General features: G+C 66.0%; 122 protein-coding genes, 1 tRNA gene and 1 pseudogene (2 of these 124 cut by a window edge). 38 read left to right on the forward strand and 86 right to left on the reverse strand.

Annotation, left to right across the window (positions count from 1 at the left end; all coding sequences use genetic code 11):
* Together NKJ34_RS11510 and NKJ34_RS11515 are read right to left on the reverse strand one after the other, a co-directional pair.
* On the reverse strand, window positions 1-1,396 hold the 5' portion of the coding sequence (locus tag NKJ34_RS11510; RefSeq protein WP_253738445.1) for a sensor histidine kinase. Its footprint begins 329 nt before the window's first position; 1,396 of the gene's 1,725 nt are visible here — the first part of the coding sequence; it begins with the start codon at window positions 1,394-1,396; its stop codon lies off the left edge, out of view.
* A gap of 95 nt (window positions 1,397-1,491) precedes the next feature.
* A complete protein-coding gene (locus tag NKJ34_RS11515) occupies window positions 1,492-2,787 on the reverse strand; it encodes an MgtC/SapB family protein (protein ID WP_256488734.1) in 1,296 nt (431 codons plus the stop codon).
* Window positions 2,788-2,909: 122 nt separating this feature from the next.
* On the opposite strand from NKJ34_RS11515, the gene NKJ34_RS11520 reads away from it, so the two are divergent.
* Window positions 2,910-4,082, forward strand: coding sequence for an AI-2E family transporter (locus tag NKJ34_RS11520; protein WP_253738447.1), 1,173 nt, complete (start codon window positions 2,910-2,912; stop codon window positions 4,080-4,082).
* Between the two features lie 31 nt (window positions 4,083-4,113).
* Here NKJ34_RS11520 and NKJ34_RS11525 read toward each other — a convergent pair whose 3' ends face one another.
* Window positions 4,114-4,389: a PadR family transcriptional regulator gene (locus NKJ34_RS11525; protein WP_253738448.1), complete on the reverse strand. Its 276-nt coding sequence runs from the start codon at window positions 4,387-4,389 to the stop codon at window positions 4,114-4,116.
* Window positions 4,390-4,581: 192 nt separating this feature from the next.
* Between NKJ34_RS11525 and NKJ34_RS11530 the strand changes: the two genes are divergently transcribed.
* The 3 genes from NKJ34_RS11530 to NKJ34_RS11540 all read left to right on the forward strand — a co-directional run bounded on the left by NKJ34_RS11530 (window position 4,582) and on the right by NKJ34_RS11540 (window position 6,134).
* Window positions 4,582-4,869 carry an amphi-Trp domain-containing protein gene (locus tag NKJ34_RS11530; protein ID WP_253738449.1) on the forward strand — a complete coding sequence of 96 codons (288 nt, stop codon included), beginning with the start codon at window positions 4,582-4,584 and terminating at the stop codon, window positions 4,867-4,869.
* A gap of 265 nt (window positions 4,870-5,134) precedes the next feature.
* Window positions 5,135-5,845: a TFIIB-type zinc ribbon-containing protein gene (locus tag NKJ34_RS11535; protein WP_253738450.1), complete on the forward strand. Its 711-nt coding sequence runs from the start codon at window positions 5,135-5,137 to the stop codon at window positions 5,843-5,845.
* A 58-nt stretch (window positions 5,846-5,903) separates the two neighbouring features.
* Entirely contained in the window at window positions 5,904-6,134 is a 231-nt protein-coding gene (locus NKJ34_RS11540) for a DUF7385 family protein (protein WP_253738451.1), read from the forward strand.
* Window positions 6,135-6,208: 74 nt separating this feature from the next.
* Here the strand turns inward: NKJ34_RS11540 and NKJ34_RS11545 are convergent, their stop codons facing one another.
* From NKJ34_RS11545 to NKJ34_RS11560, 4 genes are all read right to left on the reverse strand, one after another.
* Window positions 6,209-7,102 (reverse strand): bifunctional methylenetetrahydrofolate dehydrogenase/methenyltetrahydrofolate cyclohydrolase, encoded by an 894-nt coding sequence (locus NKJ34_RS11545; protein WP_253738452.1) that lies wholly within the window; start codon window positions 7,100-7,102, stop codon window positions 6,209-6,211.
* A 54-nt stretch (window positions 7,103-7,156) separates the two neighbouring features.
* On the reverse strand, window positions 7,157-8,404 hold the full coding sequence (gene glyA, locus NKJ34_RS11550; protein WP_253738453.1) for a serine hydroxymethyltransferase: 1,248 nt from the start codon (window positions 8,402-8,404) through the stop codon (window positions 7,157-7,159).
* A 70-nt stretch (window positions 8,405-8,474) separates the two neighbouring features.
* A complete protein-coding gene (locus tag NKJ34_RS11555) occupies window positions 8,475-9,683 on the reverse strand; it encodes a potassium channel family protein (RefSeq protein WP_253738454.1) in 1,209 nt (402 codons plus the stop codon).
* 47 nt (window positions 9,684-9,730) lie between these two features.
* Window positions 9,731-11,368, reverse strand: a complete 1,638-nt coding sequence (locus tag NKJ34_RS11560; protein ID WP_253738455.1) for a potassium channel family protein — start codon at window positions 11,366-11,368, stop codon at window positions 9,731-9,733.
* 103 nt (window positions 11,369-11,471) lie between these two features.
* On the opposite strand from NKJ34_RS11560, the gene folP reads away from it, so the two are divergent.
* The 6 genes from folP (at window position 11,472) to NKJ34_RS11590 (ending at window position 17,091) form a co-directional block, all read left to right on the forward strand.
* Complete coding sequence (gene folP, locus NKJ34_RS11565) at window positions 11,472-13,961, forward strand: dihydropteroate synthase (RefSeq protein ID WP_253738456.1); 2,490 nt, start codon at window positions 11,472-11,474, stop codon at window positions 13,959-13,961.
* 3 nt (window positions 13,962-13,964) lie between these two features.
* Window positions 13,965-14,669 carry an RNase P subunit p30 family protein gene (locus NKJ34_RS11570; protein WP_253738457.1) on the forward strand — a complete coding sequence of 235 codons (705 nt, stop codon included), beginning with the start codon at window positions 13,965-13,967 and terminating at the stop codon, window positions 14,667-14,669.
* Window positions 14,653-15,291 carry a class I SAM-dependent methyltransferase gene (locus tag NKJ34_RS11575; protein ID WP_253738458.1) on the forward strand — a complete coding sequence of 213 codons (639 nt, stop codon included), beginning with the start codon at window positions 14,653-14,655 and terminating at the stop codon, window positions 15,289-15,291. The genes NKJ34_RS11570 and NKJ34_RS11575 overlap by 17 nt, the downstream gene beginning before the upstream one ends.
* Complete coding sequence (locus NKJ34_RS11580; RefSeq protein ID WP_253738459.1) at window positions 15,288-15,767, forward strand: Rpp14/Pop5 family protein; 480 nt, start codon at window positions 15,288-15,290, stop codon at window positions 15,765-15,767. The genes NKJ34_RS11575 and NKJ34_RS11580 overlap by 4 nt, the downstream gene beginning before the upstream one ends.
* Before the next feature lie 7 nt (window positions 15,768-15,774).
* Window positions 15,775-16,536 (forward strand): archaeal proteasome endopeptidase complex subunit alpha, encoded by a 762-nt coding sequence (gene psmA / locus NKJ34_RS11585; RefSeq protein ID WP_253738460.1) that lies wholly within the window; start codon window positions 15,775-15,777, stop codon window positions 16,534-16,536.
* A gap of 315 nt (window positions 16,537-16,851) precedes the next feature.
* Entirely contained in the window at window positions 16,852-17,091 is a 240-nt protein-coding gene (locus tag NKJ34_RS11590; RefSeq protein WP_253738461.1) for a DUF7543 family protein, read from the forward strand.
* Here the strand turns inward: NKJ34_RS11590 and NKJ34_RS11595 are convergent, their stop codons facing one another.
* The 18 genes from NKJ34_RS11595 to NKJ34_RS11680 all read right to left on the reverse strand — a co-directional run bounded on the left by NKJ34_RS11595 (window position 17,092) and on the right by NKJ34_RS11680 (window position 35,484).
* A complete protein-coding gene (locus tag NKJ34_RS11595) occupies window positions 17,092-18,717 on the reverse strand; it encodes a hydantoinase B/oxoprolinase family protein (protein WP_253738462.1) in 1,626 nt (541 codons plus the stop codon).
* Window positions 18,714-20,717, reverse strand: a complete 2,004-nt coding sequence (locus tag NKJ34_RS11600) for a hydantoinase/oxoprolinase family protein (RefSeq protein ID WP_253738463.1) — start codon at window positions 20,715-20,717, stop codon at window positions 18,714-18,716. The genes NKJ34_RS11595 and NKJ34_RS11600 overlap by 4 nt, the downstream gene beginning before the upstream one ends.
* A 79-nt stretch (window positions 20,718-20,796) precedes the next feature.
* The gene (locus NKJ34_RS11605) at window positions 20,797-21,594 is read right to left on the reverse strand and encodes a CBS domain-containing protein (RefSeq protein WP_253738464.1); all 798 of its coding nucleotides are present in this window, start codon (window positions 21,592-21,594) and stop codon (window positions 20,797-20,799) included.
* Between the two features lie 44 nt (window positions 21,595-21,638).
* A complete protein-coding gene (locus NKJ34_RS11610; protein ID WP_253738465.1) occupies window positions 21,639-23,090 on the reverse strand; it encodes a DHH family phosphoesterase in 1,452 nt (483 codons plus the stop codon).
* 171 nt (window positions 23,091-23,261) lie between these two features.
* Window positions 23,262-24,788, reverse strand: a complete 1,527-nt coding sequence (locus NKJ34_RS11615) for an NADH-quinone oxidoreductase subunit N (RefSeq protein ID WP_253738466.1) — start codon at window positions 24,786-24,788, stop codon at window positions 23,262-23,264.
* A complete protein-coding gene (locus tag NKJ34_RS11620; protein ID WP_253738467.1) occupies window positions 24,788-26,311 on the reverse strand; it encodes a complex I subunit 4 family protein in 1,524 nt (507 codons plus the stop codon). The genes NKJ34_RS11615 and NKJ34_RS11620 overlap by 1 nt, the downstream gene beginning before the upstream one ends.
* Window positions 26,311-28,341, reverse strand: a complete 2,031-nt coding sequence (gene nuoL / locus NKJ34_RS11625) for an NADH-quinone oxidoreductase subunit L (RefSeq protein ID WP_253738468.1) — start codon at window positions 28,339-28,341, stop codon at window positions 26,311-26,313. Before nuoL ends, NKJ34_RS11620 begins: the two co-directional genes overlap by 1 nt.
* Before the next feature lie 4 nt (window positions 28,342-28,345).
* On the reverse strand, window positions 28,346-28,648 hold the full coding sequence (nuoK, locus tag NKJ34_RS11630; protein ID WP_253738469.1) for an NADH-quinone oxidoreductase subunit NuoK: 303 nt from the start codon (window positions 28,646-28,648) through the stop codon (window positions 28,346-28,348).
* Complete coding sequence (locus NKJ34_RS11635; RefSeq protein WP_253738470.1) at window positions 28,648-29,022, reverse strand: hypothetical protein; 375 nt, start codon at window positions 29,020-29,022, stop codon at window positions 28,648-28,650. Before NKJ34_RS11635 ends, nuoK begins: the two co-directional genes overlap by 1 nt.
* Window positions 29,019-29,285, reverse strand: coding sequence for an NADH-quinone oxidoreductase subunit J (locus NKJ34_RS11640; RefSeq protein WP_253738471.1), 267 nt, complete (start codon window positions 29,283-29,285; stop codon window positions 29,019-29,021). Before NKJ34_RS11640 ends, NKJ34_RS11635 begins: the two co-directional genes overlap by 4 nt.
* Window positions 29,286-29,412: 127 nt before the next feature.
* Window positions 29,413-29,874 carry a NuoI/complex I 23 kDa subunit family protein gene (locus NKJ34_RS11645; RefSeq protein ID WP_253738472.1) on the reverse strand — a complete coding sequence of 154 codons (462 nt, stop codon included), beginning with the start codon at window positions 29,872-29,874 and terminating at the stop codon, window positions 29,413-29,415.
* Complete coding sequence (locus NKJ34_RS11650; RefSeq protein ID WP_253738473.1) at window positions 29,874-30,935, reverse strand: complex I subunit 1/NuoH family protein; 1,062 nt, start codon at window positions 30,933-30,935, stop codon at window positions 29,874-29,876. Before NKJ34_RS11650 ends, NKJ34_RS11645 begins: the two co-directional genes overlap by 1 nt.
* Window positions 30,935-32,596, reverse strand: coding sequence for an NADH-quinone oxidoreductase subunit D (locus tag NKJ34_RS11655; protein ID WP_253738474.1), 1,662 nt, complete (start codon window positions 32,594-32,596; stop codon window positions 30,935-30,937). Before NKJ34_RS11655 ends, NKJ34_RS11650 begins: the two co-directional genes overlap by 1 nt.
* Window positions 32,593-33,297, reverse strand: a complete 705-nt coding sequence (locus NKJ34_RS11660; RefSeq protein WP_253738475.1) for an NADH-quinone oxidoreductase subunit B — start codon at window positions 33,295-33,297, stop codon at window positions 32,593-32,595. Before NKJ34_RS11660 ends, NKJ34_RS11655 begins: the two co-directional genes overlap by 4 nt.
* Window positions 33,294-33,707, reverse strand: a complete 414-nt coding sequence (locus NKJ34_RS11665) for an NADH-quinone oxidoreductase subunit A (protein ID WP_253738476.1) — start codon at window positions 33,705-33,707, stop codon at window positions 33,294-33,296. Before NKJ34_RS11665 ends, NKJ34_RS11660 begins: the two co-directional genes overlap by 4 nt.
* A 228-nt stretch (window positions 33,708-33,935) precedes the next feature.
* Entirely contained in the window at window positions 33,936-34,151 is a 216-nt protein-coding gene (locus NKJ34_RS11670) for a hypothetical protein (protein WP_253738477.1), read from the reverse strand.
* A gap of 80 nt (window positions 34,152-34,231) precedes the next feature.
* Complete coding sequence (locus tag NKJ34_RS11675) at window positions 34,232-34,744, reverse strand: hypothetical protein (protein WP_253738478.1); 513 nt, start codon at window positions 34,742-34,744, stop codon at window positions 34,232-34,234.
* 152 nt (window positions 34,745-34,896) lie between these two features.
* Window positions 34,897-35,484 (reverse strand): helix-turn-helix transcriptional regulator, encoded by a 588-nt coding sequence (locus NKJ34_RS11680; RefSeq protein ID WP_253738479.1) that lies wholly within the window; start codon window positions 35,482-35,484, stop codon window positions 34,897-34,899.
* Between the two features lie 136 nt (window positions 35,485-35,620).
* On the opposite strand from NKJ34_RS11680, the gene NKJ34_RS11685 reads away from it, so the two are divergent.
* The 4 genes from NKJ34_RS11685 to NKJ34_RS11700 all read left to right on the forward strand — a co-directional run bounded on the left by NKJ34_RS11685 (window position 35,621) and on the right by NKJ34_RS11700 (window position 39,031).
* Window positions 35,621-36,337, forward strand: coding sequence for a hypothetical protein (locus NKJ34_RS11685; RefSeq protein WP_253738480.1), 717 nt, complete (start codon window positions 35,621-35,623; stop codon window positions 36,335-36,337).
* 144 nt (window positions 36,338-36,481) lie between these two features.
* The gene (locus tag NKJ34_RS11690; RefSeq protein WP_253738481.1) at window positions 36,482-36,826 is read left to right on the forward strand and encodes a hypothetical protein; all 345 of its coding nucleotides are present in this window, start codon (window positions 36,482-36,484) and stop codon (window positions 36,824-36,826) included.
* A 320-nt stretch (window positions 36,827-37,146) separates the two neighbouring features.
* Window positions 37,147-38,262, forward strand: coding sequence for a DUF7973 family transport facilitator (locus NKJ34_RS11695; RefSeq protein ID WP_253738482.1), 1,116 nt, complete (start codon window positions 37,147-37,149; stop codon window positions 38,260-38,262).
* 139 nt (window positions 38,263-38,401) lie between these two features.
* A complete protein-coding gene (locus NKJ34_RS11700) occupies window positions 38,402-39,031 on the forward strand; it encodes a TetR/AcrR family transcriptional regulator (RefSeq protein ID WP_253738483.1) in 630 nt (209 codons plus the stop codon).
* 17 nt (window positions 39,032-39,048) lie between these two features.
* On the opposite strand, the gene purE is transcribed toward NKJ34_RS11700, so the two are convergent.
* The 3 genes from purE to NKJ34_RS11715 are packed head-to-tail and all read right to left on the reverse strand — an operon-like array spanning window position 39,049 to window position 42,040.
* Complete coding sequence (purE, locus tag NKJ34_RS11705) at window positions 39,049-39,672, reverse strand: 5-(carboxyamino)imidazole ribonucleotide mutase (protein ID WP_253738484.1); 624 nt, start codon at window positions 39,670-39,672, stop codon at window positions 39,049-39,051.
* Between the two features lie 34 nt (window positions 39,673-39,706).
* Window positions 39,707-40,870: a 5-(carboxyamino)imidazole ribonucleotide synthase gene (locus tag NKJ34_RS11710; RefSeq protein ID WP_253738485.1), complete on the reverse strand. Its 1,164-nt coding sequence runs from the start codon at window positions 40,868-40,870 to the stop codon at window positions 39,707-39,709.
* Window positions 40,871-40,918: 48 nt separating this feature from the next.
* Window positions 40,919-42,040 (reverse strand): MFS transporter, encoded by a 1,122-nt coding sequence (locus NKJ34_RS11715; protein WP_256488735.1) that lies wholly within the window; start codon window positions 42,038-42,040, stop codon window positions 40,919-40,921.
* 155 nt (window positions 42,041-42,195) lie between these two features.
* Between NKJ34_RS11715 and NKJ34_RS11720 the strand changes: the two genes are divergently transcribed.
* On the forward strand, window positions 42,196-42,627 hold the full coding sequence (locus NKJ34_RS11720; RefSeq protein WP_253738487.1) for a universal stress protein: 432 nt from the start codon (window positions 42,196-42,198) through the stop codon (window positions 42,625-42,627).
* 38 nt (window positions 42,628-42,665) lie between these two features.
* Here the strand turns inward: NKJ34_RS11720 and NKJ34_RS11725 are convergent, their stop codons facing one another.
* A complete protein-coding gene (locus tag NKJ34_RS11725; protein WP_253738488.1) occupies window positions 42,666-43,868 on the reverse strand; it encodes an inorganic phosphate transporter in 1,203 nt (400 codons plus the stop codon).
* Window positions 43,869-43,985: 117 nt separating this feature from the next.
* Between NKJ34_RS11725 and ribH the strand changes: the two genes are divergently transcribed.
* From ribH to NKJ34_RS11740, 3 genes are all read left to right on the forward strand, one after another.
* The gene (gene ribH / locus NKJ34_RS11730) at window positions 43,986-44,390 is read left to right on the forward strand and encodes a 6,7-dimethyl-8-ribityllumazine synthase (protein ID WP_253738489.1); all 405 of its coding nucleotides are present in this window, start codon (window positions 43,986-43,988) and stop codon (window positions 44,388-44,390) included.
* Window positions 44,387-45,538, forward strand: a complete 1,152-nt coding sequence (locus NKJ34_RS11735) for a pyridoxal phosphate-dependent aminotransferase (RefSeq protein ID WP_253738490.1) — start codon at window positions 44,387-44,389, stop codon at window positions 45,536-45,538. Before ribH ends, NKJ34_RS11735 begins: the two co-directional genes overlap by 4 nt.
* A 69-nt stretch (window positions 45,539-45,607) precedes the next feature.
* Window positions 45,608-46,111 (forward strand): SHOCT domain-containing protein, encoded by a 504-nt coding sequence (locus NKJ34_RS11740; RefSeq protein WP_253738491.1) that lies wholly within the window; start codon window positions 45,608-45,610, stop codon window positions 46,109-46,111.
* 41 nt (window positions 46,112-46,152) lie between these two features.
* Here the strand turns inward: NKJ34_RS11740 and NKJ34_RS11745 are convergent, their stop codons facing one another.
* The 3 genes from NKJ34_RS11745 to NKJ34_RS11755 are packed head-to-tail and all read right to left on the reverse strand — an operon-like array spanning window position 46,153 to window position 49,296.
* Complete coding sequence (locus NKJ34_RS11745) at window positions 46,153-47,226, reverse strand: S1C family serine protease (RefSeq protein ID WP_253738492.1); 1,074 nt, start codon at window positions 47,224-47,226, stop codon at window positions 46,153-46,155.
* A gap of 52 nt (window positions 47,227-47,278) precedes the next feature.
* Window positions 47,279-47,890 (reverse strand): SOUL family heme-binding protein, encoded by a 612-nt coding sequence (locus NKJ34_RS11750; RefSeq protein WP_253738493.1) that lies wholly within the window; start codon window positions 47,888-47,890, stop codon window positions 47,279-47,281.
* Between the two features lie 41 nt (window positions 47,891-47,931).
* Window positions 47,932-49,296, reverse strand: a complete 1,365-nt coding sequence (locus NKJ34_RS11755; RefSeq protein WP_253738586.1) for an oxidoreductase — start codon at window positions 49,294-49,296, stop codon at window positions 47,932-47,934.
* Between the two features lie 227 nt (window positions 49,297-49,523).
* Between NKJ34_RS11755 and NKJ34_RS11760 the strand changes: the two genes are divergently transcribed.
* Together NKJ34_RS11760 and NKJ34_RS11765 are read left to right on the forward strand one after the other, a co-directional pair.
* Entirely contained in the window at window positions 49,524-50,291 is a 768-nt protein-coding gene (locus tag NKJ34_RS11760; protein WP_253738494.1) for a DUF5803 family protein, read from the forward strand.
* Entirely contained in the window at window positions 50,288-50,977 is a 690-nt protein-coding gene (locus NKJ34_RS11765; RefSeq protein WP_253738495.1) for a competence/damage-inducible protein A, read from the forward strand. The genes NKJ34_RS11760 and NKJ34_RS11765 overlap by 4 nt, the downstream gene beginning before the upstream one ends.
* A gap of 53 nt (window positions 50,978-51,030) precedes the next feature.
* Here the strand turns inward: NKJ34_RS11765 and NKJ34_RS11770 are convergent, their stop codons facing one another.
* The 11 genes from NKJ34_RS11770 to NKJ34_RS11820 form a co-directional block, all read right to left on the reverse strand.
* A complete protein-coding gene (locus tag NKJ34_RS11770; RefSeq protein ID WP_253738496.1) occupies window positions 51,031-51,453 on the reverse strand; it encodes a GtrA family protein in 423 nt (140 codons plus the stop codon).
* Window positions 51,453-52,877, reverse strand: a complete 1,425-nt coding sequence (locus NKJ34_RS11775) for a sulfatase family protein (RefSeq protein WP_253738497.1) — start codon at window positions 52,875-52,877, stop codon at window positions 51,453-51,455. Before NKJ34_RS11775 ends, NKJ34_RS11770 begins: the two co-directional genes overlap by 1 nt.
* 274 nt (window positions 52,878-53,151) lie before the next feature.
* On the reverse strand, window positions 53,152-53,883 hold the full coding sequence (locus NKJ34_RS11780; RefSeq protein ID WP_253738498.1) for a bacteriorhodopsin: 732 nt from the start codon (window positions 53,881-53,883) through the stop codon (window positions 53,152-53,154).
* Window positions 53,880-55,559 (reverse strand): methyl-accepting chemotaxis protein, encoded by a 1,680-nt coding sequence (locus tag NKJ34_RS11785; RefSeq protein WP_253738499.1) that lies wholly within the window; start codon window positions 55,557-55,559, stop codon window positions 53,880-53,882. Before NKJ34_RS11785 ends, NKJ34_RS11780 begins: the two co-directional genes overlap by 4 nt.
* Before the next feature lie 105 nt (window positions 55,560-55,664).
* Window positions 55,665-56,429: a Nif3-like dinuclear metal center hexameric protein gene (locus tag NKJ34_RS11790; protein WP_253738500.1), complete on the reverse strand. Its 765-nt coding sequence runs from the start codon at window positions 56,427-56,429 to the stop codon at window positions 55,665-55,667.
* A 52-nt stretch (window positions 56,430-56,481) separates the two neighbouring features.
* Window positions 56,482-56,853: a 30S ribosomal protein S8e gene (locus NKJ34_RS11795; protein WP_253738501.1), complete on the reverse strand. Its 372-nt coding sequence runs from the start codon at window positions 56,851-56,853 to the stop codon at window positions 56,482-56,484.
* 125 nt (window positions 56,854-56,978) lie between these two features.
* Window positions 56,979-57,524 (reverse strand): carboxymuconolactone decarboxylase family protein, encoded by a 546-nt coding sequence (locus NKJ34_RS11800; protein WP_253738502.1) that lies wholly within the window; start codon window positions 57,522-57,524, stop codon window positions 56,979-56,981.
* A gap of 39 nt (window positions 57,525-57,563) precedes the next feature.
* The gene (locus tag NKJ34_RS11805; protein WP_253738503.1) at window positions 57,564-58,238 is read right to left on the reverse strand and encodes a cyclase family protein; all 675 of its coding nucleotides are present in this window, start codon (window positions 58,236-58,238) and stop codon (window positions 57,564-57,566) included.
* Window positions 58,239-58,301: 63 nt separating this feature from the next.
* Window positions 58,302-59,192: an MBL fold metallo-hydrolase gene (locus NKJ34_RS11810; protein ID WP_253738504.1), complete on the reverse strand. Its 891-nt coding sequence runs from the start codon at window positions 59,190-59,192 to the stop codon at window positions 58,302-58,304.
* A 66-nt stretch (window positions 59,193-59,258) separates the two neighbouring features.
* Window positions 59,259-59,726 carry a halocyanin domain-containing protein gene (locus NKJ34_RS11815; protein WP_253738505.1) on the reverse strand — a complete coding sequence of 156 codons (468 nt, stop codon included), beginning with the start codon at window positions 59,724-59,726 and terminating at the stop codon, window positions 59,259-59,261.
* A 63-nt stretch (window positions 59,727-59,789) separates the two neighbouring features.
* Window positions 59,790-60,362: a cysteine hydrolase family protein gene (locus NKJ34_RS11820; protein WP_253738506.1), complete on the reverse strand. Its 573-nt coding sequence runs from the start codon at window positions 60,360-60,362 to the stop codon at window positions 59,790-59,792.
* A 109-nt stretch (window positions 60,363-60,471) separates the two neighbouring features.
* Here NKJ34_RS11820 and NKJ34_RS11825 point away from each other — a divergent pair, with 109 nt between their 5' ends.
* From NKJ34_RS11825 to NKJ34_RS11840, 4 genes are read left to right on the forward strand one after another with little or no spacing between them, the layout of a single operon-like run.
* Complete coding sequence (locus NKJ34_RS11825) at window positions 60,472-60,951, forward strand: hypothetical protein (protein ID WP_253738507.1); 480 nt, start codon at window positions 60,472-60,474, stop codon at window positions 60,949-60,951.
* Window positions 60,952-60,987: 36 nt separating this feature from the next.
* Window positions 60,988-61,905: an alpha/beta fold hydrolase gene (locus NKJ34_RS11830; RefSeq protein ID WP_253738508.1), complete on the forward strand. Its 918-nt coding sequence runs from the start codon at window positions 60,988-60,990 to the stop codon at window positions 61,903-61,905.
* A 38-nt stretch (window positions 61,906-61,943) separates the two neighbouring features.
* Window positions 61,944-62,285, forward strand: a complete 342-nt coding sequence (locus tag NKJ34_RS11835) for a DUF7113 family protein (protein WP_253738509.1) — start codon at window positions 61,944-61,946, stop codon at window positions 62,283-62,285.
* Between the two features lie 36 nt (window positions 62,286-62,321).
* Window positions 62,322-63,056 carry a DICT sensory domain-containing protein gene (locus NKJ34_RS11840; RefSeq protein WP_253738510.1) on the forward strand — a complete coding sequence of 245 codons (735 nt, stop codon included), beginning with the start codon at window positions 62,322-62,324 and terminating at the stop codon, window positions 63,054-63,056.
* Here the strand turns inward: NKJ34_RS11840 and NKJ34_RS11845 are convergent, their stop codons facing one another.
* Complete coding sequence (locus NKJ34_RS11845; RefSeq protein ID WP_253738511.1) at window positions 63,057-64,340, reverse strand: DNA double-strand break repair nuclease NurA; 1,284 nt, start codon at window positions 64,338-64,340, stop codon at window positions 63,057-63,059.
* Window positions 64,341-64,470: 130 nt separating this feature from the next.
* Here NKJ34_RS11845 and NKJ34_RS11850 point away from each other — a divergent pair, with 130 nt between their 5' ends.
* Window positions 64,471-65,133, forward strand: a complete 663-nt coding sequence (locus tag NKJ34_RS11850; RefSeq protein ID WP_253738512.1) for an HAD family hydrolase — start codon at window positions 64,471-64,473, stop codon at window positions 65,131-65,133.
* Between the two features lie 6 nt (window positions 65,134-65,139).
* Here the strand turns inward: NKJ34_RS11850 and NKJ34_RS11855 are convergent, their stop codons facing one another.
* The 5 genes and pseudogenes from NKJ34_RS11855 to mobA all read right to left on the reverse strand — a co-directional run bounded on the left by NKJ34_RS11855 (window position 65,140) and on the right by mobA (window position 68,894).
* Window positions 65,140-65,592, reverse strand: coding sequence for a DUF7993 family protein (locus tag NKJ34_RS11855; RefSeq protein ID WP_253738513.1), 453 nt, complete (start codon window positions 65,590-65,592; stop codon window positions 65,140-65,142).
* Window positions 65,593-65,616: 24 nt separating this feature from the next.
* Window positions 65,617-66,066 (reverse strand): DUF2240 family protein, encoded by a 450-nt coding sequence (locus NKJ34_RS11860; protein ID WP_253738514.1) that lies wholly within the window; start codon window positions 66,064-66,066, stop codon window positions 65,617-65,619.
* Window positions 66,067-66,113: 47 nt separating this feature from the next.
* On the reverse strand, window positions 66,114-67,619 hold the full coding sequence (locus tag NKJ34_RS11865) for a globin-coupled sensor protein (RefSeq protein ID WP_253738515.1): 1,506 nt from the start codon (window positions 67,617-67,619) through the stop codon (window positions 66,114-66,116).
* 108 nt (window positions 67,620-67,727) lie between these two features.
* A pseudogene (locus NKJ34_RS11870) lies at window positions 67,728-68,153 on the reverse strand (bacteriohemerythrin); the annotation flags it as partial.
* 108 nt (window positions 68,154-68,261) lie between these two features.
* On the reverse strand, window positions 68,262-68,894 hold the full coding sequence (mobA, locus tag NKJ34_RS11875; RefSeq protein WP_253738517.1) for a molybdenum cofactor guanylyltransferase: 633 nt from the start codon (window positions 68,892-68,894) through the stop codon (window positions 68,262-68,264).
* A 328-nt stretch (window positions 68,895-69,222) separates the two neighbouring features.
* Between mobA and NKJ34_RS11880 the strand changes: the two genes are divergently transcribed.
* Window positions 69,223-70,674: an ATP-binding protein gene (locus NKJ34_RS11880; RefSeq protein ID WP_253738518.1), complete on the forward strand. Its 1,452-nt coding sequence runs from the start codon at window positions 69,223-69,225 to the stop codon at window positions 70,672-70,674.
* Window positions 70,675-70,691: 17 nt separating this feature from the next.
* Window positions 70,692-71,570 carry an MBL fold metallo-hydrolase gene (locus NKJ34_RS11885; protein ID WP_253738519.1) on the forward strand — a complete coding sequence of 293 codons (879 nt, stop codon included), beginning with the start codon at window positions 70,692-70,694 and terminating at the stop codon, window positions 71,568-71,570.
* 4 nt (window positions 71,571-71,574) lie between these two features.
* Here NKJ34_RS11885 and NKJ34_RS11890 read toward each other — a convergent pair whose 3' ends face one another.
* Window positions 71,575-71,997 carry a VOC family protein gene (locus tag NKJ34_RS11890; protein ID WP_253738520.1) on the reverse strand — a complete coding sequence of 141 codons (423 nt, stop codon included), beginning with the start codon at window positions 71,995-71,997 and terminating at the stop codon, window positions 71,575-71,577.
* A gap of 262 nt (window positions 71,998-72,259) precedes the next feature.
* Here NKJ34_RS11890 and glmU point away from each other — a divergent pair, with 262 nt between their 5' ends.
* Window positions 72,260-73,459, forward strand: coding sequence for a bifunctional sugar-1-phosphate nucleotidylyltransferase/acetyltransferase (glmU, locus tag NKJ34_RS11895; protein ID WP_253738521.1), 1,200 nt, complete (start codon window positions 72,260-72,262; stop codon window positions 73,457-73,459).
* Here the strand turns inward: glmU and glmM are convergent, their stop codons facing one another.
* Window positions 73,460-74,788: a phosphoglucosamine mutase gene (gene glmM, locus NKJ34_RS11900; protein ID WP_253738522.1), complete on the reverse strand. Its 1,329-nt coding sequence runs from the start codon at window positions 74,786-74,788 to the stop codon at window positions 73,460-73,462. It abuts the gene before it with no gap.
* A gap of 169 nt (window positions 74,789-74,957) precedes the next feature.
* Here glmM and NKJ34_RS11905 point away from each other — a divergent pair, with 169 nt between their 5' ends.
* A complete protein-coding gene (locus NKJ34_RS11905; RefSeq protein WP_253738524.1) occupies window positions 74,958-75,920 on the forward strand; it encodes a nucleotidyltransferase family protein in 963 nt (320 codons plus the stop codon).
* 41 nt (window positions 75,921-75,961) lie between these two features.
* Here NKJ34_RS11905 and NKJ34_RS11910 read toward each other — a convergent pair whose 3' ends face one another.
* From NKJ34_RS11910 to NKJ34_RS11920, 3 genes are all read right to left on the reverse strand, one after another.
* The gene (locus NKJ34_RS11910) at window positions 75,962-76,177 is read right to left on the reverse strand and encodes an ATP-binding protein (protein WP_253738525.1); all 216 of its coding nucleotides are present in this window, start codon (window positions 76,175-76,177) and stop codon (window positions 75,962-75,964) included.
* A gap of 81 nt (window positions 76,178-76,258) precedes the next feature.
* A complete protein-coding gene (locus tag NKJ34_RS11915; RefSeq protein WP_253738526.1) occupies window positions 76,259-77,515 on the reverse strand; it encodes a TIGR00341 family protein in 1,257 nt (418 codons plus the stop codon).
* Window positions 77,516-77,533: 18 nt separating this feature from the next.
* Entirely contained in the window at window positions 77,534-78,736 is a 1,203-nt protein-coding gene (locus NKJ34_RS11920) for a cation:proton antiporter (protein WP_253738527.1), read from the reverse strand.
* Between the two features lie 133 nt (window positions 78,737-78,869).
* Here NKJ34_RS11920 and NKJ34_RS11925 point away from each other — a divergent pair, with 133 nt between their 5' ends.
* From NKJ34_RS11925 to NKJ34_RS11945, 5 genes are all read left to right on the forward strand, one after another.
* Window positions 78,870-79,358, forward strand: coding sequence for a cation:proton antiporter regulatory subunit (locus NKJ34_RS11925; protein ID WP_253738528.1), 489 nt, complete (start codon window positions 78,870-78,872; stop codon window positions 79,356-79,358).
* Between the two features lie 44 nt (window positions 79,359-79,402).
* The gene (locus NKJ34_RS11930; protein WP_253738529.1) at window positions 79,403-79,624 is read left to right on the forward strand and encodes a DUF7996 family protein; all 222 of its coding nucleotides are present in this window, start codon (window positions 79,403-79,405) and stop codon (window positions 79,622-79,624) included.
* 79 nt (window positions 79,625-79,703) lie between these two features.
* Window positions 79,704-79,952, forward strand: a complete 249-nt coding sequence (locus NKJ34_RS11935) for a DUF8006 family protein (RefSeq protein WP_253738530.1) — start codon at window positions 79,704-79,706, stop codon at window positions 79,950-79,952.
* A gap of 91 nt (window positions 79,953-80,043) precedes the next feature.
* Complete coding sequence (locus NKJ34_RS11940; RefSeq protein ID WP_253738531.1) at window positions 80,044-80,919, forward strand: homoserine kinase; 876 nt, start codon at window positions 80,044-80,046, stop codon at window positions 80,917-80,919.
* Window positions 80,920-80,959: 40 nt separating this feature from the next.
* Window positions 80,960-82,639 (forward strand): hypothetical protein, encoded by a 1,680-nt coding sequence (locus tag NKJ34_RS11945; protein ID WP_253738532.1) that lies wholly within the window; start codon window positions 80,960-80,962, stop codon window positions 82,637-82,639.
* Here the strand turns inward: NKJ34_RS11945 and pdxS are convergent.
* From pdxS to NKJ34_RS15885, 30 genes are all read right to left on the reverse strand, one after another.
* Entirely contained in the window at window positions 82,636-83,544 is a 909-nt protein-coding gene (pdxS, locus tag NKJ34_RS11950; RefSeq protein ID WP_253738533.1) for a pyridoxal 5'-phosphate synthase lyase subunit PdxS, read from the reverse strand. The genes NKJ34_RS11945 and pdxS overlap by 4 nt on opposite strands.
* A gap of 251 nt (window positions 83,545-83,795) precedes the next feature.
* Entirely contained in the window at window positions 83,796-85,271 is a 1,476-nt protein-coding gene (secY, locus tag NKJ34_RS11955) for a preprotein translocase subunit SecY (RefSeq protein ID WP_253738534.1), read from the reverse strand.
* A 1-nt stretch (window position 85,272) separates the two neighbouring features.
* Window positions 85,273-85,779: an uL15m family ribosomal protein gene (locus NKJ34_RS11960; protein WP_253738535.1), complete on the reverse strand. Its 507-nt coding sequence runs from the start codon at window positions 85,777-85,779 to the stop codon at window positions 85,273-85,275.
* Window positions 85,779-86,243 (reverse strand): 50S ribosomal protein L30, encoded by a 465-nt coding sequence (gene rpmD, locus NKJ34_RS11965; protein WP_253738536.1) that lies wholly within the window; start codon window positions 86,241-86,243, stop codon window positions 85,779-85,781. The genes NKJ34_RS11960 and rpmD overlap by 1 nt, the downstream gene beginning before the upstream one ends.
* Complete coding sequence (locus tag NKJ34_RS11970) at window positions 86,243-86,887, reverse strand: 30S ribosomal protein S5 (protein ID WP_253738537.1); 645 nt, start codon at window positions 86,885-86,887, stop codon at window positions 86,243-86,245. Before NKJ34_RS11970 ends, rpmD begins: the two co-directional genes overlap by 1 nt.
* The gene (locus NKJ34_RS11975) at window positions 86,884-87,438 is read right to left on the reverse strand and encodes a 50S ribosomal protein L18 (protein ID WP_253738538.1); all 555 of its coding nucleotides are present in this window, start codon (window positions 87,436-87,438) and stop codon (window positions 86,884-86,886) included. The genes NKJ34_RS11970 and NKJ34_RS11975 overlap by 4 nt, the downstream gene beginning before the upstream one ends.
* Window positions 87,438-87,896 carry a 50S ribosomal protein L19e gene (locus NKJ34_RS11980; protein ID WP_253738539.1) on the reverse strand — a complete coding sequence of 153 codons (459 nt, stop codon included), beginning with the start codon at window positions 87,894-87,896 and terminating at the stop codon, window positions 87,438-87,440. Before NKJ34_RS11980 ends, NKJ34_RS11975 begins: the two co-directional genes overlap by 1 nt.
* On the reverse strand, window positions 87,889-88,602 hold the full coding sequence (locus NKJ34_RS11985; protein WP_253738540.1) for a 50S ribosomal protein L32e: 714 nt from the start codon (window positions 88,600-88,602) through the stop codon (window positions 87,889-87,891). Before NKJ34_RS11985 ends, NKJ34_RS11980 begins: the two co-directional genes overlap by 8 nt.
* Before the next feature lies 1 nt (window position 88,603).
* Window positions 88,604-89,143, reverse strand: a complete 540-nt coding sequence (locus NKJ34_RS11990; RefSeq protein ID WP_253738541.1) for a 50S ribosomal protein L6 — start codon at window positions 89,141-89,143, stop codon at window positions 88,604-88,606.
* Window positions 89,144-89,145: 2 nt separating this feature from the next.
* Window positions 89,146-89,538 (reverse strand): 30S ribosomal protein S8, encoded by a 393-nt coding sequence (locus tag NKJ34_RS11995; RefSeq protein WP_253738542.1) that lies wholly within the window; start codon window positions 89,536-89,538, stop codon window positions 89,146-89,148.
* Window positions 89,539-89,540: 2 nt separating this feature from the next.
* Window positions 89,541-89,714, reverse strand: a complete 174-nt coding sequence (locus NKJ34_RS12000; protein ID WP_253738543.1) for a 30S ribosomal protein S14 — start codon at window positions 89,712-89,714, stop codon at window positions 89,541-89,543.
* Window positions 89,711-90,235 (reverse strand): 50S ribosomal protein L5, encoded by a 525-nt coding sequence (locus NKJ34_RS12005; protein ID WP_253738544.1) that lies wholly within the window; start codon window positions 90,233-90,235, stop codon window positions 89,711-89,713. Before NKJ34_RS12005 ends, NKJ34_RS12000 begins: the two co-directional genes overlap by 4 nt.
* On the reverse strand, window positions 90,232-90,933 hold the full coding sequence (locus tag NKJ34_RS12010; protein ID WP_253738545.1) for a 30S ribosomal protein S4e: 702 nt from the start codon (window positions 90,931-90,933) through the stop codon (window positions 90,232-90,234). The genes NKJ34_RS12005 and NKJ34_RS12010 overlap by 4 nt, the downstream gene beginning before the upstream one ends.
* The gene (gene rplX / locus NKJ34_RS12015; protein ID WP_253738546.1) at window positions 90,930-91,292 is read right to left on the reverse strand and encodes a 50S ribosomal protein L24; all 363 of its coding nucleotides are present in this window, start codon (window positions 91,290-91,292) and stop codon (window positions 90,930-90,932) included. The genes NKJ34_RS12010 and rplX overlap by 4 nt, the downstream gene beginning before the upstream one ends.
* Window position 91,293: 1 nt before the next feature.
* Window positions 91,294-91,692 (reverse strand): 50S ribosomal protein L14, encoded by a 399-nt coding sequence (locus NKJ34_RS12020; protein ID WP_253738547.1) that lies wholly within the window; start codon window positions 91,690-91,692, stop codon window positions 91,294-91,296.
* The gene (locus NKJ34_RS12025; protein WP_253738548.1) at window positions 91,692-92,036 is read right to left on the reverse strand and encodes a 30S ribosomal protein S17; all 345 of its coding nucleotides are present in this window, start codon (window positions 92,034-92,036) and stop codon (window positions 91,692-91,694) included. The genes NKJ34_RS12020 and NKJ34_RS12025 overlap by 1 nt, the downstream gene beginning before the upstream one ends.
* Window positions 92,027-92,524 carry a ribonuclease P protein component 1 gene (locus tag NKJ34_RS12030; protein ID WP_253738549.1) on the reverse strand — a complete coding sequence of 166 codons (498 nt, stop codon included), beginning with the start codon at window positions 92,522-92,524 and terminating at the stop codon, window positions 92,027-92,029. Before NKJ34_RS12030 ends, NKJ34_RS12025 begins: the two co-directional genes overlap by 10 nt.
* A 2-nt stretch (window positions 92,525-92,526) precedes the next feature.
* A complete protein-coding gene (rpmC, locus tag NKJ34_RS12035; RefSeq protein WP_253738550.1) occupies window positions 92,527-92,745 on the reverse strand; it encodes a 50S ribosomal protein L29 in 219 nt (72 codons plus the stop codon).
* Window positions 92,745-93,674, reverse strand: a complete 930-nt coding sequence (locus NKJ34_RS12040; RefSeq protein WP_253738551.1) for a 30S ribosomal protein S3 — start codon at window positions 93,672-93,674, stop codon at window positions 92,745-92,747. Before NKJ34_RS12040 ends, rpmC begins: the two co-directional genes overlap by 1 nt.
* On the reverse strand, window positions 93,674-94,141 hold the full coding sequence (locus tag NKJ34_RS12045; RefSeq protein WP_253738552.1) for a 50S ribosomal protein L22: 468 nt from the start codon (window positions 94,139-94,141) through the stop codon (window positions 93,674-93,676). The genes NKJ34_RS12040 and NKJ34_RS12045 overlap by 1 nt, the downstream gene beginning before the upstream one ends.
* 3 nt (window positions 94,142-94,144) lie before the next feature.
* Window positions 94,145-94,570, reverse strand: a complete 426-nt coding sequence (locus tag NKJ34_RS12050) for a 30S ribosomal protein S19 (RefSeq protein ID WP_253738553.1) — start codon at window positions 94,568-94,570, stop codon at window positions 94,145-94,147.
* The gene (locus tag NKJ34_RS12055) at window positions 94,570-95,301 is read right to left on the reverse strand and encodes a 50S ribosomal protein L2 (protein ID WP_253738554.1); all 732 of its coding nucleotides are present in this window, start codon (window positions 95,299-95,301) and stop codon (window positions 94,570-94,572) included. Before NKJ34_RS12055 ends, NKJ34_RS12050 begins: the two co-directional genes overlap by 1 nt.
* 2 nt (window positions 95,302-95,303) lie before the next feature.
* Window positions 95,304-95,558 (reverse strand): 50S ribosomal protein L23, encoded by a 255-nt coding sequence (locus NKJ34_RS12060; RefSeq protein WP_253738555.1) that lies wholly within the window; start codon window positions 95,556-95,558, stop codon window positions 95,304-95,306.
* A complete protein-coding gene (gene rpl4p, locus NKJ34_RS12065; RefSeq protein ID WP_253738556.1) occupies window positions 95,555-96,301 on the reverse strand; it encodes a 50S ribosomal protein L4 in 747 nt (248 codons plus the stop codon). The genes NKJ34_RS12060 and rpl4p overlap by 4 nt, the downstream gene beginning before the upstream one ends.
* Window positions 96,302-96,303: 2 nt before the next feature.
* Window positions 96,304-97,320: a 50S ribosomal protein L3 gene (locus NKJ34_RS12070; RefSeq protein ID WP_253738557.1), complete on the reverse strand. Its 1,017-nt coding sequence runs from the start codon at window positions 97,318-97,320 to the stop codon at window positions 96,304-96,306.
* Between the two features lie 4 nt (window positions 97,321-97,324).
* Entirely contained in the window at window positions 97,325-98,176 is an 852-nt protein-coding gene (locus tag NKJ34_RS12075) for a putative RNA uridine N3 methyltransferase (RefSeq protein ID WP_253738558.1), read from the reverse strand.
* Between the two features lie 247 nt (window positions 98,177-98,423).
* Window positions 98,424-99,359, reverse strand: coding sequence for a hypothetical protein (locus NKJ34_RS12080; protein WP_253738559.1), 936 nt, complete (start codon window positions 99,357-99,359; stop codon window positions 98,424-98,426).
* Between the two features lie 57 nt (window positions 99,360-99,416).
* A complete protein-coding gene (phoU, locus tag NKJ34_RS12085) occupies window positions 99,417-100,091 on the reverse strand; it encodes a phosphate signaling complex protein PhoU (RefSeq protein WP_253738560.1) in 675 nt (224 codons plus the stop codon).
* A 140-nt stretch (window positions 100,092-100,231) separates the two neighbouring features.
* On the reverse strand, window positions 100,232-101,464 hold the full coding sequence (locus NKJ34_RS12090) for a PKD domain-containing protein (protein WP_253738561.1): 1,233 nt from the start codon (window positions 101,462-101,464) through the stop codon (window positions 100,232-100,234).
* A gap of 386 nt (window positions 101,465-101,850) precedes the next feature.
* Window positions 101,851-102,999, reverse strand: coding sequence for a PKD domain-containing protein (locus NKJ34_RS15885; RefSeq protein WP_253738562.1), 1,149 nt, complete (start codon window positions 102,997-102,999; stop codon window positions 101,851-101,853).
* Window positions 103,000-103,673: 674 nt separating this feature from the next.
* On the opposite strand from NKJ34_RS15885, the gene NKJ34_RS12100 reads away from it, so the two are divergent.
* Window positions 103,674-103,744: transfer RNA gene (locus NKJ34_RS12100), tRNA-Gly, on the forward strand.
* 236 nt (window positions 103,745-103,980) lie between these two features.
* Here NKJ34_RS12100 and NKJ34_RS12105 read toward each other — a convergent pair.
* Complete coding sequence (locus NKJ34_RS12105) at window positions 103,981-104,385, reverse strand: disulfide bond formation protein B (RefSeq protein WP_253738563.1); 405 nt, start codon at window positions 104,383-104,385, stop codon at window positions 103,981-103,983.
* Between the two features lie 78 nt (window positions 104,386-104,463).
* Between NKJ34_RS12105 and NKJ34_RS12110 the strand changes: the two genes are divergently transcribed.
* From NKJ34_RS12110 to NKJ34_RS12120, 3 genes are read left to right on the forward strand one after another with little or no spacing between them, the layout of a single operon-like run.
* Entirely contained in the window at window positions 104,464-104,775 is a 312-nt protein-coding gene (locus tag NKJ34_RS12110) for an MTH1187 family thiamine-binding protein (RefSeq protein WP_253738564.1), read from the forward strand.
* Between the two features lie 48 nt (window positions 104,776-104,823).
* Entirely contained in the window at window positions 104,824-105,759 is a 936-nt protein-coding gene (gene mch / locus NKJ34_RS12115) for a methenyltetrahydromethanopterin cyclohydrolase (RefSeq protein WP_253738565.1), read from the forward strand.
* Window positions 105,760-106,242, forward strand: a complete 483-nt coding sequence (locus tag NKJ34_RS12120; protein ID WP_253738566.1) for a double winged helix-containing putative transcriptional regulator — start codon at window positions 105,760-105,762, stop codon at window positions 106,240-106,242.
* Window positions 106,243-106,308: 66 nt separating this feature from the next.
* On the opposite strand, the gene NKJ34_RS12125 is transcribed toward NKJ34_RS12120, so the two are convergent.
* On the reverse strand, window positions 106,309-107,681 hold the 3' portion of the coding sequence (locus tag NKJ34_RS12125; RefSeq protein WP_253738567.1) for a GTPBP1 family GTP-binding protein. The gene runs 232 nt beyond the window's last position; the window shows 1,373 of its 1,605 coding nt (coding positions 233-1,605); its start codon lies beyond the right edge, outside the window; the stop codon is at window positions 106,309-106,311.

A 107,681-nucleotide genomic window follows, 5' to 3' on the forward strand; every position in this document is an offset into this window, starting at 1 on the left:
CGACCGCATTGCGAACGAGGTTCTCGAAGAGCTGTTGGAGCCGCTCACGGTCGGCATCGAGTTCCGTATCGCCGTCGACGACGAGTTCGGCGTCGGCGACGTCGACCATCTCCCAACAGGAGCGGACGACCGCCGCCAGTGAGACACGCTCGGTGTCGTCGATCGGTTTGCCCTGCCGGGCCAGCGCCAGCAGGTCTTCGATGAGCTCTTCCATCCGGTCGAGCGCCGTCTTGACCGTCTCGAGGGGCTCGTCGTCGCCGGTCTCACGGGCGAGGTCGATGTTGCCCTGAGCGATGTTGAGCGGGTTCCGCAGGTCGTGGGAGACCATCCCCGTGAACTGTTCGAGGCGGGCGTTTTGGGTTTCGAGTTCCCGCCGGTACCGCTCCTGTTCGGTGACGTCTTTCAGCAGGATGAGCCGGCCGAGTTGTGCCTTCCCGGTCGAAAACTGGTTGGTCGAGACACTGTAGTAGCGGGTCTCGCCGTCGAGCGTGCACTCCAGTGGCTCGTCGCTCGTGAGGCTGACCGCGACTCGCGGGACGACGCTCGGTAGCTCCGCGTCGATGGCCTCCTCGAGTTGGGGAAACAGCGCGACTGCGGCCCGGTTGTAGTCCCGGATCTCGTCTTCGTCGTCGACGACGATCACCGGGTCGTCGTACTGGCCGGCCAACTGGATCGTCTCGAACTGCTCGATGTAGCTGAACAGCACCCCCACGGCGAACACCGCCACCCCGATCGCCGAGTAGGAAACGTCGAGAAGGAGCGGGGTGACGAAGCCCACGATGTCGAACACAACCGGCAGCGCGGTCAGCCCGACGAGGATCGCGAAGGGGCGGGTGTCGTAGTCGACCTGCGCGAACAGTTCGAACAGCATGAAGATGCCGATGACCGCAAGCGCGTAGGCCAGTCCCATCGCAGTCCAGTGGAGGGCCCCATGCTCGATCAGCAGGTGGGGAAACGGCGTTTCGACGACCTGTGCGGAGAAGTACAGTCCGTGGAACGGGTTGGTGACCTTCACCGCGACGATCGCGAGATAGACACCGACCGCGAGCCGCTGGTAGGTCGGGTTACGGTGGAGCGTCCGACCGGTGTAGGCCGAACAGAAGTAGAGCCACGGCCCGACGGTACTGAGGCCGACGACCAACCCCGCAGTATAAAATCCGTACTGGAGACGCGGGGTCGGCGCGGCCAGATAGCCGACGTGAAATGCCGCCCACAGCCCGCTGGTGACCAGCAGGGCGACGAGCCCGTTGCGTGTGTCGTCGTTCGAAATCCGGAGGGCCCGACCGATGCTCCCGAAACAGGCGACTGCGGCGGCTCCGAACACGAACAGATAGATCTCGAACAGACGGCCGTGTGCGAGCAAGATTGCCTGAAAGAGCGAGAGCGTGTCAATCATAGTGTATAGATGGTGTAGTAATTCGGTACGGACGGTAGCCACCTCGAAGGGATAAACGTACCTTTCGATCTGATAGATTCCCAACCGAAGGAACGCTACGGCCAGCCGATCACGCCGACCGCGACGAGTCCCGACAGCGCCAACAGGACGCCGCTCCAGAGCGTGACGCCCCGCCGGAACCGTGTGGGACCGGCCGTCGACAGGCCGACCTTCACGAGGACGCTAGCGGCAGTCGCCAGCAGGATCGTCACCGCCGTCTCGGGAGCGGCGATCGTTCCGGACCGAAACAACAACACTGCGGAGGTGGTCACGCCCGCCGAGGAGACCAACCCGGAGACGAGCGCGCTCACGTAGAGCCCGGCGGTGCCGAACGTCGCCTGTGCGACCGTGCTCCCGGCGAGAATAAAGAGAAACACCGAGCCGAAGGCCAACGCGTTGCGGAGCGAAAACGGGCTGGCAAACGTCATGTCGACCTGTTGGTCCCAGTCGGCGATCAGCCAGGCGACGACGAAGCTCCCGACCACGAGGACGCCCAGCGGGGCGACCACACCGTAGAGGATCGGCCCCGCCGAGATGGTGAACGCGACGGCGATCCCGAGGTTCCGGAGGGCCATCGCGGCGTTGGCCAACAGTACCGCCGCGACGCCGTACTGGACGGCTTCGTGTTCCTGCTGGACGTAGTCGAGCATCGCGCCGACGACCGCCGCCGAGGAGGCCAGCCCACCGAAAAAGCCGGTGACGGCGATGCCTCGCCCGCCGTAGCTCCGGACCAACGCGTAGTTGACGATACCGATCCCCGCCACCGTGACGACCATCAGCCACGCGATCCGTGGCTCGAAGGGGACCGGCCCGACCTCCATGACACCCGCCGGGAGCAGCGGATAGATGACGAACGCGAGGATGGCGAACTCGATGGCCGACTGGAGTTCCTCCCGCGAAAGCCCACCCGCAATCCCGTGGAGTTCGCGTTTGAGCACGAGCAGCGTCGACGACAACACGGCCACCGTGACGCCTTCGAGGACGAACCCCGAGGCGACCAACACGCCGACGCCGTAGCTGACGAACAGCGACACCGCAGTCGTCAACGAGAGCGAATCGGGCGAACGATCCGGGAGCAGGCCCAGCACCCCGATCAAAAGCGCCTGTGAGATCACGAACAACCCCCCGACAGCGAGCAACAGTGTGCCGTAGGCGGTCTCGGTTGCGATGATCGTAAACACGGCACCGAGCAGGCTGGTCAACGAGAAGGTCCGAATCCCGGCGGGTTTGTCGGACCACTCGCGTTCGAGACCGAGAAACAACCCGAGTGCTGCGGCCATCGCCAGCCGGATCACCGGCTCGCCGAAGGAGACCCCGAAAAACGTCCCCGTCCGAAGGAGCGCCGCGACCATCCACACTTGTTGGGTCGCCAGCGGTTTGAACACACCGCCGACCCAGTGGTCGACACCACCAGCCGATCCCACCACCGACAGGGAGTCGACGTTCTTTTTTTGTGTCCCGTTAGTCGCTAGTTATGTCGCTTCAGTCGACGCTCCGCGAGCATCCGGTCTGGGTGCTCGTTGGGATCGGCCTCCTCGGTGCCGTGGCCTACGTCGTGCAGGCGTTCGTCGGGACGCTCGTTTTCGGGCTGTTCCTCTACTATGCGACCCGGCCGGTGTACGACCGGATCGAGGGCCGGGTCGGCGAGCCGTCCATCGCGGCCGGGATCTCGATTTTCGCCCTCGCGCTGCCCGCCCTCGCGCTGGTGGGCTACGCGCTGTTGATCGTCGTGCGGCAGTTCAACGACCTCACGGAGACGACCGCACTCAACCCCGAAGATTTCGGGCTCGATCCCACGGTCTTCGACCGCCTCGCCGATCCGACAGCGCTCGCCTCGGCCGACCTCTCGCAGTTTCTGACCACGGAACTGGTGAGTTCGGTGGTCGACTCGTTGGCCTCCGCCGTCGAGACGGCAACCGTGCTGGCGGTGGCGGCGATCAACCTGTTTGCGATGGTCGCCCTCGCGTTCTATCTGCTGCGTGACGACCACCGGATTGCCGGCTGGCTGCTGAATGCTTTCGGCGAGAAGGGGACCCTGTTCCGACAGTATCTCGTCGCCGTCGACCGGGATCTCAAAGACATCTTCTTCGGGAACATCCTCAACGCGGTGTTCACCGGCACCATCGGGGTGATCATCTACTCGCTACTCAATGTCGTCGCGCCGAACGATGTAGCGATCCCCGCGGCGGCACTGGTCGGTCTACTGGCCGGGGTTGCGAGCCTCATCCCGGTCGTCGGCATGAAACTTGTCTACGTGCCGGTCGGCGGCTATATGGCGATCCAGAGCCTCACGACCGCCGCCACCGAGAGCCTCTGGTTCGTCGCCGCCTTCTTCATCGTCTCGTTGGTCGTCGTCGACTCGATTCCGGATCTCGTGTTGCGGCCCTACGTCTCCGGACAGAACGTCCACGTCGGCGCGCTCATGTTGGCCTACACGCTGGGGCCGCTGCTGTTCGGCTGGTACGGCCTGTTCCTCATGCCGGTCCTGTTGGTGTTGGTGGTCCAGTTCGCCCGGATCGTCCTGCCGGCGCTGTTGACCGAGCGGTCGACGCCACCGATGCCGCTGGTCGGGATGCGACGGCCACGTGCAACCGACGGCTCACCACCGGCCGGCGAACCGACCGCGGAGGGCAACGACGGCGAGTAGCGGGGCTGGAGGGCTCGGATCGGAGGGGGTCTCAGGCAGTCAGATACTGCGATTCCCAGTCCGAACGGGCGTCGATCTCCCGCCGACCCCGGCGAGTCATCGTATAGAAGTTGGTCCGGCGGTCCTGTTGGCCCTTCTCGACGAGCCCCTTGTCGACCAGCGTATCGAGGTTCGGATACAGCCGGCCGTGGTGGATCTCCTTTTCGTAGTACTCCTCGAGTTCCTCCTTGATCGCCAGCCCGTGGGGGTCGTCGAGGCCGGCGATCACGTAGAGCAGATCGCGCTGGAATCCTGTCAGGTCGTACATCGGTAATGTCCACGTACAGATTATTCTCTAAAATAAATAAATTTACCGACCGGATGTCGGCAGTCGGCGGATCTACCGGTCGTGTGTCCCGATTTTCGGCGAGAGTCCGGTTGCGTGTGCAGTGCCGAAATGCACAAAAACAGACACGTAATGGGCTCATTATTTATGAGGGTGCCGAGCGTTGGGACAGGTATGCCTGAAGAGGTCTTGTTCAAATCGGAGTCGACACAGTCCCGCGCGGAGATCGCCGACTACCTGCGAGCAGTCGCCGACAAACTGTCGGCCCACGAAGCCGTGACGCTATCGGCCGGGAGCGACAGCGTGACCCTAGAGGTCCCCGAACGGCCCACCTTCGAGGTGAAGGCCGAACGCGAAACCGACAGCAGCGGCGGCAACGCCGAACGGTCGTTGGAACTCGAGATCGAGTGGCGCGAAGGCGGGTCGACCGACGGGGCCGACGGTTCGCTCAGCGTCGAGTAGCCGACGGCTACTGAAAGTCGACGTCGAGTAGGCGATGATTACTCAAAAGGGGAACGTAAGCAGCACAGAAGGTGTGCGCATCCGTTCCGTTGTGGTCCCCGCTGACGCTTCGGCCCTCCAAAGCGAAGCGTCATTGTCAACTGGTCACCGGACATGTATAAATGTGTCCATATAGTTATCATATATGATTCTGAGAAAACACGCATACGTAACACGTCCGAGGGAGGCCACTAACTGTTTTTATCATTGCGAAAAAACGAGCGGTATGGAGATACGGGGTACCAGAGAGTGTCAGGCCTGTGGCCGACAGTGGTCCTACTACGAGACGGGGGCCATCCGGTGTCCGGACTGCGGAGCCATTCGGAGTGTCGGCGTCGACGAGCGCCGGCAGCTCCACACCGACGGGGCAGCCGAGTTGGAGATAGAGCCGATCCGTCAGCGACTGGCGAGCGAGCCGCTGGCTCACGTGGTCGATGACCTCAAAGACCGACTCCGAAGCTACACGAACACGCGCGGATTCATCAATGGCGGCGAGCTTCGGCCGCTAGACGACCGGTATCTCGCCGTCAGAGAACTGCTACAGGCGGCTGATATAGCCGCCCGGGGTCGCGGGCCGACCGAAGCCGAGGAACTGTACGTGCTCGAACTACTCGACGGGGCCGCTGCCGGCGAGTGGCCGCCGGAATCGGAGCTACCGGGATCGCTCGCAGCCGCCAGAGGGCTCGGGGTTGCCGAGGCAATCGAGGCCTACCGCCGGGATCTGCGGACGTGGCTCGACGACCATCCGGATCCCGAGGCGACGAACACCCTCGGCTCGCTCCGGGAGCAACTCAAGCGCGCCGAGGCCTTACAGGGGGATATCCCGGTCGACACGGCCGACACGCTGGTCGATGCCGCCCGCGAGATCGGTGACTATCTCCGAACCGGCGAAGCCGACGCGCTGGCGTCCGCTCGGGACCGCCTCAGACGGCTGTAGTGAGCAGGTCGACGGAAACCCCGAAAACACCAACACGGTCGGCTGTTATCGTGACGGTATGCCCGAGCCGTTCGACGTCCACGACCACCGCCACGAGATGAAACAGCTGAAAGACACGGGCGACACCGGGCTCTACGACAACCGGAAAGACGTGGCCTGTCCGGTCTGTTCGGAGGTGTTCGACCGGCTGTTCGTCACGAAGAAGCGCGGGACGACGTTTCCCGAAAACGACGGGGCGCGGTTCTGTCTGTTGAATCAGGAGGACGGCGTCTACATGTTCCGGCACTGACCGTGAGTCGAATACACAAGTAGTCGGTGAATAACGAGGCGTCGACCGATAGCGGAAGCAAACCGACGACGCGTCTACGGAAGCTCGACGTCGACGCCCGCCTGCTCGCTGGCAGCTTTAACCGTGTTGTACAGCAGCATTGCACGGGTCATCGGGCCGACGCCACCAGGGACCGGCGTGATCGCACCCGCGACTGCTTCGGCGCTCTCGTAGTCGACGTCGCCCACGAGCGCGTAGCCCTTGTCGTTGTCCGCATCCACACGGTTGACACCCACGTCGATGACCGTCGCGCCCTCTTGGATCATCGAGCCGTCGATGAACTCCGGGACGCCCGCGGCGGCGACGACGATGTCGGCGTCGCCCGTCTTGGCCGCAAGGTCGTCAGTCCGGGAGTGACAGACCGTCGTCGTGGCGTTGCCCTGTGGGGCCTTCTGGATGAAGAGGTTCGCCAGCGGTTTGCCGACGATATCCGAGCGGCCAACAACGACTGCATCAGCGCCTTCAGTTTCGATCTCGTAGTATTCGAGCAGTTTCTGGACACCGTGAGGCGTGCAGGGTTTGAATCGGGCGTCGCCGGCGACCAGTCGACCGACGTTCTCGGGGTGGAAGCCGTCGACGTCCTTGGCGGGGTCGATCGCGCGGATGACCTCGCGTTTGTCGACGTGGTCCGGCACCGGCAGCTGGACCAAAATCCCGTTGACCTCGGGGTCGTTGTTGAGGTCGTCGATAGTATCAAAGAGTTCCTTGGCGGGGGCCTCGGGGTCGATCTCGACGTGGATGCCGTTGATGCCGACCTCCTCGCAGTCCCGCTGTTTCATCGAGACGTAGGTCTCGCTGGCGGCGTCGTCGCTCATCAACACCGTGGCCAGCCCGGGGGTGACCCCCTCGGCTTCGAGGTTCTCGACACAGCCGGTGATCTCCTCGCGGATATCGCTTGCGACGGCCTTGCCGTCGATAATCTCGGTCATTAGGCGATAGACGGCGGGCAATCGGCAAAAGGATTCGGAAGCGGGGCGGTAGCGCTATTCGTACAGCGGGTGGGCGTCACACAGTTCGTCGACGCGGTCGCTAACCTCCGCAATAACTTCCTCGTCGTCGTGGTTGTCGACGACCTTATAAATCAGATCGCCGACTTCGGCGATCTCCTCGGGGCCGAAGCCACGCGTCGTGAGCGCGGGTGTTCCGGCGCGGATGCCGCTGGGGTTGAACGGCGAGCGCGTCTCGCCCGGCACCGTATTGGCGTTGAGCACGATGCCAGCCTCGGCCAGCGCGTCTTCGGCGTCGCCACCCGGCAGGTCGGGATGGGATTCACGGAGGTCCACGAGGACGAGGTGCGTGTCGGTGCCGCCAGACACCACTTCGAAGCCGTGGTCGGCGAACGTCTCGGCGAGCACCGCGGCGTTGTCGACGACCTGCTGGGCGTACTCCTCGAACTCGGGTTCGAGAGCTTCAGCGAAGCCGACCGCCTTGCCGGCGACGTTGTGCATCAGCGGGCCGCCCTGACCGCCAGGGAAGACGGCGTTGTCGATGTCGTCGGCGTGTTCCTCGTCCGTCATCACGATGCCGCCGCGACCGGCACGGATCGTCTTGTGGGTCGAGCCCGTCACGAAGTCGGCGACGCCGACCGGCGACTGATGGACGCCCGCGGCGACGAGGCCGGTGATGTGGGCGATGTCGGCGAGATGGTAGGCCCCCACGTCGTCGGCGACGTCCTGGATCGTCTCCCACTCGACCTCTCGCGGATAGGCGGAGTAGCCGGAGACGATCATATCCGGTTCGAACTCGTCGGCCATCTCGGCGAGCCCTTCGTAGTCGACGTAGCCCGTCTCGGGGTCGACCTCGTACTGTTCGACCTCGTAGAACTGGCCGACGAAGTTCGCGGGGTGACCGTGGCTGAGGTGGCCGCCGTGGGTCAGATCTAAGGAGAGGATCTTGTCGCCCGGTTCGAGCGTCGCGAAGTAGACCGACTGGTTGGCCTGCGTCCCGGAGTGGGGCTGGACGTTGACGTGTTCGGCACCCCACAGCTCCTTGGCGCGGTCGATGGCAAGCTGTTCGATGTCGTCGGCGTACTCACAGCCGGCGTAGTAGCGCTTGCCGGGATAGCCTTCGGCGTACTTGTTGGTCAGTGCGCTGCCCTGTGCTTCGAGGACGGCTTTGCTGACGTGGTTCTCGCTGGCAATCATCGCCAACGTGTTTTCCTGCCGGGAATCCTCGCCTTCGAGGGCGTCTGCGACCGCCGGGTCGACCGACCGGACCTGCTCGTAGTTCATACCTAGATGGGGGCTTCTCACTCCAATAAGTGGTTCGTTAGGCGTCGGCTAACACCTCGAACCGCTCGGATTACGCGTCGGCTAACGCGCCGAACTGGTCGGCCGCAGTCCGGGTTCCTTTGGCGATAATGACGTCGCCACCCCGGAGTTCGGCGTCGGCGTCGGCGACGAGGATCCAGCCGTCGCCCGGCCGCCGGATCGCGATGACCGACATCGTCACGTCGGCCTCGGGGAGCCCCGCGGTGATCGTGGTGCCGTCGAGGTCGCTATCGTCGTCGACCACCACGCGGGTGATGATCTCGTCGCTCTCCTGGACGGCGAGTTGGACCACTGGGTGGACCTCGATCTCCCGGAGGACCCCCTGACTGATGTCGTAGGCGGCGTCGCTGATCACCTCGGTACTGGTGCCGAGGTGGATCAACCCACGGAGGGCCACGGGGTCGGCGGCGTCGGCGGCGGCCCCCAGCACCCACGCCTCGAAGCGGGATTCGAGGCCGTCGACCTCGACCTCCAAGTTACTCACCTCCTCGGCGAGTTCGGCGTCGTCGAACAGCACGCTGCTGTAGGCGAGGTCGACCGCCAGCTCCGAGAGGTTCTTCATGTGGAGAATGGTGTCGACCGCGCGTTCGAGATCCTCGATGGCCGGTACGTCGGGCTCGGGCGGATCGTAGGGGTTCGACGCCAGCGTCTCGTAGACGTCGCCGACGGCCGTATCGGGACCGCGGAGGAAGGCGACGTCGCCGGCGGTGATCTCGGTGTCCCGGCCGGGATTGAGCAGCCAGTCGTCGCCACGCCGCAGGGCAATCACCCGGACACCGGTTTCGGATTCGAGGTCGAGGTCCCACAGCGTCCGGCCGGCGTACGGCGACGACTCGTCGACGACCCCCCGAACCAGCGTCTCGACGGCCTCCGGGAGCGCCGCCCGCATCGCCTCGGGGAGGCCGATGTCCTCGCGGACGATCTTGGCGATGTCGCCGGCGGCGTCGCTGATCTGTTCGGTCGCGGTGACGATCCCCAACACCGGCGCGAGCGTCTCGGCATCTGACGGGCTCCGGGCGGCCATCAGCAGGCTCATCTGGGCCCGGATTTCCAGCACGTCCATCGTGTGTTCGAGCCGGAGCACCTCGGCGGCGAGCTCCTCGTTGCGGTGGAGGACCGCGGAGTAGGCGAGATCGATCAACAGCTCGGCGGTGTCTTTCATCTCGACGAGCAGGTCCTTGACGCTGACCGGCTCGTACTCGACCGGCGTCGACGGAGCCTCACCTGCTGGCTGGTCCATACCGAGAGGACACCGGCCGACTACAAAAACGTTCACCGGACGGCCGGCTACGCTGTGTATCGGTCCTCGAATCGCCTGATGGCGTCGTCGTCGCCGGCGATGATCACGTCGTCGCCGCGTTCGAAAGTGAACTGCTGGGGGTCGACGTCGGTGATCGTCTCGCCGTCCCGCAACACCGCGATGACGGTGCTCCCGGTCTCGGTACGGACCGCCTCGGCTGCGAGGGTGGTGCCAGCCAGCCCGCCGGCGGGGAGCCGGACGACGCTGACCTGTTTGCTGTAGGCCAACACCGCCTCATCGTCGAAGACTGTCTCGGCCAGCATCCGGCCGCTGATCGACGCCAGCGACTGGACGTAGTCCGCCCCCGCCCGGTAGAGCTTGTCGACGCCGGCCCGCTCGTTGGCCCGGACGACGATCTCGAGATCCGGGTTCAGCTCGCGGGCGATCAGCGTCACGAAGATCGCGGTCGTGTCGTCGGCAACCGTCACCACCAGCGCGTCGGCCGCCTCGATCCCCGCGGCCTCGAGGACGTCCGGGTCGCGGGCATCGCCGACGGTGTCGACGGCCGGTCCCGACTCGATATCGAGGACCGACAGCTCGCTGCCGGCCTCTCGGAGGGCGGCCGCGGCCGCCTCGCCGGCGTCGCCGTGCCCAGCCAGCAGGACGTGCTGGGTCGCAAACTCCCGGACCGTGGCGGCGGTCGCGTCCCGGAGCGCCTCGAGTGCAGTGGGTTCGCCCGCGACGAGCAGCCGAGCGCCGGGATCGAGCGTGTCGGCGGCGTCGACCGGCGTCACGAACGCGCCGTTGAACCACGCCCCGATGACGGTGATGCCGAACCGCTCGCGGAGCCGGGCCGCCTCGAAGCGGCGGCCGGCGAACTCGCTTTCGGCACCGACCACGAGCTCGACCAGCTCGAAATCGTCGCCGATCGGGATGCCCGACTCGATCTCGGCGGTGACCGTCGTGGGGATCCGAGCAGCGAGGCTCTCGCCGAGCAACTGCCGCGGGGACAATACGGCGTCGACGCCCGCGGCCCGGTGGTAGCGTCTGAGTGCCGAATCGGTGACCAGCGTGATCACCTTGACACCGGGCGCCACGTCGTGGGCCGACAGCGCGATGCTCGCGTTGGTGTCGTCGCCCTCGTCGGCGACGACCGCGACCGCCTCGCCGATCCGGGCGTTGGCCAACACCGCGGTCGACTCGGGATCGCCGTGGATAACCTGATAACCCGCCTCGTAGCGGTCGGCGGCGGTCTCCTCGTCGGGCTCGACGAGCACGTAGGACTGATCGCGGGCGTCGAGTTCGGTGAGGAACGCCTCGGTCCGTGGCGTGTGGCCACAGACGACGACGTGGTCGGAGACCTCCGGGGCGACCTCGGGAACCGTCGGCGAGAGCGCCTCCCGCAGCCACGGGACGGCGAAGACGTCGACGGCCGTCAGGATGAGGCCGATCCCGGCGAACTGCATCAGGATCACCAAGGCGTTCATCTGGGGGGTCTGCCACGGCGCATCCTCGCCGTAGCCCGTCGTCGTGAAACTCTGGATGACGACCTCAAGCGAGCGGTACAGCGGTTGGGTCCGGCCCTCCCAGACGGCCATCCCGGTGTTGTACACGACCGTGAACAGCAGCGTCGTGGCGACGACCAACAGGAGGTAGAACCCGGTCCGGCGCGTTGGAAGCCGCATACACGGGGCTCTCGTCGCCCGGACGTATCAATACCACTGCCGGTCGGCGGCTGCGGTCACCCTGCACCGAAGCAGATAACCTGTGGCAGTCGGAACCCGCTGTATGGACTACCACGAGGCGGCGGACTTCCTGTTCGACCTCCGCCGTTTTGCGGTTCGCCCCGGCACCGAGTCGACCGCGGCCCTCCGCGCCGAACTCGGCGAGCCGGGAGCCGATCTACCGTTCATCCAGATCGCCGGCTCCAACGGCAAAGGCAGTACGGCGAAGATGGTCGCATCGATCCTGCGGGAAGCCGGCCTGTCGGTCGGCCTCTACAGCTCGCCGCATCTCTCTTCGCTCGACGAGCGCATCCGGGTCGACGGTCGGCCGATCACCGCGAGTGCGATCACCGAGTTCGTCGACCGGGTTCGGCCGTGGCTGGTCGACCGTGCGGCCGACGGCAACCCCCTCACGTTCTTCGAGGTGGTGACGACGATGGGGATCTGGTACTTCGACCGCGAAGAGTGCGACGTCGCGGTCCTCGAAGTCGGCCTCGGCGGCGAGTACGACGCCACCAGCGTGGTCGACCCCGTCGCCGCCTGCGTGACGACGGTCACCCTCGAACACACGGACACCCTCGGCGACACCATCGAAGAGATCGCCACGACGAAGGCAAAAGTCGCACCCGGCGGCGAGACGCCGCTGGTCACGGGGGCGACCGGCGAAGCCCGCAACGCGGTCCGAGCCGAAGCGGGCGACCTGCTGACGGTCGGCCCAGCAGGCGGCGAGGCGTCCGACTGCACGGTGCGCTACGGGGGCCGGGTCAACCACACCGAGGCCAGCGCCCGGATCGACCTGCCCGACAACTCCCCCGGCGTCGGGGTCGACACACTCGACGTGCGGCTCCCCCTACTCGGCGAACATCAGGCGCTCAACGCAGGGATCGCGGTGCTGCTGGCCGGACAAGCCGTAGAATCGTCGGGCGACGAATCGGTCGACCTCGACGCCGACGTCGTCGGTCGTGGGCTCCGCAACGCCCACTGGCCGGGGCGCTTCGAGGTCATGCGCGATGCGCCGCTGACCGTCCTCGACGGGGCACACAACCCCGAGGCGGCCGCGACGCTGGCCGAGACGCTGTCGACGTTCGCGTACGACGACCTCCATCTCGTCTTCGGCGTCATGGGCGACAAGAACTACATCGAGATGATAGAAACGCTGCCGACCGCCGACTCGGTGGTGACCTGTCGGCCCGCCAACCCACGGGCCGAGGATCCAGCCGTACTCGCCCGCGTCTTCGAACAGGCCGGCGTCGACGACGTGACCGCGGGCGCGTCGGTCGCCGACGCCGTCGAGACGGCCCGCAAGCGGGTCGGTCCGGACGACTGCCTGCTGGTCTGTGGCTCGTTGTTCGCGGTCGGGGAGGCCCGGACGACGATGACTCGCCGGGCGGTCCCCAAGCGCGTCGACGACACCGCGGCGGCCCACGAGGTGCTGGCGAACGCCCATCTGCCCGACGGCGCGGCCGAAACCGAGGCCGAGCGCGCGGCTCACCACGTCGTCACGATGCAGGTCGAAGACCGGCAGGCGACGATCGTCGACCGGGAACTCCGCTCGCTCGGCGGGAGCTGTGGGATCTCCGGTGTCACTGCCGCGGGCGAACTCCACGATATCGTGCTGGCGGGGACGACAGCCCAGTTCCGAGCGTTGACCGAGACCCTCGACGACGGGCCGTTCGGCCTCGGTGGGATCGCCGACGAGATCCGCACGCAGGTCGGTCTCGACGCGGTCGACGGGACCGAGACACAGCAGTATCCGTGGGACGACGGGACGGCCGTCATGGGGATCCTCAACGTCACCCCGGATAGCTTCCACGACGGCGGGGAGTTTTTCGACCGCGAGGCCGCGATCGAGGGGGCGAAGCAACTGATCGCAGAGGGCGCGGATATCATCGATATCGGCGGCGAGAGCACCCGACCGGGGGCCGATCCGGTGCCGATCGACGAGGAGATCGACCGCGTCGTGCCGGTGATCGAGGCCGTTTCCGACCTCGATACGTGGATCTCGGTCGACACCCGGAAGGCGGCGGTCGCCGAAGCCGCCCTCGAGGCCGGCGCGGACATCCTCAACGACGTGGCGGGGCTCGAAGACCCGGCAATGCGGTTCTTGGCGGCCGACCACGAGGTGCCGGTGATCGTCATGCACTCCATCGACACCCCCGTGGTTCCCGACAGAGACGTCGACTACGAGGACGTCGTCGGTGACGTGATCCAAGCGCTCGACGAGCGGGTCCTACTGGCCGAGAAGGCCGGGATCCCACGGGAGCGGATCATCGTCGACCCCGGCCTCGGCTTCGGGAAGACGGCGACCGAGAGCTTCGAACTGCTCGGCAGGCTCGGGGAGTTCGACGCGCTGGGCTGTCCGGTCCTCGTGGGTCACTCCCACAAGTCGATGTTCGACCACGTCGACCGCACCCCCGACGACCGCCTCGAAGCCACCGTCGCCGCGACCGCACTGGCCGCCGACCGGGGGGCCGACATCGTCCGGGTCCACGACGTCGCCGAGAACCGCGCGGCCGTCGACGTCCAACAGGCGACCGACCGACGGGGCGAGTAACCGATGGCGGGCTTCTACGAGGCGGTCACGGCCTACCCCGAGGGAACGAGTACCGTCAGCCGCTACGCCAAAACCGCCGCGAGTCAGGGCTACGACGGGCTGGTCGTCCGGACGCGCGAGGCAGCCTACGACCCCGCCGCCATCGGCGACCACTACGGCATCGACGTCGTCGAGGGGATCGAGGTCGACGCCGAGAGCCCCGACAGCGTCGCGGGATCGATCGGCAACTTCCGGGAAGCGTGTACCCTTCTGCTGGTCCGTGGGGGGACGAACGCGCTGAACCGGTATGCCGTCGAACAGGACCGGGTCGATGTCCTCACGCGACCGATGGCCGGAAACGGCGATTTCAACCACGTGTTGGCACGGGCAGCCGACACCCACGGCGTCCGGGTGGAGTTCGACTTCGGGCCCGTGCTGCGGGAACGCGGCGGCCAGCGCGTCCAAGCCCTCCGGGGGCTCCGCAAACTTCGTGAACTGGTCGAACAGTACGACACGCCCTACGTCGTCAGCGCGAACGCGACCGACCACTTCGGTCTTCGCGCGCCGCGAGAACTGATCGCCCTCGGCGAACAGATCGGCTTTTCGGCCGCACAGATCGAGACCGGCCTCGCCGAATGGGGCCGGCTCGCCGCCCGAAACCGGGAGCGAACCGACGAATCGTTCATTGCGCCGGGGGTCAAACGGGGCAGATATGAGAAAGACGGTTGAGGAACACGCCGCCCGGTTTACGGAGCAAGCGGCGAGCTACGACGACGACAAACGCCCGGAGTACCACGCCTGCTGTTCGCTCGTCGTCGACCACGCCGATCCGACGCCGAAAGACCGCCTCGTCGACCTCGGCACCGGAACCGGCGCGATCGCACTCGCGTTGGCACCCGAGGCGGGCAACGTCGTCGGTCGTGACATCAGCGAGGGAATGCTCGAACAAGCCGTCGCAAAAGCCGACAAACAGGGGTGCGAGAACGTCGAGTTCGGCGAGGGACGGTTCCGCGAACCGAACGTCGAGGGCCGTGTCGACATCGTCACCTCGAACTTCGCGCTCCACCACCTCGACGATGACGCCAAACGAGCGGCGATCCACACCATCGCCGATCTCGAACCGCGCCGGTTCGTCCTCGGCGACGTGATGTTGTTCGCCGACGCCGATCCCGACGACCCCTTTTATACGCCTGCCGTCGACGATCCGGCTACGGTCGGTGCGTTGGCCGACATGTTCACCGACGCCGGGTTCGCACTCACGGCAGTCGAACGTGTCCACGAACAGGTCGGCGTCTTGGTCGGCGAGCGGGTGACGGTCGACCGCGAAATGACTGAAGACACCTCGTTATGAAGCACCTACCAAAGTATATCCGGCCGCGGTGGCGGTATCTCGCGGTCGGCATCGAGTCGACGCCCGCCGCCGAGATCGACCGCGGGACGTTTCAGCGGGAGTTGTGGTACGCCGCGGGGAATCTGCTGGGCGATCCGGGGAGCGCCGCGGCCGACTTGACCGTCTATAGCTTCTCGTTTGCCGACGGCGCCGGCGAGACGATGCTTCGGGTCCGGCGGGGCGAGACCGACGCCGCACGGGCGGCGCTGGCGTGTGTCGACGCCATCGATGGCGAGCCGGTCGGCCTCAGCGTACGGGGGATTTCGGGGACGGTACGCGCCTGTGAGGAAAGGTATTTAGGACGCGGGACCGGACGTTTCGAGCAGAGACACGTGGCCTTCGCGGACGCCGATCGGCCCGCCTACGCCCGCGACGAGGCGGTCGAGGTATCGATGCCGACGGGGTTCGTGAGTGCGACGGAACTCGATTTCGAGTGAGACATATATGCAGGGACAAGCCCAACAGCAGGCGTACGACCGCGGCATCACCATCTTCTCGCCGGACGGTCGACTGTACCAGGTCGAATACGCCCGAGAAGCAGTCAAACGCGGCTCGGCGTCGATCGGCGTTCGGACCGCCGAGGGAGTCGTACTGCTCGCCGACAAACGCAGCCATTCGCCGCTCATGGAGCCCGAGAGCGTCGAAAAGCTCCACAAGGCCGACGACCACATCGGGATGGCCTCGGCTGGCCACGTCGCCGACGCCCGCCAGTTGATCGACTTCGCCCGGCGGCAGGCGCAGGTCAACCGCCTGCGCTACGGCGAGGCGATGGGTGTCGAGACGTTAACCAAGACAGTCACCGACTACATCCAGCAGTACACCCAGATCGGCGGTGCTCGGCCGTTCGGTGTCGCGCTGGTGGTCGGCGGCATCGAGAACGGCGAGCCACGACTGTTCGAGACGGATCCGTCGGGTACCCCATACGAGTGGAAAGCACTCGCTATCGGTGAGAACCGTGCGGACATCCGTGAGTACCTCGAAGAACGATACAACGAGGACCTCACCCTCGATGAGGGGATCGAACTCGCCCTCAGCGCGTTGTCGGACGCTACCGACGAGCTGCTTGAACCCGACGGACTCGGACTAGCGACGATTACCGTCGACGACGAGTCCTACCAGCAGTACGACGTCGACGAGGTCGAAGCCGTCCTCGAGGAGTACGAACTGTTGGCCGACGACGAAGCCGACGACAAAACCGACGAGTAGGCAGCGTTTACTTTTTGCCTGACTGACTAATACTGCAGCGCGTCGACGGTACGGTGTGACTACTGATACTCTGTCGGTCGGTAGGAGCCGATTACTTAGGTAGGAAACCGCGCCATCGCATTCTATGGGATTCCAGTGGCTCTCCGCGAACGCGTGTCCCGCCTGTAACATCGTCCCGAAAGCGCACCGATACGACGATTTCGGCTACCCGGTCTGTCCGAACTGCGGAACGGTCGTCCGATCGACCGGCGACGACCCGGCTACCGCACACGCCCAAACCGAGTGAGGCAAGTGGCCGGTCGGCCTCAGAGGGGTATGGACTGGGAACGAACGAGGACCGACGACGGGCTCACAGAGTGGACCAGAGCCGACGGCTACGCGACCATCCGCCTTCGCCGCCGTACCGACGGCCGGTTTGCGGTCCGACTCGACCGGCTCCACCAAGCCGACGAGGGACGAGGCTACGCCTTCGAGATCGTCGACACTCGGTCGGCCGCCGAAGAACTGGTCGAATCGTGGCAGAACGGCGCCGACCCGAACGAGGAGTCGGCGTAGCTACGGCGGCTCGTCGTCCCGCCGTTCGGTTCGTTTTCCGTCGGCCAGATCGCCCTCGATCGCCGCCGGATCGCGGGCTTCGGGCGGGCCGAATCCGCCCCCGCCGGGAGTCCGGACCGTGACCGTCGTTCCGGCGTCGACCTCGATCGTCGTTTTCGCCCCGACGGGTTCGCCGTCGACGAGGTTTTCGCCGGTAGCGCCGTCTTCGCCGCCAGCGGTGCCGCGAGGGGCGTGGCGTCGGCGCTCGGTCAACAACGAGACGGTCGCGGGAACGTCGACCTCGATGCGGCGTTCGATGCCGAGGCCACCGCGGTACTCGCCGCGGCCGCCGCTGTCGGGCCGGAGTCCGTACCGTCTCACCCGGAGCGGGTACTCGGCTTCGAGAGCCTCGATCGGCGTGTTCAGGGTGTTCGTCATCCCGACCTGCACGCCGTCCATCCCGTCGGCGATCGGCCGCGCGCCGAAGCCGCCGCCGATCGTCTCGTAGTAGCTGAAGCCGTCGCCGTCCCGGCTGCCGATCGTGAGGTTGTTCATCGTCCCCTGACCCTGCGCCGGCAGTTTCTCGGGGATCGCCTCGGCGAACGCCGACAGCACCGTCTCGGTCACCCGCTGGCTGGTCTCGACGTTGCCACCGACGACTGCCGCGGGCGGCTTCGGATCGAGCACACTGCCCGTGGGGATCTCGACCGAGACGGGTCGGTAACAGCCGTGGTTCGGTGGAATCTCCGGGTCGGTCACCGCTCGAACGACGAAGTAGACGGCGCTTTTCGTGACCGATCGCGGTGCGTTAACGTTGCCGTCGACCTGCGGGGCCGTGCCGTCGAAGTCGACCGTTAGGGAGTCGTTACTGATCGTTAAACAGACCTTAATCGAGATATCGGCCGCCGAAATCCCGTCGCCTTCGAGGACGTCGGCGGCGGTGTAGGTACCGTTCGGTAGTTCGCTGATGGCAGCGCTCATACGCTGGCTGGAGTAGTCGATGACCGCCTCGAACGCCGCCCGAAGCCGGTCGCGGCCGTGGTCGGACTGGAGCGCGGCGAACCGCTCGGCGGCCCGCTCGTTGGCGGCGATCTGGGCACGGAGATCCGCCCGACGTTCGGCCGAGTTCCGGACGTTCGCCAGCAGCACCGACAGTAGTTCCTCGTTTCGTTCGCCCGCCTCGACGATCCGGACCGGCGGAACGCGGAGCCCCTCCTGATAGATCTCTCTGGCGCCAGCGGGCATGCTGCCGGGGGCCATCCCGCCGACGTCGGCGTGGTGAGCCCGCGAGACGGCGTAGCCGAGCCGCTCGCCGTCGACCGCCATCGGCGAGACCATCGTCAGATCCGGGAGGTGGGTGCCGCCGGCGAAGGGGTCGTTGAGTAGCCAGACGTCACCCGGCTTGGGATCGCGCTGGCGGACGGCCGAGACCGCCTCGGGCATCGCTCCCAGATGCACCGGGATGTGTTCGGCTTGGGCGACCAGCCGGCCGTCGGTGTCGAACAGCGCGGTCGAGCAGTCGCGTCGCTCCTTGATGTTGGGGGAGTAGGCACTGGCTACCAGCAGCTGGCCCATCTCCTCGGCGACGCCTTCGAGCTGATTGCGGACGATCTCCAGTTCCACGGGGTCGAGTGTGGGAGCGGTCATGCTGTCGCCTCCCGTGTGAGTCGGAGCGTCCCGTCGGTGGCGACCGTCGCCTCCCAGTCGGGCCGGAGGACCGTCGTCGACTCGTCGGCCTCGATGATCGCCGGCCCGGAGACGGAGCGGCCGACCGGGAGCCCCGATCGGCTGTAGACGGCCGTCTCGACGCGGTTGCCGTCGAAGACCGCCGGCCGGTCGCCGGTGTGGGCCGGTCCCGAGGCGTCGTGGGCGACCACAGGCGGCTCGCGCTCGACGACGGCCGTCGACCGGAGGGTCACGAGGTCGACCGCGTCGTCCATCCGGTAGCCGGCGGCCGATTCGTGAGCCTCGTTGAACGCCGCGCCGAGGGCTGTGGCGTCGAACGGCCGTTCCAGTGGCACCGTCAGCTCGAAGCTCTGGCCGCTGTAACGGAGATCCGCGGCGTACTCGACGGTCGGCGTCCCGCTGGCGACGCGGTCGACGACCTCTTCGCGGAGTTCGTCGAGTCGGGGTTCGATGGCCGACAGCGAGCAGTCGGCGAGCGGCGTCCGGACGGTCCGGGCGGCGTCGTGTTTCTCGTCGGCCGCCAACAGGCCGAACGCCGACCGGACACCGCTGGCGGCGGGAACGACGACGCGGTCGACGCCGAGCCGCTCGGCGATCGCCGTAACGTGCATCGGTCCAGACCCACCGAACGCACAGAGTCCGAACCGGCGGGGGTCGTGGCCTTCCTCGACGGTCACCGCCCGGATCGCCCGCGTCATGGCCGCGTTGGCGACCCGATAGACGCCGCGGGCGGCCGCCGTCGGCCCCGCGAGATCCGCCTCGGCGGCCAGTTCCTTGAGGGCGTTCCGGGCGGCCGACGCGTCGATCGAGAGCTCCCCGCCGAATCGGGCTTCCGGGCCGATGTAGCCCAACACGACGCTGGCGTCAGTGACCGTCGGCTCGGTGCCGCCGCGGCCGTAGGCCGCCGGGCCGGGGGATGCGCCCGCAGAGGCCGGCCCGACGCGGAGCGCGCCGCCGGCGTCGACCCGGGCGATCGAGCCGCCGCCCGCGCCCACGGTGTGGATGTCGACCATCGGGACGCCGATCGGCCGGCCGTCGATGGCGGCGTCGGTCGTCAACACCGGCTCGTCGCCCCGGACGAGGCTCACGTCGCTGGAGGTTCCGCCCATATCGAAGGTGATCACGCCCTCGCGGTCGGTTTCAAGAGCGGTCGCACCGATGACGCCGGCGGCCGGCCCCGACAGTACGGTCGTCACTGCGCGCTGTCTGACGGTCTCAGAGTCGGCGATCCCGCCGTTGGACTGCATGATCCGGGGAGTTGGGACCCCCGCCTCGGTAGCCCGTTCGTCGAGTCGGGCGAGATACCGCTGGATCGGCGGCCGGACGTAGGCGTCGACGACCGTCGTCGAACTGCGTTCGTACTCGCGGAACTCCGCGAGCACCTCGTGGGAGGCCGACACCGGCACGTCGAGCCGTTCGCGGAGGGCGTCGGCGACCCGCCGTTCGTTGTCGGGGTGGGCGTAGGCGTGGAGCAGGCAGACGGCGACGCTCTCGACATCGCTGGCGGCGAGTTCGTCGGCCAGCGCGTCGACCTCGCTTTCGTCGACTGGCCGATCGATCCCCTCGGTGGTCGCCCGCTCGTCGAGTTCGAACCGCCGTCGACGGGGCACCAGCGGTGTCGGTTTGGTGGCGTCGAGATCGTACAGCGCGGGGCGGTCCTGCCGGCCGATCTCCAAGATATCGCGGAACCCCTCGGTGGTAACCAGCGCAGTAGTCGCACCGGCCTCCTCCAGCAGCGCGTTGACCGAGACGGTCATCGCGTGGCTAAAGCCCGCGATCTCGACCGGCTCGATCCCGGCGGTCGAACAGGCTTGCCGGAGGCCCGTCATCACGCCCTCGCTTTGGTCGTCGGTCGTCGGCACCTTGGCCGTCGTCACGTCGCCGTCGGCCAGCAGCACCACGTCGGTGAACGTGCCGCCGACGTCGACGCCGACGACCGGCGACGCGTCGTCGGCACTCACCGCGAGTCACCTCGTCGGAACCCTGCCGTATGCATACTCGGAGGCCGAGACGGACGGACTTAGTGGTTCGGCCCGTCGGTTACTGGAGCCGCTCGGTCGTCTCGACCAGCGGGTGGCGCGCGTAGTCGACGATGTCGATATCGTCGATCTCGGTCAGCCCCGCTTTGGCGGCCGTTTTGGCCATCCCAAGGTCGACTGCCTCTTCGAGGACGATCACGTAGGCGTCCATCTCGGGGATGTCCATGCTGTCGGCGGCCAACACGCGGTGGTGGCCGTCGGCGAGATACAGATCGGGAGTGGCGGCCGCGCCGGTGTTGTCGATGACGATCAGTGGCTCGGCGAGGCCGCGTTCGAGTTCGTAGCGCCGGCCTTCGAGTTCGTCGGCGTACACCCGCTGTTGGGTCGGCGTGAGCGCCGCCAGCGGGACCTCCCGGCGCTCCTCGCTGACCGTGACGTCGTGCAGCTGATCGAGGCTCCGCCGGAGTTTGCCCACCTTCTCGGGGGTGACCCGCTCGATCTGGCTCCGCATCACGTCGGTATTCGAGAGAATACCGAGCAGCCGGCCCTCGTCGTCGACGACCGGCAACTTCTGGATCCCGGACCGTAGGATGACCCGGCCGGCGTCGGTCACCGGCATCTCGGGGTCGGCGACGAGGATGTCGGTACTCATCACATCCCGAATCGGGGTCTCACCGTCGACTGCAAGCAGGTCCCGAGCGGTGACAAAGCCCTCGACGAGCAGGTCGCGGCAGACCGGGAACCCGTTGTGGCTCTGGCTTTCGGCGATCCGGTCGCGGACCGCCGCCACCGAGTCCTCGGGGTCGACCGTCGAGACCTCGTGGGTCATGTACTCCTCGACGTGGGGGGTACCGTCCATACAGGGGCGTAGGCCGAAGCTGTGGAAAAACGTAGCGCTCGGGGCTACTCCTCGCGGCCGCCCAACGGCGGGTTGACCATGTAGGCCGTCGGCTCGGTGGCGGCTTCGAGGGCGGCGAAGAACCGCTCGGCGACCAGTTCGTGGACGGCGTCGGTCAGCGACTCTTCGTCGCCGGTCTCACGGATGATCCCCAGCGGGAGCTGTGCACCCGCCATGTTGGCGTGACCGCCGGCGCTGCCGATCCGATCGAGAGCGTTTCTGAGCACGGCCCCGAGGTCGACCGAACCGCCGCGGGTCCGGCCGGAGACGTAGATCGTGTCGTCGGTGTAGCCGTAGACGAGGACGGTCGTGATCGACTCCATGTTCAGCAGCTCGTCGGCCGCCTGCGCGAGGGCATCCCGGTCGGTGATCGCCCCCACACAGGTCGCCAGCGCAGTGTCACGGACGTCCCGGCGCTCGATGGCGGTCGCCAGCGTCTCGACGACCGAAGCGGTCACACTCGGCGACTCGATCCGTTTGAGAGCGTCGGCGTCGGCGGTCGGCGAGAGGGTCGCCGCCGCATCGAAGTCCGCCGCCGAGACCTCGCGCGTAAACCCCTTGGTGTCGGTCTGGATCCCGTACAGCAGGGCGGTCGACAGCTCCCGGCCGGGGTCGATCCCAAGCCGACTGAGGTAGTCGGTGATGATCGTGCTCGTCGAGCCGATCGTCGGCCGGATGTCGACGTAGCGGTCGGTCTCGTCGATCGGCATCCGGGGCGGGTGGTGGTCGACGACGATCTCCACGGGCGTCCCCTCGGGGAGGCTGTCGTTGACGCCGGGTTGAGCGTGGTCGACCAGCGCGATCGCGCCGTAGGCTTCGGGATCGAAGCTCTCGGCGTCGGCCGGATACAACGGGAGGTCAAGCAGGTTGACCAGCGCCCGGTTTTCCTGATGGGTAATGTCGCCGAAGTAGCAGGCTTCGGCCGGCACGCCGATCGATTCGGCGATAGCGACGAGGCCGACCGCGCTGGCGATAGCGTCGGGATCGGGATTGTCGTGGGCAACGACCGCCAGCGGTCCCGACAGCGAGCGGATCGACGACAGCAGCTCGCCCATCTGCGCGTCGTCGCCGACGGCCCCGACCACGCGGTCGGCCATCATCGCTCGCGAGTCGACCACGCGGTCGGCCACGGCGGCCAGTCGGTCGACGGTGGCGTCACTCGTACCGACGCCGGCAGTCACGACCAGCGTCGCAGTCGGAAAGGCGCTGCGGGCGGCGGCGGCGATCCGTTCGGCCCGGTCGGAGTCTGGGACGGCAACGACGACCACGTCGGCGGTCGACGGGTAGTGGCTCCGGTCGGCCGGATCCCCCTCGATGGCCGCAACACCCTCCTCGCGGAGCGTCGTCACCCAGCCGCTGTCGGTGGTCACGACATAGAGGTCGCCAGGGGTGGCACTCGCACGGTCGGTGAGCGTGTGACCGAGTGCGCCGTCCCCGAGGACGAGCCGACGTAACATAGCTGCTGGAACGGGATCGACCGGGAAAACGGTGCCGTCGTCGGCCCGTGATCGGGTCGACTCCGCACGTTTCGTCGACGTAGCCGGTCAGTACGGTGCCGTAGTAGGCCACTACTAGGTGATAAACAGTCACTACCGACAGCACCGCACAACGAGACCGAGTGCCGCCGCCTACGCGAAGACGGCAGCGGCGGCGGCCTCGGCGGTTTCGATCACGGGCCCGAAGCCGGGCAGCAGGAGCACCGTAATCACACCGGCGACGATCACCGCGGCGTAGAGGCCAGTCGGTTTGCTGTCGAGGGCATCAAGGTTACCGGTCGGCTCTTCGAGCCACAGGGCCTTGACGACCCGACTGTAGTAGTACAGCGACAGCGCGCTGGTGACCGCACCGACCGCCGCGAGCCACCAGAAGCCGGCGTTGATCGCTCCAAGGAACAGGAAGTACTTCGAGAAGAAGCCGCCGAACAGCGGCAGCCCCGCGAGGCTGAACATGAAGACGGCCATCGCCATCGACGCCATCGGGGCCTTCCGACCGATGCCGGCGTAATCCTCGAAGGTACGACCGACGCCCCAGCGTTCGATCATGGCGATAAACAGGAACGCGCCAGTGTTCATGAAGCCGTAGACCAGCAGGTGGGCCATCGCCGCCCCCATGACCGTCGCGTTGTTCGCGCCCGCGCCGGCGGTGACCGCCGCCAGCCCGATCAGCGCGTAGCCGGCGTGGCCGATCGAGGAGTAGGCGAGCATGCGTTTGACGTTGGTCTGGGTCGCGGCGGCGAAGTTCCCCAGCACCATCGTGACGACCGCGAGGATCCCGAACAGCAGTCCCCAGTCGACCGCCACATCGAGGGCGGGCATGAACGCCTCGGCGAACACGCGGAAGGCGACCGCGAAACCGGCGGCCTTCGAGGCCGACGAGAGGAACGCCGAAACGGGGGCGGGTGCGCCCTCGTAGGCCTCCGGCGCCCAGAAGTGGAACGGGACGGAGGCGGTCTTGAAGAGGAAGCCGCCGGCGACCATCAGGATCCCCACGCCGAGGATCCCCGCGAGGTCGGTGACGTCGCCGATCGCCGTGGCGATGTCGGGCAGCAGCAGCGAGCCCGTAGCGGCGTAGACGAGGCTGATGCCGAAGGCGAAGACCGCCGCCGACACCGCGCCGATCAGGAAGTACTTCAGGCCAGCTTCGACGCTTCCCCGGTTCGTCTTGAGGTAGGCGACCAGCGCATACGAGGGCAGCGAGGCCATCTCAAGGCTGATGAACACTGTCGCCAGCGAGTTGGCGACCGCCATCAGCGACATGGCCGTCGTCGCGAACAACAGCAGCGAGTAGAACGCCGCCGGGTTGGCGTCGTCTTCGAGGTAGTCGTAGCTAGCGACGACAACCAAGGCGGCGACGCTGGTGAAGATGGCGGTGAAGAACAGCCCCATCCCGTCGACGACGATCGCGCCGCTGAAGAGGCTGATCGCCCCACCAGTCGCAGGCTGGCCGGTGCCGGCGAGGAGGTACCAGACGGTGATGCCGAGGGCGATCAGCGTCCCGGCGGCAGCGGTGGCCGCCAGTCGGGTGTTCGAGCGGGCGTCCGGCGAGAGGCTGTCGATCGCCAACACGGCCAGCGCCGACAGCACCAAGACGACCGTCGGGCCGAGCGACGACAGCGCGAACAGCCAGCTGGTCGGTTCGATCTGGAGGAGGCTCATTAGAGCCCACCTCCCAGTTCAAGGATCGGAACGGTTGCATCGAGTATCATGTCGAAGAACAGCGAAGGCGCGACGCCGAGCAGGACGATCGCCCCAAGCAGCGCCACCAGCGGCGCGATGTCATGCATCGGTGCGCGCGTGAGTTCGTAGTCGGTCTCGAGCCGGAACGGACCGAACAGCGTCCGCTGCATCGCCAACAGCAGGTAGCCCGCAACGATGACGATGCCGAACATCGCCAGCGCCGTAAAGACCGGCGCATACGGCAGCGCCGTCGACCCGAAGGAGCCGACGAAGATGAAGAACTCCCCGGCGAAGCCGGCCATCAGCGGCAGCCCCATGTAGGCGAAGGCTCCGGCGACGAGAATCCAGACCGCGACCGGCATGCGGTCGGCGAGTCCCGACATGTCGTCGACGATCCGGGTGTGGGTCGCGTTGTAGATGACGCCGACCGCCATGAACATCAGCCCCGAGATGAGGCCGTGGGCGACCATCTGGAACGTCGCCCCACCCATGCCGAACTCGGTAAAGGCGATGAGTCCGAGGATGACGTAGCCCATCGACGACACCGACGAGTAGGCGACGATCCGTTTGAGGTCCGTCTGGGCGAGCGCGAGCATCGCACCGTAGATCACCGAGACGACAGCGATGATTCCGATCGGGATCGCAAACGCGCTGGCCTGCTCGGGCAACATGGTGAAGTTGAACCGGAGCAGGGCGTAGGTCCCCATCTTCAGCAGCACGCCAGCCAGCATCACCGAAGCGGGCGTGGGGGCTTCAACGTGGGCGTCGGGCAGCCACGTGTGGACCGGAACGACCGGCACCTTGACCGCGAAACCGACGAACATCGCCGCGAAGACGACCAGCGCCAGCGTTTCGGCCGGGAGGCCGTAGAACGCGGTGAGTTCGCCTGCGGCGAGCGACTGGGTGATCTCCGGCAGGCCGAACGAATCGACCGGCAGCGAGAACACCAGCGCCATGAAGGCGATGAACATCACCAGCGAGGCGATGTTGGTGTAGACGAAGAACTTGATCGCGGCGTACTTCCGGCGCGGACCGCCCCAGACGCCGATGAGGAAGTACATCGGGACCAGCACGGCCTCCCAGAAGACGAACCACAGGAAGAAGTCCAGCGCCGTGAAGACGCCGATGAGGTTGGCCTCCATCAACAGCATCAGGCCGTAGAACTGGCTCTGACGGTCGTCGATGGGCGTCCACGCGCTCATGATCGCCAGCGCGGTGAGGAACGTCGTCAGCACGACCAGCGGCAGGCTGATGCCGTCGACGCCGACGTACCACTGCAGCTGGTAGCCCGCGACTTCGAGCCACGGGGCGACCGTCTCGAAGGCGATCTGGCCGCCAGTCAGCGCGTTGCCGCCGGCCTCGAAGGCCGACCACATGTAGAGGCTCCCGACGATCGGCACCAGACTCAGCCCGAAGGCGAGTTTGTGGGCATAGCGGTTCGGCACGGCAAAGACGAGCAGTGCGGCCGCAAACGTGAACGCGAGTAGTGCTTCGATGATCATTAGAACCACCCTCCTAACAGCGCGAAGACGACAAGCAGCGCCGTCAGGCTCACCGTGAGCAACAGCGCGTAGTTACCGACGACACCGGTCTGGATGCGTTTGATCCGGTCGCCCCCGAAGAGGCTGACCGACGAGACGCCGTTGACGACGCCGTCGACGACGCCCTGATCGAAGGTGTCCGCGCCGCCGGAGACGCCGCGGGTGCGGTCCGCGAGCCAGACCTGGAACTCGTCTTGGTAGTAGTTGTTGTACAGCAACGTTTTGGCACCGCCGAGCTTGTCGGTGTGTTCGACCGGCTCGGCGACGTTGTAGAGTTTCCATGCCAGCAGCAGGCCGGCGACCGCGAGAGCCAGCGAGATGGCTGCGCCCGCGAGGACAGTTGCGACCTCAGTACCGAAGGGATAGGTCGAACTGTACGGATCGATTTCGGCGTAATGGTGCGACGACAGCCCCTCGATACCGCCCCAGTGGTTGTCGAGCCACAGGTGGAGGTAGTCGATGCCCTCGATGCCCAGTACTTTCTGGACCGGCACCATGTTGATCCCGCCGGTGACGACCGCCAGCGCGCCGAGGACCGACAGCGGGCCCTTGACGTTCCAGCGAACGGGTTCTGGGTTGCGCGCGATTTCGCTCCGTGCGTTGCCGTGGAAGGTCAAGAAGACCATCCGGAACGTGTAGAACGCGGTCACGGGCACTGCGAGCAGTCCCATCGCGTAGCCGGCGAACAGCAGCGGCTCGCTGCCAGCGTGAATCAGTGCCTCATACAGGATCTCGTCTTTCGACCAGAACCCCGCAAAGGGGAAGATGCCCGCCAGCGCGAGCGAGCCCGCGAGGAACGTCCAGTAGGTCACGGGCATCTTGTTTTTCAGGCCACCCATATCCCACATGTTCTCGTTGTGGTGCATGGCGATGATGACCGAGCCGGCACCGAGGAACAGCAGCGCCTTGAAGAAGGCGTGGGTGGTCAGGTGGAAGACCGCCGCGACGTAGCCGCCCGAACCGAGGGCGAGCATCATATAGCCGTATTGGGAGATCGTCGAGTAGGCCAGCACCTGCTTGAGCTCCTCTTTGACGAGTCCCATCGTCGCTGCGAACAGCGCGGTGAAACCACCGACGAGCGCGATGATCCCCAGTGTCGTCGGCGTCAGCGCGTAGAAGCCGTACATCCGGGCGACCAGATAGACACCGGCGGCGACCATCGTCGCTGCGTGGATCAGCGCCGAGACGGGAGTCGGGCCCTCCATCGCGTCGGGCAGCCAGGTATGGAGTGGGAACTGGGCGGATTTACCGATCACACCGCCCAAAACGAGCAGGCCGACGACGGTGAACCACGTCATGGTGTCGAGGCCACCAGGCGTCCAGACGTCGACGGTGCCATCGAGTGCGCCCTCGGCGAGAGCGGGGAACGATTCCGCGCCCGCGAAGGCCGCCGTGCCGAAGGTCGCAAAGACGGCGACGACGCCGACGAGCAAGAAGTAGTCACCGAACCGGGTGACGAGGAACGCCTTCTTGGCGGCCGACGGCGGGCCGGGCTCGCGGAAGTGGAAGCCGATCAGCAGGAACGAACACAGCCCCACCAGCTCGAAGAACATGAACGCCATCAGCAGGTTGTCAGCGATCACGAAGCCGAGCATGCTGGCCGTAAACAGCCCGAGGCCGGCGTAGTAGCGTGGCAGGTCGCGTTCGCCCTCGTCGTTCATATAGCCGAGACTGAACACGTGGACGAGCGTGGCGATCAGCGTCACGATGACGAGCATCAGCGCCGACAGCGGATCGATCAGCGCGCCGAACTCCAGCGTAAACGGCTGGGAGCCGACGCCTTCGGCCCACGTCCAGTAGGTCTCTTGATGAGCGCCACCGCCGGCGACCGACGCCAGTACCCACAACGACAACAGCAGCGAGCCCGCGGTGGCAGCGATCCCACCGTAGGCACCCTTCTTCGGGAGCTGTTTCCCGATGAACAGTGCGACGACGAACGAGACGAACGGCAACAGAACGATTGCCGGAACGTAGTCGAATGCGGTTACCATATCGTTACCACCTCATTGTTGCTGCCTGCATCACGTCGACGTCTCCGAAGTTGCGGTACAGCGCGAGGATGATGCCGATGCCGACCGCGACCTCCGCGGCCGCCAAGGCGATGGCGAACAGCGCGAACGTCTGGCCGGTGAGGTTGCCCCAGTAGAACGAGAAGGCAACCAGATTGATGTTCGCGGCGTTCAGCATCAGCTCGACCGACATCAGGAAGTACAGCGCGTTCCGCCGCGTCAGGATGCCGAAGAGGCCGATACAGAACAGCCCCGACGACAGCAGGAGATAGTACTCGACCGGCACCATCAGCGGTCACCTCCCTCGGAATCGTCGCCGCTGACGGGGCCGTCGACGATGTCGCGGCCGCCGTCGGTCAGCGCCGAGACGATCGTCCCCTCGTCCTCGCGTTTGGCGAGATAGACCGCGCTATCGAGGGCGACATCGAGCGCGATGGCGATGATCAGGAACGCGGCGAGGAAGCCCTCTACGGGGATCTCGCCGAGGCCGATGTCGAACAGCGCGTAGCCGATCGTGTGGACGATCGACTCGCCGGCGGGGAACCCTACGGGGTCGCCGAAGCCGCCGGCCGAGCCGAGGATCACCGCCGCCAGCACGCCGAACAGTGCGACTGCCGCAATGCCGGGGGCTCGTGAGGAGCTGCCCGGTCGGTCGTCGGTCATACGTTGCTCACCTCCGTCTCCGTTTCTCGTCGCGTCAGCATCACGGCGAACGTAATCAGGATGAGAACCCCGCCGACGTAGACGAGGATCTGCATCGCTGCAATGAATTCGGCTTGCAGCAGTACGTAGTGCACCGCGACGCTCAACAGCGCGCCGCCCAGTAGCAACGACGCGTGAAACACGTCGTCGACGAGGACGACACCCATGCTGAAGCCCAACGTGATCAGGGCGAACAGCGCGAACGCGATGGTCTCATAAACCATTGTGTGTGTATCCTTAAGGTATCCCTTTGAAGATTTCGAGACTGATCCGTGAACTCGGGTCGAATATGGCGGCCACTCACTCTCGGGCCGCCAAAACTGTCACCGATGCCGACGGATCGTCCGATCGTTACTGGTAGTCGACTTCGCCGTCACCCTCGCCGATCCACGCCCCACGGTCGGGGTTCCGCGAGTTCAGCGGGTCGATCCCCTTGTACCACGGCACGTTTTTGAGTTGCTCTTTGTTGTAGATGAACTCGTCTTTCGTGTCGGCGGTGAACTCGAAGTTCTGGGTCAGCAGGATGGCGTCGACGGGACAGACCTCCTCGCAGAGTCGGCAGTAGATACACTGGCCGATGTGGAGGTTGTACTGCTCGCCGTTGCGCTGGTCGTCCATCACGATCTGGATCGTATCGTTCGGACAGACGTTCTCGCACTGTCGACACCAGATACAGCGCTCCTGGCTGAACTTGTGGACGCCACGGAACCGCGGGCTCACTTCGGGTGCCGTCTCGGGGTATTTGACGGTGAACGTCTTTCCGTCCAGTGCGTGTTTCATCGTCGTCGCCATGCCTTTGAGAATTCCAATCATTATGCGATCACTCCCACGATGATGGCCGTGAGCACCAGGTTAGCGAAGGACAGCACCAACATTCCTTTCCAACCGATTTCGATCAACTGGTCGATACGCACCCGTGGGATCGCCGAGCGACACCACTGGGTGAACAGGAAGAACGCCCAGATCTTGATGACGAACCAGACGAAGCCCGGCAAGACCGGCCCGGCCGGGCCGCCAAGGAAGATCGTCGCCATGATCGCGCCGCCGAGGAAGACGTGGAGGAACTCCCCGAGGTAGAACAGCACGAAGTACACCGAGGAGTACTCGGTCTGGTAGCCGGCGACGATCTCGGTCGGCGCTTCCGGAATGTCGAAGGGGTTGCGGCCGATCTCGGCCATGTTCGCCACGAGGAACAGCACGAAGGCGAAGGGGTTGACGAAGGCGTACCACGCCGGGATCGAAACCCCCGCGATCGAGATGAGCGTCGACGTCTGTTCGGCGACGATCGTACTCATCTGCAGCGAGCCCGCAAAGACGACCACCGACATCGCGGTGACGATCAGCGGGATCTCGTAGGCGATGTTCTGGGCCACTGCGCGCAGCCCGCCCATCAGCGAGTACTTGTTGTTCGAGGCGTAACCGCCGGTCACGAGCGCGACCGAGGCGATCGAGGCGAACGCGAACACCAGTGCGAGCCCCGCCTCGGGGTCCGCTAACTGGATGCCGCTGCCCATCGGGATCACCGAGAAGCCGAGCAGTGCGGAGGCCGGGAGAATGATCGGTGCGAGGTCATACGAGGGTCGGTCGGCGCCCTCAGGGATGATCAGTTCCTTCGAGAGCAGTCGCACCGAGTCGGCGACGATGATCAGCAGGCCGAACGGCCCGATCCGGTCGACGGCGATCCGGTCGGTAAACGCCGCGGTGATCTTTCGCTTGGCCCACGGGCCGGCGACGCCGGTCATCGCCAGCATGACGTTGCCGACGATGAGCGCGCCGATCAGCCCACCGACGACCTCGCCGGCGATCCCGCCGAGGCCCAGCAGATCGGCGATCCGCTCGGGGAGCATGACCTCCCCCTGGAGTGGGACCGCCATCAGCGATCCACCTCGCCGAGGACGATATCGAGACTGCCGAGGCTGGCGATGGCGTCGGGGACGTACTCGCCGTTCGACATCTCGGGCAGCGTCTGCAGGTTCGAGAAGCACGGACTCCGGATCTTGAAGCGGGCCGGCTTGTCGGTGCCGTCGGCGCGCATGTAGATCCCGAGTTCGCCCTTCGCACCCTCGACCGCGCGGTAGATCTCAGTGTCGTCGTCGGGTTTGATCGTCCGCGGGACGTTCGACTGGATCGTCCGCTCGTCTTCGGGCCAGTCCTCCAAGAGGTCGACACACTGTTCGACGATCCGGGCGGACTGTTCGACCTCACGCATGCGCACGAGGAGGCGGCTGAAGTTGTCACAGCCGTCCTCGGTGACGACGTCCCAATCGAGGTTCTCATAGTAGCCGTAGGGGTCGTCACGGCGGAGATCGTAGTCGATCCCCGAGCCGCGGGCGACTGGGCCGGTCGCGCCGTAGCTCTTGGCGACCTCCGGCGGCAGGACGCCGGTGTCGACCGTCCGCAGCTGGAGGATCTCGTTGGAGGTCATCATGTCGTGGTACTCCTCGAGTGCCGTGGGGAGTTCGTCGAGGAAATCGCGGGTCTTCTCGAAGAACTCCTCGCGGGGTTCGGGGAGGTCCCAGACGACGCCGCCGAGCCGGAAGTAGTTGAACATGAGCCGCTGGCCGGTCAGGTCCTCCAGAATGTTCTGGACCCGTTCGCGGTCGCGGATCGAGTACATGAACAGCGCGGTGAAGTCGCCGTAGATGTCCAGCGCGAACGTCCCCAACGCGAGGAAGTGCGCCGCCATCCGGCAGAGCTCCGCGCCCATGGTGCGGATGACCTGTGCGTATTCGGGCACCTCGATGTCGGCCATGTCCTCCGCGACGCGCGCGTAGGCCCACTCGTTGAGCAGGCCCGCCGAGATGTAGTCCCAGCGGTCGGGGTAGGGCATGATCTGGTAGCGGTAGGTACCGTTCTGACACATCTGCTCCTCACAGCGGTGGAGGTAGCCGATGTCGGGTTCGAGGTCGACGACCTGCTCGCCGTCGAGGACGGTCTTGATGTGGAGCACGCCGTGGGTCGCCGGGTGGTGCGGTCCGATGTTGAGGAACATCGTCTCGGAGTCACCCTCGGCTTCCTGGTCTTCCAACAGCGGGTTGGCGTGCTCGCGTAGCGGAACGACCTGCGGCTGGTCCTGATCGTAGTCCAGTCCCAGCGGGTGGCCTTGCCACGTCTCCGGCAGGAGGATCCGGCGGTGGTCGGGATGCTCGTCGTACTCGATGCCGACCAGATCGTAGGCCTCACGTTCGTGCCAGTCGGCCGTACGGAAGACCTCGTTTGCCGACTGGCTCACGGGCTGTTCCTTGTCGGCGGGGACGACGATCGAGACCTCCTGGGTGCGGTCGGCGTACTTCGTCAGGTGGTAGATCGACTCGTAGCGGTCCTCGTACTCCTGTGCGGTGACACACGAGAGGTGGTCGAAGCCCGCGTCGTCGCGGAGTCGACGCAGCGTCTCGACGACCGTGTCGGGTTTGATGACGAAGCCCGGCGCGTTGAGGTGGTCGTCGCGGCCGATGGCGAGGTCGCCCAGCAGGTCGGCGATCTCTTCGGGGGACTGTTCGACGACGCCGGTGGTATCGGGGAGTTCCACGCTCATGGTGAATCAGCCCAGTTGTACCGCATGACCAGATCCTCGGTGTCGATCTCTTGGGCCAGTTGGTCGACGATCTCGTCGCGTTCGAGGTCGCCGAACTGTTCGAGTTCGTAGGGTTTGACCACCACGGGAGCCGACTCGCCGTTGGCGATCCGCTCCTGCAGTTTGGCGACGCCGTAGACCAGCGCCTCCGGTCGCGGCGGGCAGCCGGGGATGTGGATGTCGACCGGAATGACCTCCTCGGCACCTTTGACAACGTTGTACCCCTCCTGGAAGGGGCCGCCCGAGATCGTACACGAGCCCATGCCGATGACGAACTTGGGTTCGGGCATCTGGTCGTAGACGCGTTTCATCCGCGGGGCGAACTTCGAGACGATCGTCCCGGGGACGATGATCACGTCGGCCTGTCGCGGGGAGGCTCGCGGGACGCCCGCGCCGAAGCGGTCGAGGTCGTGTTTGACCGCGTAGGTGTGCATCATCTCGATGCTGCAGCAGGCGATCCCGAACTGCAGCATGAACATCGACGACCCCCGCACCCAGTTCATGAACTTATCGAACTTGGTGAGGATGAACGGCGAGGAGCCGAACGCCTCCCGAAGCCGGGAGTTGAAGCGGTCGTCTTGGCCCGCGAGTCGCGCGTCGCGGGTTTCTGTAACTACAGCCGAACTGTCGGTGACGAATGGTTGTTGATTGTCGCTGCTCATGTGTTCTGTCGTTCCGTCTTTTGCGTGGCCGCGCGCAGACTCGTGGTCCACTCGACGGCGCCGATACGCCACGCCCATACGAGACCGACGACGAGGATCCCGACGAAGATCAACATCGGGAGCAACGCCTGCGATAGCGGGGTGCCCGCCTCCAGCGCGCTGCGGTACATGACCGCCCACGGGAAGATCATCACCGTCTCGATATCGAAGACGACGAACAGCAGCGCCACCATATAGTACTGGATGTTGAGCTGCACGTGGCCCGAGCCGGTCGGGATCTCACCGCTCTCGTAGGTTGTCGATTTACTTTGTTCGGGAACGGCCGGTCGCAGCAGCGCCGAGACCGCCATCATCGCCAGCGGGATGGCGATCCCGACGAGCGCCAGCGCCCCGATTGCTATCCATGACATTCGTGGTTCTCCGTAACGTGCTGAGATTTGCACCCGCCCCTCATAAGCGTTGATTTTTGACCGGCTGTCTCAGGCAGAACACCCAGCCATACAGCTTCGTTGAACTATCAGTGGTCACAGTTAATTTCCGTCGTTTGATTCGATGGTGCCATCATCGTAACTGACAACTCCTCGTAGGTTGTCGTTACAGTCGACGAAATCGTTTGGATCATGGCTACTGAACCGGAACTAATGGATCAACGCACAGTTGTTGTCGATAAATCGTAACTCATGGCAGATACCGATAGGCAGCCAGCCCTCGCTGGGGGGATCGGAGCCGGTGTCGGCGTTGGCGTTGCAGCCGTCATCGAGCGGTTCTTTACCGTATCGTTTCTCGTGAGCATTCCCACTGCGGCGGCTGCCGGTGGCATCGTCGCGGCGAGCCTGGTGATCGCCATCCGACACAGATTGTGCGAACGCGTCCCCGGACCGGGAGGAACAACTAACAATAAAAAGGGGAATGCGTGTCGGAGGGAGTCGGTCAGCTACTCGTCGCTCTCACCGTCGACCGTCGTGTCGGCAGAGATGTCAGTGGTCACTTCGAAGACCGTCGTCGAGTCCGCAGCGGCCGAATCGAGCGTGGTTTCGACGTCGAAGCTTTCGGTCTCATCGGCCGACAGCACCGTCGGCTCGTCGACCGCGAGGACCGATTCGGCGTCGAGATCGATGTCGGCGATGGCGACTGTCGTTTCGTTCTGTTCGACCCAGACCGAGACGTGATCATCCTCGCCGTTCGGGGCCCAGACTTCGAACTGGACGGGTGTGTCGCCGTCGGCGGCCGCCCGGACGGAGTCGTTGGCCCACGCGAGTTCGCGGGCCGTCTCGACGTCGCCGTCGGTCAGTTCGTCGTCGGGGTCGACCGTGTCGGGCGTATAGTTGGCTGGCTGTGCGACGTCCGCCGACGCTACGGTCGACGGGGCGGTCGGTGCCGCACTGACGCCACCGGCCACGAGGGCCACAAGCGCCAGTGCCGCGAGTGTTGCTGTGGTGTATCGCATAGTCACGGGCCAGTCGGATCGTCGACGCGACCTCTGAGAGTGCGTCGCCGCCCGCGCTGCCCCGACTGTGGCTTGCGTGAAAACCCAGAAGTGTGTTTATTGGTAACTGTTCGGAACGCGTTAGAAACCGGAGCGAAACCGGCCGAACGAGGTCATTCGAGGTGGACGACGTTGCCCATCCCGCGGCGTTTGCGCTCGACCAACTCCTTTTGTTCGAGTTTGTCGAGCGTTCGGCTGACCGTCGCCTTCGAGAGGTCGGTCGACTCGACGAGGTCCCGCTGTGGGAGTTCGCCGTCGGCTTCGACCAGCAACGCGTAGATCGTCTCCTCGTTGTTCCGGAGTCGGTCGACCGCCCGCTCCCAACGGTCCTGCGGGGATGGCTCGGGGTCGTGGGTCGTCCCGTCTGTCGACCCGGTGTCGGATGGGTCGGCGTCGTCGGCCGGGTCGTGGTGGGCGGTCGCATCGCGTCGGGCGGAGGCCGTCGTCGTCGACCCGGCCGAGGCCGTGCCGTCGACCAGCAGCCACGTGCCGCTAGCCCCACAGAGGAGGGCACTGACGACGATCACCGAGACGTCCGCGTAGGTGAAATACTGGCCGACCTGCGTCGCCTCCGCGCCGTTCTCGCCGACCGACACCATCACGGGCGAGGGGGTGATCAACTGGACGGCGAGGACGACCACCGCAGCCACGAACCCGACCGCTGCGACGAGTTGTCGACCCCGAAACCCTCGGCGATCCATACGGCCGGGTATCTAACACCGCGGCTTAACAGTTACCGTTTTTTCGCGTGAAACGGCCGTGAAACGCGTTTACAACCGCTTTGGAACGCGTTTCACCACAGCGTTCATTAGGTCTTTCACGCAATATCGGACCACGATGCGCGAAGCGCTCCGGTTCCGGCTCGGCCTACTGTTCGTGCTCACTATCGTCGGCCTGATAGTGGCCGGAATCGGAACCGGCTTCGGGACGCCAACACCCGACGCAACCGGCGACGACGCCGCGGAGTTCGTCGTCTCCGAGCGGAACGTCACGTTCTCCGATCGTAACCGGACCGTGACCGTGGCCGACGACCTCTCGAACGTCACCACCGTCGAGATCGAGGAGACCGACGCCGGTCGGTTCCACGTCGACGCCGAGCGACGCCAGCCGCTGACCGCCACCGAACGCGAGCGCGCTGTCGACATTGCCCGGGATAACCAAACGGCCAGCGAGCGGGTCGGCGAGTTGGACCGCGTCGAGTTCTCGGTCGACCCGATCTACAAACTCGATACGACCGAAGTCGACCGTAGCGGCAATATCACGTCGGTAAACACCTCCGGCAACGTCTCGGTGTACCGGTTCCAAACCAACAGAGCGGACAGTAAAGAGGGATCGGTCGTCGTCGACCGCGAGGCCGCCTACGTCGAAGGTCGGGCCGACGTCAGGATCAGCGATCCGACCGACGGGGCCGAGGAACAACTAAAGTACTCGGTAACGGTCGACCTGACCAACGAGACGGTGGTCGACGCCACCGACTGGGTGGCGCTCCGGGAGTCCGCGCCGACGATCGCCGAGACGGAAGTCGAGGGTGTCCGGATCAACAACACCGAGTAGGCGGGTGACCGCGTTTGTGGGAACCGTGGTCGACCCTCACTCGTCTCAGGTCGGTGTCGAGACCGATATCGGGGACCGTCGTTCAGCGCCTCGCAAACGGATCATCGGAAACTTAGTAGCCGCACGTTAGTCCCAGAGATAGTTATGAACCGCGCTGTACGGTACGGGGCTGCACTCCTCGTGGCCGGAGCCGTGACCGAGATTACGAGTCTCACCGATCCGTCGACACAGATCCTGATCGGCATCTATGCCGTCACGACCGAAATCCTGATTCGGTATCCAGAACTGGTGTGGGACCGCGAGATGTCGGGTCTCCCATCGGGTGTGTTCGGTGGGGGAGCGACGCTTGGTGGACTCATGCTCTCGCAAGGCTACGGGCCGGAGATCCAGTTCGGGGCCGGGATGCTCGGGGTGGGTCTCGCCATGTTCGGGGTGTCGACTGGCTACTGGCTGGCCGAGAGCTCCGAACCCGCTCCCAGTTCCGCATAACCGCTGTAGACAACGATACGAGAGCGACTACACCGCGACTCTGCTCCACGATCTATCGAGTCCGTCCCGTCGACACGCCGATTTCGACGCTGCCGCTCCAACCCGACCTTCATTCAGGAAAAACCAACACATTAATAATAAAACGAACGTTCGTTCGAGACGCAGATCGGAGAGACACATGACACGAAACACGGACTGTAGAACGCCAACATCGGCGGGAGTCGACCCGCAGTGTGGGGCGTTCGATCACGGACCTGACGACAGACGGACAGCTACTGGCAGCGGCCGGTCGACCAACCAAGCGACGACGGTGACCAGCAATGCCTGTTGAGTTCGCACCCGAACTCGCCTTGCAGGCCTTCGGCGGCTCGTTCGGCGACGTGGCGAGCGTCCTCGGCGAGCCCTCGATCTGGGTCGGCGCGTTCGCGGGCGGCGCCTTCGGCGCGGCCATCGGCGCGCTCCCGGCGTTCGTGCTCACCGGCCTGCTCGTGGTCGCCGGCGCGGCGGCCAACATCGTCGGCGTCGCCCCCGAGGGGTCGGTCGACCTCGTCGGGATCGGCTTCGGCCACGTCTTCGGCCCCCACATCTCCTTCGCGGGTGGGGCCGCAGCCGCCGCCTACGCGGCGAAACAGGGCTACATGGAGTCTGGCTTCGACTACCACAACGCCAAGGACATCGGCTTCGCACTCGGCAACAAACCCGACGTGCTGGCGGTCGGTGGCCTCTTCGGCCTGCTCGGCATCGCCATCGAACAGCTATCGCGGAACCTGCTGATCACGGTCGACCCGATCCCGGTGAGCATCGTGATCAGCGCGTTCGTCCACCGGGCGGTCTTCGGCTACGCGCTGATCGGCAAGCCGCAGGGCAGCGGGCTCCTCGATATGGGCCCCTTCGAGCGCGGCGAGACGGTCGGTGCCGGTGCGGGCGGTGCCAGCGGCGGCGAAAACGGCGGCGAACCGGAAGCCGAGTGGCTCGCGACCGAGCCGTGGCTGCCCCAGCAGTACAAGTGGGCCGAGGTCAGCGCCATCGGCCTCATCGCGGGGCTGGCCTCGGGCTACCTCGCGTTCCGAACCGGGAGCCCGTTTCTCGGCTTCGGGATCAGTGCCGCCTCGTTGCTATTCTTGAACCTCGGCGTCGAGAATTTCCCGGTCACCCACCACATCACGCTGGCGGGGTCGACGGTCTTCCTCGCGGTGACCGCCTCCGGTGAGGCGGCCCTCGCCGGACTCTCGGTGACCGCAGGCCTCCTCATCGCCGGTGGGTTGGGGCTGGTCGCCGCGCTCCTCGGCGAACTGACCCAGCGGATCTTCTACGCCCACGGCCGGACCCACATCGATCCGCCAGCGATGGCGATCGTCGTCTGGTCGTTCGGGATCGGTCTGCTGTACGTCGCTGGTCTCATCCCGACCGGCGTCTGGATCCCCGGGACGGTCTGATCGACCGCCCGACGCTCGTCCCGGGGTCGACCACGGGACGAGTCCGACCGAACAGCCGCCGATCGGCGGCTACCACCACACTCCTTGCTTCTGTCGCCCAGTAATAAGATATATTCCCGCCGGTCGACAACCCTTGTCTATGAGCGAGGAGGCACCGCTCGACGGCGAGCCGGCCGACACCCACGAGGCGATCATGATGGCGACGTTCGCCGCCCTCCAGAAACACGGCTACCCCGGGATCTCGATCCAGCGGATCGCCGACGAGTCGGATCTCACCAAGTCGACGTTCTATCACCATTTCGACGGCAAGGACGACATCCTGCTGTCGTTCGTCCAGTATATGCGGGACTACTTCGAGCGCGGCTACCGCATCGAGTCGACGGGCGATCCGGTCGGCGATCTGGAGGCCTATATCACCGTCTCGCTCGGCGACTATCCAGCCGCCGAGGGGACGCCGACCGCCGGCGAACGGGTCGGCACCTATCTCGCACTCCGCGCGCAGGCGATCCAGAACCCGGCGTTCCGCGAGGAGTTCACCGAGCTATCGGCCGCTCTCGTCGACTATCTCGCGGAGATCGTCCGGGCCGGGATCGATGAGGACGTGTTCGAACCGGTCGACCCCGACCGTACGGCGGAGTTCATCATCACCACGATCGAAGGGATCAACCTCCAGAAAACCACCCGAACCGACGACCCGGGAGCGATGCTCCGGGACGAACTCGAATCCTACCTCCAAAACGAACTGTTGGTCGACAACGTGTCGTTCTGACCCCCGTTAGCCTGTGCCTACTCCTCGCGGTCGCGGAAGCCGTCGATTCCCAGATCGTGGAGATCCTTCGAGACCTCGCCGACGCCGCCCTGCAGCGAGTCGTGGTACTCCACGAGCGCCCCCTCGATCTCCTCGTGTTCCCGCGAGATGATCTGGGCGGCCGACAGCCCGGCGTTGAACGACTTGCCGGCGTCGACCGCCGTGATCGGTGCGCCGGACGGCATGCCGATCACCGAGTCGACGGACTTCTCCTGAACGGGCACCCCGATCACGGGAATCGGGTAGGCGATCGAGGCGGTCATGTTCGGCAGGTCGGCGGACTTGCCGCCCGCGCCCGCGATGATCACGTCGACACCGCGAGCCGCGGCGGTCTCGCCGTAGACGTACATCAGTTCGGGCGTTCGATGCGCCGAGACGACGTAGCTCTCGAAGGTGAATCGGCTCTCCGGTGGGTTCTCGAAATCGGTCTGTTCGGCGAACCCCAGTTCTTCGAGGGCCTCGTAGGCCCCGGCCATCACGTCGAGATCGGAGTCCGAGCCCATGATGATCCCCACGTCGGGCGTCTCGGCTGGGTCGCGGTCCTGTGCGGCTTCGGTTTCGAGTCGGTCGATCAGGTCCTGAACTTCGGGTGCGGTAGTCATTGGCTACTGGTGTGTTGGTAGTGGTAGGAAGTGGTTACTGTGACGGTTCGACGAACGTCAGCCCGTCACGGAGCGATTCGGTACGGTCGAGTAGCGCGTCCCGATCACCCTCCGCGGGGTCGGTGACGGTGATGTGGCCCATCTTGCGGAGCGGTCGAGCCTGTGTTTTGCCGTACCAGTGGAGGTGGGCGTTCGGGTCGTCGAGGATCGTGTCGACGTTGTACAGCGTCGCCTCCTCGGGTTCGTCGACGTCGCCCAGAATATTGGCCGAGACGGTCGGCTCCCGGAGGTCGGTCGGCCCGAGCGGCCAGCCCAAGACGGCCCGGATGTGGTTTTCGAACTGCGAGGTGCGTGCGCCCTCGATTGTCCAGTGGCCGGAGTTGTGCGGCCGAGGGGCGATCTCGTTGACCAGAATCTCCCCGGCTTCGGTCTCGAACAGTTCGATCCCGTAGACGCCCCTGCCGTCGAGCAGTTCGAGAACCTCCGTGGCGACTTCGCGGGCCCGGTTGCGCGTCCCGTCGTCGGTCCGGGCTGGCGAGACGCTAGCTCGCAGGATCTCCTCCTCGTGGATCGTCTCGGTGACGGGGTAGGTCGCTACGTCGTCGACTCCTTTGACGCCGATCACCGAGAGTTCGCGGGCGAAAGGCACGAACGATTCGGCCATCGTGTCGACGCCGAGTTCCGCCAGCGCGTCGGCCGCGTCGTCGGGATCCTGTACGGGCGTGTTGCCGCGGCCATCGTAGCCGCCCTCGCGGGCCTTGAGCATCACGCCGTCGAGTTCCTCTACTGCGAGTTTGAGGTCCTTCTCGCCGCCGATCCCGATGAAATCCGGTACCGGGATGCCGGCGTCGACCAGTGCCTCCTTCTGGACGAGTTTGTCCTGAATCGTCCGGAGGGTGTCGGGATCCGGATTGACCGGGATGTCGTACTCCTCGCTGACGTCGGCGAGCACGTCGGGGTCGGCGAGTTCGATCTCGTAGGTAAGGGCGTCACTAACTTCGGCGAGTTCGCGGATCGCCTCGGGGTCGTCGAAATCGCCGACGATCTGCTCGCGGGCGACCGGCGAGGCGGGGCACTCGGGGGTCGGATCGAGGACGACCAGATCGACGCCGAGCGGCGCGGCGGCCTCGCCGAGCATCCGCCCGAGCTGGCCGCCGCCGACGACGCCGAGCGTCGGACCGGGAAGTGTGACTGTCATACGCGAGGGATTCGGTCGACGGGGCATAAGGATTCTCACCGACGGCGATTAGGTCCGTTTGCTGGCCGTTCCGGCGGCGACCAGCCCGAAGCCGACGAGCATGACGACGACGGTCAGCAGGATCGCGACGGTGTAGCCGTCGGTGTAGGCGACACTCGCCGTGCCGAGCGGCGGCATGAGTAGCGAGCCGAGCCCAGCAGCCACGTTGAATACGCCGATGATGGCGGTATCCTTCTCCGGTGGGTACACCTCCATGAGCACGGGAATATAGAGCGTCGCCGAGCCGCCCAACCCGAGGCCGATCAGGAACACACCACCTACCAGCGCCGACAACTGGGGGACCGTCAGCAGGGCGACCCCCGTCGTGGCACAGCCGAGCGAGCCGAGAAAGGCCCGACGGGAGCCGATCCGGTCGCCGAGATAGCCGCCGCCGATCCGCGAGATGATGCTGACGCCGCCGATAAAACCGAACCCCGTCGACGCCGCGGCCTCGGTCAGCCCGCGGGCCGCAAACAGGTCGACCGCGTAGGCCGCCAGCAGTTGGTACCACGCGAAGGCCATCCCCATCCCGACGAACAACAGCTGAAACGACCGACTCCGGGCCAACCCGGTGACCCAGCCGACGGTCTCACGGGCAGACATCGCCGCGCCGTCGGCCCACGGCGGCCGTCGACAGACGAGCCCGGCCAGCAGAAAGGCGACCGCGGTCACCGACATGATCGCCAGAAACCCCTGACGGACGCCGAAGGCCGCGAAGGCCCGCTGCCACAGCGGCGGGAGGACGAAGAGTCCGAGGCCGTTGCCGACGAAGATCAGCCCCGTGGCAGCCCCGCGGTAGGTCTCGAACCACCGTGGGACGATCGACGCGGTGAGGACGAAGGCCGTCCCCAGCGCGAGGCCGAGGACCGCGAACAGCACCAACAGGCCGGCGTAGGAGCCGACGACGAAGGGGGCGGGCGCGATGAGGCCGGTCGCACCGGCGGCAGCGAGCAGGACACCGCGGGCGGGCAGTCGGACCGATAGCACGCCGATAACACCCGACCCGATGAAGAACGTAAACAGCATCACCGAAAACACGGTCGACAGCGCGACCGGCGAGACATCGAAGGCTTCGCTGAACGGGGCCCGAAAGATCCCGTAGGACAGCGGCGTGCCGAAGGTGAAGACCATCGCTACCGATCCGACGACGGCGACGAACCAACTGTAGGGACTATCCGCGGTCGGACCGGCAGTCACAGTCGACCGCTGGAGGGCTGTCGGGAAAACGTTCGTGTTCCCGCCTGACGCTGGACCGAGTATTTATGTGCCGCCACGCAACGAGCGGTATGGAACCGTCACACGTCCTCGTGCCGCTGGACGGCTCGCCGCTGGCCGACGAGGCGTTACAGCACGCACTCACCGTCTACGACTGTCGGGTAACGGTGCTCAACATCGTCACGCCGCTGGACGCAGGGATGAGCGAGGGCGGCATTCTGGAGCCGGACGAATCGCGGCAGGCCGAGGCCCGCAAGCGCGCCGAGCGACTGATCGAACGCGCCGAATCCGAGGCCGCAGCCGTCGACCGGTCGGTCGATACCGCCGTCGAGACCGGTGATCCCGCCGAAACCATCGTCGAGTACACCGCGTCCCACGACGTCGACCACATCGTCATGGGTGGCCACGGCGGCGAACGCTCGGCCGTCACCAGACGTCTCCTCGGCACTGTGTCGACGGCCGTGCTCGCCGACGCTCCCGTCGCGGTCACTGTCATCCGATAGCCCTCGGCCGTCCGGTCACGACCCGAGCGAGCCGTCGACTACTGGACACCGAGCAACGTCGACAGCCCGCGGTAGAGCCCGAAGCCGATGGCGATCGAACCGACGAGCGTAATCACCCAGAAGCCGAGCGTGACACCGATCTTCCGGCGGGAGACACCAGCCGAACCGGCGGCGAGCCCGCCGCCGATCACGCCCGAGATGATGATGTTGTTGAACGAGATCGGGATCCCGAGGGTGATCGCCAGTTGGGCGATAATAAAGCCCGGGACAAGCGCCGCGATCGACCGCCGGAGGCCGAGTTGGGCGTACTCCCGCGAGGTGGCCTGCAGGAGTCGGGGCGCACCCATCCACGCGCCCGCGAGAATACCGGTCGCCCCGATGGCGAGCAGGACGATTCCGGGGAGGCCGAGTTCGACGCCGTAGAGGTTTTCGAGGGGGCCGGTAGCGAGGCCGACCTGACTCCCACCGCTGGAGAAGGCGACGACGCTCCCGAGGGCGACCAGCAGGGTCCGGACGCCCGCCTCAACCGATCTTTGGGTCCGTCGACGGATCGCCCGAAACCCGAGAGCCGCAAAGGCGAGCGTGACGAGGCCGACGGCGATGTCGACGCCGAAGACGGAGGGGTCACCAACGAGTCGGGCGAGGGCCTCGGCGACCGACCCCTGCGCGCGGTCGGGATGCGGGATGATACCGAGCCGGACGTTGGCGAGGATACCAGCGACGATCGCCGCCAGAAGCGGGATCGAGACCGTTTCGGGAACGTCCTCGCGACGGAGCAGTTTCGCGGTGACGTAGGCGAGCCCGCCGGAGGTCGGCGGGACCAAGAGCCAGAAGGTGCCGATCCGCTGGTAGGTCTCGAACGCCGGGTCACCACCCAGCGAGAGGCCGACGCCGACCATCGCGCCGGTGGTGGCGAACGCCGCCGGAACGGGGTAGCCGCTGTAGACGCCGAACGACATGAATCCCGCCGCCACCAGCAGTCCGGCGGCCGCCGCCAGCGGCGTGATCGCCACGCCGTCGATCAGGTTCGCCCCGACCGTCTCGGAGATCGCCCCACCCTGTGTGAGTGCGCCGGCGGCTGCGAGAATGCCGATCAGGAACGCCGCGCGCATCGTCGAGACGGCGTTCGCACCGATCGCGGGGGCGAACGGCGGCGAGTTGCTGTTGGCGCCCAGCGACCACGCCATGAAGATCGAGCTACCGGTCGCAAACGCCACGAGGATCCAGAAGACGACAGTCATGGAGAGGGTCCTGTGATAGTTGCTTACTGGTAGGAGGAGACATATAGTTGTGTGTGCTCGGAGCGTCGGACGACCCGCGAACGGTAGTTCTTTTGCCGAACCCGCCAACGTCCGGCTATGACCGCAGTCGGACTAGTGGTGGCCCAATTCAACAGTTCGGTCACCGACGAGATGCAGGCCGCCGCCGAGGCGGCCGCCGCCGAGCGGGACGTGGAGATCGCCGAGATCCTCGAAGTGCCGGGCGCCTACGACTCGCCGCTGGCCGCCGACCGACTCGCCCGGCGCGAGGACGTCGACGCCGTCGCCGTCATCGGCGCGATCGTCACCGGCGACACCGACCACGACCGAGTGATCGCCGACGCCGCCGCCCGAGCCCTAACCGACGTGAGCCTCGATCGGGATACGCCCGTCGCCTTCGGCGTCAGCGGGCCGGGGATGAGCGGGGCGGAGGCCCGCGAGCGGGTCGAGAAAGGAGCGGAAGCGGTAAACGCCGCGGTGGATATGGTAGGGGTAGGACAATGAACATGGAGTTTGCGGACCGGGTCGGCCGGGTCGAACCGAGCGCGACGCTGGCGATCAGCAACCTATCGAGCGAACTGGAGGCCGAGGGGATCGACGTCGTCGACCTCTCGGTCGGCGAACCCGACTTCCCAACCCCACAGAACATCATTGAGGCTGGGCAGGAAGCGATGGAAAACGGCCACACCGGCTACACCTCCTCGAACGGGATTCTGGAGCTTCGGGAGGCACTCGCCGAGAAGCTGACAGGACAGGGACTCGACGCCTCGGCCGACGAGATCATCGTTACGCCGGGCGGCAAACAGGGTTTGTATGAGGCGATCAACACACTGATCGACGACGGCGACGAGGTCGTGTTGCTGGATCCGGCGTGGGTCTCCTACGAGGCGATGGTCAAACTGTCGGGCGGCTCGCTCAACCGGGTCGACCTCTCGCCGTACGGCTTCCAACTCGAACCGGGACTGGACGACCTCGCCGAGGCCGTCTCCGACGAGACCGAACTGCTGGTCGTCAACTCGCCGTCGAACCCCACGGGCGCGGTCTACTCGGATGCGGCCCTCGAAGGCGTCCGCGACCTCGCAGTCGAACACGACTTCGCCGTGATCTCCGACGAGATCTACGAGCGTATTACGTACGGCGTCGAGCCGACCTCGCTGGGGTCACTCGACGGGATGGAAGACCGCACGATCACGCTGAACGGCTTCTCGAAGGCCTTCTCGATGACCGGCTGGCGGCTCGGCTACATCCACGCCCCGCAGGATCTGATCGACGAGGCGAGCAAACTCCACTCGCATTCGGTCTCCTGTGCGGTGAACTTCGTCCAGCGCGCCGGCCTCGAAGCGCTCTCGGAACGCACCGACGACGCCGTCGAAGAGATGCGCGAAGCCTTCCGCGAGCGCCGGGATATGCTGGCGGATCTGTTCGCCGAACACGACGTCGACGTACCCGTCGGTGACGGCGCGTTCTACATGATGATCCCGGTCGACGACGACGATCAGGAATGGTGTGAGGGCGCGATTCAGGAAGCCCACGTCGCCACCGTGCCCGGAAGCGCCTTCGGCGCGCCGGGCTACGCCCGCATCTCGTATGCGGCCAGCGAAGAGCGGCTTCGGGAAGCGGTCGACCGGTTGGTCGAACACGACTACCTGTAACCCGGACAGCACCGCTGGCAGTCGTTTTTACCATAACGGACAACTGCTCTGCGGCCGCTACAGTGACGTATGGACGATCTCGAAGACATCGTGGAGGCCGTCGTCGACATCGAGGATATCGTCGAGGAGGTGGCCGAACCCGCGGAGTTGATTGAGGACTTCGTCACATCCCCGGTGCTGATCGCTCTGGCACTCGGGGCGGCCATAGCTGCTGTCGTCACGGCCCTGCTGGTGTTCGCGACGATCCTGTTTCTGGTGTTCGCCGGGCCGGTGTTGGTCGTTGGGTTTCTCGCAGTCGTCTTCCTGGTTCTGACACTCCTCGCCGTGGCCGGCTTCGTCTACGTTCGGACCGACATCCCGGCGGACGTCCAACGGAAGATCGACAGCGCCCTAGAACGATCCGGCGACAGGTCGCAATCGGACGCCGAAATGACCGAACAAGAGGCGATCGAGGCGCTCAAAACCCGGTACGCCACCGGTGAACTCGACGAAGACGAACTGAAACGCGGCCTCGAAGACGTCCTGACGAGCGACCGCCCCGAGCGGGTCGTCGACCGAGCCCGGTCGAAGTAGACACCGGCGACGGCTCGTCGAGTCACTGCGCCAGAGGTCGACTATTCGAGTTCGTCGGGCCGGGTGCCGAGGGTGACCTCGACGGTCCGTTCCTCGCCGTTGCGTATGATCCGCACCGCAATCGTGTCGCCGGGGCGGGTGTGGAGGGCGAGATAGCTCCCGAGATCCTCGTTGGTGAGGAGTTCGGCGTCGTCGATCGCCAACATGACGTCGCCGCCGACGGGGTACCGCACCTCGTCGACCACAGCCGACGCCTCGCTGGGTTGGAGGACACCCTCGGAGGGGCCGCCGTCGACGACGTTGCTGACCAGCAGGCCCCGCGGTTCGGCGAGATCGTTAGCCGCTGCGACATCGGGAGTGACGTTGGTAAAGGAGACGCCCATGTAGCTGTGTTCGTAGCTCCCAGTCTCGATGAGTTCGGGGACGACCCGCTGGGCGAGGCGGGCCGAGACGCCGAAGCCGAGATTGTCGCCACCGCCGGAGTTGATGACCGCGACCACCTCGCCGTCCAGCGACATCAACGGCCCGCCGCTGTTGCCGGGGTTGACCGCGGCGTCGGTCTGGATGGCGTCGGGGATGGTAAACCCGGTCGGCGCGGGGATCGACCGGTCGACGCCGCTGACGATGCCGGCAGTAATAGAGCCGTCGAAGTTGAAGGGGTTGCCGATAGCGACCACGTCCTGACCGGTGGCGGCCCCCTCCGCGGCGAACGACAGCGGGGTCGCCGAGTCGGGGACCGACTCGATGGCGATGGCCGCCAGATCGCTGTGGGGGTCGCTGCCGACGACCTCGCCGGTGGTCCACCGCCCCTCGGAAAACCGGATCGCCGTCGACTCGGCCTCACCGACGACGTGGGCGTTGGTGACCGCGTGGGTGTCGTCGATCATGAAGCCGGTGCCCTCACCGCTGTCGGTCTGGACCAACAGGACCGACTCGATGGCCTCGCGGTAGACGCGGGCTTCGGGATCGTCGGTCGCGGCGGCGGTATCGGCGTCCTCGGTATCGTCGACCGGCTCGGCTGTCGGTGGACTACCGGCACAGCCGGCGAGACCGGCGAGAACCGCACTCCCGCCGAGCGTAAGCACGCGTCGTCGGCTCGGATCCGCATCGCTCATACTACCTAGGTGTCGGCGGACCGGACGGTGAATATCTTCCGTTGTCGAGGAGCTACGCGATCTCGATGCCGACCTCGGCCCGACCGGTCAGCGAGCCCAGCAGGCTGTTGTCGTAGCTGAACAGGAACGGCGAGCCGACCGCGGCCAGCCCCGCCCGGTCGACCCCCTCAAGCAGCCGTCGTTTGGCCCGGCCGACCCGATCGGTCGGCGGGTAGCGCGGCACCGACCGAACGGCCACGGTCCGGGGGGTTTCGACGGTGAGCAGCACCGCCCGGTCGGTCGGCTCGGGGGCGGCCTCGGGACTGTACCCCGGCGGGAGGTAGCTCCCGACCCGGACCGGCGCGGTCGACGCCTCGGTGCCGGTCGGAGTCGGGGCTTCGAGCGGCCCGATCCGGGTCCGTAGCGGCGTCGTCGCCGGAAGCTCCGCACCGACTCGGTTGGCACCGGCGGCGTACTCCCGGAGCCGACGTCGGGCGATGGCCTCGCTCGCGGCGACGGTCTCGGCGACGACGACCGTGGGATACCGCCTGATCTCGACGCCGTCGACGAGCCGGCGGACCTCGTAGTCGACCGACTCGGTGGCCCGCGAACGGTAGTAACGCCAGCCCGCCAGCGCGGCCAGCCCGCTCACAACCCCGGTGACGAACGTCGTTGCCCGATCCATACTCACCGAATCGGGCGGGTGTATAAAACACACTCGCCGCGTCAGACGCCGTCGTCGACCGATTCGGCGGTCGACTCGTCGACGGAGTCGATCCGGGGTTCGGCCGACGCCGGGCGGTCGTAGGCTCCGGCCTTGCGGAGTCGACCCGCCTTCGCCAACACGGCGGGCGTCCGACAGACCCCCGGTTCGCCCGCAGCCTGCGGGACGGTGCAGTTGTTGCAGTTCTCACAGACGACCGCCACCTCGGGATCGGCCTCCAGCAGCCGCGCCGGAAGCCGCGGCTCGGCGTAGAAGGGCCGGCCCAGCCCGACCAGATCGCAGTCGGAGCCGAGCAACTCGTCGATCTGCCCCCGCGTCCGGATGCCGCCCTCGGCGAGCACCGGCACGTCGACGCGCTCGCGGACGCGCCGACACAGCCCGCTGTTCCACGCCGGTTCGAACTCGTAGAGCCGGGAATCGAGCCACGTGGCCGCCGCCGCGAGCCGCCGTCGCAGCGGCCCGCCGAAGGCCGCGTCGTACCCAGCGGTGAACCGCTCGTCGCGCCACGCCCGGCCGGGGAACGCGCCTTTGATGATACTCATATCCCAGATCACCGAGCCAGTAACGGGCACGATCGCGTCGAAGCCGGCGGCGTCGAGGCGCTCGCAGAGTGCTACCGTATCGGCTTCGGTGAGACGGGGGCCGATCCCCCGAGGAGTGGCGGAGTCGGCCGGCACCTTCGTCATCAACGGGACATCGCCACACCGCTGGCGGATCTCGGCGGCGAGGAGTTCCAGAAACCGACCCCCGTCGCCGAACTCGTCGTCCCGGCGATTGTAAAAGGGCGAGCAGAACTGGTGGACGATCCCCATGTTCGCGCCCGCGATGTGAACGATATCGTAGCCCGCGTCGGTGGCCCACTTCGCCGACCGGCCGAAGTCCGCCGCCAGTTCGTACACCTCGTCGGTCGACAGGACGTGGGGGTCGTAGGAGAGCAGTCCCAGTCGATCGGCCAACCGGAGGGGCCACGGCGGCCGGGAGACCGCGAGCTGCTGGCGGTCGGGGTGGTCGCGCCGGGAGCCGCGGTGCCACGTCTCCAGACTCCGGAGACCGCCGTGTTCGAGTTGGATCGCGATGGCTGCGCCGTGGGCGTGGATCGCGTCGGTGAGCCGCGAGAGTTCGTCGACGAAGGCGGGATCGTCGACGTAAGTCATGTTCGGGGCGGCACAGCCGCCGGGGCCCCGGACGATCGTCGCACCCTGACAGACGAGGCCGGCTCCGGCCGCGGCGGCCGGTTCGAGGTCGGCGATCAGCGTGTCGACCGCAGCGGGGCCGTTGCCGGCACACTCCAACAGTGGCGCGCGGTAGAGGCGGTTGCGGAGCGCGCAGCCGCCGATGTCGACGGGGGTTTCCAGCGAGGGGGCCATCCGAGAGGACTGTTGGGCGTCGACGGGCTTGACGGGTTCGGCCGTGTGGGTCGACACGGACAGCCGGGCCGGAGGGCCCCCAGTCGGCGATCCGTTGCGATAGGCTCAACAGTCCGCAGCGGTAGGACTCATGTATACGCTATGGCCAGCCATCAGGACGGAACAGCCACCGGCTGCCACGATAGAGCGGTCAGCAGACGCCGACCAGTACGGGCCGCGGGGAAGCAATGAACCGGCGGCTCGGCCTCGCGGTGGGGCTGGTGGCGCTGCTGGCGGTGAGCGCCGGCTGTCTGGGATACATCACCGGCGGCGGCGAGATCTCCGACGAACGGCTCGACCGCGAGCCGGCCGAACCCTACGACTGGGAGACCGACCGTGACGGTCGACTGACCCTCCATACCGCCGACGAAGTCCAAGCCGTCTACCGGGTAAACGCGAGCCAAGAGCTCCGACTCTACACGCCCGCGGGCCTCGGCCGGGAGGAACCCCTCGAGATCTCGGCGGTGCGGTTCCGGTATGCCGACAACGGGACGGTGATCACCGGCACCGAGATCCGCGAGCACGGCGGCGAGATCGACCAGACGACCGACGAGGTCGACCTGACGGTGCCGGACGCCGAGGGGCAACTCGCCGTCTCGGCCCCGGTAACCCCCCGGCGGCTCACGCTACCGGTCTACGTCGAGGGCTCCTACGAGGTCGTGTTGCCGCCGGACTACCGGATGGACTTCTTCCTGTTTAGCAACGCCGCCCCCCGCGGCGCGGAAACCGAAGTGGTCGACAACCGGGTCCACGTCCGGTGGGACGAGGTGACCAACGGGCCGATTCTCGTCCAGTACTACCTCGAACGGGATCTCTACGTCTTCGGCGGCGCGGTCGTGCTGCTGTCGGTGATCGCGGCCGGCGGGCTCTACTACTACCGCCGGCAGATCGACCGCCTCCACGACGTTCGGGTCCGAATGGGGCTCGACACCGAGGAGGACGACGAGGAACGATGAACGTCGCTATCGTCACCGTCGGCGACGAACTGCTGGCCGGTCGGACGACCGACACCAACGCGACGTGGCTCGCCGAGCGGCTCACCGCCCGCGGCTGTACGGTCGACCGGATCACCACCCTCCCCGACCGGATCGACGCTATCGCCCGCGTCGTCAACGAGTACCACGCCGAATACGACGCAGTGATCGTCACCGGCGGGCTAGGGCCGACCCCCGACGACATGACGATGGCCGGCGTCGCCGCCGCGGTCGGCCGGGAGACGACCCACCACGAGGCGGCCCACGAGTGGCTCACCGAACAGGGTGGCTACGCAGCCGACGAGCTAGCGGCGGGAACCGCTGACCTCCCGGAAGGGGCGCGCATGCTCCCCAACGAGGTCGGCGTGGCTCCCGGAGCCGTCGTCGACTCGATCTACGTGCTGCCCGGCGTGCCAGCCGAGATGAAGGCGATGTTCGAGTCGGTCGACGAGGAGTTTTCCGGGGCGGAGATCCACACCGAGACAGTCGTCACCGACGAGCCCGAAAGCGCGCTCGTCGACCGGCTCGAAGCCGTCCGCGATGAGTTCGACGTCAGCGTCGGCTCGTATCCCGGCGAGTCGGTCCGGGTGACGTTTAGCGGCACCGACCGGGCGGCCGTCGACCGGGCCGCCGAGTGGTTCGCCGACCGCGTCGACACTGGCGAGTAGCGATCCGGCGAGTAACGGTTCGGCGAGAAACGGTCCGGCGAGTGAGCGGCCCTCTATCCCCACGTCCACCGGGCGTCGAGAACGTAGCGGTAGAGCCCGCTGAGCAGGATCGCTACTGCGTTGGCCAGCAGGTACTGAACCCCGAGCCACTGGACGAACACGAACAAGATCCCGAGTTGGATCGGGATCGCGGTCCCCCGGACCAAGTTCGTCTTCAGTAGCCCGACGGTGTACTCGACGAGCCCGGTGTTCTGCATCCGCTCGAAGGTCCAGGCGTTGTTGAGCACATACGAGAGGACGATCGTGATCTCGATGGCGATCGTCGCGCCAATGAGATAGTTTATTCCCGCGATGTCGACGAACAGCCACAGCAGTCCGAGCTGGATGCCCGCGGTGAAGATCCCAACGGCGACGAACCGCCGGAGGCGACGGGCCAGCGGCCCCTCAACGAGCTGGCGGAGGAACGCTCTGAGCACTATTTGTAGCCGAGGGCTTCGAGTCTGGCGTCGAGATCGTCGTCGACGCCAGCGGGCTCGGCCGTGCCGTCCTGTCGGGCGAGCAGCCGGGCGTGTTCGCGGGCGATCGGGGCGAATCGGGCGGCCACACGGTCGGCCTCGGGGGTCGGATTGGCGGCGAGGTCGGTCTGCTCGTTGGGATCCTCGCGGCGGTCATAGAGCTCGTGGTGCCCGTCGTCGACGTAGTGGACGTAGGTCCAATCGCGGTCCCGAACGCTCACCAGCAGTTCGCCGTCATCGAGCGACCGCGGGATCGGCTGGCTGGTCACTGTCTCGCCGCGGACGGTCACCGAGACGACCGGCTCGTCGGCCGGCTCGTTGCCGGTCCGGACCGCTGGCGCGACCGACTCGCCGCACCACTCGTCGGCCGGGTCGACATCCAGCAGGTCGGCGACCGTCGGCGGGATCACGTCAAGGCCGACCTGTCGCTCGACGCGCCGGGAATCCGCACCGGGAACGTCGACGAGCAGCGGCACCCGGATCAACTCGTCGTACAGTTTGGGGTAGTGGGCCAGATGGCCGTGGTCCTGGAACTCCTCGCCGTGGTCACCAGCGACGACGACGGCAGTGTCGTCGGCGTGGTCGGCCGACTCCAGAGTCCCGAGGAGCCGGCCGATGCTGGCGTCGACCTGCCTGACGGCGGCCTGATACAGCATCCGGAGGTCCTGTAAGGTCCGGTCGCCGACCTCACGGCCGAGGCCGGTTCGGGTGTGGGCCCGCAGCATCCGGTGGGTACCGAGACGGCCGGCAGACACCTCGCGGATGTACCGCGGGGCCGGCACGTACGGTGTGTGGGCGTCCATGTAGTGAACCCACAGGAAGAACGGTTCGTCGGCGGTCTCGATAAAGTCGGTGGCCGCCGCCTCGACATCGAGCATCCTGGAGGTATCGAGGAACTGCTGGCCGGTGTCGCCGTCCCGCCAGGCGGCCAGCCGGCGGAACGGCGAGCCGAGCAGTTGGATCCACGCCTCGACGGTGGGGTGGGTGGCGAGATACCGGCTGTAGAGCCCCGAGCCGACGCTGGCGACGAACGGTTCGAAGCTGTCGAACCCCTCGTCGTATCCCCAGTGGGCGGTCAGAAAGCCGTTGGCGGCGTTGAAGCCGCCGGTCGAGATGCCAGCCGCCGAAAGGGTCTCGGCGAGCGTCGGCGCGGCGTCGACGCCGATCGCCCCCGAATCGGCGAAAACGGGCCGGGAGGCCAGCATCGACGGGAACGAAAACGGCGTCCAGTTGCCCGTGGCGAAGGCCCGCTCGAAGACCGTCCCGCGGTCGGCCAGCGACGCCAGCTCAGGGGTGTGGCGCTGGGCGTCGTAGGGACTGATCGCGTCGGCCCGCAGGGAGTCGACGGTGAGCAAGACGACGTTCGAGACCCGAGGTGTCGGCATCCGATCGACCCCGTTATACCGGGACGGCCGGATTCCGGCCAGCCCGCCCGTTCGTCGCCCGCCCGCAGTCGATCCCGAATTCGCGCCGGTATCGCCCGGAGACAAATAAATACATCACAAGCTACAAAACAGATAGTAGTGATATGATTTGATGATTTCGGTTGCGCCATCGTGACGGCATCCGGCAGTAGACGGGCGCTTGCGGCTGTACAGGGACTCAACGGCGAAAATCAGTCGACAGGTGAGCAACCGAAAAGTGAGCGACACGTCGGCGTCAGTCGGCGAGGGCGGGCGAGCCGGCCGTGTCGTCGCCGGCATCCATCGCCAGCGCGTCGTTCTGCAGCGGGGAGAGTGCGTCCCGGCCCATCAGTGCGAGGATGGCGAAGCCGACCTTCGTGATGATATCGAGGTAGACGATCACCATCATCTCGGTGTTCGGCAGCAGGAAGCCGAAGCCGACCGGTGCGAGCAGCCAGACGATCGGGTAGGCCGTCCAGAGGACGACCGTGACGTTCCGGAGCTTGCTGAAGACGATCTCGACGCGGTCGGTCTCGAAGCTCGCCCGCGCCGGGAGTTCCGAGACCAGCAGATAGGCCAACACCAGGTAGGCGGCCGAACCGGCCCCGAACAGCGCCAGCGAGAGCCCGCCGGTAGTGAAGATGGCGGCGACGCCGAAGAGGATCAGCGCCACGTCGACCCCGATCAGCAGCCCGTAGAGCCGCTTGCCGGGCTTGCAGAGCAGCGTCATATAGAGGATCAACAGCGGTGTCGTCAGCAGCCAGTCGACGTACCGCGGGATATAGAAGTTCACCCCGTTGACCGGGATCGTCCCGATCCCCTGTGACGTCAGGGCGTAGGCGACCGCCGCGATGCCGGTGATCGCGGCCAGTATCCCGTAGTACTGGCGGTTTTCGGGCTCGGTGACCGCGAAGTAGAGCGACGGGAGGGTGCCGGCAGTCAGCGCGACCACACCGACCGCCGCCCAGAGTTCCGTCGGCAGTATCATCGTCGGTCACCGAACTCGAAGCCGGTATCGTCGTCGGCGTGCTTGCCGCCGTCGGTCGCCGCCAGCGAGCCGCCGCTCGGCGAACTGTCGACGGTGATCCGGTTGGCCGTGGTCCCGCCGGCGCTGGCGTCGGTCGAGACGTCGAACTCCTCGAGCAGCCGCCGGAGCTGTTCGGCCTGCTCGCCGAGTTCGCTGGCCTCGCGTTCGACCGTCCGGAGGCTTTCGAGCTGGCTTTCGGTGGTGTCGGTGACGTTGTCGGCGGCGTTGGAGGTCTGTTCGCTGATCGAGGCCACCTCGTCGATCATGTCGACGACCGAGCCCGCCGCACGGGCCTGGTCTTCGGTCGTCTGGTTGATCTCGCTCATTGAGCCGTCGATCTCCTCGACGTACTCGATGACGTCGTTGAGCTGTTCGATCGCCCCCTCGACGGTGTCGACGCCCTGACTGATCCGCTCGGAGGTCTCGTCCATTCCTTCGACGGCTTCGCCGGTCTTCTCCTGGACGCGCTGGATCTTCCCGTCGATCTCTGCGGCGGCGTCTTTGGTCTCCTCGGCGAGGCTCTTGACCTCCTCGGCGACGACCGCGAACCCCGCGCCGTCCTCGCCGGCGCGAGCGGCCTCGATCGAAGCGTTGAGCGCCAGCAGGTTGGTCTGTTCGGCGATCTCGCTGATCATATCGGCGATCTCGCCGATCTCGGTCATCTCCTCATCGAGGGTCTCGATGTCCTCCATCGTCTGGTCGGTGGTCTCCTCGACGGCGGCCATCTGGTCGAGGGCGTCGGCGGCGGCGGCCTCGCCCTCGGTGCCGGCGTGGGTGGCGTTCTCGGTCGTCTTGGCGACCGTCTCGACGGTCGCGGCGACCTCCTCGGCGGCCGACGACAGCCCGTCCATCTCGCTGGCGACCTCACGGAGGTTCTCGGTTTGGGTGTGGGCACCGTCGGAGATCTCCTCGACGGCATCCGAGACCCCGCTGCTGGTCCGCTGGAGTTCTTCGGCGCGGCTGTCGACGCCTGAGGCGGCCTCGCCCACGGTGTCGGCGAAGGAGGTGACCTCGCCGACCGTCCCTTCGAGCTCGTCGAGCATCTCGTTGAACGCGATGCCGACCTGCTCCATCGCTTCGCTTTCGGTGTCGGGGTCGACCCGGCGGGTGAGATCGCCGTTGGCGACCTCCCGCATCACGCGTTCGTACTGTTCGGCCTGGCTCTCGATCCGGGTGGCCCGGCGCTCCATCTCGTCGCGGGCCTCCTGGGCGTTCCCCTTGGCCTCCTCGGCGTCCCGGCGGGCCGTCTCGGCCGCCGAGATCTCCTCGCGCAGCGAGCGCCGCATCGCGTCGAACGAGCGGTAGAGCTGGCCGATCTCGTCGCTCCGATTGGTTTCGAGATCGACGTCGAGATCGCCGTCGGCCATCCGGTCGGCCTTCGTTGCGAGGTGCCGCAGCGAGATGACCGTCTGACTGCCGATCGTGACGCCGATCAGCGCGAGGCTGATCACCGACACGAGGATCAATCCGAGGATGTTCGAGCCGAGGACCCCGCTTTCGGCCCCGAGGGTGTTTACCGCCTCGATATGCACGAACAGCCCCGCAGTGACGATGATGCCGACGACCCCGAGGAACGACAGCGTCAGCTTCGCCGCGTAGCTGTCACGGATCGGGTTCGGTGATGCCTCCGTACTCATAGTATGCTGACCAGTTGGAATTCCAGACTGATAAAACCACGACACCCGGTTATCACTCCTAAGAGCCGCTTTCGTGCCGGTTAGCGTCCGGCGAGGAGACGGAAATTAGAGTCCGGTAGGATGGGGGTGATAGCTCGTCGACAGGCCCCAGTCGTCGGCCAGTGCTTGGAGGCTCTTCACGCCGACCGTTTCGGTGGCGTAGTGGCCCGCCAACAGGACGTTGATCCCGGCCTCGCGGGCCTGATGGTAGACCTGCTGTTTGCCCTCGCCGGTGATCAGGAGGTCCGCGCCGGCGTCGACCGCCTCGTCGAGCCAGTCGGTGCCACTGCCGGTGACGATCGCAACCCGGTCGACCGTCTCGGGGCCGAAGGCGAGCCGCTGGACGTCCTCGACCCCTTCCAGTTCGGCTTCGAGTCGGCTGGCGACCTCGTCGACCCCGGTCGGTTCGGCGAGCCGCCCCTGCTGGCCGATCGTGACCGGGCCCATCGAGCCGAAGGGGACCCGCCGGTCGAGGGCCAGCAAGTCGGCGATCCCGGCGGCGTTGCCCAGTTCTTGGTGGCCGTCCAGCGGGAGGTGGGAGACGTACAGCGCGATGTCGTTGTCGATCAGCGGGGCGATCCGGCCGTACTGCCGGCCGGTGACGCGTTCGATGCCGCCCCACGACAGGCCGTGGTGGCAGACCAGCACGTCCGCGTCCGCCTCGGCAGCACTCTCGATGGTCGCCTCGGCGGCGTCGACCGCGAAGGCGGCGTGGGAGAGGTCAGCCTCCGGCGAGCCGACCTGCAGCCCGTTGGCACTGGCGTCGACGTCGGCGTAGGCGTCGGTGTCGAGTTCGTCATCCAGCCGGTCGGTAAACGTCGCAAGCTCCATACCGACAGCTACGCGGCCGGCGGCTTGTAAGGTACGGATCCGAAAAGAGCCCTCAGTCCAGCGAGACGGCGTTGACCTGGCCGGTCTGGCCCGGTCGGGAGGTCACGCGGGCTCGGCCCGCGCTGGTCTCGATGATCGCGCCCTTCGTGATGATGTTTCGGCGGGCGTAATTGACGTTCGAGGGGTTTTCGACGACGTTCTCGATCTCGACTTCGCTGGTCTCGCCGCCGTCGGCGAGCTGGGCGACGTTGGTCGACAGCGCCCGGAGCTTCTCGTCGTTGCCACGGGCGTCGATGGTCTGGAGTCGCGGCTCGCCGACAGTGGTTTCGGCGGGCTCACGGCCCAGCTGGTAGCGTTTCTTCTTGCTGAAGTGCTTGAGTCGACCGCCGGTCCGCTTCCGCGTCGAGCGTCCCTGATCTTTCATACTCCGATTGCAGCACCAGCAGCTACTTGAATCGCTCGAAACGACGCGCGGTCGATCGGTCGGTCCCGCCGATGTCGAACGGAGTAGCCCGTGACTACTCGACGCCGTCTTCCAGTAGTCGACGGCTACGCGTCGTGTTCGAGCCGCCAGCCGACGAACGGCGTTTCGGTCTCGACAGCGAGCGCCGCAAGCAGCCGCCCGACCAGCAGGTAGCCGCCCGCAAGTGCGGCGACGCCGACGACCGTCTCGGGGTCGTGGCTGGCCGCGAGGGCGTCGTGACAGTCGTCGTCGACCGTCTCCCGGACGACCGCCTGTGCGTACCGAATCAGCGTTCGATCGCGCCGGTCGAACCCGTCGAGGTCGCCGTCAGCGATGGCCAGAATGTCGCTGTCGGCGATCCCGACATCGCGGGCGATGGCGACGTGCTGATGGAACTCGTAGGCCGACTCGATCTCCGCGGTAACCGCCAGTATCACCAGCTCCCGCTGCTCGGGAGCGAGCCCGGAGTCGCGCCACAGTGCGCCGAGGAACGTCCGGAGCCCATACAAGGCCGCCGGGTTGTTGCCGATCGCGCGGTAGATGTTGAGCGGTTTACCCTGAAGCGCAGAGACCAGCAGGTCTTGGTGTTCGGCGGGGAGTGCACTCTCGTCGACGTACGGAACGCGAGCCATACACCGCCCACGACGAGCAACATGATATGTCGTCTGGTATCACGCCTCGACTTCGTCGACCACGGCTACCGCCCGAACCGGCGCGGCGTCGCCGTCGCGGACCGCCAGCGGGTGGGCCTGCAGTTCGAACCGCGACGGGAGCCGACCCAATCCCCGGAGGTTCTCGACCAGTAGGCGGTTACTACTAAACAGGGCGTGGTGGACCGGGTAGCCGGTGGGTTCATCCGGCCCAGCAGCGTCGGTCGGTGTCGGGTCGGCGTTGAGCGCGTCGATACCGAGGCTGAGCCCGCGATCGGCCAGCCAGTCGGTGGCCTCGCGGCTGAGGTACGGATGGTCGAAATACCGATCGGTCCCCCAGTGGTCGTCCCAGCCGGTCCGGACCACGAGCAGGTCGACCGCCTCGTCGAGGTCGCCGTCGAGCGTTGCAGTGAGCGTCCCGACGTCGATCTCGGCCCGCGGCTCCAGCGGTCGACAGTCGGCCAGCCGAGCGGTAAACCGGAAGCGCTCGACCGGTAGCTCGTCGATTGTCGTCCCGTCGGCGAGCATGTGGGCCGGGGCATCGACGTGGGTGCCGGCGTGGGAATCGATCTCGATCGCGGTGGCTCGGAACCCGTCGGCTTCGACAGTGGCAGTCGACTCGACCCGAACCGGCGGGGTGCCCGGATAGACGCTCATCCCCGACTCGATCGGATGTGAAAGGTCGTAGCTGGCCATGGGTCGACTCCCCGGGCCGGGGGCAAGGAGGTTACCCTGTGGCTACGCGGTGGTAGTCGGCGGCTACTCGGCGTGATCCAGAAACGCCAGCGCACCCCGCGTGTTGAGTTTGGCCTCCTCGCGGCCCTTCTCGTCGCCCCAGATCTCGGTGAACTCGGTGTGGGTGGCGAAATGCTGGATCACGGCCGCGTCCTCGCCCAGTTCGTCGCGGCGCTGACGGACCGCCTCGACCCACTCGACCAGCGACCGCTTGTAACCGTCGAGCAGCCGCTCGTCGTACGATCGGGGCCCGAAGTGGGCGAAACAGAGCAGTTCAGGGTCCAACGACTGGAGCATCGAAACGTCGTCGAGACACTGGTGGACGTCGAACTGCGGCGGCGGCGAGGTGACCCGGATCTCGTCGCGGTCGGGGACGTAGAGGCCGGCGGCGTCGGCGGTGAAGACCACCCCAGTGTCGGTTTCGAGGACGTGCTGGTGGGGCGCGTGGCCGGGGGCCTCGTGGGCCGTGAGGTGCAGGCTCCCGAGGTCGACACTGTCGCCGTCGGCCAATCCGCGAATCCGGTCCTCGGGAATCGGTTTCGGCTCGGTGTAGTAGTCCCACATCTCGCCGACGGCTGCCTTGGTGCCTTCGACCAGTCGCTCGGGATCGACGAGGTGGCGGACCGCCCGCTCGTGAGTCAGCACCTCGGCCTCGGGGAACCGGTCGACGAGGAAGCCCGCGCCGCCGGCGTGGTCGAGGTGGGCGTGGGTCGGGATGATATACTCTAGGTCGACCCCGAGTTCGTCGAGGGCGTCGGTGATGTGCTGGCGGTTCGTACCGAGGCCGGTGTCGACGAGGGCCGGCCGGTCGGCGTCGATGATATACACCGAGCCGTACGCCGCGACGTCGTACATGCCGGTGTCGACGTAGTAGATGAGTCGGTCGTCGATCTGGATGCAGTCGCCGGGTGCCATAGCTACGGGGCCGCCCGGCAGGGAGTTAACCGTTCGGTACTCCGTCTGGCGGTCGGTATCGAGCGCCTACTCGACGTACACCGCCCCGCGCATCCCGAGTGTTTCGTGGGGGGTACAGCGATACCGGTAGATCCCCGACTCGTCGAACGTGTGGCTGTAGGTGTGACCCGCGGTGTGGACGAGATCGCTTTCGAGGGGGCCGTCGCCTGGCGAGACGACGTCGTGGCCGCCGCCGCGGCCGTTCCACTCCCAGACGACGGTCGTCCCCGGGGAGATGGCGACTGCCGCCGGATCGTAACTGTACTGCTCGTAGCCCACGGTGACGGTCACCGCCTCGCGATCGGTCCAGTCGACGGTCTCGGTGTAGTTTCTGACGCCGTCGAACCAGTTGCCGTAGTCGGGTTCCGAGTCGAGATACGTCCGGTCGGCCGCCCGGTCGTCGGCGGCGTTCCCGGCCGAACAGCCCGCAAGCGCCGCGACCGCCACCGTCCCCAGTGTGCCGATGACACGCCGTCGCCCGTGTGTGCCGTTCATCATCACACGGTAGACAGCGGACGAAAAAACACCTACAGGGCGTTCTCAAAAATCGGTAACGCCCTACGCGAAGGCGATCTCCTCGCGGGTCGTCGACTCCCCGTAGAGGAACTCCGTGTGGTCGACCGCGTACTCGCGGTGATCTTCCTCGATGTAGCCCAGCGCGTCCTCGACGAGCACCGGCTTGAAATCCCGGAGCCCGGCGCTGCCGGCGGTGTGGAACACACAGACGTTCGCGAGGGTGCCACAGAACAGCAGGGTCTTGATGCCGTGGGCGTCGAGCCACCCCTCCAGTTCGGTCCGGTGGAAGGCGTCGTAGGTGTGTTTGACGACGGTATGGTCGGCGTCGGCCGCGGGGAGTTCCGCGACGATCTCGGCCTCCCAGCTCCCTTCGAGGACGTGTTCGCCCCAGCGGTCGAACTCGTCGTAGTAGTGGGCATCCTCGAACTGGTCGGGCGGATGGACGTCCCGGGTGTAGACGACCGGCGCGCCGGCGTCGTGGGCCCGGTCGACCAGTTCGGCGACCGGTTCGATGGCGGCCTCGCTGCCGGGGGCATACAGCGAGCCCTCGGGGTGACAGAAGCCGTTCTGCATGTCGACGACGACGAGTGCGGTCGTGGCCGGATCGTGGTGCATGCCTGGTATTATCGTCTCGATTACATAAACTCTTCCGGTGGGGTGGAGGAGCGTTCGCATACCCGACAAATACCGAATGACATATACTATCCACGTCTGTGTTCGGAACATGGACACACGCACCTACCGGGACCGCGTTGAGCAGACGGTGCTCGACGAGGGGTACGAACCGTTCGATGCCGGGCCGGTCGCCGACTTCGAACCGGTCTGGCACGACCGCACGGAGGACCCGACGATCGGTGTCACCGACGTCTTCGTCACCGTCGCCGACGCCGACACGGTCGACGCGTCGGTCGTCGCCGACACCGCCGAATCCTTCCGCGAGTTGCTGACCGACTGCTCGCCGGCCGACCCCGGCTCGATGCAGAACCTCTTCGGCTACGTCGTCTTCCCCGTCGCCGACCCCGACCCCTCGCTGGTCGAGTTCGCCACCGAGGAGTACACCGTCGCCGACAGGCGGACGAGCGTCTTCCCGCTGGTGTACGATCTCGACGCCGAAACGCTTCACCGACACGACGTCCCGCGGCTCAAGGGCCGCGGCTTCTACGAGAAACAGCGACGCGACGCCGATACCCTGTTCGACGTCTGATACAGCTATTTGTCTCTCCCCGCCGTCGGTCCCCGTATGTCCGAACAGCTCGATGCGTCCGTTCTCCCCGACTCCGTCGACGCCGAGTCCGTCGTCGTCGACACCAACGGCGTCCAACTGCACACGGTCCAAGCCGGCCCCGAGTCGGGGCCGCTGGTCGTCCTCCTGCATGGGTTTCCCGAATGCTGGTACGGCTGGCACCGCCAGCTCGGCCCGCTGGCGAACGCCGGCTATCGGGTGGTCGCCGTCGACCAGCGCGGCTACAATCTGAGCGAGAAACCCAGCGGCGTGGCGAGCTACCACCTCCGGGAGTTGGCCGCCGACATCGTCGGCCTGATCGACGCGATGGACCGGGAGACCGCGGCGGTTGCGGGTCACGACTGGGGGGCGGCGGTGGCGTGGTGGCTCGGCCTCGAATACCCCGACCGGCTCTCGCGGCTCGCGGTCGTCAACGTTCCCCATCCGACCGTCTTCGAGGACACCCTCCGGACCGACTGGAGCCAGCGGCTCAAAAGCGCCTATTTCCTCTGGTTCCAGCTTCCCGTCGTCCCGGAGCTGGCGACCGAACTGGGCGACTGGTGGCTCGGGCGGCGCGCCCTGGAGTCGACCAGCCGGCCCGGCGCGTTCTCCGCGACCGATCTGGACCGCTACCGGCGGGCATGGAGCGAACCGGGGGCGATGACCGGCATGCTCAACTGGTACCGGGCGGCCGCGCGCTACCGACCCCAGCCGGTCCGAAGGCGGGTGTCGACGCCGACACTCGTGCTGTGGGGCGCACAGGACCAGTTTTTGAACGCGGCGATGGCCCGCGAAAGCCTCCAGTACTGCGATGACGGCGAACTGGAGTTGGTCGACGAGGCCACCCATTGGCTCCTCCATGAGGAGCCGGGGCTGGTCGTCGAGGCGCTCTTGGAGTTCCTCCCCGAGCCGCCACGGCCGCAGACGGAGGCCTGATCGGGCCTGCTTTAGTGTCTCGGCCACCTACTGCGGGTATGTTGCTCGTTCGCGGTCACGGCGGCGGGACGGCGCTGACGGGGTCGGTCTTCGAGCCGGGCGAAGAGCCGCCGACGTACAAGGGTGCGCCCGACGAGGACGCGCCGTACGTCTGGGTCTGTGACGCCTTCTACGAGGTCGAAAGCGGCGGCTCGGCGGTCGAGATCGACGGCGAAGAGATCCGGATCGCCTTCGAGTCGCCGATGCCCCGTGGGTTCGAGACCCGCGAGCAGGCCATCGAGGCGGCCGAAGACCACGTCCGCACCCAGTTCGCCAGAGTCGGCGTCGACCCCGCGAGCGTCGAGATCGAGGTGGTACCGGCCAAGCCGGCGAACTCCTGAGAAGTATTTATCCCGGAGGAAACCGTGTTTATATACATGTCCCTGGCAGACGTTATCGAACGTGTCGAAGGAAACGAGAAGACGCTCGTGGTGTTCAACCCGCCGGCCGGGAGCACGCTCGTTTCCGACCTCGGGGACTATTTCGCAACACAGAACGTCACGGTGACTGGTCGGCAGACCGCCTCCGGGGAGCCCGAGGGCGTGGTCGTCCTCCGGCTCGATGACGAGGTGCTGGCGGCGGTGCCGACCGAACAGCTCGAAGAGCTGATCGACGGGGGTGCGCTCCGCCACCCCGGCGTGGGGATCGACGATACGCCCTATCACGAGATCCTCACCCACCTCAAGGAGACGACGTTTACCTCCTATAGCAAGGCCCGAATGATCGAGATCTCCCACGAGATCGAAGACCGGGCCCTCCGGGTCGACGCCGGCCGGCTCTACACCGGCTTCCAGTACGCCTCGAAGCTCGACGATCAACACGATCGCTACCGCCGACTGGGGACGACCGGCGTCGACATCCACACCTTCACCGCCCCCGACGGGACGCCGATCGAGATCGACGGCATCACCCACCACTCGGTCGACAACACCGAGATCGAGCGGTCGTGGTTCGTCGTCTTCGACGGCGGCGGCGACAACGTCTACAAGACCGCGCTGTTGGCGACCGAACGGGCCCCCAACCAGTTTTACGGCTTCTGGAGCGACGATCCGGGGATCGTCGACCGGATCGGCACGTATCTCGAAGACGCCTATCTCAAGGCCCGGCCCTGATCACGGAGCCTCGCCGGGCCACCGGACGTCGTCGTAGGTCTCAAGGAACTCGCTGTCGAGCAGGCGCTCGAACTTCCGGCGGAGCGAGGTCTTCTCGCCGGCGCTGATCCGGGCGAGGTCGTCAGCCTTGGCGATCGCCCGCGGCGGCCCGCGTTCGGCGGCGACCTCCGAGAGCACCTGTCTGGTGAGCTGTCGGCGCGTCTCGGCGTCCTCGGTCACCGCGTGGGGCGCTTCGAGCTTGTAACAGATGTCGTAGCGCGGATCGTAGACGATACAGAAGGTGACCTCGTAGGCGTCGGGGTCGAGCCGACGGTCGACGCCCAGCGCGTCGCCGGCGGCGGCCATCGTCCCGTCGGGGCCGCCACGGGAGACGAACCACGAGGTGAAGGTGAGTTCGTCGGTCCGGCGGTCGGTGCCCGGTCCCTCGGTGGGGCCGTCCTCGTCCGTCGGGAGGTGGTGGGCTTCGAGCAGCCGGGTGAAGAAGGCGGTGTCGTCGGGCCACGGGGCCTCGAAGCCGGTGTCCTTGCCCGCGATGGCATCGGTAATCACCCGCGCGGAGGGGTTTTTGACGAAGCCGGCGATCGGCACCCCACGGTCGACGAAGGTCTCGACGAGCCGGACGTAGTTTTCGAGGACGCGCTTGGGGCGGGCCTCGTAGGTCAGCGCTTCGAGTTCGGGGGTCCGGTCGCGCCACGTCAGGATCTCCTTGGGATACAGCGGCCCGTCGAGCAACAGGAGGTCCTCGACCCGGTCGGCGTGATCCAGGGCGTGGTGGCTCTCGGCGAAGTACAGCGACAGCGCGTGGACGACCGCCTCGGCATAGCGGTTGACCCGCGGGGCCCTGATCAGCCGGTAGCGGCTGTGGCCCGCGTCGTAGGCGACCCATCCGTGTTCGGTAACCTGTTTCGGGTCGTTGGTGTGGGCGGTGGCGACGATGGTGCGGGCCCGGTGGGTCTCGACGTCGGAGGGGTCGACGCCCATCGCGGCGTGGGCGAGGTCGAGCACGAGTCCGTTTTTGAACGCGGTGGGGTTGATCGTCCCCGAGTCGACGCCGTGGACGGTGGGAAACGGGCGGTCGGCCAACGCGACGGTGTCGATGTCGACACACTGCAGGCGACGTTCGCCAAGCGGCTCGATCACCCGCCGGCCGTCGTCGAGCAAGGGGTCGAGCCACTCGGCCCACACCGTCTCGGCGAACCGCTCGTGGTCGCTGTCGTCGGCCGTCTCGGCGACCGACCCCGCGAGGCGGGCGATGGCGTCGACGTGGATCGGATCGAGCGTCACACGTAGGGGCGGGTGGGCCACTGGCAAAAAGTGAGTGGTCGACTCACACGGCTCTCCGGCGGTCGGTGGCCGCCGTGGCCCCGGCGGCGATGTCGCTACCCTCAAACCACTGGAATCCAAACGGTCGGGTATGTCGATACGGGGGGTCGCCTTCGACCTCGATTACACACTCGCGGTGACGACGAGGGATCGGGACACGATCCTCCAAGCGGCCGTCGACGCGGTCGACGGCCCGCAGATATCCCGTGAGGAGTACCTCCGCGCCCACCGCCAACACCTCACCAGAGAGAGCCGCGAGCCCGTGTTCGCCGACATTCTCGACGGGACCGCCAGCGACGTCGACCCCAAGTCGATGGCGACCGCGTACCGCGAGGGGATCACCGACTCGCTGGAACCGCTGGACGGCATCGAGGCGTTGGTCACCGACCTCCGGTCGCGCTACCGGGTCGGCCTCCTGACAAACGGGTCGGTCCTCGCCCAGCGCTCGAAGATCGAGCACCTCGGTTGGGAGGAGTTGTTCGACACCACGCTGGTCACCGGCGAACTCCCGGCGGGGAAACCCGACGCCGCCGCCTTCGAGGCGCTGCTCGACGGGCTCGGCACGACCGCCGAGGAGACCGTCTACATCGGCGACACCCCGCTGGACGACATCGAGGGTGCGACCGCCTCGGGACTGTACGCGATTCAGGTGCTGTTCGACGGGAGCCCCGACCGGGATCCGCGGGCCGACGCCTACATCGAGCGGGACCGACTCACCCAAGACCTCCCCGGTCTGCTCGATTCGCTGGCGTGAGACGAGTCAGTCGGCCGCCGGCTCGGTGGCTGCGACGACCGCCTCGAAGATCGGAATAACACGTTTTGCCGCCGCGCCGTCCTCGACGAACACCAGCGTTCGCGGCGGGTCGACCGCCTTCGGGCGGACCCGAAGCTCGGCGTCGGCTGCCGTCTTGGCGGCCGCGTCGGGGCCGGCGACGAACTCGACGCGGGCGCGCTCGGGCTGGACGAACACCTCGGCGAGGGTCGTCCGGTCGGCCCCCTCGTCGACTGACGTGCCGCCGCGGTCGCCGACCGTGATGGCCGCGGGGTCGGCGACGTGGACGATCCGGTAGGCGAGTACGCCGTCGGCTGTCGGTTCGACGTCGGGGTCGGCGTCGACGACGGCGACCTGCGCGAGTCGACGGCGATCGCCGGTGAGCTCGGAGGCGACCAGTTGGGCGATGCGCGTCCCGTCGCGGAGTCGGTCCTGAACCATGGCGGGGACAACTCCCCGACCGACCTAATCCCCTTCGAGTTCCGCCCGGACCGTGTCGGCGACGCCCGCACAGTCGAGGCCGTGGCGTCTGGCGACCACCACTGCCGCGGCCTCCAGCCGGATGCCGAGGCGGCGCTGGGTCTCGTTGGTCGCGGCGACGGCCTCCTGTTTGTCGAGGCCGCCCTCGACCATCAACTCGAGCAACTGCTCGAAGGCCGACTGCTCGCGGAGAATGTCGGTATCCGGCGTGAACCCCTCCGGGACCGTGACGTCGTCGACGTCGAAGGTAGGCCGGAGGTCGCCGTCGTCGGTGTCGAGCAGGCCGCGGCCGACCGCGACGTCGACCAGTCGTTTGGCCTGATCCGGCGAGAACCACTCCCGATCCAGCGAGAGGGCGACGACGAACTCGCCTTCGCCCAGCGAGTCGGTGCCCTGCTGGCGGAACGGGACGGCAACGGCGACCTGCAGGCTCATACGGACAGGCGGGTCGACAGGGAACTAAAACTTCCGACGCGAGCCGATCAGCGTTCCTCGCTGAGCTGTTTGAGATCCGAGGTGACTTTGAACACCTTAGCGGTCTGCTGTTCGTTGGCGGTCGCCACCTCGTCGATCTCCTCGTTGATCTCGTTGATACGCTCGGTCGCGTCGTCGATCATCGTCGCGATCTCCTCGGCGGTGCGGGCCTGATCGTCGGTCGCCTCGGCGACTTCGGTGATACCGGTGGCGGCCTCCTCGACGACGTCGACGATCTCGTCGAGCTCCGTCATGGCGTCGTCGACCCGGTCGATCCCCGTCTCGATGTGGTCGGTCGTCCGCTCGACGGTCTCGACGGTCCGCTCGATCTCCGTCTGGATCTCGGCGATCATCGACTCGATCCGGTCGGCCTGCCCCTGTGACTCCTCGGCGAGATCCTTGACTTCGTCGGCGACGACCGCGAACCCGGCGCCCTCCTCGCCGGCCCTCGCCGCCTCGATCGAAGCGTTCAACGCGAGGATGTTCGTCTGGTCGGCGATGTCGTTGATGACGTCGACGACCGCGTCGATCTCCTCGGTCCGGTCTTGGAGCCCGGCGACCGTCGAGCCGATATCCTCGGCGGCGGCGTCGATCTCCTCCATCACGTCGATCACCGCCGCGGCCGACTGTTGGCCGTCTTCGGCGGTGTCGACGGCGCGCTCGCTGGTCCGTTCGACGTGGTCGGCCGTCGAGGCGATCTCCTCGATGGTCGCCGAGAGGTTCGACATCTCCGCCCGTATTTCGTCGATGTTGCCCGCCTCGGTGTCGGTGAGATCGCTGATACGCTGGGAACTCCGCGAGACCTCGGTGGCGAACTGCTGGAGGTCCTGGGCGGCCTCGTTGGTCTCTTCGGCGATCTCCCGCCGGCGGTCGATCTCGGCTTCGAGATCCGCTTCGCGGCTCTCGATGTAGGTGTCCATCGCCACCTGCATGTCGAGGGTCATCAGTTTGAGCACCGACAGCGTCTCGTCGAGGCCCGTCTCGAACTCCTCGGTGACCGTCTCGACCGTCTCCTCGTCGACGCCGGCGTCGGCGAGCGTCTCGGCGATCCGGTCGCCCGTGCGGTCGGCCATCGTCTCGAACAGCAGCTCGAAGTAGACCCCGTACTGACCGATGTACTGGGCCGACGGCATCTCCAAGAGGTCGTGGAGCTTACCGATGCGGGCGCGGTTGGTGAAGTACGCCTCGCCGTACTCGCCGTCGGTGAGCGTTCGCCAGTAGGCCCGCTGGGTCTCCTTGAGCTGGTCGAGGCCTTTCGGCGACCGGCCGATGACCTCGCTTGTCCGGTCGTACTGGGTGAGGTTCGCGTAGAACGCCTCGGCGATCTCGTCGTCCCGCGCGGCGAACGTCTCTTCGAGCCGCACTAACCGCTCGACGTCGGCCTCGTCGAAGCCGACGAACTCCTTTCGCCACCGGATCTCCTCGTCGTCGAGGCCGACCGCCTCGACGAGCGCCGACTCGTCTACCTCGTCGTTCAGTCCCCCCTGCCCAAACACGTTCGCGTTCGAATTCATACCATCGTCTTTTCGCTCCTGCGCTATCGTCCAGCGATCCGACGGCCGCCCCCACTCCCTGTCGGTCGACGCGCGTCGAGCGCCGTTTGGGCGCTTACTGGAACGCTAGTCGTCGGCCTGCTGCTGGTAGTACTCGCCGTACCCCTGGTCTTGATCGTCGCCGGCGATGTGGGCGTCGAGCCAGTCGCGGGCGAACTGCAACACGTCCATGGTGATGTACTCGCCGTTCTCGTGTTGCTCCCGGAGTTCGCTTACCTTCGTCGCGAAGTTCTCGTGCATCTCCTGGTGGTCGCGGAAACACTCCGAGCAGTCCTGGGCGTAGCCACAGCCCTGCATGAACTCCTCCTCGTCGCCGAAGTGGTACTCGGTGTACCGTTCGAGTTCTCGGAGCGTGTCCCCCACCTCCTCTTGGGCACGGCCCTCCTCCATCGCCTGATGGAGGTCGTTGAGCAGTTCGAACAGCCGCTGGTGCTGTTCGTCGAAGCGATCGATATTCGTGCTGTACCGGTCGTCGTCCCACTGAATGAGTGTCACGGTACTACACCCTAGTCGGACGGTCACGACAGTTGATGTAAGTTCTTGCTCGGATTCCCAGTTTCTTGGAACCCGTCGCCGGCTGGCAGATCGTTGCGGGTGCGTCGATCACCGATCCCGGAGCGCCGCGAGGTCGGCGTGGGTGTCGACGTCGCGAAACGCCGTCGGCTCAACGTGGGCCTCGACGACCCGCTCGGGGACGACATCCGGGTCGACGTGGTCGAGAAACGCCCCGAGACCCGATCGGCCGCCCGCCTCGACTTCCCGGCAGGCCGCCGTCGCCGCCCGGACGTGGACGACCATCGGAAACGGCCGGCGTTCGCCCTCCAAACGGGCGACAGCACCGGTCCGGTGGCGGGCCCGCGCGAAGAGGAAGTCGACGAACGCCGCGGGAACCGCAGGCATATCGCAGGGGACGACCGCCGCGTAGGTTGCGGTCGTCTCCGACAGCGCGGTCCGCAGGCCGACGACCGGTCCGCGGTCGGAGACCGGGTCGACCGCAAAGCGGACCGCGAGATCACCCAGCGCCTCGGTGAGCTCCGCTCGCTGGTCGCGCCGGCAGTTGACGATCACCTCGTCGACGGCGGGGGTGACCGACTGCACCGCGTGCCACACCAACGGCTGGCCGTTCAGTGGCGCGAGCGCCTTTTCGACCGTCGGAAACCGCTCGGAGCGCCCTCCAGCGAGGACAACCCCCGCCCGCCCGGTGTCGGCACGCGGACGAGCCGACTCCTCACCCATGTTCGGAGGTCTGTGTCGACCGAATATACACTGATTTTGGTACCAGTACGATATACGTCACGTGTTTCGTTTTATACTGTGTGTTCTCACCACTAAAACGCTGTTCGTTGACAAGCGCGTCGTCTTCTCGACGCAAGTGGACGAACGTACGAAATACGGTCGACTACAAGGACCTAATACGCGTTGATCGGCAGATTCTACCGACAATATCCCGACGAACGGTCGAGTAATGTACGTCGTTCGGAACCGAGTAGTCGTCGGTCGGGACCGCGGCGCGGTGTCCCGGGCTTCGACGGTCTTAAGCGACCATAGTACCAAGCTATGTGGGATGAGTGACCCGGCCCTCGATGTGGTCGAATTCGTTCTGACGGCCCAGCTGTATACCGACGACCGGTCGTTGGACGAGAACGATCTGCCGCCCCGGTTTAGACAGGTCTTTTGGACCGAGCGCTCGGCCGACGAGACCGACCACACGACAGGAGAGCCACAACCCCCCGGTAGTATCGAACGCCCGTTGCGGGCGACCGACTCCACGGCCCGGACGGCGACGGGCGTCGACCGGCCGTGGGAGGCGGTCTCGGAGCTGCTGTTTACACAGCGCGAGGAGTTCTCCGGCGAGATTTCGCTAACACAGCCGGAGATGGCCATCGAGTGGTATCTCGACCGCGCCGACGACGAGCGACTCCGCACCAATCCGACGATCGCCGCCGCGGTCGAAAACGAGCCCGAAGTCTCGGTGACCCACGAGGAGGCCCGACAGAACAACCGGCCGATTCAGGCCGACCGCGTCTGGATCGACGCGCTGCTCTCCCAATATTTCGACGAGGACGACGACGCCGAGATGCTGGATCTCGTGCAGGTCAGAGCGCCAGAAGAGATCGAGATGCAGCTCGACGATCTGGTGTTGACGGCCGATCAAGAGGGTGAGATCCAGAAGATCGTCAAAGCGATCGAACACAGGGATTATTTGGCCTCCATCGGCCTCCGCGAGATCGGCAAACTACTCTTTGTCGGTCCGCCCGGAACCGGCAAGACGACGATCTCGCGGGCACTGGCCCACGAACTCGGGTTGCCGTTCGTCGAGGTCAAGCTCTCAATGATCACCAGCCAGTATCTCGGTGAGACCGCCAAAAACGTCGAGAAGACCTTCGAAGTCGCCAAGCGCCTCTCGCCGTGTATCCTCTTTATCGACGAGTTCGACTCGGTCGCCAAAACCCGGCGCTCGGACGAACACGCCGCGCTCAAGCGGGCAGTCAACACCCTGCTGAAGTCGATCGACGACATCTCGCTGATCCGCGACGAGGTGCTGTTGATCGGCGCGACCAACCACCCCGACCAGCTGGATGCCGCCGCATGGAGACGGTTCGACGAGATCGTCAACTTCCCCAAACCCGACCGGGGGATGCGGGCGGACATCCTCGAAGTCATCACCCAGCAGATGGAGATCGACGACTTCGATCCCGAGGCGGTCGCCAACGAGACCGAGGGCCTGACCGGCAGCGACCTCCGGATGGTGCTTCGAGAGGCAGTCCTCGAAGCCTTGACCGAAGAGCGGATGGAGCTCACACAGGCCGACCTCCTCGATGCAGTCGCCGACTTCGAAGAGCGTGACAACCTCAAGAATATGGATATGATCGACGGCGACGGCGCGGCCCTCACCGGGAGCGGCAGCGGTCACGATCACGATCATGATCACGACCACGATCACGACGAACCAGCCGCAGGCACCAACGGCGACGAGCAGGCCGTCGACGCCAAGCCGCAGGATCAGGCCCACTGAGATGAGGCGGCGTTGAGATGCTGGTCACGCTGCTCGGAACAGGGGATACGACGGGGACACCGACGGTCGGCTGTGACTGCGACACCTGTCAGGCGGCCCGCGAGCAGGGGATCGATCGCTCCCGGTTTTCGGTCCACGTCGAGAACGAACACACCGGCGAGTCGATCCTCGTCGATCTCAGCCCGGACTTTCGCCACCAGTTTCTCGACCACGACGTCGACCTCCCGGATGCGGCGGTCATCACTCATATCCACTTCGATCACATCGACGGATTAGGCAACGCCTACCGGGTGTTCGACGACCTCCCTGTCTACGCGGCAGACGAGGTCGACCCCCAGACCGGCGAGTCGGTCGCCGACACGGTCCGGGAGAAGTACGACTACCTCGACACCGTGACCGTCCACGACGTCGCTCCCTTCGAGCCGGTCTGCGTCTGTGGACTGGAACTGACGCTCGTCCCGGTCGACCACCCGCCGTTGGTCTGTTACGGGCTGGTGATCGAGGACCCCGAGACGGGCGCAAAACTCTCGCTGTCGGGCGATACGAGCTACGACGTACCTGACGCCTCCCGCGAGCGGCTTTCCGATCCCGACCTGTTTCTCGCCGACGGGATCGTCCCCGCCTCGCTGTGTGCCTCCCACCCGATCGGCGGGGCCAACCACGACGCCGACGGCGTCCCGCGGACCTTCGGCTCCAAGCACATGACCCGCGAGGGCGCGCTGGCGCTGGCGGCCGATCTCGATGCCGACACCACGCGGCTCGTCCATACGGCCCACTACTACCCGGTCGAGGAGGCCTTCGAGGAGCCGCTGGCAGTCGACGGCGAGCAGTATCGCCTCGACGGCAACGGCGTCAGCCGGGTCGACACACGGCGCGATACGGTCGGTAGTCGGTGACTACTTACGAGGGTTCGAGCAGTTCGATGAGGTTTCCTTCCGGATCACGGACGAACAGGATCCGGGTGCCGGTCGCGGTCGTCTGCGGCGGACTCACCGTCTCGACGTCCGCCGGCAACGACTCGTAGACGGCGTCGATGTCGTCGGTTTCGAGACCGATGTGTGTCGCGCCCGCGTCGTTGAGCTGCGGGGTCGACTGGCCCTCGCCAGCCGGCTCGTAGGCGACGAGTTCGATCCGGACGCCACCGCCGTCGAGGTGGACGAACCGCGCGCTCGCGCCGTCGATACCGACCCCGGTTGCGAAGGCCGCGCCGTCGACGTCGAACTCGGCGACGACCGGGAGACCGAGAACGTCGCGGTAGAAATCGACTGTACGGTCGAGATCGTCGACGGTCACGCCGACGTGGTGACCCTGTAGTTCGGGCATGCCAGCCGGTTTCGGGCGGCCGACCCAAAGCGCTTCGACTCGCCCGACGGACCGATGGTATAACTACCGGCCGCCTAACAAACCGGATCCGAATCCGACGACGGCGTATGTTTCGACGACTGGGCCTGTGGGATGCCAAGAGCGGTTCGACGACGGTTCGATCCGAATCGACGGGTGACTGCGCCGCCGACATGGTGGGAGTCTAACAGTGCGGCAGTCGACCAACCAGAATCGCTTTGGGGCTCGTTCGATACCATCCGGTATGCAAACTGTCGTCCTCGCAGCCGGCGAAGGGACGCGGATGCGTCCGTTGACCGCTGCCCAGCCGAAACCGATGCTCCCGGTGGCGGGCAAGCCGCTGCTCGAACACACCCTCGACCGCGCGGTCGACGCGGGAGCCGACCGACTCGTCGTCGTCGTCGGCTACGAGTCGGACCGCGTTCGGGACCACTTCGGGACCCGGCACGCCGGCGTCGACGTCGAGTACGCCGTTCAGACCGAGCAGCGCGGCACCGCCGACGCCGTCAACGCGGCCGCCCCGCTGCTCGACAACGAGCCGTTCGTCGTGCTCAACGGCGACGCGCTGTACGATCAGGGCTCGCTGGACACCCTCTACAGCAACGGCCCGGCGGTCGGCTCCTATCGGGTCGACAACCCAAGCGCCTACGGCGTCCTCCAGCTTGCGGCCGACGACGACACCCGAGTGACGGGCGTCGTCGAGAAACCGGCCAACCCCGAGTCGAACCTGATCAACACCGGGGCCTACGTGTTCCCCGCCGCGGCCCACGACCTCCTCACCGTCGAGACCTCCGATCGGGGCGAACTGGAGCTAACCGACGTGCTCGAAGCCGTCTGTGACCAGTGTTCGGTCACCGCTGTTCCCTTCAAGCGCTGGCTCGATGTGGGTCGACCGTGGGAGCTACTGGCAGCCAACGAGTGGCTCCTCGAATCACCCTCGACCCGTCTCGACGGCGAGGTCCACGAGGGAGCGACCCTCGATGGCCCGGTCGTCGTCGAAGCGGGGGCGACGATCAAGGCCGGCGTCACCATCGAGGGACCGGTCTACGTCGACCGCGGGGCGACCGTGGGTCCGAACGCCTACGTCCGGGGGTCGACGTACCTCGGTCCCGAGACGAAGGTCGGCAACGCGGTCGAGGTGAAAAACAGTGTACTCATGACCGGTGCGACGGTCGGTCACCTCTCGTATGTCGGCGACAGCGTGCTGGGTCGGCGGGTCAACTTCGGTGCCGGCACCAAAGTCGCCAACCTCAGACACGACGGCGAGCCGGTCAAACTCACAGTCAAAGGCGAGCGCGTCTCGACCGGCCGCCGAAAGCTCGGGGTCATCGTCGGCGACGACGCCAAAACGGGGATCAACACCAGCCTGAACGCGGGCGTCGTCCTCGGGACGGGGGCGACCACGCAGCCGGGCGAGGTGCTCACCCGGGACCGCTCGCCGTAGCTACGACCGGGCGTCGATCACACGGTCGACTGCCAGCTCGCGGAGCCGTTCGGCGGCCGCCTCGGTTTCGGCTTCGGCGGTCACCCGCACCAGCGGCTGGGTACCGCTGGCACGGATCAGAAACCAGCCGTCGTCGGTGTCGACTCGGAGGCCGTCGGTGGTGTCGAGGCGGTCGAACTCCGCCCGGATCGTCTCGGTGACCCGCTCGATGACGCCGCTTTTGTCGTCGACCTCGATGTTGTCACGGGCCAGCGGGTAGGTGTCGACGCTCCCAACCAGCTCGGAGAGCGGGCCGCGAGAGCCGACCAGCGCCGCGAGCTTGCAGGCCGCCAGCGGGCCGTCGGGACACAGCGTCTCCTCTGGCCAGATCCACGCTCCCGAGGGCTCGCCGCCGAACACGGCGTCGGGTTCGGCCGCGACCGCGGCGACGAACACGTCGCCGACCTTCGTGTGGACGACCTCGCCGCCGGCGGCCGCCACGGCGTCGTCGACACACCGGCTGGTGTCGACCGGGACGGCGACCCGGCCGCCGCCCGCGGCCGCGACTGCTCGCCGGGCGAACAGCGCCAACAGGACGTCCTTCGGCACGAACGTCCCCGTTTCGTCGACCGCGAGCATACGGTCGGCATCGCCGTCGTGAGCGATGCCCAGCTCCGCCTCACCGCTTTCGACCTGCCCACAGAGGGCCGTCAGCGTCTCGGCGGTCGGCTCGCTTGGCCGGCCGGGGAACGAGCCGTCGGGCTGGGCGTTGAGCGTCGTCACGTCGGCACCCAACTCGACGAGCGCGTCGGCTGTCACCCCGCCGACGCCGTTGCCGATGTCGACGACGACATCGAGGCCATCGATGGGCTCGGGGTCGACCGCCCCTGTCAGTGCGTCCTCGTGGGCAGCGGTCGCGGTCGAATCCCGGCGGCGGTCGCCGGAGGCGTTCCAGTCGGCAAAGTCGTAGGCCTCGCGGTCGACGATGTCGGCGATCCGCTCGCGGCGGTCGGTGTCGAAGGCCTGCCCCGAGGGAGTCCAGAGTTTGAGTCCGTTGTCGGGGGCGGGGTTGTGGGAGGCGGTGACGACGACGCCAGCGTCGGCGTCGAACCGGGCAATACTCCGGGCGAGCGTCGGCGTGGCTACCCGACCGAGGTCGATTACGTCCGCGCCGCACTCGGCGAGTCCCGCCGCGACCGCGTCGACGAGAAACCGACCCGTTTCGCGGGCATCGCGGCCGACGAGGACGGTCGACGCGCCGTCGGTGGCGACCGCCCGTCCGATCGAGACTGCGAGCTCCGCAGTGACCGTCTCGCCGACCGGACCGCGGACGCCGCTCGTTCCGAACATACCCCGCCCTGTCGCCGCCAGCTACATTAGTTAATCGACAGCTACCGCCCGCCGTCGGTCGGGCAGCCGCTGGTCGACTGCCGTAAAGGAGTGCCTACCCCGCCGTAGCCGCCGTTTCGTGATCACCGCAAGGAAAGAGTATAAGGTAACAGAGACTGCCTATCACGGTATGGACGCAATTGTTCTTGCCGGTGGCTACGCCACGCGAATGTGGCCGATTACACGGAACCGCCCGAAGATGCTGCTGCCAGTCGGCGACACGACGGTGATCGACAAGACGCTGGCCCAACTCGACGCCGACGACGACGTCGAGGACGTCTACATCAGCACCAACGAGCGGTTCGCCGCCGACTTCGAGACCTACGTCGACGAACAGGGGTACGACAAACCGCAGTTGTCGGTCGAAGACACCAGCGACGAGGACGAGAAGTTCGGCGTCGTCGGCGCACTCGCCCAACTGATCGACCGCGAGGGACTCGAAGACGACCTGCTGGTGATCGCCGGCGACAACATGGTCGGCTTCGATATCGATGACTTCGTCGACTTCTTCGAGGACAAGCAGTCGCCCGTGTTGGCGGCCTACGACGTCGGTGACCGGGAGCGCGCGAAATCCTACGGTCTCGTAGAACTCGACGGCGAGGAGGTCGTCGACTTCCAAGAGAAGCCCGACGATCCCAACACGACGCTGGCCTCGATCGCCTGCTATGCGTTCCCCGCGGACGTACTGCCGCAGTTCGACACCTATCTCGCCGACGACCAGAACCCCGACGAGCCCGGCTGGTTCCTCCAGTGGCTCCAGAACCGCCAGTCGGTCTATGCCTTCACCTTCGACGACGTCTGGTTCGACATCGGCGAAGCCGCCGCCTATCTCGATGCGGTCGACTGGAAACTCGGCGGCGAGCCCAAGATCGCCGACGATGCGACCGTCGAGAACAGCGACCTCAACGGCTCGACACACGTCATGTCCGGCGCGACGGTCACTGACTCGACGCTCACGGACACGCTCGTCTTCCCCGACGCCCACGTCGAGGACGCCGAACTGACCAACACCGTCTTCGACGAGAAAGCGAGCATCGAGGGTATCGACCTCACCGATAGCCTCGTCGGCTCCTACAGTCAGCTCAGCGAGTAGCCCACGTTTAGGGCGGTCACACTCGGTAGCCTGTTTTTATTTCACGTCGCACGCCGGTAGGCAGCGGTTACGCGGTAGTCAGCGACGATCCCCGGCGATTTCCGGGCGCAGTCGACGCCCGTAATTTCGAACCGTGCGCCACCGGCCGAGCCCTCGACCACACTGATCTCCCAGCCGTGGGCCTCGACGATCCGGGCGACGATCGCGAGCCCGAACCCGGTGCCGTTCCTGTCGGTCGAGTAGCCAGTATCGAACACGTCTCGTCGCTGTTCCTGTCCGTACTGTCACACGACGCAGTTAGGGGCGACTCGGAGCATCCAACCGGATTCCGGGGCGATTCAGGCAGTGTCGACTTGCTCGGTGATCACGGTGACCGAAACGTCGAGGCCGGTCCGTTCCCGGATGCGGTCCCGTATCTCGCTGGCCGCCGGCGGGGTCTCGTCGGAGACGTGGATCGTCACCTCGCTGGGCTGCTGGGAAAGCAGGTCGGCGCGGTATTCGATGTCGACGGCGAGCAGCCCGTCGGTCGTCTCCTCGGCGATCCCCTCGACGGCAGCCTCGAAGGCCATGTTGTCGCGGGCGTCGAGCGAACTCACCGCTAAAAACGAGGTGAGCAGCAGGACCGCCATCCCGAAGACGGCCAGCCGAACGACGGTGGCCCGCTTGGCCTCCCGGGCGTCGTACCAGTGTGTCGGCCGGTAGCGTTTGACCCAGATCGTCAGGATGCCGGCGACGTTGATCGACAGCAGGTTCACCAGCACCAAGATCCCTGCACCGACCGCCAGTCGCGGGTCGACGTAGGCGATGCCGAGACCGACCGAGGCCGCGGGTGGCATGAGTGCGACGGCGATCATCACGCCGACCAGCGCCTCGTCGGCTCCCGACGTGAGTGAAAGCGCCCCCGCGGTCCCCGCGCCGAGGGCGATGGCCAGCGCGAGCAGTCCGGGATGGGCCCGCTCGGCAACCTGCTGGATGAGCAGGAGTTCGAGGTCCGGCGCGAGCAAGAACCGGTAGGCGGCCGCAAACAGCGTCGCGCTCAGGACCGCAACCACGAGGCCGACGACCTGCGAGCGGACTCCCTCCCAGAACAGCGCGTTGTCGTCGTCGTTGATCACGGTCCCGACACAGGAGGCCATCGCCGGCCCGATCAGCGGCGCGATCACCATCGAGCCGACGACGACCGCCGCGCTGTCCTGAAGCAGCCCTGCGGTGGCGACGATGGCGCTGATGATCGTCAACACGAGGTAGTTCGTCGTGCTCCGGGAGAGGCCGCGGGCCTTGGTCCGGAGTTCCTCCCGGGAGATGCGCTCGTCGTCGCCGGACTCCTCGTTTTCGGCCTGCTGCTCCTCGAACTGTTCGGAGACGATGGTCTCGACGTCGCTGATGACCATATACCCCTCCCGCTCGACGCCGACGCTCCGGAGGTCGTCGACGATGGCCTCGACGGCATCCGATTCGGCCGGGATGTAGAGGATGTCGCTGTAGCCCGACTCAGAGCTCTCCTCGGTCATCGCGAAGTCGACTTCTTCGTCTTCGAGGATGTCGATGACCGTCTCGCGTTTTCCCTCCGGGATGAGTGTCTGTATCAGTCGCATGGTCGGTCAGGAAATCGGTTAGTCAGTCGGCGTGGGCTGGCCAGTGCGGTCGGGGATGAGCCCGTCGAGGACCCCCGAGTACTGCATCAGGACGGTGCCGAGGATGCTCATCGCCAACACGTAACCTACCGCGAAGGCGGGAACGGTCTCGGCGACGACGGGGTCGGCGCTGGCGGCGGCGACGGTGGCGATGATCAGCGAGAACTCCCCCCGAGTGACCATCCCCGCACCGACCCGGACCGACCGGGTGTGGCTCAGCTCGTAGATCCGACCGCTCCAGTAGCCGCTCAGGAGTTTGGACGGTGTGGAGATCACCACTGCAGCGGCCAAGAGGCCGGCGACGCCGCCGATCAACAGCGGGTCGGTGATGAGGCCGATCCAAAAGAAGAAAACGGCCGCGAACAGGTCACGGACCGGCTCCAGACGCGTCTCCAGATCGTGGACGTGGCTCGTCGAACTGAACGCCATCCCGACAAAAAAGGCCGCCACGGCCTCGCTGACGCCGACCGCGAGGGCCGCCCCCGCGACGACGACGGTGATGCCGACCGCCCGGAGAACGAAAAACTCCCTGGAGCCGGTATCGAGGGCCCGCTCGAACAGCGCGTTCCCGAACTGGACGAGCAGGAGCAAGACCAAAATAAAGCCGACGGCGATGCCGACCGGCCGGACGGCCTCGGCGAGGTCGCCGCCGCCGAGGACGACCGCTGAAATGACCGCGAGGTAGACGGCAATAAACAGGTCCTCGAAGACGAGCGTCCCCAACATCGGGTCGGCCTCCTCGTTGGCGATCCAGCCGAGATCGAGCAGCGACTTCGTGATGATGGCACTCGAGGAAATGTAGATGATGCCAGCCATCAGTGTCGCGGCGACGAAATCCTGGAAAAAGAGGTAGCCGAGGGCGAAGCCGACTGGGAAGTTGATCCCCAGATCGATGAGGCCGACCGCGCTGATCCGCTCGCGGCTTTCGAGCAGCCGATCGAGGTTGAACTCGAGGCCGAGAAAGAAGAGCAGAAAGACGATCCCGAGCTCCGCGCCGATCGTGACGAACTCGGTTTCCTGTACGTATGGCAGGCCGAGTCGACCGACGACGAAGGGGCTACAGACGATCCCGGCGACGATGTAGAAGGGGATCACCGAGAGGCCGACCCGTCGGGCCAGCAGCCCACAGAGCGCGACGACCGCCAGCATCGCGCCGACTTCCAACAGGAGGGTATCAGCCATGAGGGTTGTCGGTACTGTGTAGCCGCCCCTCATAAGGATGTGCGAATCGGCTCGCCGGTTCGTGGAGTACCGCGGCCACCGGGAGGTCGTCGACCGGGTGAATACTTATTCGGCTATCCGCACAGTATCGGATATGGAAATCTCCGAGACGGACCTGCCGGGAGTCGGCAAACGGTTTGAGCTGCCGGTCCACGACGGCTCGGCGCTCGTCGTGGTGGTCCATAACACCGGCAAACACGAGATATTTAAAAAGAAGGCGGCGGACGCCGACGCCGACCGGATCGTCGAGCTCAGCGAGGACGAAGCCACGGCGTTGGGCTCGATCCTCGAAGACGTCCACTTCCAGCCCAGCGAGACGGATATGAGTTCGACGATGATCGGCGGCGACACCGTCATCGAGTGGTACACCCTCGACGACGACTCGCCGCTGGCCGGCACGACACTCGAAGCCAGCAGTATTCGGGACGAAACCGGAGTGACGGTGATCGCCGTCGAACGCGGGGCGGACGCCTACCCGAGTCCGCGGCCGGCCTTCGAGTTCGAAGCCGGGGACACACTCGTGACCATCGGCCGGAGCGACGAGCAGGCGGCGCTCGAAGCCCATCTCGAAGGAGGCGACTGACGGGGAACCGAGCGATTGACACTGCTGGCTCCCAAAGAGGTGGTATGGCCGAAACGAACCTGCGGGAGTTTCTCCGTACGGACGCGGTCCTGTTGGCGCTCATCCTGTTCGTCGGCATCGCCGGCTCCGGCGTCGCCCGCTGGGGGCTCGGACAGCTCGGACTGACCCGACTCGGCGAACTCGTCTTCATTATGGGGTACGGCGGCATGGTGTTCGTGCTGTGGTACGGCTGGATCCGGCCGCTGGACATCACCGGTCCCGAGTAGCTCCCACCCGATAGGACCCAGCCGGGTCACCGAAAGAACGGAAGTTTAATGCGGGTTTCACTGCGACCTACGAGCAAGCATGCTGCCGCTATTCGTCGACTCGATCCTCATCGACTACAACATCGGGCAGATCCTGCTGGCCGGATTCGTGCTGACGACGCTCGGAGCGTTGCCGCTGAAATCCCAGCAGGTCATCGCCATCAACACGATGCTGTTCGGCGTGATCTTCGTGTTGACACCGAAATCGCTGATGCCGAACTACTTCCTGTTTTTGGGGCTAACCCTCGTCGTCATCGGGCCGCTGGTGTACGCCACCGCCGACAGCTAGCGCCGATGGACCCAACCGGAGTTCGGCATCGACCGACCATGCGGCCGTCGGGTTCGCTATCTTTTTCACCCGACTGGGATAACCGAGCCGCATGATCACGGTTCGAGCGCCGGCGACGAGCGCCAACCTCGGCAGCGGCTTCGATGTGTTCGGGGTGGCACTCGACCGGCCCGCGGACGTGATCCGCGTCGAACGCGCCGAACGGACCACCATCGAGATCACCGGCGTCGGGAGCCAATACATCCCGACCGACCCCGAGAAAAACACCGTCGGCGCGGTCGTCGACGAACTCGACGCGCCGGCCCACATCGAGATCGACAAGGGCGTCCGGCCCGCGTCGGGACTCGGCTCGTCGGCCGCCAGCGCCGCGGCGGCGGCGGTCGCGCTCAACGAACTCTACGACCGCGGGCTCTCCCGCGAGGAGCTCGTCCCCATCGCCGCCGAAGGCGAAGCCGTCGTCTCGGGGGTCGCCCACGCCGACAACGTCGCGCCGTCGATCCTCGGCGGCTTCACGATCGCCACCGCCGACGGCGTCCACGCGGTCGACGCCGACATCCCGGTCGTGGCCTGTCTCCCCGAGATCGCCGTCTCGACCCGTGACGCCCGCGAGGTCGTCCCCGAGACCGCGAGCATGGAGCAGTTGGTCGAGACCGTCGGCAACGCCGCGACGCTGACCGCGGGGATGTACCGGTCGGATCCCGAACTCGTCGGCCGCGGGATGGCCGATCCGTTGGTGACGCCCGCGCGGGCGGAGCTTATCACCGGCTACGAGGGAGTCTCGCAAGCGGCCCGCGAGGCGGGGGCGCTCGGCGTCACCGTCAGCGGAGCCGGCCCCTCGCTGCTCGCGGTCTGTCACGAACACCACCGGCGCGACGTGGCCGCGGCGATGCTCGATGCGTTCGCCGACGCCGGCGTCGACGCCCGCGCCTACCAGACACGGGTGAGTCGGGGCGCAAGACTGCTCTGATTCCGAGACGTTATTCCGAAGAGACACCATACGACCGGTCGTGAACCTCGATTTCGACGGTCGGTTCGAGACGGTGTCGACCGGCCGCCATCTCGCAACACGGATCGCCATCCTGATCGCCGCCGGTGGCCTGCTGTACATCCTACGGCCCCTCGTCCACGGGCTCGTCTACCCCATCGTCTACTCGCCGACGGGGCTGCTCGTCGGCGGGGTGACGATCCTCGTGGCGGTCGGTCTCTGGCTCGCGCCGCCGCTGCAGACCGACGGCCGGGAGGTCGACGGCGGCTCGTTAGGGCTGTTTGTGAGCGATTCGGCCGTGCTGAAGCTCTCCCTGTTGGGTACGGTCTTCGGCATCGCCGTCGTGATCGGCTTCGTCTACTCGGTGCCGGCCGGGATGGTCGCCGAGTCGACGCTGGCCGACCGGACGATGGCCGACAGCGAACCGATCGACGGCTTCCCGGCGATCAACGCCGACAATCCCCGGATCGTGCCGCGAGCGGTCGCCGACGTCCAGACGCGGGGGTCGACGTCCTACCGGACCCACCGGTTGGGGCCGAGCGATATCGCCCGCGCCGAAGACGGGACGCTGGCGTGGTCCTATGCCATCGAACCCGACGGTCCGCGGAACAAGCTCCTGAGCAACCAGCGCGGCGTCCTGCTGTCGGATATGACCCGGATGGAAAACCGATCGATCACGGCCTACGACGACCAGCCGTTCGCCGTCGGCGAGGGGATGTACCTCCAGCGGGGGGCCGACTGGAACCTGAAGTCGACCGACTACCTGACGCGGTACTACGATGATGCCGTCGAGTTCACCCACGACGGGACCGCCTACATGTACTACCCCAAAACGGGCCACGAGTGGCAGCTGACCCCGATCCCACACACGGTCCCGGTCTGGGACGGCGGCGCGCTCATCAGCCCCGACGGGACGATCACCCATCTGACGCCCACGGAGGCACAGGAAAGCGAGATCCTCGACGGCCAGCGACTCTATCCCCTCTACAACACCGACCGAGAGATGGGGTCGCTGGGCTACCGGAACGGGATCATCAACCAACTCCCGGTTGTCGGCGAGCACGAAAACGAGATCGAAGTCGCCGCACTCCCGGCGGGCGCTGGCAACGACCAGCCGTTCGTAGTCGATCTCGAAGGCGAACGGTTGAGCTACGTGACCGCCATGGAACCGTACGGCGAGGATTCCCGCGGCCTCGACGAGATCTTCTTCGTCGACGCCACGACCGGCGAGAGCCGGTATTTCGCCTCCGAGGGCGAGACGCTCACCGGCCCCGAGCGGGCGATGGGGATCGTTCGGTCGGCGGACTCCCAGACCGGCTGGGGTGACAACTTCGTCGTCGTCGAACCGGTGCCGGTCTTCGTCGACGACGACCTGTGGTGGCACAGCAAGGTCGTCCCGACCGACAACACCGACATCAGCCGCAACGTGTTCGTCAACGCCGACAGCGGCGAGGCGGTCTCGCTTGTGACCACCGACGCGGTGCGGTCGTTCCTCGCCGGCGAGGACGTCGACGACGAGGGCGTCGACACCGAGCCAGCACCCGACAGCGACGGGGTCGACTACTACATCGTCATCACCGACAGCAACGGCGAGGAGATCGAGCGGATTCCGGTCGCCCCCGGCGAAAACCCCCGCATCGAATACGTTCCAGCCGGCGAGACTGACGACGGCAGCGAAAACAGTAGCGATCCGGCCAGCTAGACGCCGCGGCCTTGGAGGCGTTCTTCGTCCGGGATCGAATCGTTCGACTGCCCTTTCATGCCGCTGCCGGCTTCGGTCGCGATCTCGGCGAGTCGGTCGGGGTCGTCCCAGTTGTTGACCGCCTCGACAATGGACTCGCCCATCGCTTCGGGATCCTCCGCACCGAAGATGCCCGAGCCGACGAAGATGCCGTCACAGTCGTGGTGCATCATCAGTGCGGCGTCGGCGGGCGTAGCGATCCCACCGGCGGCGAAGTTGACGACCGGGAGCCGACCCATCTCGGCGGCCTCGTGAACTAACTCGCGGGGCGCGCCGTGTTCCCGGGCCCACTTCTCTCGCTCCTCGTGGTCCAGTCCCTCGATCGTGCGGATCTGGTTCATCATCGTCCGCTGGTGCTGGACGGCCTGATTGACGTCGCCCGTTCCGGCTTCGCCCTTCGTGCGGATCATCGCCGCGCCCTCGTGGATCCGACGGAGGGCTTCGGGGAGGTTCCGGGCTCCACAGACGAACGGCGAGGTAAACTCGCTTTTGTCGATGTGGTACTCGTCGTCGGCTGGAGTCAGGACCTCGGATTCGTCGATCATGTCGACGCCGAGGGCTTCGAGAATCTGGGCCTCGGTGTGGTGGCCGATCCGGGATTTGCCCATCACCGGAATCGACACCTCGTCGATGATCTCGCTGACCTTCGAAGGATCGGGCATCCGCGCGACCCCGCCGCGCTTGCGGATGTCCGCCGGAACGGCTTCGAGTGCCATCACCGCGACAGCCCCGGCGTCCTCGGCGATCCGTGCCTGTTCGGCATTGACGACGTCCATGATGACGCCGCCCTTCTGCATCTGTGCGAAGCCGCGTTTCACCAACTCAGTGCCGCGCCGCAGCGTCCCGAGATCGGTTGGTTCCGACATACCATTTCTTGGGGCCGAACACACTTAACGCGTGTTCTTTTCGACCTCACGGGCGTCGAATCGACTACGGTTTGATCGGTCAGCGGTCGCCACAGCGGACGTTCTCCGAGTCGACGCGACAGTCCCAAGCCGAGTTCGGGAGCGACGGATCGGTACACCGAGACCCTCGTGTCAGGGAGAAGCGAGCGCGACAAACAACAGGTGCTGTCGACCGGTGGAAACCGAATCGAAAAGCCGCAGACGGCAGCCGGCTACTCGTTGCCGAACATCTGCCGCATCATCGGATGCATCTCCATCATCTGCTCTTCGGCGATCTCCTCGTACAGTTTATACGTAATCGAGACCGTCAGCAGCAGTCCGGTTCCGGAGACGTTGCCGATGGTGCCGAGCATGTTGGCCATCACGGCCAGCAGGCCGACGAGCGCGCCGCCGATGACGGTCACCTGCGGAATGTAGCGCTCCATGACTTTCTCGACGACCTGTGGGTTCCGGCGGAAGCCGGGGATCTGCATCCCCGAGTTCTGGATCTGCTTGGCGGTCGCCTCCGGCCCCATGCCGGTGGTTTCGACCCAGAACACCGCGAAGATCGCGCCGCCGACCAACATGAAGATCAGATCGATCGCAACGCGGAGGCCGACTTGCCACGGCTCGATCCCCGCGGGCGTCAGCCCGAGGAACCACATCCAGTCCTGTCGGGCCTGGATCGGTGCCAGATAGTAGAACAGCCCGTCGACGGGCTGGCCGTCGGCGTAGACGCCGAGGATCGTGGGCATCGCCTCGCCCATCTGGCTGTAGATGATCTGGCCGAGGAACTGGATGTTCGCCTGCAGGGCCCGCACGAGGATCATCGGCAGGACGCTCGCGTAGATCAGCTTCACCGGGAACCGGCCCCGGGCACCCCGAACGCGGGAGTGACTCAGCGGGATCTCGACGCGGACCGACTCGGCGTAGACGACCACGCCGAAGATCAACAGCGTCGTCACCAGCGCCAGCAGATCACCCGGCGGGAACAGCAGGTTCTGGAACCACTCGGCGGTGAACGTCGACCCGAGGGTCGTCTCGCCGAAGAGGATCCCGTACCAGCTGGCGAAGAAGCCCGAGGCACCGAGCGCCTCCCAACTGATCATGCCGCCGATGAGCTGTTGGCTCACGCCAGCGATAATGAACAGCCCGACACCGGAGCCGACACCCCACTTGCTCACGATCTCGTCCATGAACAGGATCAGGATGCCGCCGACGAACACCTGCGCGAAGATCACCAGCTGGACGCCGGTAACGCCGATGCCGAGGGCGTTGCCGACCGACTGGCTGGCCGGCAGGAAGTTCCCGGTAAACACCATCGGCGCGGCGGTCGCGATGGTCACGATGACGACCAGCAGCTTCTGGAGCCCCTGATAGAGCACCTGATCGCGCGGGTCGTTTTCGGTGTCCAGTCCCAAGAGGTTCGCGCCCCCAAGCAACTGGAGGACGATCGATGCGGTGACGATCGGGCCGATCCCGACCTGCAGGATCGAGCCCTGGCCACCCGCGAGGATCGACCGGAACTGGCCGAAGATGTCGCTCCCACCCGCGTCGAGGCCGAACAGCGTGATGTTGGTGAGGAAGAAGTAGATGCCGAGCACACCGGCGGTCCACAGCAGCTTCCGTTTGAACGGAACGTGACCCTCCGGCCGTGCCACTACGGGCATCCTCGTCAACACCGGTTCGGCGGCCTCCTTCCAACTCATGTTATGCTTCGTCCGAACGCTCTTCGTTTACGTCTTCCGCTTCGGTGTCTTCGGTGTCGGCTTCCTCGGCGCGCTCCGAGAGGACGGCGTCGCCGCCAGCCTCCTCGATACCCGCCACCGCACCGGCGGTAAACGCGTCGGCGGTGACGACCAGTTCGTTGCGAACCTGACCGTCGCCGAGTACCTTCACCACGTCGACGTCGTGGCCGGCGTCGACCACGTCGCGGGCGTCGATCACGTAGGCGTCACCGTCTTCGTCGGCGAGGTCGTCGGCGACGTAGAGCGCCGCGTCCTCGTCGAGCTTCTGGACGCTGATCTCCGCGACAGTGTCGGTGATCGAGTCCGGGCGGCTGAACCCGTGTTTGCCGAGCGGTTCGTAGTTGTGATACTCGTGTTTGTCGCGGCCCGCACGGCCGCGGCCACCACGGTGGCCGGCACCGCGCCGGTTCTTGTGGGTGCCGCCGCCGTGGGTTCGGGAGCCGCGCTGTCGGCGTTTCTTGGATCCCATTATCGCATCGCCTCCAGGAGCGTGTCGATATCTTCGGTGTCGTGGCGACCGAGCTGGCCACCCTCGATGACCGGGTGTTTGATGCCGTCGTGGCCACCGCGCGGCGGGTGGAGCCGAACGACCGGCGACAGCCCCTGCTCCCGCAGGGTCGTCTCCTCGTCGACGAGCGCCTCGGCGAGCGAGGCAACGTCGTCGTAGTCGGTGTTGTCGGCGACCCACGCGTCGTCGACGTCGGCGTCGCCTTCGTCGGCTTCGCCGCGTCGCTCGATGAGCGTCGCCACAACGTCGGCACTCGGTTCGCCGAAGGCAACGTAGTCGTTGACCTTCGTGATCATGCCGCGGTAGGTGTCGGTCTCCGGGACGAACGTGACGTGGTTGACGCTGTGCAGATTCAGCATCTGCAGCGTGTCACGGACGTCCTGGGACATGTTGACCTCACCGCGGAGTTGGACGAGTGCCTGCATTATTCGTTGGCCTCCTTCCGAACGGCCTTCGCGCGCTGGGGAGTCCGCGACTGGGCGGCGTTCTCCAGGGCGTTGAAGGTCGCTTTCGCGAGGTTGACCGTCGTCCGGGTGTTACCATCCGATTTCGTCCAGGCGTCCTGCACGCCGGCGAGTTCGAGGATGTTCCGAACGGTCTCGGCGGCCGCGAGCCCGAGGCCCTGCGGGGCGGGCATGATGCGGACCGTAACCGAGCCGGCCTTCCCTTCGGCGGTTCGGAGCAGGGAGTTGACCCCACCGGCGGAGTCCTCCCAGGATCCCGAGCCGCGGTCGACTTTGATGATGTTCAGCTTGGCAACGTCGATGGCCTTCTGGATCGCGCCGCCGACCTGCTCGTCGCGGGCCTGCGCGTATCCGAGGTAACCGTCGCGGTTGCCGACCACACAGACACAGCGGAACTTGACTCGGCGACCCGAGTCGGTCATCCGCTGGACCATGTTGATGTCGAGCACCTCGTCTTCCAGCCCCGGCAGGAGCTGGTCGACGATCTCCGGCTCCTTCAGCGGGAGCCCGGAAGCGAGTGCCTGATCCATCGTCGAAATATCGCCGCTCTGTACCTGTCGGCCGAGCCGCGTGCGCGGCTCCCAGCCGTCGTTATGTTGGCTCATTCGTCCTCCTGAATCGTTGCGAGCACGTCGTCGAAGTGCTCAGGTAGTTCGGAGGCATCGAAATCTCCACTGTACAGCGGCTCGTCGAGCTGGTCGGCGTAGTCGGCGATGTGTTCGCCGCGGTTGCGCGACCAGTCGGCCAGCACGCTGTCGTTGTGGGGGATCTCGAGCCCCGCGTCGATCGCTCCTTCCTGCACCGAAAACACCTTGTTACCCGGCGTCGCCGTGTTCAGCCCGATATCGAGGACGGCCTCAGAGAGACCGGCTTCGACCGCGCGGCTGCCAAGGAGGTAACCCGTCAGGTACGCGCTGGGGATGTTGCCCGTGGGGGCGTCCCAGCCGTACTCCGAGAGATCCTCGCTGGAGGCGGCAACGTGGGTGATATCGCCGTCGGGTCCGGGGGTGATCAGCTGCGCCCTGATGTGTTTGTTGCTCGTCCGGGCGACCAGACGGGGCTTGCCGGATTTCAGCAGGCGCAACCTCTGGTGGTAATCAGTACGGACCTCACGGCGGCGGCGCATCGGCACGTTGTATCGTGGTCCAGTTGCCATTATGCGTTCACCTCAATGCCGTAGTTGGTTCGGACGAAGGCTTCGAGCCGGTCGACGCTGTCGAACTCGCCACCGCTGGCTTTGTTGTACAGCTCGCGGTACTGCGTCCGGTCGATCGTTCCCTCCTCGCGGAGTTCCTTGAGTCGCTTCCGCTGGGCACGAATCCGGGAGACCCAACTGTCCTTGCGCGACTCGCGGGCGCCGGATTTGCCTTTGCGCTTCCCCTGGCCCTTCTTGTGGCCGTAGGAGCGTTTGGCGTCGCGTTCGCGGGCGCGACCGCGGGAGTTGCCCTGCGTGTCTTTCGTCTGGATGATCCCCTGGTCGACCAGATCCCGAATGTCCTCACGGGTGATCGCTTCGGCGATCTCCTCCTGTTCGTCGGGGTCGAGCCAGACACGACCCTTGCCGACGCCGAGGACGTCGGCGGCGAGTCGCTTCTGTGATCCGAGATCACTCATCGTCGTCGACCTCCACTTCGATGTAGGTTGGGTTCAGCACGCGAATCTCCTCGTCCTCGCAGATCTCCTCGATCCGCTCGCGTTTGCGGCCGCCGACCTTGCTGGCGATCCGCACCGCTTGGGTGTCGCCATCGATGTCGTCGAGGTCGTCGGCGTTGTGGACACGGACCTCCTCGAAGCCGCTGGGGTGAAGCCCACGGGCGGCTTTCGGCGAACGGAAGCCGGCCGAGACTTTCGGGCCCCGACTTTTCATGCCGCGGCGCTGTTTCGAGAGGCCACCACGCGGGCGGCGCCACGATTCGGGCGTCCGCTTTTTCATGTGGTAGTCCTGACGCTTGAAGGCGGGTTTACCCTCGCGTTTCTTCTGGGTGAGCGCCGCGTCGGTCTCCTCGTCGAGTTCGGGGGTCTTGTCGGCGTGGCCCCGGGCGACGAGTTCCGTCTCGACGTCCTCGGTCTCTTCTTCGAGTTCCGCCTCGGGCGTCTCGTCTTCGACCTCGGCCTCGGTCTCCTCGTCGACTTCGAGGTCGCCGACGCCGGCCTTGATCCGGGCGGCCAGCGCGTTGCCGATACCGTCGACCTCGCTGAGTTCGCCCTGACTGGCGGCCTTGACGTCTTCGATCGACTCGTAGCCTGCCTCGCGGAGTGCGTCGGCCTTCGAGGGGCCGACACCGCTGATGTCTTCTAGGTCTTGGGGTTCGTCTGCCATCTCAGGCACCTCCAGCCTTGGTCGGCTTCTCGACGATGTAGACGCCGTCCTGGAAGACGCGCGTGTCCTTGTCGTTGACCTTGGTGAGCTGTTCGATATCGGCGGCGGTCTGGCCGACGGCCTCCTTGTCGGAGCCCGTCAGTGTGACCTCTTCGCCGTCGACCTGTACCTCTGTGTCGCCACGGATCGGGGTCCGGCGGTCGGCCTTCTCCCCGAGGAAGTTCTCGATGACGACTTCGTCGCCCTCGACGGTGACTTGCATCGGGAAGTGAGCGTAGTGGACCTCCATCTTGTACTCCCAGCCGTCGGTGACGCCGTGGATCATGTTGCGAACGTGGCTTTCGAAGGTGCCGACGGTCGCGGTGGTCTTGGCGTCCTCGACGTCGGTCGCGATGACGACTTCGTCGTCGTCGACACTGACGTCGACGTCGGGGTACCAGAGGCGGCGCGTGACGCTGCCGTCCGGTCCCTCGACGGTGAGATCGAGGTGGTCTACCGTAGCGGACACGTCGTCCGGAAGGTGGATTGCTGTTCGTGTCATTTTTAGTAGACGTATGCGATCACTTGGCCACCGATGCCCGCTTCGCGGGCCTCGTAGTGGCTCATGACGCCGTGGCTCGTCGTGACGATGAGCGACCCGTAGTCACGGGCCGGGAGGAACCGTTTCTCCCACTTCTCGTAGCCGTCTGCGCCCACGGAGTACCGGGGCTTGACGATGCCACATTCGTTGATCGCGCCTTTCAGTTCGACCTCGAACTTCCCGGCCTTGCCGTCGTCGACGAATTCGAAGCCGTCGATGTATCCTCGGTCGTAGAAGACTTCGAGGATCGAGCCGATGATGTTCGAGGCGGGCTGTACCGTAATATCGAGATGGCCAACGCTTTCGGCGTTGTCGATGCCGGAGAGTGCGCTGGACAGTGGGTCGTTGCCTGCCATGGTTAGCTGTACTTCTTGAATCCCATGTCTCGGGCGACCTCGCGGAAGCACTGCCGACAGAGGTTGATGTCGTACTTGCCGACGAGCCCCTGTTCGCGCTCACAGCGCCGACAGGCCAGCTCCTGGCCCGTCCGCTCCGCGGTGTCTCCGGACGTCTGTTCTTCGCTTTCGCTCATTCATTGACCTCCACGTCGAACGTCGACGCGACGAAATTGGCTGCGTCGTCTGGTGTCATCCGGTGACCGCTCGGAATCGATCGGGTCTCCTTGTCTCGCTTCGAGACGCGGTAGCCTGGTCGGACGAGCGTCACGGTGACATCGAGCCCGTAGATACCGATCTGCGGGTCGTACTCCTGACTCGGGAACTCCGTGTGTTCGGCAACGCCGAAGCTGAAGTTACCGGTGTCGTCGAACTGCGAGACCGAAAGCTCCGTCAACGGCAGGGCCGTCTCGAGGAACTCGTGGGCGTCCTCGCCGCGGAGCGTCGTCTTCGCGCCGATCGGGTCACCCTCGCGGATGTCGAACTCGGCGATCGTCCGCTTGGCGAGCGTCTGAACGCTCTCCTGGCCCGCGATCTCTTCGAGGATCTCCTGGGCGTTCTGGAGTTCGCGGCCACCTTCGCCGACCGACATGTGGACGACGACCTTCTCGACGCGCGGCTCGCGCATGTCGTGGAACTCGGCTTCAGCCTCGCTCATTCGTCATCATCTCCCGTGAAGTTCTCGTCGATGACGACGACGTACTCTTCGACCGTCTCGAAGCTGTCGTCGCCCTCGACGCGGACGGTGTTCGAACCGCTACCGAGGGTGACGTCGATCTCCTCGACAGTGCCGATCTGGCCGGCGTGCTGACCGTCGACGGCGGTGACGAGTGCGCCCTCTTCGTAGACGAAGTGGGCGACGATCTCCTTGTCCTCGTTGTCGATGACAAGCGAGTCGTTCGTCGAGTACTCGCTGCCGTCGTCGGTGCGGACGTTGGTGCCGTCGTGGAGCGTCAACTGGAACTCGCCGCCAGTGACCTGCTCTTTGTTGACGATCTTGCCGAGCCGACTGCCTGCCGAGGCCTCGTCGATGGGGGTCAGCGCGAGCCGACCGCCCTCGTCGGGGAACACGCGGTAGAACTCGCCGCGCTCGGTGAAGGCGATGATGTCGAACATGCCGATCGGACGGCGTTCGTCGGAGATCGCATCCCCGTTGACGAGGATCGAGTCCTGATTCAGCGCGTAGCGCGCCTCCTTCTTCGAGTCGACGTAGCCGAGCACGTCCCGCAGCAGGACGAGCAGGGGCACGCCGGCCTCGCCGTGGGGGCCCGCACCGGCTTTCACGGTGTAGGTTTCGGTCTTCCGTTCGACCGGCCACGAGTTCGGTACCGAGAGTCGTTTCTGGTGGTTGCTCATTCGTTGTCCTCCTCGCTGCTGAGGCGGGCCTCGCGCCGTGGGTCGTCGAGATCCAGCCCGGTCACCTGCACGTTGCTGGCGTCGAGCGGTCGGGGAACCTCTTCACCGTCGGACTTCTCGACAGTGACTTCCTCGACGTGGATCTCGGCCTTTTTGAGGTCGACCGTCAGCACTTCGCCCTCGCTTCCGGCGTGGTCGCCACGCTGGACGACGACGGTGTCGCCGGCGTTGACGCGGACGCTCCGCTGGTCGTACTCCTCGCGGAGGTCGGCCGACAGCGGCGCTTTGACCTGCTCGTGTCGCTCGTGGAGCGACGCGTTGGCAGCGGATTTTCGCTGTTTGTGTGGTTGTCGTGTCATACTAGACGATCATCGTCGCCGTGGATGCGATGCTCCCGAAGCGCTCGGCGACTTCGCGTGCGATCGGGCCCTTGATGTCGGTCCCGCGAGGCTCCTCGTTCTCGTCGATGAGAACGGCGGCGTTGTCCTCGAATTTTACGCGAATGCCGTCCGGTCGACGGATCGGCTTACGCTGGCGGACGATGACTGCCTCCAGCACCTGCCGTCGCATTTCGGGGGTCCCCTTGGTGACCGAGACGGTCACCTTGTCGCCGAGACCGGCTTTGGGGTGTCGGTTCTTCGTCCCGGAGTAGCCCGCGACGCTGATGACTCGCAGTTCACGCGCGCCGGTGTTGTCGGCACACGTGATCAGCGAGCCCTTCTCGAGTCCCTGCGTCACGTCGGCTTTGAGGGCCTCCATCAGGCATCGCCTCCAAGCTTTTCGACGACGACGTGGGATTTCGTCTTCGAGAGCGGTCGGGTCTCCGCGATCGTTACTTCGTCACCTTCTTCGAGCTCATCGAGTACGCCGGGAACGTGGGCCGGAATACGGGACCGGCGTTTCATATACCGGTCGTATTTCGGCACGAACACGTCGTACTCCTGCTCGACGATGACGGTCTTTGCCATATCCGTCGAGACGACAGTCCCACTGCGGGTCTGGCCTCGAACGGGTAGCTGTCCGTAGAACGGACACTTCTCGTAGTCGTATTCCTCCGGGTTTTCGGGTTCCGGAGGCATAGGTACGTCAAGTCCTATCGCCATTTCGAATCTCCTGTGCGTTGGGTTCGGTCTGCAGGCCGTGAGAGTAGTCGGCTGCCATCCACCGTAACGTAGACTCCGCCCTCGCATCCACCCGGTTGGTTTGCGGAACATTCCGACGGCGAAGACTTGCGGGGGCGTACCCCCGCAGTTTCCTCCCCGAGTTCGAACGGAGACCCCGAGCCCTTCCGGCCCCGTCCCGGTGACGGGTCCGCCGCGGGATGATCTCCCGCTGCGATCTCGGCGGCTTCATCTGTGTGCACGCCTGCACCTTGGTCGTCTGTCGATTCCTCACTGAGCGCGAATTCGAACACCGAGTCCGCCTTCGGCACGCGTTTCTCGCCCGAGGCAGTCGACACGACGAGCGTGTGCATCGTCTCGCTGACGACCCGCCCTGAAAGGCCGACGAAGTCGGCACTGGCGGCGTCGACCACCCGAAGCGGGAGGCCGATGAGTTCGTGTCGTGTGAGTGTCTCGGGCGTTCGCGGCATCGTTAGGCGTCGTCGTCTTCGAAGTCGCCTTCTTCGGTCTGGATCGTCTTCATCCGGGCGATGGTCCGGCGAAGCTCCTTGAGCTCGCTGGGGTTTTCGGGGACGCCACCGGCGGCCTGTAGGGCCTTGAGGTTGAGCAGCTCGGTTTCGAGCTCTTCGAGCTCGACCTCGCGCTCGGCGGGCGTCATGTCCCGGATCTCCTCGGCGTAGAGGATCGCCATCAGTTATCGACCTCCTCGTCGTCGTCTTCCATCTCGGCAACGAGATCGGCTGCCTCCTCGGCAACGTCCTCGTCGAGTTCCTCCTCGTCATCGTCGGCCGCGTCGTCGGCATCGGCGTCGGCGTCAGCCTCGGCGTCGTCCTCGTCGGCGGTCTCCTCGTCGATGACTTCCTCGACGATCTCCTCGTCGATGACCTCGGCGGGATCCTCGTCGGGCACCTCGACGTCGTCTGCCGGCTCGGCCTCGGCGGCCTCCGGCACCTCGTCGGGCTCCTCCGCGAGCAGCGACTCGACGCTCTCGCCGTCGTCGGCCTGCTCGACATCCTCGATCTCGACGTCCTCGTGGATCTCGAAGTCGTCCGGCAGGGTGGCTCCCGGCGGGATGATCTTGACGGTGACGCCGATGGTTCCGAGCTTCATCACGGCGACGCCCTGCCCCTCGTCGACGACGGTCTGGGCGGGTTCGCCGTTGTGTTTGATGTAGCCGCGGTTGAACTTCTCGACGCGGGAACGGGCACCGGTCACCTTGCCGCTGAGGACGATCTCAGCGCCGAGTGCGCCGGCCTCCATGATGCGGTCGATGGTGGTGTGACCCGCCTTCCGGAAGTACCAGCCACGCTCGAGGGCGTTGGCCAGTCGGTCGGCGACGATCCGGGCGTTGAGGTCCGGCTCCTCGACTTCCTGGACGTCGATCTGGGGGTCTTCCATCCCGAACCGTTCGGTGAGTTCGGTGGTGATCTTCCGAATGTTCTTGCCGCCTTTCCCGATGACCATCCCGGGCTTTTCGGCCTTGAGGACGATCTGCGTTCCCATCGGGGTTTTGGCGATGTCCATGCCGCCGTAGCCTGCGCGGCCGAGTTCGTCGCCGAAGAACTCGTCGATCTGGGCGCGCTGCAGGCCGTTTTCGATGAACTGCTGTTCGTCTGCCATTAGTTATCCGCCTCCGATGTTTCGAGGATCAGTTCGACGTCACAGAGCGTGGTGTTCCACCCGCTGGCGCGGCCGAACGCACGTGGCTGTCGACCGGGCTGTTCGCCCACCTTGTGGGGGGCGACGTGTTTGATCACCATCTCGGGGCCGTCGAACCCCTGATTCTCGCCGTTGTTGCGGGCGTTCTCCAGCAGCCGCTGGAAGTCCTTGGCTGCCTTCTCGGGGTAGCGGCCGGCGTCCCAGCCGTCGATATCCGAGCGGTGACCGACGCCGGTGTTGTGCTGTTTGAACGGCACCGACTGCTCGCCGTCGATCACGTCGTCGAGGTAGGCCTCGGCCTCCGCGACGGTCTTGCCTTTGATGGCCTTCGAGATGGCCTTGCTGTGCTTCAGGCTGATGGGCCGCTCCCGGAGCATCGCTTTCGCGGTCGTGTCGGGATCGGCCTCGACGCTGTAGTTGATTCCCATGGTTTACTTGAGAGGCACGAACTTCGATGAACGGGTCGCGCCAATCCCGGCCTGTCCGTGTTCGACCGAGGTCCGCGTGAGCTGGAACTCGCCGAGGTAGTGGCCGATCATCTCGGGTTCGACCTCGACACGCTCGAAGCTCTGCCCGGTGTAGACGGCGAACGTCAGTCCGACGAACTCCGGCAGGACCGGCATGTCCCGCAGGTGGGTTCGGACCGGGTTGTTGGCCGTCTCCTCGGCGGTCTTGTCCTCGACCTTCTCGAGGAGCTTCTGGTGTTCCTCCGAGAGCCCACGGAGAATGGTTCGCCGCTGTCGAGCGGGGAGCAGTTCTGCCACCTCGTCGAGCTCCATCGCTTGGAGTTCGTCGAGGTCGTAACCGCGGTATGTGAACTCGCCCTCTCGGCCAGTTCGGTATTCTGTGCTGCTCATTAGTCACGTCCTCCTTTGCCGCCGCGTCCGGTTCGCTTCGAGGCGATGTCGCCGACCTTCCGTCCCGGCGGGGCGTCCCGCGAAACGGATTTCGGTTTGCCGGGGTGCTGACGGCCACCGCCACCGAAGGGGTGGTCGATCGCGTTCATGGCAACCCCACGGACCCGCGGGTACTTCGTCCCCCGTGCTTTCATCTTGTGGTACTTGTTGCCTGCCTTGACAAACGGCTTTTCGGTCCGGCCACCGCCGGCGACGACGCCGATCGTGGCGCGACAGTCGGGGTTGAGCCGTTTGACCTCGCCGCTCGGCAGCTGGACGACCGCGACGTTGCGGTCGTGTGTCATCAGCTGCGCCGAGACGCCCGTAGAGCGGGCGAACTTCCCGCCGTCGCCCGGCGAGCTCTCGACGTTACAGACCGGCACGCCCTCGGGGATCTCTCCCAGTGGCAGCGTGTTGCCGGGTTTGATCTCCGCGCTGACGCCGACCTGAATCGTCTCGCCGACCGTGATACCCTCGGGGGCGAGGACGAGTCGACGGTCGCCGTCCTCGAACTCGATGTCCGCAAGGGGGGCGCTCCGGGCGGGGTCGTGTTCGATGTCGACGACCTCGCCGGAGATGGTGTCGTGGTCTTCGGACTTCTTGTGCGACAGTTCTGCCTTGTAGCGGTGGGATGGGGCCCGGAACGTTGGGCCGCCACGACCGCGTCGTTGTCCCTGAATTCGTCGTCCCATCGTTAGAACACCCCGATCCGTGAGGCGACCTCGGTCGCGTCGTCGTCGTCGCTCAACGAGAGCGTCGCCTTCTTCTGTGCTTTCGGCGTGATCTGCGTCGTGATGTTCGTCACAGTCACGTCGTAGCGCGTCTCGACTTCCTCGGCGATCTCGGGCTTGGTGGCGTCGATGTCGGTGATGAACAGGAGCTTGTTGTCGAAGTCCATCTCGTTCATCGCCTTCTCGGTCACCAGCGGGTGGTGAAGAATCGAGCTCATCGGTCGGCCACCTCCTCGATCGCGCTTTCGGTGAAGATCGTCAGCCGACCGGCGTGAGTACCGGGGGCGAGATCCTCGACGTTGACGTCGTGAGCAGTTGCCACGTCGGCACCCGCGAGGTTACGGGCGGCCGTCGAGGGTTCCTCGCTCGTGACGAAGAGGATCGATTTGGGTTCCTGGTACTTCCGGCCACGGGTCGTCCCGCGTCCGGCCCGCACCGTCTTGCCCTCCTCGGCGCGCTCGATGTCGGTGTCGACGCCGAGTGATTCGAGCAGTCCGAGGACCTCTTGGGTCTTGACGAGGTCTTCGAACTCGTCGCTCACGACGAGCGGGAGGTCGAGATCCTCATCGAACTGGTGGCCGCGGTCGGCGACGCGCTCGGCGTCGGCGGTTGCGGCGAGCGCCGACCGCGTGGCGAGTTGGCGCTCCTTTTTGTTGATCGTCTTGCCCTGGTCCTTCTCGGCCTTCGGCGGGTGTGCCTTCCGACCGCTGACAGCGTGGGGGACGCGCCGTGCGACACCGTCCTGTCGGGGGTCGTGGGACATCCCGCGGCCACTGCCGAGGGATTCGGCGGGCGTTCGGAGCCCGGCGAACTCGTCCGCGCCGTAGGCCTGTTTCCGGTTTGCCTGTGCGGCGACGACCGCCTGCTGGATGAGATCCGGGCGGAAGTGGGTCTCGAAGACCTCGGGGAGGTCGATCGAGCCCGCGTCGTCACCGTTCAGGTCGCGTACTGTTGCCTGCATGATTAGCCCTGATTAGATGCGGTTGAGACGTGCCGGACCTCAGGATCGAGGCGCGGGGTGTCGTTCGGCCGGATGGCCGGGCGGAACCGCAGCAGCCGTTTGTTCGGCCCCGGAACCGACCCCTTCACGAGGATGTAGTCGCCGTCGACCTCGCCGTGGTTGACGAAGCCGCCGTCAACGGAGGCCTCGTCGCCCTCGCCGATGTCGATCAGGCGCTTGTTGAGTTCGGTTCGCTGGTGGTAGCCGGTCTGTCCTTGCTGAGGAACCGTCGAGCGGACCCGGGAAGGGTTCCACGGACCGAGGTTGCCGATCCGTCGACGCCATCCCTGGCGGGCGTGTTTGCCCTTCCGCTTCTGGACGCCCCATCGCTTGACGGGACCCTGGGTGCCTTTCCCCTTTGTGATGCCCGAGACATCGAGGTATTCGCCTGCGCGGAAGACGTCGTCGACGCTGTGTTCGCCGCCGTCTTCGAGCAGTTCGAGCGCGAAGTCGGCGCGCTCGTCGAGCGAGCCGCCGCCGACGCGCGTTTCCATGATGTCGGGTTTCTTCTTCGGGACGTTCTGGAGTTCGCCGGGGACGGTGTGGGTGATGAGACGCAGGTCGTCTACCTCACCGTCGGCGATGAGTTCCCGAAGGGCCTCCGAGTCCTCCTCGAAGGTGTCTTCAGCCGGAAGGTCGAGGGCGCGGTCGAGGTTCTCGTCGAACTCGGTGGCCCAGACCTCGGTGATCGGCTTCTGTCCGTACGGCGTGTCTTGATAGGCTCGGAGGGAAACCGCCCGCATCGGAGGCACCTCGACGACCGTGACAGGAACGGACTCTTCCATTCCTTCACGCGGCGAGTCTGCCTCGTCGTTGACCATCACGACGTGGGTCATTCCGGCCTTGTAGCCGGCAAAGCCCTGTGGAGCCGCTGCTCCGTCGTCGTCTGGCCACGAGCGAATGCGTGGGACCTCGGAGGTCGCACGCTTTCGCGGGCCGTAGCCCAGCGAGCCTTTGCGTGGTCTGCTTGGTTGTGGCATGTTGTTACTCCGTGAGCGTGAGACAGCCGAGCGACGCGAACATCGCTTCCTCCGTTCGCACCGTCTCGCTGCCCTGTCGCGGAATCGTATTGAGCCAGCGGTCGAACCCCGGATCGGAGTCGACGTGTCCCTGTGCCGCGACTGCGGCCGAGACTGCCTCGGGTTCGAGCCCGAGTATTTCCGGTAGCCCTCTGCCGGGCGAGCCGAAGGCGACGGTCATCCCCGCCCGGAGATCCGGGAGGAGATCGCCGAGCCGAGCGTGGGTGATTTTCTCCCCGTACTCGGAGGCGGCGATCCGTAGCCCCGATTCGTCGCTGAGGGCTGCCGAGAGGCCCATGCATTCGACGTCGAACCCCGGTGTGGGTTCGTCGACGAGTCGTGCACGGACCGGTTCTCTCGAAGAGATCCTGACGGTGACGCGCTCCCCCTCAGCGGGTGTCGCCATATCCGGCGGCACCATGAGCGAGATCGGGTGTTGCAGTCCGCAAGTGACCCGAACGCGGCCTTCAGATCCGACCTTGGTCACGATTCCTTGGTGTGTAACCGATCCGTCCGGATCGGTTACCGTCTGTGACGAGACGCGGAGCGGCGGAAGGATCCCCGCGAACAGCAGTTCGTCGCGTTTGCCCCACACCTCGTCTTTGAGGTAGGGGGGCGTCGCGGCGTACTGCAGCACGACGGAGACGAACTCCTCGCCCCATCGACGCTCGCCTTCCCGGTCGGGAAAGACGAGAAGTCGGTCGGCCCGAAACACCGCCGCCGCACGGGCGACGTAACCGAGCTTACGAGTTGCCTCGCGTTTGTCCTCGGCTTCGCGGACGACCGACGACGGAACCAGTAGTGTGAGTCCGTCCATCGGGTGTGCCTCGTCACTAGACTGTATCTTCGATTCCCAATGGGACCCTAAAAGGGTAGCGGAACGATCTCCCCCTGTGTCGCCTTCACACGGTCCCTAGAGCGCCTGTATCCGGCAATCACGTTGTTGGTTGGTGTACCATACCACACGACAAAATGTAGATGAAACGTGGAACACTTGACCTGTCGACAGCGTCGACTCGGCTCGATCCGTGTCGCGCGTGCACGTGAGAAACAGAATTCCTACTCTACCAACTCTGGAGCCCAGCCTCGAAGGCGTAGACAGTCCCGGTATTAGCCAGTTCCAGCGTCGTGTAGGCGACTGCCGGTGGGAGAACCGAGCCAGTTCGGTCGTAGCTGTAGGCGGCGACACCGAGTACCGCGAGATGGGTGGCGATGAACAGGCCACCGGCGAAGGAGTCGACTGCGGTAACTCCCGAGACGACGACAAACCCAATAAAGAGGAGCGCAGGACCGTAGGCGACCGCCGGTCGACGGTCAGGGGCGAACTGGTCGACGAGATACGGGCCGACGCCGAGGCAGAGCGTGAACACCAGCAAGCCGAGGAGTTTCCCACGGTCGGGAACGGTGGTCAGTCCGCCAGTGGTACTCAGCAGGACGAAGCCCGCCGCGAACGTCGTCAGCGCGATAGCCCTGTCGGCGTCGACGGCCTGTCCGAAGCTCCCCTGGATGAGTATCTGACAGACGATCACGAACATCGGAACGCCGACGAGGACCGAAATCACTGTCAGCTTCAATACTGGGAGCAGCGATGAATCAGCAGCGACTGAATACTGTAGCAACGCGTTGTACTGCACGCCGGTGACGGTACCGACCAGTTTGGTGAGAGCGACACCGATCAGTGGGACCACTCCCGCAATCCCTACCAGCGGTAGGTCGCCCCGTGATGGGAGCTGTAGACCGAGGCTAATGTTCCGGTAGTCGGTATATGCTACAGTAAACAGCAGTACACCTCCAATGGTAGTGCCACCGAAGACGAGACTGGTGATCGCCACCCCGCTGAACGCTGGTGGGCCACCGCCTCCGGCCACCGTCGACAGCACCGCTCTCACGAGGCGGTGCCAGAGGTACAGCCCACTCAGGATAACGATGAGACGGGCGAACTCACCCGCTATCGGGTGGGTTGCGTGATGAAATGGACTGCTCACGCTCCGGAAAGACATGAATGAAATATTTGATTTAAATAAGATAAATCCTCCCCATGCGGCGGGAGTTTCAACTCAGTACAGCAGGTCGGCGTCGTTCTGGATCATATAGAGGCTCCGCGAGGCGATGTTGACCGCGTGATCGCCGATGCGTTCGAGATCCCGCACGGTGAGCAGGAGCCGCGAGATGTCAGCGAGGAGTCCCTCACGGTCGACTTCGCCAGTCGACTGCTCACGGCCCAAGAGATCACGAACGACCGCCTCGGAAGCGGCCTCACACTGCTGGTCGACCACGTCGTCGCGCTCGGCGAGGGTGTAACACAGCTCGCTGTCCGCGTCGGCGTAGGCGACCATCGCGTCCTCCAGCATCTCGGTGACTGCAGTGCCGATGGCTTGGACGTCGACCTCCGGCAGCCGCGTTCGGCTGGTAGTCAGCGAATATTCGGCGAGGTTGACCGCCAGATCGCCGACGCGTTCGAGATCGGTGAGGATCTTAAACGAGGCAGCGATGAATCGGAGATCGGAGGCTACCGGCTGCTGGAGGGCGATCAGGTCGACACAGTCACCCTCCAGTTCGAGATACTGCTCGTTGATCTCGCTGTCGCCGTCGATCACCGCCCGGGCTACCGACGCGTCGGTCCGTTCGAGCGCGGAGAGTGCGCGCCGGAGTCGATCGAGGACGATCTCCGAGAGGTACAGCACGTCCTCCCGAAGCGCATCGAGGCGGTGCTGGTAGTCGACACGTGGCATGCCCACACATTCAGATGAAACCCGTATTAGCCTTCCGTTTAACTCAATATTAGGTGTATTACTGGCGTTCTGTGCAGATACTCGCGACTAATGCGACGAATACCGAGTCGACTAACGACGGCCGGCTGGTGAGCGACCGATCAGGTGCCTCGCCGTCGGGCTGCAAGCAGTAGCACACCGCCCAACGCGGCGAGTGCCGCCCCGATCCCGAAGCCCGGTGTCGAGTCTTCGGCCGTCTGTGTCTCCGTTTCGGCTTCGGCGACGTCGACGGTGTGGGATGCCGTGTCGGTTCGCTCGTCGGCAGTCGCCACCGTCACGTTGACCGTGGCGGTACCCGCCTCGTCGAACGAGTGGGTCAGCGTCGATTCGTCGGCCGAATCGATCGGCGTGCCGTCGACCGTCCACTCGTAGCCCTCGACGTCGTCAGTTGCGTTGGCGGTGAACGTCGCGTTCTCGCCGACCGTTGCTCGGTCGGGGCCTGAAAGCGAGGCCGTTACGGGCTCGGTGGCCGGAGCGGTCTCGATCCGGACCTCCTCTTCGAGGCTATCGAACCACGCCCGTCTGATCTCCTCGCCGTCTTCGGTGGCGGAGATCACCTGCCAGTCGTCGATCGTCCCGTTGTACTCCGGGCCCTCCTCGGGGTCGTCGGGATCCTCGTCGGGCCGGCGGTCGTCGCCGAACCGGTGGTAGGAATCCCCATTGAACGCGGGATCGATCGTGATCGACACGTTCTCGCCGCCGAGGCCGCGGTAGGCCATCCCGTCGGTTCGGCCGTTCGACCACACCCAACTCAGCCGGGCGTCGACGCCCTCCGGCGGGTCGCCGTCGTTGCCGGCGGCGCCGGTGCGATGGTCCGCACCGAGTTGGTGGATGTCGTCCTTTTCGACCGTCTCGTTCCGCCAGTCGTAGTCGTCGTCGATCACGGCCCACTCGCCGTCTTCGGGCAGGCCGGTGAGTTCCCAACTCACCGAGCTTCCGGCGGTCCCGTTTTCACGGTCCTCGTAATACTTGTCGTGGATCGCAACGAGGCTCACGCCGTTCGGCCCCTCGCACAGCATGAGGATGCTCGTGTCGTCCTGCTGGAACTCGGTCGTTCCCTCCGAACTGAACGATCGGCCCCACGAGGGGTCCTCGCGGCTCTGATAGGGGTACCGGTAGTCGTAGAACTCCTCGACGGGAAGCTCACCCTGTATGGGTCGAACCTCGAACTCCTGGTCTCCCTGCACGATACGGTAGGTGCGCTCCTCGTCGTCGGCGGGTTCGTCGTCCGCCGGTTGCTCGGGCTGTGCGGACACCGCCGGTGCGAACAGCGAGGTGATCATGAGCAGCGCAACGAGGCCACTGAGTACTGTGGTCTGTCGTGTTGAATTCATTGTGTGGGTTGGAGGGACATCGCCACCGAGCCGCGTCGACCCGATTGTCAGTTGGTTACGTCGGCTTCGTACCGCCAGTCCGACTGCTATCGGTTTGTTATAGGTGGGTAAATCTGACTAACGTGGGACTACCCGTTTCAATCAGGTGACAAGGTGGCCGCCTCCATACCACCGAGCAGCGCTAGTGCCGAAACGCGGTGACGAGTTCGACCCCCACGATAGCCACCGCTTCTGCATCTGTCGACGGTTCAACCACCCACGCAACGAGAACATACCAGTAGCAACTGACCCGTACCGGGATCGGAACCGGGAGTCGACAGATCGCGGACGACCGTCGCGGAGGCAACCCAATGCTGCCGATCGACGTGTTCGACGCGGACGGCCGTTCAGGTGTGGACCCGTCGCGCTGCGAGCAGTAGCACGGCAGCCAACGCGACGAGTGCCGCCCCAGCGCCGAACCCCGGCGTCCGGTCGTCGGTCGCATCGGTCCCGTCCGTCTCGCTTTCGGCGATCTCGACGGTACGTGAGGCCGTATCGCTCCGCTCGGCGGCGGTCGTCACCGTCACGGAGACCTCGGCGGTACCCGCCTCCTCGAAGGAGTGGGTCAGCGTCGAGCCGTCAGTCGACTCGACGGGCGTGCCGTTGACGGTCCACTCGTAGCCGTCGACGTCGTCAGTCGAGGCGTTGGCAGTAAACGTGACGTTCTGGCCGACAGATGCCTGCTCGGGACCCGACAGCGAGGCCGTCACTGGCTCCGAGGCGGGGACGGTTTCGATCCGGACCTCCGCTTTGAGGCTATCGAACCAGATCCGTTTGAAATCGTCACCGCCGTCGGTGGCGGAGATCACCTGCCAGTCGTTGATCGTCCCGTTGTACTCTTCGCCCTCCTCGGGATCGTCGGGCTCCTCGTCGGGGCGTCGATCATCTCCCACACGGTGATAGGAGTCCTCGTTGAACGCGGGGTCGATCGTGAGCGACAGGTCCTCGTCTGCGAGGCCGCGGTAGGCCATCCCGTCAGTTCGGCCGGTCTTCCAGGCCCAACTCAGCCGTGCGTCGACACCCTCGGGCGGCTCGCCGTCGTTGCCGGCCGCACCGGCTCGGTGATCCGCGTCGAGTTGGGCGACATCACCCTTCTCCTCGCCGTCGATCCGCCAGCCGTAGTCGTCGTCGATCATGGCCCACTCGCCGTCGTCGGGCAGTCCGGTGAGCTGGAAACTCACGGAGCTCCCGGCGGTCGCGTTGTCGAGGTCTTCATGATACTTGTCGTGAACGACGATCAGGCTCACACCCTTCGGCCCCTCGTACAACAGGAGAATGCTCGTGCTGTCCTGTTGGTAGTCGGTCGTGCCCCGCGAACTGAACGACCGTCCCCACGAGGGGTTCTCCCGGCTCTGATACGGATCCCGATAGTCGTAGAACGCTTCGGCCGGGACGTCGCCCTGCATTGGTTCGACCTCGAACTCCTGATCGCCCTGCACGATACGGAAGGTGTACTTGTCGGCCGCCGGTTCGTCGGCCGCTGGTTCGTCATCCACCGGCTGCTCGGGCTGTGCGGACACCACTGGTGCGAACAGGGCGGAGATCATGAGGAGCGCAACAAGGAAACTGAGTACTGTGGTCTGTCGTGTCGAATTCATTGTGTGTTCGGTTGGGAACCATTGCCACCGAGCCGCGTCGACCCGATTGTCAGTTGGGTACGTCGGCTTCGTGCCGCCAGTCCGACTGCCAGCGGTTTGTTATAGGCGGATAAATCCGGCTAACACGAAACTACCCCTTTCAACCGGGTGACAAGGAGGCCGTCGATGCGCTCGTAGTCGACCTCCGTTCGACATTCTGACCCCGAGTTCGATCCTCTCGATACCGACCGTTTCAATGGCTGTCGACGCATCACCATCACACTCAACGAGAACCTACCACGTCCGCGACCGACTCGACCGGAGCGCACCATCCCGCGGTCAACACGCGAAGTTCGATTCTGGATCCCCGCGAGCGCGGACGGTCGACCGGCGGCACGGGATCGAACCTCGACCCCTCGGCGGCACCGCCGGTGTCCCGTTCGGCCGGGCTATCGCAGGCGTCGACGCGGCCGGCAGTGGCTCCGGTTCGGGCGGTGAACCCCACTCCTGTCGTGTGGTTTTCTCACTCACAGGGCGTGGCTTTCGCAACCCTTATACATCCACCTCCGGTTAGAAGTAAATGCGAAGAACGCGCGTCGGTAGTGTAGTGGTATCACGTAACCTTGCCATGGTTACAACCGGGGTTCAAATCCCCGCCGACGCATACTTTCTCCGGCGACCAACCCACAAGCGGCGCGTTTCATCGCGCCGCAATGCCGGTCGCCGGATGTCTGCGTTTCGCGGGATTTGAATCAGCGAACGACCGAAGGGAGTGAGTGAGGTTCAAATCCCCGCCGACGCATTTTCTCCCGAACGCAACACCTGCGAGCGCTCGCTGTGGCATGCGACTGGATGCTGGGGCGCAGTCGACGTGACTCGAAACGGCGAGCGATCGAAACGCTACGCGGCCCGCCGGTCGACGACTGCGAGGCCGACGAGTCCCACCGAAACGAGACCGAACGCCAGCAATGCGAGTCGCGGAATGGTGAACACCCCGAGGCCTTGCCACAGGATCGCCCCGCAGCCGATGCCGGCCGAACACTGAACGGTCGGCGTGAGTTGGAGCACCGTATGATAGCCCGCGACGCCGACCCCGAGCACCGACAGCGGGAGCCCCGTCTTCCAGACCGCCGCCCGGCGTTCGTAGGCGGCGACACCGAGGACGACGACGAGCGGGTACATCAGGATCCGTTGATACCAGCAGAGTTCGCAGGGTGCGAGTCCGGCGACCTCGCTGAAATAGAGGCTGCCGGTGGTCGCCACGATCGCCACCAGTGTACAGCCAGCGAGCAGTCGACGGCGCATACAGGTCCCATTACGGGGGGTTCGTTTCAAGTTTCCGCACCCAGTGGAGTTAGGACCCGAGCGCCCGACAGTCGACCCATGACCGTCATCGCACTCCTGAGTGTCGCACCCGTGATCGAAGACAGCATGGCCGACGAGGTCGCCGCCGCCGTCGACGCCCTCGATGCCCACGACGTGAGCTACGAGACCAACCCGATGGGGACCGTCATCGAAGCCGAGGATATCGACACACTGCTGGCAGCCGTGGGGGACGCCCACACGGCCGTCGACGCCGACCGGGTGACCACCGTCCTGAAAGTCGACGACAAGCGGACCAGCGACGAGTCGGCCGCCGAGAAGGTCGACGCGGTCGAAGCCGTTCTCGGCCGCGAGGCCAGAAGCGAGGACTGATCGGCCGGACTACGAATCCCTTTAGGAGACCACGGTCAATCGGTGCGTATGGAGAGCATCAACCGCTCGGCAGTCGAACTCGTCGACGAGGCGCTGGACTTCGCGGAGGAACTCGGCGTCGTCCCCGGCGAACTCGACTGCGGCGCGACCGTCCTCGACTTCGGTGTCGCCGCCGACGGCGGCATCGAAGCCGGGCTCATGCTGGCGGACATCCAGACCGCCGGTCTCGCAACGACCTACACCCAGATGGACCGGATCGGCGGCGCACCGATCCCCTACGTCGAGTTGACGACCGACCACCCCGGCGTCGCGCTGCTCTGCTCGCAGAAGGCGGGCTGGGAACTCGACCTCGGTGAGTTCGACGGCCTCGGTTCGGGGCCGGCCCGCGCGCTGGTCGGCGAGGAGACCGACTTCGAACGCGTCGGCTACTACGACGAGTTCGATTTCGCCGTGCTGGCCGTCGAGAGCGTCGACCTGCCCGACGACCGGATCGCCGAACACGTCGCCGACCGCTGCAACGTCGAGCCGACGAGCCTGTTTCTGCCGACCTACGCCGCGGGGTCGACCGCCGGCAGCGTCTCGATGGCCGCCCGCGCGGCCGAACTCGCCGTCTTCCGGCTCTCGGAACTCGGCTACCCGCCGGCGGACATCGTCTCGGCGACGGGTCGGGCCCCGGTCGCACCCGTCAGCTACAACGAATCGGTGGCGATGGGTCGAACCAACGACGCACTGGCCTACGGCGGCGAAGTCTACCTCCAAGTGCGATCGGAGTCGGACGTCTTCGAGCAGGTGCCCTCCAATGCACGGGAGGAGTACGGCGTCCCCTTCGAGCAGATCTTCGCCGAAGCCGACTGGGACTTCTACGAGGTCGACGAACGTATCTTCGCGCCCGCGAAGGTCACCATCGACGTGGTCGACGGCGCGACCTACGTCGTCGGCGAGACCGACGAGGCACTCGTCGCCGACTCCTTCGGTATCGAGTAGATGCGGTTCAAGTGGGTTGTCGAACCGCCGGCCACCCTCGACGCCGTCGCCGACGCCCAGCGGGCGATCCCGCTCGTGCCGGCCAGCGAAGCCGACTGCCACCGGCGGCTGGTCGACCGCACCCACATCGACGACCGCGAGGAGGCGAGCCAGTGGCTGACGTTTCTCCGCGCCCTCCGATTAGTCGACCGGACGCCGGGCGGCTACCGTCGAGAGCGAGTCGACCTCACGACCGACGAACTGGTCGACCGGCTGTGCGATGGGATCTACGGGGCACGCGAGATTCACTCCGTGCTGACCGACGCCGACGACCCGTTGTCGGTCGAAGACCTCGACGGCGTGGTCGACCTGCCGACGTGGGAACGACACCACCACACCGACCCCGGCAAGGTCCGACAGCGGCGACTGCGGCGGCTGGCCGAGTGGTGCGTGCTGTGTGGGGTGGCCGAGCGAACCGATGCCGGCTATCATATGAGTAACTAGTTCCTACCGCCGCGAACGCCGGGCGTAACCGCAGGCTACGATGCGTTAGTCGTCGACTACGCTCGGTTAGCAGTCGACTGCAGTGACGGTCCCAACCCCCTTACTGGAGCCCTCACGGAAGACGAACCGCTGGCCCTCCTCGACGAAGTAGGGGCGAAATTTGAACTCGACGGTCGCCGTGCCAGTGTCGCCCGGCAGGAGCTTGCCGTCCTCCGGCGAGAAGACCGCCGTCTCGCTGAGCGTCTCCAGGTGGACGACGGGTTCGTACCCATCGGTGATCCGGGTTGGGTGATTGAGCACCATCACCTCCGCCTCGAAGGTCCGCACCGGCTCGGGGTCGGCCGCCCGCGGAAGGAGGACCATCCCGCGTTGGACCTCACGTTCGGCAACGCCCTTCAGGGCGATCCCGACGATCCGGCCGGCTTTGGCCTCGTCGACCCGGTGGTAATGCATCTCGATCGATCGGACCTCGACCTCGCGGAAACTGCCATCGGGCATCGGCCCCAACAGGAGTTCGTCGCCCGCCGAGACGCTGCCGGCGTTGATGGTGCCGGAGGCGACCGCCCCGACGCCGGTGACGTTGTAGGTGCGGTCGATGTACATCTGGAAGGCGCTGTGTTCGTCGGTCGCCCGCTTGGGCAGCGTCTCGAACAGTCGGTCGAGGTCGGCCATCCCGTCGCCTCGGACCGCACTCGTCCGAATGATCGGCACGACCGTCTCGCTCAACTCGGCGGCGGCAGTCTCGACGCCGTACCGCTCGACGCGTAGTGGCGTCTTGTCGACGTCCCGCAGTAGGGTCTCGATCTCCTTTTCGACCTCGACGACGCGCTCCGGCGAGACGGCGTCGACTTTCGTCACCGTCACGACAGTCGGGAGATCGGTCGCCAGCAGGATGCCGAGATGTTCGCGGGTCGTTTTCGTGGGGCCGTCGTCGGCCGCAACCGCCAAGAGGCCGTAGTCGATCTTCTGGCCGACGAGCCCGCGGATCGTCGTCCGGAGCCACGGCTCGTGGCCGACAGTGTCGACGAAAGAGACGAGCCGACTGGCCTCCTCGACGACACGGGCGCGATCCGCTTTCCGGTGTGGATTGTCCATCCGCACGGGATCGCCCGTCTCGTCGAAGCCGTAGACCGCATACGAGAGATCCGCCGACAGCCCGCGTTCGACCTCGTGGGGCTGGACGTCGAGAAATCCGCGGGTGAAGCCGTCGCCGTCGTCGGCCTCGCCGGTGACGAGCGAGCCGACGAGCGTGGATTTCCCGTGGTCGACGTGACCCGCCGTCCCGATGACGATATGGCCGTTGTCGGCCGACAGCATCGGCCCCTCACGGATCGTCGCCATCCCGACCAGCCCGTCGTCGCCGGCGGACCACGTGTCGACGTTCTCGATGTGGGCACCGGCCTCTTCGGCGAGCAAGGAAAGGACGTCCATCGTCTCGG

The organism is Halohasta salina (assembly GCF_024178165.1).
GTDB classification, from domain to species: Archaea; Halobacteriota; Halobacteria; order Halobacteriales; family Haloferacaceae; genus Halohasta; species Halohasta salina.

Bases quoted from the DNA above. Each gene is read 5' to 3' on its own strand.
- NKJ34_RS12090 (WP_253738561.1), bottom strand. From the start codon at position 101,464: ATGAATTCAACACGACAGACCACAGTACTCAGTGGCCTCGTTGCGCTG.
- rplX (WP_253738546.1), bottom strand. From the start codon at position 91,292: ATGACACGACAACCACACAAACAGCGAAAATCCGCTGCCAACGCGTCG.
- mch (WP_253738565.1), top strand. From the start codon at position 104,824: ATGGAGAGCATCAACCGCTCGGCAGTCGAACTCGTCGACGAGGCGCTG.
- NKJ34_RS12010 (WP_253738545.1), bottom strand. From the start codon at position 90,933: ATGAGCAACCACCAGAAACGACTCTCGGTACCGAACTCGTGGCCGGTC.
- NKJ34_RS11925 (WP_253738528.1), top strand. From the start codon at position 78,870: ATGGAAATCTCCGAGACGGACCTGCCGGGAGTCGGCAAACGGTTTGAG.
- NKJ34_RS12000 (WP_253738543.1), bottom strand. From the start codon at position 89,714: ATGAGCGAAAGCGAAGAACAGACGTCCGGAGACACCGCGGAGCGGACG.
- NKJ34_RS11615 (WP_253738466.1), bottom strand. From the start codon at position 24,788: ATGAGCCTCCTCCAGATCGAACCGACCAGCTGGCTGTTCGCGCTGTCG.
- glmU (WP_253738521.1), top strand. From the start codon at position 72,260: ATGCAAACTGTCGTCCTCGCAGCCGGCGAAGGGACGCGGATGCGTCCG.
- NKJ34_RS11980 (WP_253738539.1), bottom strand. From the start codon at position 87,896: ATGAGTGATCTCGGATCACAGAAGCGACTCGCCGCCGACGTCCTCGGC.
- nuoK (WP_253738469.1), bottom strand. From the start codon at position 28,648: ATGGTGCCGGTCGAGTACTATCTCCTGCTGTCGTCGGGGCTGTTCTGT.
- rpl4p (WP_253738556.1), bottom strand. From the start codon at position 96,301: ATGCAGGCAACAGTACGCGACCTGAACGGTGACGACGCGGGCTCGATC.
- NKJ34_RS11860 (WP_253738514.1), bottom strand. From the start codon at position 66,066: ATGAGCCTGCAGGTCGCCGTTGCCGTCCCGTTCCGCCAGCAGGGCACC.
- NKJ34_RS12040 (WP_253738551.1), bottom strand. From the start codon at position 93,674: ATGGCAGACGAACAGCAGTTCATCGAAAACGGCCTGCAGCGCGCCCAG.
- NKJ34_RS11800 (WP_253738502.1), bottom strand. From the start codon at position 57,524: ATGGCTCGCGTTCCGTACGTCGACGAGAGTGCACTCCCCGCCGAACAC.
- rpmD (WP_253738536.1), bottom strand. From the start codon at position 86,243: ATGCAGGCACTCGTCCAACTCCGCGGTGAGGTCAACATGTCCCAGGAC.
- NKJ34_RS11760 (WP_253738494.1), top strand. From the start codon at position 49,524: ATGAACCGGCGGCTCGGCCTCGCGGTGGGGCTGGTGGCGCTGCTGGCG.
- NKJ34_RS12105 (WP_253738563.1), bottom strand. From the start codon at position 104,385: ATGCGCCGTCGACTGCTCGCTGGCTGTACACTGGTGGCGATCGTGGCG.
- NKJ34_RS11735 (WP_253738490.1), top strand. From the start codon at position 44,387: ATGAACATGGAGTTTGCGGACCGGGTCGGCCGGGTCGAACCGAGCGCG.
- glmM (WP_253738522.1), bottom strand. From the start codon at position 74,788: ATGTTCGGAACGAGCGGCGTCCGCGGTCCGGTCGGCGAGACGGTCACT.
- NKJ34_RS11995 (WP_253738542.1), bottom strand. From the start codon at position 89,538: ATGGCAGGCAACGACCCACTGTCCAGCGCACTCTCCGGCATCGACAAC.
- NKJ34_RS11820 (WP_253738506.1), bottom strand. From the start codon at position 60,362: ATGCACCACGATCCGGCCACGACCGCACTCGTCGTCGTCGACATGCAG.
- NKJ34_RS11660 (WP_253738475.1), bottom strand. From the start codon at position 33,297: ATGAGCAGCGACAATCAACAACCATTCGTCACCGACAGTTCGGCTGTA.
- NKJ34_RS11780 (WP_253738498.1), bottom strand. From the start codon at position 53,883: ATGATACTGCCGACGGAACTCTGGGCGGCGGTCGGTGTGGTCGCGCTG.
- NKJ34_RS11695 (WP_253738482.1), top strand. From the start codon at position 37,147: ATGCCTGTTGAGTTCGCACCCGAACTCGCCTTGCAGGCCTTCGGCGGC.
- NKJ34_RS11755 (WP_253738586.1), bottom strand. From the start codon at position 49,296: ATGGCCCCCTCGCTGGAAACCCCCGTCGACATCGGCGGCTGCGCGCTC.
- NKJ34_RS11865 (WP_253738515.1), bottom strand. From the start codon at position 67,619: ATGAATTCGAACGCGAACGTGTTTGGGCAGGGGGGACTGAACGACGAG.
- NKJ34_RS11825 (WP_253738507.1), top strand. From the start codon at position 60,472: ATGGACACACGCACCTACCGGGACCGCGTTGAGCAGACGGTGCTCGAC.
- rpmC (WP_253738550.1), bottom strand. From the start codon at position 92,745: ATGGCGATCCTCTACGCCGAGGAGATCCGGGACATGACGCCCGCCGAG.
- NKJ34_RS11595 (WP_253738462.1), bottom strand. From the start codon at position 18,717: ATGACCGCTCCCACACTCGACCCCGTGGAACTGGAGATCGTCCGCAAT.
- phoU (WP_253738560.1), bottom strand. From the start codon at position 100,091: ATGCCACGTGTCGACTACCAGCACCGCCTCGATGCGCTTCGGGAGGAC.
- NKJ34_RS11960 (WP_253738535.1), bottom strand. From the start codon at position 85,779: ATGGGATCCAAGAAACGCCGACAGCGCGGCTCCCGAACCCACGGCGGC.
- NKJ34_RS11775 (WP_253738497.1), bottom strand. From the start codon at position 52,877: ATGCCGACACCTCGGGTCTCGAACGTCGTCTTGCTCACCGTCGACTCC.
- NKJ34_RS11970 (WP_253738537.1), bottom strand. From the start codon at position 86,887: ATGAGCCAACATAACGACGGCTGGGAGCCGCGCACGCGGCTCGGCCGA.
- NKJ34_RS11750 (WP_253738493.1), bottom strand. From the start codon at position 47,890: ATGGATCGGGCAACGACGTTCGTCACCGGGGTTGTGAGCGGGCTGGCC.
- NKJ34_RS11580 (WP_253738459.1), top strand. From the start codon at position 15,288: ATGAAGCACCTACCAAAGTATATCCGGCCGCGGTGGCGGTATCTCGCG.
- secY (WP_253738534.1), bottom strand. From the start codon at position 85,271: ATGAGTTGGAAGGAGGCCGCCGAACCGGTGTTGACGAGGATGCCCGTA.
- mobA (WP_253738517.1), bottom strand. From the start codon at position 68,894: ATGGGTGAGGAGTCGGCTCGTCCGCGTGCCGACACCGGGCGGGCGGGG.
- NKJ34_RS11515 (WP_256488734.1), bottom strand. From the start codon at position 2,787: ATGGTCGCGGCGCTCCTTCGGACGGGGACGTTTTTCGGGGTCTCCTTC.
- NKJ34_RS12050 (WP_253738553.1), bottom strand. From the start codon at position 94,570: ATGAGCAGCACAGAATACCGAACTGGCCGAGAGGGCGAGTTCACATAC.
- NKJ34_RS11680 (WP_253738479.1), bottom strand. From the start codon at position 35,484: ATGGATCGCCGAGGGTTTCGGGGTCGACAACTCGTCGCAGCGGTCGGG.
- NKJ34_RS11725 (WP_253738488.1), bottom strand. From the start codon at position 43,868: ATGACTGTCGTCTTCTGGATCCTCGTGGCGTTTGCGACCGGTAGCTCG.
- NKJ34_RS12075 (WP_253738558.1), bottom strand. From the start codon at position 98,176: ATGGACGGACTCACACTACTGGTTCCGTCGTCGGTCGTCCGCGAAGCC.
- NKJ34_RS11520 (WP_253738447.1), top strand. From the start codon at position 2,910: ATGTCGCTTCAGTCGACGCTCCGCGAGCATCCGGTCTGGGTGCTCGTT.
- NKJ34_RS11560 (WP_253738455.1), bottom strand. From the start codon at position 11,368: ATGCGGCTTCCAACGCGCCGGACCGGGTTCTACCTCCTGTTGGTCGTC.
- NKJ34_RS11635 (WP_253738470.1), bottom strand. From the start codon at position 29,022: ATGACCGACGACCGACCGGGCAGCTCCTCACGAGCCCCCGGCATTGCG.
- purE (WP_253738484.1), bottom strand. From the start codon at position 39,672: ATGACTACCGCACCCGAAGTTCAGGACCTGATCGACCGACTCGAAACC.
- NKJ34_RS11655 (WP_253738474.1), bottom strand. From the start codon at position 32,596: ATGAGCGTGGAACTCCCCGATACCACCGGCGTCGTCGAACAGTCCCCC.
- NKJ34_RS11620 (WP_253738467.1), bottom strand. From the start codon at position 26,311: ATGATCATCGAAGCACTACTCGCGTTCACGTTTGCGGCCGCACTGCTC.
- NKJ34_RS11985 (WP_253738540.1), bottom strand. From the start codon at position 88,602: ATGGCAGACGAACCCCAAGACCTAGAAGACATCAGCGGTGTCGGCCCC.
- NKJ34_RS12025 (WP_253738548.1), bottom strand. From the start codon at position 92,036: ATGGCGATAGGACTTGACGTACCTATGCCTCCGGAACCCGAAAACCCG.
- NKJ34_RS11850 (WP_253738512.1), top strand. From the start codon at position 64,471: ATGTCGATACGGGGGGTCGCCTTCGACCTCGATTACACACTCGCGGTG.
- NKJ34_RS11765 (WP_253738495.1), top strand. From the start codon at position 50,288: ATGAACGTCGCTATCGTCACCGTCGGCGACGAACTGCTGGCCGGTCGG.
- nuoL (WP_253738468.1), bottom strand. From the start codon at position 28,341: ATGGTAACCGCATTCGACTACGTTCCGGCAATCGTTCTGTTGCCGTTC.
- NKJ34_RS11555 (WP_253738454.1), bottom strand. From the start codon at position 9,683: ATGGACCAGCCAGCAGGTGAGGCTCCGTCGACGCCGGTCGAGTACGAG.
- NKJ34_RS11665 (WP_253738476.1), bottom strand. From the start codon at position 33,707: ATGTCATGGATAGCAATCGGGGCGCTGGCGCTCGTCGGGATCGCCATC.
- NKJ34_RS11975 (WP_253738538.1), bottom strand. From the start codon at position 87,438: ATGGCAACTGGACCACGATACAACGTGCCGATGCGCCGCCGCCGTGAG.
- NKJ34_RS11525 (WP_253738448.1), bottom strand. From the start codon at position 4,389: ATGTACGACCTGACAGGATTCCAGCGCGATCTGCTCTACGTGATCGCC.
- NKJ34_RS12020 (WP_253738547.1), bottom strand. From the start codon at position 91,692: ATGGAGGCCCTCAAAGCCGACGTGACGCAGGGACTCGAGAAGGGCTCG.
- NKJ34_RS11915 (WP_253738526.1), bottom strand. From the start codon at position 77,515: ATGCGACTGATACAGACACTCATCCCGGAGGGAAAACGCGAGACGGTC.
- NKJ34_RS12110 (WP_253738564.1), top strand. From the start codon at position 104,464: ATGACCGTCATCGCACTCCTGAGTGTCGCACCCGTGATCGAAGACAGC.
- NKJ34_RS11815 (WP_253738505.1), bottom strand. From the start codon at position 59,726: ATGAACGGCACACACGGGCGACGGCGTGTCATCGGCACACTGGGGACG.
- NKJ34_RS11810 (WP_253738504.1), bottom strand. From the start codon at position 59,192: ATGGCACCCGGCGACTGCATCCAGATCGACGACCGACTCATCTACTAC.
- NKJ34_RS11700 (WP_253738483.1), top strand. From the start codon at position 38,402: ATGAGCGAGGAGGCACCGCTCGACGGCGAGCCGGCCGACACCCACGAG.
- folP (WP_253738456.1), top strand. From the start codon at position 11,472: ATGGACTACCACGAGGCGGCGGACTTCCTGTTCGACCTCCGCCGTTTT.
- NKJ34_RS11570 (WP_253738457.1), top strand. From the start codon at position 13,965: ATGGCGGGCTTCTACGAGGCGGTCACGGCCTACCCCGAGGGAACGAGT.
- NKJ34_RS11710 (WP_253738485.1), bottom strand. From the start codon at position 40,870: ATGACAGTCACACTTCCCGGTCCGACGCTCGGCGTCGTCGGCGGCGGC.
- NKJ34_RS11690 (WP_253738481.1), top strand. From the start codon at position 36,482: ATGAACCGCGCTGTACGGTACGGGGCTGCACTCCTCGTGGCCGGAGCC.
- NKJ34_RS11795 (WP_253738501.1), bottom strand. From the start codon at position 56,853: ATGAAAGATCAGGGACGCTCGACGCGGAAGCGGACCGGCGGTCGACTC.
- NKJ34_RS11855 (WP_253738513.1), bottom strand. From the start codon at position 65,592: ATGGTTCAGGACCGACTCCGCGACGGGACGCGCATCGCCCAACTGGTC.
- NKJ34_RS11715 (WP_256488735.1), bottom strand. From the start codon at position 42,040: ATGGTCTTCACCTTCGGCACGCCGCTGTCCTACGGGATCTTTCGGGCC.
- NKJ34_RS11940 (WP_253738531.1), top strand. From the start codon at position 80,044: ATGATCACGGTTCGAGCGCCGGCGACGAGCGCCAACCTCGGCAGCGGC.
- NKJ34_RS11685 (WP_253738480.1), top strand. From the start codon at position 35,621: ATGCGCGAAGCGCTCCGGTTCCGGCTCGGCCTACTGTTCGTGCTCACT.
- NKJ34_RS12120 (WP_253738566.1), top strand. From the start codon at position 105,760: ATGCGGTTCAAGTGGGTTGTCGAACCGCCGGCCACCCTCGACGCCGTC.
- NKJ34_RS11745 (WP_253738492.1), bottom strand. From the start codon at position 47,226: ATGAGCGATGCGGATCCGAGCCGACGACGCGTGCTTACGCTCGGCGGG.
- NKJ34_RS11645 (WP_253738472.1), bottom strand. From the start codon at position 29,874: ATGATTGGAATTCTCAAAGGCATGGCGACGACGATGAAACACGCACTG.
- NKJ34_RS11785 (WP_253738499.1), bottom strand. From the start codon at position 55,559: ATGAGTACGGAGGCATCACCGAACCCGATCCGTGACAGCTACGCGGCG.
- NKJ34_RS11920 (WP_253738527.1), bottom strand. From the start codon at position 78,736: ATGGCTGATACCCTCCTGTTGGAAGTCGGCGCGATGCTGGCGGTCGTC.
- glyA (WP_253738453.1), bottom strand. From the start codon at position 8,404: ATGAACTACGAGCAGGTCCGGTCGGTCGACCCGGCGGTCGCAGACGCC.
- NKJ34_RS12030 (WP_253738549.1), bottom strand. From the start codon at position 92,524: ATGCCGCGAACGCCCGAGACACTCACACGACACGAACTCATCGGCCTC.
- NKJ34_RS11740 (WP_253738491.1), top strand. From the start codon at position 45,608: ATGGACGATCTCGAAGACATCGTGGAGGCCGTCGTCGACATCGAGGAT.
- NKJ34_RS11830 (WP_253738508.1), top strand. From the start codon at position 60,988: ATGTCCGAACAGCTCGATGCGTCCGTTCTCCCCGACTCCGTCGACGCC.
- NKJ34_RS11545 (WP_253738452.1), bottom strand. From the start codon at position 7,102: ATGACCGAGATTATCGACGGCAAGGCCGTCGCAAGCGATATCCGCGAG.
- NKJ34_RS11930 (WP_253738529.1), top strand. From the start codon at position 79,403: ATGGCCGAAACGAACCTGCGGGAGTTTCTCCGTACGGACGCGGTCCTG.
- NKJ34_RS11640 (WP_253738471.1), bottom strand. From the start codon at position 29,285: ATGGTTTATGAGACCATCGCGTTCGCGCTGTTCGCCCTGATCACGTTG.
- NKJ34_RS11590 (WP_253738461.1), top strand. From the start codon at position 16,852: ATGGACTGGGAACGAACGAGGACCGACGACGGGCTCACAGAGTGGACC.
- NKJ34_RS12070 (WP_253738557.1), bottom strand. From the start codon at position 97,320: ATGCCACAACCAAGCAGACCACGCAAAGGCTCGCTGGGCTACGGCCCG.
- NKJ34_RS12060 (WP_253738555.1), bottom strand. From the start codon at position 95,558: ATGAGCTCGATTCTTCACCACCCGCTGGTGACCGAGAAGGCGATGAAC.
- NKJ34_RS11805 (WP_253738503.1), bottom strand. From the start codon at position 58,238: ATGGCCAGCTACGACCTTTCACATCCGATCGAGTCGGGGATGAGCGTC.
- NKJ34_RS12045 (WP_253738552.1), bottom strand. From the start codon at position 94,141: ATGGGAATCAACTACAGCGTCGAGGCCGATCCCGACACGACCGCGAAA.
- NKJ34_RS11885 (WP_253738519.1), top strand. From the start codon at position 70,692: ATGCTGGTCACGCTGCTCGGAACAGGGGATACGACGGGGACACCGACG.
- NKJ34_RS11890 (WP_253738520.1), bottom strand. From the start codon at position 71,997: ATGCCCGAACTACAGGGTCACCACGTCGGCGTGACCGTCGACGATCTC.
- NKJ34_RS11990 (WP_253738541.1), bottom strand. From the start codon at position 89,143: ATGACACGAACAGCAATCCACCTTCCGGACGACGTGTCCGCTACGGTA.
- NKJ34_RS11840 (WP_253738510.1), top strand. From the start codon at position 62,322: ATGTCCCTGGCAGACGTTATCGAACGTGTCGAAGGAAACGAGAAGACG.
- NKJ34_RS11675 (WP_253738478.1), bottom strand. From the start codon at position 34,744: ATGCGATACACCACAGCAACACTCGCGGCACTGGCGCTTGTGGCCCTC.
- NKJ34_RS11540 (WP_253738451.1), top strand. From the start codon at position 5,904: ATGCCCGAGCCGTTCGACGTCCACGACCACCGCCACGAGATGAAACAG.
- NKJ34_RS11905 (WP_253738524.1), top strand. From the start codon at position 74,958: ATGGACGCAATTGTTCTTGCCGGTGGCTACGCCACGCGAATGTGGCCG.
- NKJ34_RS11835 (WP_253738509.1), top strand. From the start codon at position 61,944: ATGTTGCTCGTTCGCGGTCACGGCGGCGGGACGGCGCTGACGGGGTCG.
- NKJ34_RS11575 (WP_253738458.1), top strand. From the start codon at position 14,653: ATGAGAAAGACGGTTGAGGAACACGCCGCCCGGTTTACGGAGCAAGCG.
- psmA (WP_253738460.1), top strand. From the start codon at position 15,775: ATGCAGGGACAAGCCCAACAGCAGGCGTACGACCGCGGCATCACCATC.
- NKJ34_RS11650 (WP_253738473.1), bottom strand. From the start codon at position 30,935: ATGGCGGTCCCACTCCAGGGGGAGGTCATGCTCCCCGAGCGGATCGCC.
- NKJ34_RS11535 (WP_253738450.1), top strand. From the start codon at position 5,135: ATGGAGATACGGGGTACCAGAGAGTGTCAGGCCTGTGGCCGACAGTGG.
- ribH (WP_253738489.1), top strand. From the start codon at position 43,986: ATGACCGCAGTCGGACTAGTGGTGGCCCAATTCAACAGTTCGGTCACC.
- NKJ34_RS11530 (WP_253738449.1), top strand. From the start codon at position 4,582: ATGCCTGAAGAGGTCTTGTTCAAATCGGAGTCGACACAGTCCCGCGCG.
- NKJ34_RS11720 (WP_253738487.1), top strand. From the start codon at position 42,196: ATGGAACCGTCACACGTCCTCGTGCCGCTGGACGGCTCGCCGCTGGCC.
- NKJ34_RS11935 (WP_253738530.1), top strand. From the start codon at position 79,704: ATGCTGCCGCTATTCGTCGACTCGATCCTCATCGACTACAACATCGGG.
- NKJ34_RS11880 (WP_253738518.1), top strand. From the start codon at position 69,223: ATGAGTGACCCGGCCCTCGATGTGGTCGAATTCGTTCTGACGGCCCAG.
- NKJ34_RS11790 (WP_253738500.1), bottom strand. From the start codon at position 56,429: ATGGAGCTTGCGACGTTTACCGACCGGCTGGATGACGAACTCGACACC.
- pdxS (WP_253738533.1), bottom strand. From the start codon at position 83,544: ATGTCGGAACCAACCGATCTCGGGACGCTGCGGCGCGGCACTGAGTTG.
- NKJ34_RS12005 (WP_253738544.1), bottom strand. From the start codon at position 90,235: ATGAGCGAGGCTGAAGCCGAGTTCCACGACATGCGCGAGCCGCGCGTC.
- NKJ34_RS11605 (WP_253738464.1), bottom strand. From the start codon at position 21,594: ATGGACGGTACCCCCCACGTCGAGGAGTACATGACCCACGAGGTCTCG.
- NKJ34_RS11610 (WP_253738465.1), bottom strand. From the start codon at position 23,090: ATGTTACGTCGGCTCGTCCTCGGGGACGGCGCACTCGGTCACACGCTC.
- NKJ34_RS12080 (WP_253738559.1), bottom strand. From the start codon at position 99,359: ATGTCTTTCCGGAGCGTGAGCAGTCCATTTCATCACGCAACCCACCCG.
- NKJ34_RS12055 (WP_253738554.1), bottom strand. From the start codon at position 95,301: ATGGGACGACGAATTCAGGGACAACGACGCGGTCGTGGCGGCCCAACG.